This window comes from Methylobacterium oryzae, assembly GCF_036441375.1.
Lineage (GTDB): Bacteria > Pseudomonadota > Alphaproteobacteria > Rhizobiales > Beijerinckiaceae > Methylobacterium > Methylobacterium oryzae_A.
Window position 1 is genome coordinate 56,383 of sequence record NZ_MLCA01000007.1, and the last position, 111,994, is coordinate 168,376.

The following is a 111,994-nucleotide window of genomic DNA, read 5'->3' on the forward strand; positions in this document are numbered from 1 at the left end:
GTTCTGCAGCGCGGTCTTATGCGGAAACAGGTTGTACTGCTGGAACACCATGCCGACCTTGCGGCGCAGCGCCAGCTTGTCGAGCCGCGGATCGGTCACCTCGATCCCCTCGACCTCGATCGAGCCCGCGCTCACCGGCACCAGGGCGTTGACGCAGCGGATCAGCGTCGACTTGCCCGAGCCCGAGGGGCCGATAATGCAGACGACCTCGCCCTTGCGGACGTCGAAGCTGATCCCCTTCAGCACCTCGAACGTCCCGAAGGATTTGTGCACGTCGACGACGCGGACGATCGGCTGATCGGGGGTCCAGCTCGGGGCCGGGGTGGCGGCCAGGGTCGCGCGCGTCATGGTCTCAGCGGGTCTCGAAGCGGCGTTCCAGGGCGGCGGTGAACCGGTCGATCGGGTAGCAGTAGAGGAAGAAGCAGAGCAGCGCGAAGCCGTAGAGCGGCGCGAACAGCTCGGGGCGGCCGCCCTCGGCGGCGTGCACCTGCGCGGTCAGCGTCAGCATCTCGGTGACGCCGACGATGGAGGCCTGCACGGTCGCCATCGCGATGAGCGAGTAGACGTTCATCCAGGGCGGCAGCATGCGCTTCGCGCACTGGGGCAGGATGATGCGCCACATCGTCTGCCGCCGGGTGAAGGCCAGGGATTCGGCGGCCTCCCACTGGGTGTTGGGCACCGAGCGCACCGCGCCGCGGACGATCTCGGCGACGTTGGCCATGACCGGCAGGCTGAAGCCGAAGGTCGCCTTCACCCAGTCAGGCAGCGGCACGCGGACGCCGAACACCGTGACCTGGAACGGCACGAGGAACATCACGAAGAACAGCAGCACCAGCCAGGGCACGTTGCGGAAGACCTGCGTGGCGCACCACGCGAGGCGGGGCAGCACCCGCCCCTCGGCCAGCATGGCCAGACCGAGCCCGATCCCCGCCACCGTCCCGATCGCCATCGCCATCAGCGAGATCGCGACGTTGAAGGCGAAGCCGGTGAGCAGGAGGGGCGCCCACTTGATCACGACCTCCAGCGGCGACAGCGCGGCGGCCCCGCCCTGCGCCCAGGCCGGGACGGCGACGAGGGCGAGGCCGGCCAGCAGCCAGAGATGGGCCGGGCGCAGGCGCGCCGCCGCGCGGTCCCTCGGGAGCGCGAAGGGCAGGAGCACCGGCAGGTCGCCCGGTCGCCCGCCCCGCGGATCGGCTGCGCTCATCGGCCGTATCCCGGGATCCGCAGGGCGCGCTCCCAGCGGTGCATGATCCAGACGAGCACGCCGACGAGGACCGCGTAGGTCGCCAGCAGCACGAGCATCATCTCCAGGACGTTCTGCGACTCGGACCAGATCTGCTTGACCGCGTACAGGGTCTCCGGGACCGCGATGGCGTAGGCCAGCGTCGTCGTCTTCAGGAGGTTGATCAGGTTGTTGTTCAGGGCCGGCAGGCAGACCCGCAGGGCCAGCGGCAGGACGACGTACCGGTAGGCCTTGAAGCGGGTGTAGCCCAGGGCCTCGGCGGCCTCGACCGTGGTCCGCGGCACCGCCTCGATGCCGGAGCGGAAGATCTCGACGTTGAACGCGCCCGCGAACAGCGACAGCGAGATGATCGCCCACTGGACGTTGTTGAGGATCGGGGCGCGCAGGCCGTCGGCCGAGCGGATGTCCGGCAGCAGCGTCCCGAGGCCGAAATAGAAGAAGAAGATCTGCACGAGCGGCGGCGTGTTGCGGAACACCACCACGAACCCGTTGACCAGCCCCCGCAGGACGCGCGACGGCCCGCTCTGCAGGAGCGCCCCGACCGCGCCGATGACGAGGCTCGCCAGGATGGTGCTGATCCCGAGGAGCAGCGTCATCCGCAGGCCGGCCACGTACCGGTCCCAGTCGTAGGGGTCGTAGAAGACCGTGAAGTTGAAGCCCGTGGTCTCGTAGAGCTGCTGGAACCACGCCTGGATCGTGGCGATCATCGCGGGCTAACGCTCGGTGTTGTCGCGCAGAACCGCATCAGTTGGTCGCGTTCTTGTACTTCTCGTGCATCGCCTTGGAGTAAGCGGTCGGCTCGATGCCCCACTTCTTCTCCTCGTTGACGATGAAGCCGGTCTTCATCCAGTCCTTGGTGGCGTCCTCGACCGCGGCCTGGAGCGTGGTGTTGCCCTGCGCCACCGCCATCATCCACGGGGCGTCGAGGATGCCCTTGAGCGGCAGCGCGTAATTGGCCTTCCAGTCGTCGTCGAGCAGCTTACCCTGCAGCATGCTCTGGTCGTAGACGTAGCCGATGCAGTTGCCCTGCTTGAGCGCGAAGAGCGGCTTCTCGGACCCGTCGAAGGCGACGATCTCGGCGCCGTAGGTCCGCGCGACGTCCTTGTTGTACCACGCCCCCGAGGTGGCGCAGACCGGCTTGCCCTTGAGCTGCGCCCAGTCGGTGATGCCGGACGACTTGGGCAGCAGGACGTTCACGAAGTCCGAATAGTAGTTCGGGTCGATCGCCTGCACGACGCGGCGGCGCTCCGGCTTGTCCGACAGGGTGGCGATCAGCAGGTCGACCTTGCCCTGCTGCAGGAACTCGATCCGGTTGGCCGAGACCACCGGCACGAGTTCGAGCTTGACGCCCAGCCGCTTGGCGAGGTCGGCGGCGAGGTCGGGCTCCAGGCCGATGATCGTCCCGCTCGGGTCGCGGAAGCCGAACGGCTTGTAATCCGCCTTCACGCCGACGATCAGCGTCCCGCGCTTCTTGATCGCGTCGACGCCGTCAGCGGCCGTGGCCCGGCCGGGCAGCGCGACGGCCGAGAGCGCCGCGAGCGCGGCCATCGCACCGGTGGTCAGAAGGGTGCGGATCGTGAGTCGCATCGGGTCTTTCCTGCTCGGGTCGGCCGATCTTGGCACGGTTTCAAGCAATCCACGAGCCATTAGCCGGCGCATCAACTGAAACGTGCCAGGGTGAAGGGGCTGAGATCGACCGTGCCGCCGGTCCCGGCCAGCTCTGCGGCGACGGCCTCGCCGATGCCGGCCGAGTGCTTGAAGCCGTGCCCCGAACAGGCGGAGACCACCGTGACCCGGTCCATCGCGGGATGCCGGTCGATGATGAAGCCGCGGTCGGGGGTCACCGTGTAGACGCAGGCCGCGGCCTGGACGACCTCCGGGGTCGCGCTGGCCAGCCGGTTCGCGACGCGCAGCCGGTACATCTCGTCGGATTCGGACGGGTCGACGCGGCGCTCCACCCCGTCGGCGCTGGTGGTGGTGCTGTACTGCTCCGTCGCGACCTTGATGGACCCGTCGAGCGGCGGGAAGCCGTAGAGGTATTCCGTGTCGCTCGTCCCGTACATCCAGATGAAGACCGGTGAATGCGGCCCGTAGGCGGTCTCGTCCGCGAGCGCGTACCAGTGCAGAAGCTGACGGCGGACGGTCAGGAGCCGGTCGAACGGGCTCCCGAGCAGCGGCGCCGTCCAGGCGCCCGCGGCCACGACGGCGCGGTCGGCCAGGACGGGCCCCTCCGCGGTGTCGATGCGGACATCGCTCCCGTCCTGCTGCAGCCCGACCACCGCGCAGTTCGTGCGGATCTCCGCCCCAGCGGCCTCCGCGCGGCCGAGCTGGGCCGCGAGGCAGCGCTCCGGGAAGACGTAGCCGCCGCCCGGCTCGTAATAGGCCTTCTCGTCGCCCGCGAGGTTCAGGAATTGCGGGAAGCGGCGGGCCACCTCCGCCCCTGTCAGCACCTCGTGGACGATGCCGGCGCCCTCCGCGGCGCTGATGGAGCGCCCGACGAAGTCCGGCTTGCCGTGATGCGAGGAGACGCCGTGGCCCGGGGCCATGACGAGCGCCCCGCAGGCGTTCAGCAGGGTCTCGCCGGTCTCGGCTTCCAGCTCGCGCCAGATGCGGTGCGAGGCGGTGACGAAGGGGACGTAGTCGGCGCCCTCACCGACCGCCTGACGGGTGATCCGCGTCTCGCCGTGGCTCGACCCGAGCGCGTGGGGCGGCGCGAAGCGGTCGAGCCCGATGACCGCGGCGCCCCGCTTCGCCAGCTGGTAGAGCGCGGCGCTGCCCATCGCGCCGAGACCCAGCACGGCGACGTCGTAGCGGCGGCTCACGGCCGGCACGCCCGCAGGCTGCCGGGTCGGGACGCCGCGGCAGCGCGGAACGGGGGCAGATCGGCAGGTTGAGGCATCCGGGGGCGGTCTCGCGCGGCACGGGAAGACGGCACACAGCATGATCAATGCCGAGGCGGGCGTTTGACTGAAACGGACGGTTTCCTGCACGTTTGAGCCATCGAAGAGCGGAGGGGGGCGTGCGAGATGGAGGCGGAGACCGGGGATCGCCCACAGGAGATCGGCTTCATCCTCGTGCCCGGCTTCGCGCTGCTGTCCTTCGCTTCGGGGTGCGAGCCGTTCCGGGCGGCCAACGAACTTGCCGGGCGGCCGCTCTACCGCCTGCGCTACTTCGGCGAGTCGGAAGGCCGGGTGGCCGCCTCGTCGGGCGCCGAGGTCCCCACCGAGGCGCTGCCGCGCCAGCGCGGCCACCTCCACACCCTCTTCGTCTGCGCGGGCGGCGAGCCGACCGGGTGGGACAGGCCCGAGATCCACGCGACCCTGCGGCGGATGGCCCGACTCGGCGTCCGCATCGGCGGCATCTCGGGCGGTCCCTACCTAATGGCCGCGGCGGGTCTGCTGGCCGATCGCGCGTTCACGCTCCACTGGGAATATGCCGGTGCCACGGTCGAGACCTTCCCGGAGGCGCGCCTGAGCCGGGCGCGCTACGTCGCCGACGGCGATCGCCTGACCTGCGGCGGCGGCGTCGCGCCCCTGGAGATGGCCCACGCCCTGATCGCCGAACGCATGGGCGAGGCCTTCGCCCGGCGCGTCTCCGACTGGTTCCTCCACACCGCCATCGGCGCCGCCGACGACCCGCAGCGGGCCTCCGCGGTCGAGCGCTACGGAATCCACCATCCGGCTCTGCTGGCGGTGCTGGAGACGATGGAGAAGACCGTGGAGGCGCCGCTCGGCCGCCTCGCCATGGCGCGCCTCGCGGCGATAAGCCCGCGCCACCTCGACCGGCTGTTCCTCGACAAGCTCGGGCTCAGCTTCTCGGCCCAGTACAGGGCGATCCGCCTCGCCCACGGACGCCGCCTTCTGCGCCAGAGCCCGCTCAGGATCGGGGAGATCGCGACGGCCTGCGGCTTCACGAGCGCGGCCCATTTCGCCCGCTGCTACCGGTCCCAGTTCGGCTGCAGCCCGTCCGCGGAGCGCGCGTGACGTCCGCCCGGGTCGTCCGAGCGGTCAGTCCCGCGCGTCCGGCAGCGCCTTCGGGTCTGCGGGATCGTCTCGGCGCAGCGCGACGCCGCTGGTGCCCTGGGCCAGCATCGCCCGCAGCAGCGCCTCCATCTGCGCGGCGGCCGCCTCGACCGCTAGGCCGCCCTCCCGGATGTTCGAGATGCAGTTCCGCCGGGAATCAGGCAGCCCCGGCGCTGGGCCGAACGTGACGTAGCAGCCCAGGCTGTCGGAGGCCGACAGGCCCGGCCGCTCCCCGATCAGAACCACGACGCAGCGCGCCCCGAGTCGCGCCCCGATCGGATCGCCGATCGCTACACGTCCCTGGCTCGCGACGACCACCGGCGCGAGACGCCAGCCGGCCCGCCGCACCCGCACTGCCAGCGCCGCCGCCGCCGGGACCGCGTTCAGCGCGACCGCCGTCGCCGACAGCCCGTCCGCGATCACGATCGCCACGTCGAAGCCCGCCCCGTGCCCGTCGAGCACCGACCCGGATTCCGGATCGAGGGTGCGGCCCCTGTCCGGCCGGCGCAGGTACTCCGCCCGGTCGGTCACGGCGGAGCGGACCTCCACCGCGTCGAGGCCCTGCGCCCGCAGCCCTTCGCGGATCGCGGCCGCGTCGAGGGGCGTCCAGACCGCCTCGCGGGCGCGGGCGTGGTCGAGGCCGAAGGCGAGCGCAGCGCCGGTCGGAAGGCCGGCGCCGTGCGCGCCCAGCGCGATGCGGGCCTGGGTCAGACCGCGCAGGTCAGGTCGCGCAGCGTCGGGGGGCCCGCGCGGGCCGGCTCGGCCGGGTCGCTCACGCGGCCCGCCCGGGCAGGAGCCGGGACGCCTCGGCGAGGGCCTGGGGCAGCACGCCCGCCGCGCTGGCCAAACGGCCCTGCGCGTCCGTGATGCGCACGTCCCGCAGCCACGCCTCGAATTCCGGGGCCGGACGGCGACCCAGGGTCTCGCGGGCGAAGACCGCGTCGTGGTGGGAGAGCGACTGGTAGTTCAGCATCACGTCGTCCGCCCCCGGCACGGTGATGACGAAGTTGACGCCGGCCGCGCACAGCAGGGTCAGGAGCGCGTCCATGTCCTCGCCGTCGGCATCGGCGTGGTTGGTGTAGCAGACGTCCACGCCCATCGGCAGGCCGATAAGCTTGCCGCAAAAATGGTCCTCCAGCCCGGCGCGGATGATCTGCTTGCCGTTGTAGAGATACTCGGGGCCGATGAAGCCCACGACCGTGTTGACGAGGAGCGGGTCGAACTCCCGCGCCACCGCGTAGGCGCGCGCCTCCATGGTCTGCTGATCGACGCCCCAGTTGGCGTCCGCGGAGAGGGCCGAACCTTGCCCGGTCTCGAAATACATGAACTGACCGCCCGCCGGGCAGCGGCCCAGCGACCGGGCCGCCTCGGAGGCCTCACGCAGGACGGCGAGATCGACGCCGAAGCCGGCATTGGCCTTCTGCGAGCCCGCCACCGACTGGAACACGAGATCGACGGGCGCCCCGCGCGCCATGGCCTCGATCGCCACCGTGACGTGGCCGAGGCAGCAGTGCTGGGTCGGCACGTCGAGGCGCAGCCGCAGGGTCTCCAGGAGCTCGACGATGCGGATGTAGTCGGGAAGGGAATCGGTCGCCGGATTGACCCCGATGACCGCGTCGCCGGAGCCCATCAGCAGGCCGTCGAGGGCCGAGATCAGGATGCCCTCGGACGAGTCGGTCGGGTGATTGGGCTGGTTGCGGGTCGCGAGTCGGCCGGGCAGGCCGATGGTCGAGCGGAATCGCGTCACCACCGGCCGCTTGGCGGCGACGGCGACGAGGTCCTGCAGCCGGCAGATCTTGGAGACCGCCGCGACCATCTCGGGCGTGAGGCCGGGCGACAGGGCGGCGAGCGCCGTTGCGTCGGCGGCGGGGGAGAGCAGCCACTCGCGGAAGGCGCCGACCGTGAGGGCGGAGACCGGCGCGAAGGCGGCCGCGTCGTGCCGGCGGGCGATGAGGTCCGAGACCTCGTCCTGATCGGAGGGGATCAGCTCCTCGGCCAGGAAGGTCTTGAGCGGCAGGTCCGCGAGGGCGATCTGCGCGGCCAGGCGCTCCACCGGGCCCTCCGCGCAGAGGCCGGCGAGCTGGTCGCCCGAGCGCTCCGGCGTGGCCTTGGCGAGCAGGCTGCGCAGGTCGGGGAAAGTGAAGCGTGTGCCTTCGATCGTCGTCGCGTAGGCCATGCGGGCGCTCCCGGCGCGCTGTCGGACGTCAGCGAGCCCGATCCTGCAGGATGTCGGGGCCGCCGGGAAGCGGGGACGGCGCGGGCGCTGCCCGCCCTCAGGCCGGCAGCACGACCACCTTCGTCTTCACCGGCGTGCGGGCGTAGAGGTGGATCATGTCCTGGCTGAGCAGGCCGACGCAGCCGCTGGTGATGCCCGTGCCGATCGATTCGGCGTCGCTGCTCGCGTAGATCGTGTAGAGCGTGTAGGCGCCGTTCTGGTAGAGGTGGAGCGTGCGGGCGCCGAGCGGGTTGTCGAGGCCGCCGGGCATGCCGCGGGCGTATTTCGCGGCCTCGGGCTGGCGCCGGATCATCTCCTTGGGCGGGGTCCAGGTCGCCCATTCGGACTTGCGGCCGACATAGGCGTCGCCGTTCCACAGGAAGCCCTGGCGGCCGACATTGGCGCCGTAGCGCGTGGCGGTGCCGTCGCCCTCGATGCGGTAGACGTAGTAGTTGGCGGGATCGACCACGATCGTGCCGGGCGCCTCCGACGAGGCGTACTGGACCGTCCGCCGGTAGTATTTCGGGTTGACCTTGCTGACGTCGACCGCCGGGATCGGGAACTTCTCGTTCGGCATCGGCCCGTAGGTCTTCGCCGCCTCGGCCATGAGCAGGGTGTCGGTCGTCCCGCACCCGCCGAGCGAGAGGGCGCCGATCCCCAGGGCCGAGCCGGCCAGGAACGACCGGCGGCTCAGACGCCCGGCCTCGCGCTCCGGATGCCCGCGCCCGTCGAGGCCGCCGGCCATGCGATCGTCCGTCATCATCGCCCTGGACTTCCCTGTCCTGCAGCCCGGCGCGACCGCGCGGCGTGCCTTTGCCGCGCGAACGGCCAAGCTCGAGAGTGCCGCGTGCCAGCGCACCTGGCAAGCTTGTCCTTACAGAGCCGAGAGCGGCCGAAATGCGTCGCAAGTGTGGTGGATCCTCGCGATCTCCAGACTTCGTTGTCGAACTTGCGTATCGAATGTGCCGCGCGTGCTTCGACTGCCGCAGGCGCCCCCCGGACGGCGACGCCTGTCGGCGGAGTCAGAACTGCACGCCGCGGGTCAGGCTGCCGTCGACCACGAGGTTGGTGCCGGTGATGAAGCTCGCCGCCGGGCTCGCCAGGAACACGGCCGCGCGGGCCACCTCCTCCGGCCGCGCCATCCGTCCCGTCGGGTTCAGCCGGAGCGCCTCGGCGAACAGCGCGGGGTTGCCGGTCTCGATCTGGTGCCAGACGCCGCCCGCGAAGTAGGTGTTGCCGGGCGAGACCGAGTTGGCCCGGATGTTCCGGGGCGCGAGCTGGAAGGCCAGGCCCTGCGCGTAGTGGATCAGCGCCGCCTTGAAGGCGCCGTAGGGCCCCGCCGCGAAGTCGATCTCGCGCCCGGAGACGCTGGAGATGACGACGATCGCGCCGGCCTCGGAGCGCTCGAGGTACGGCATCGCCGCCTCGACCGCCGTGACGGTGCCCATCATGTCGACCGCGAAACCGCTGCGCCACGCCGCCTCGTCGCTGCCGACCGCCAGCGCGCTGACGTTCGGCACCACGATGTCGAGGCCGCCGAGCTCATCGGCGGCCTCGACCACCCAGCCGCGCAGGGCGGCGGGATCGGCGACGTCGACGGCGCGCCCGGTCGCCGCCACGCCCCTGGCGCGCAGGGCCGCCACCTTGGCGGCGACCTCCGCTCCGTTGCGGGCGCAGAGGGCGACCGCCGCCCCCTCGTCGGCCAGCAGGTCGACGATCGCCGCGCCGATCCCCTTGGTGCCGCCGGTCACCAGCGCCCGGCGGCCTCTGAGCCCGAGATCCATGCCGTCCTCCTCCGTCGCCGGTCAGGCGTGGGCGATCGCCTTCGTGATCGAGGCGCCGAGCGTGTATTTCGGATCGACCATGTTGCCGAGCCGCACGCGCCCGCACTGCGTGAGCAGCATGTAGGCGTCGATCTCGTCGAAGCCGAAATCGGCGGCGAGCCAGCGGATCAGCTCCCGGTAGGCGATGCGCGCCGCGTCCTCCATCGGCCGGGACGAGCCGATCGTCATGTAGAAGTCTTCGGTCTCGAGCCGCGGCCAGCGGAAGGTCCAGCCCTTGATCAGGTCGATCTGCACCGTCGTGTGGGTCGGGTGCTCCACCGCGACGCCGCAGAGTTCGCCGTCGCCCTGCGCGGCGTGGCAGTCGCCGAGGTAGAGGAGCGCGCCCTTCGCATTCACCGGCAGGTAGATCACCGCGCCGACGCCCACGTCCGGCAGGTCCATGTTGCCGCCGTAATAGTCCGGCTGCAGCGAGGAGATCGCCTCGATCTCCGGCGAGGTGCCGATCGTGCCGATGAACGGCTGGTAGGGCAGCGTGATCCGGTCGTTCCAGCGCACGCCATTCTCGGCCGTGACCTCGAGCTTGCGCACCCGCTCGGGGAGCGGCGGATTGAGGAGCGCGGTGTCGCCGGTGGCGACGAGGCCGCCGAATTCCGGCATGATCAGCGTCGTGCCGCAGGGCTGCGGGCCGCGCGGCCGGATCGAGCGGATCGCCACCGCGAGGCAGTCGCCCTTCTCGGCGCCGTTGACGTAGATCGGCCCGTTCTGCGGGTTGAGGTACGGGAAGTTCAGGATCTGCGTCGGGCTGTCGGTCTCGTGGCGGATCTTGCCCTCGAAGGCGTCGTGGGTTTCGACGGTGACGACGGCGCCGGGATCGACGGTCAGCACCGGCTCGGCGAAGGGCCCGTACACGTAGTGGTAGCGGCCCTGCTCGGCCTCGGTGATCGTGTGCTCCCGGCCGGGCTTGCCGCCGGCGACGCCCTTGCGGGCCATGATGGACTGGTCGAGCCACTGCATGGTCGTCTCTCCCTTGGTTGTCTGCCGTGTCGTCAGACGGCGAGGTGGCGCCGCACGAGGTCGCGGTCGTCGAGGTCACCGGCCGTCAGTTCCGCGACGATCCGGCCCTTGTCCATGACGTAGCTGCGCTGGGCCATGGCGCGGATCAGGTCGAGGTTCTGCTCCACGAACACGATCGTCACCCCGGTGCGGCGGTTGAGATCGACCAGGGTGCGGCCGATCTGCTGCACCACCGATGGCTGGATGCCCTCGGAGGGCTCGTCGAGCAGGATCAGCGCCGGCCCGCCGACGAGGACGCGGCCGATGGCGAGCTGCTGCTGCTGGCCGCCCGAGAGCGTCCCCGCCCGCTGCCCGCGCCGCTCCCGCAGGATCGGGAACGGCCCGAAGGCGCGCTCGTAATCCGGCCGCTCGCCCTTCGGCAGCAGCGACGCGCCGACCGTCAGGTTGTCGGCGACGCTCATGCGCGGGAAGACGTCGCGGCCCTGCGGCACGTAGCCGATGCCGAGGCGGGCGCGCCGGTGGGCGGCGAGCCCCTCCACGGCCGCGCCGCGGAACGCGATACCGCCCGCGGAGGCGGGCAAGAGCCCGACGAGGCTGCGCATCAGCGTCGACTTGCCGACGCCGTTGCGGCCGATCACCGCCACGATCTCGCCGGGCCGGACCGCGAGGTCGACGCCCTGCAGCACGGGCTTGCCGCCGTAGCCGGCGCGCAGGCCGGTCGTCGCGAGGAGCGGCTCAGGCATCGGCGACGCTCCGCAGCGGCGGCGCGTCCGCCTCCCCGAGGTAGATCGCGGCGACCCGCTCGTCCGCGATGATCGCGTCGGTGGTGCCCTGGGCGAAGATGCGCCCGACATGGAGCACGGTCACCCGCTGGGCGATCTGCCGGACGAAGGCCATGTCGTGCTCGATGGCCAGGACCGCGACGCCGTCGCGGTTGAGCGCCTGCACCATCGCGCCGGTGGCGAAGGTCTCGTCCGGCGACATCCCGGCGGTCGGCTCGTCGAGGAGCAGCAGGCGCGGCTTGAGGCTGATCGCCATGCCGATCTCCAGCCACTGCTTCTGCCCGTGGCTGAGGGCGCCGGCCCGGTCGGAGGCCGCCGCGGTGAGGTTGAGGAAAGCGAGCAGCCGGCGGATCTCGGCGCCGAGCGAGGCGCCCTCGAGATGGTGCTGCAGGGCGATCTCCAGGTTGTGCGCCACCGACAGGCTCGGGAAGATGCCCGGCACCTGGAACTTGACGCTCATGCCGCGCCGGATCCGCGCGAAGGGCTTGAGCGCGGTGATGTCCTCGCCGGCGTAGAGGATCTGCCCGCGCTCCGGCGCGTACTCGCCGAGCAGCAGGCGGAAGAAGGTGCTCTTGCCGGCGCCGTTCGGCCCGATCAGGCAGTGGATCTCCCCCGCCGCGAGGGCGAAGTCGATGTCGTTGGTGACGTGCAGCCCGCCGAAATGCTTGCTGAGCCCGCGGGTCTCGAGGAGCGGAATCATCGGCCGGCCTCCCGGCGACGCAGGCGGCCGAGCCCGCGCAGGGCCGCCACCACGAGGCCGTCGGGCGCCGCCAGCACCACCACGACGAGGAGCAGGCCCATCACCACCAGGGCGTACTGGCTGCCGTAGATCGTCAGCGCCTGGAAGCCGCCGAGCACCAGGAGCGTGCCGATGAGCGTGGCCGTCAGGTCGCCGCGGCCGCCGACCGCGACCCAGATCACCGGCAGCGCGGCGGCGGTGAGCCCCATGCTGGAGGGCGTGATGTACTGGCCCCAGGCGGTGTAGAGGGTGCCGCTCAGCCCCGCGAGGGCCGAGCCGATCACGAAGGCGGCGAGCTGGTAGCGCCGCACGTCGTAGCCGAGCATCTCGGCCCGCTCCGGGTTCTCGCGGATCGCCACCAGCACGTTGCCGAACCGGGCGTTCACCAGGATGCGCAGCGCGAGGTAGACGACGATCAGGAGGCCCAGGAGGCCGTAGTAGAGGGCGACGTCGGGGAATAGCACGACGTCGCCGTCGGGCCACGGCACGGTCAGGGGCGGCATGCCGCTCATGCCGTTGTAGCCGTTGAGCCGCGCCGCCCCGATCTTCCATTCCGGGCCGGCGGTCTGCGCCATGAAGCGCTCCAGGGCGAGCGTCACCGACAGGGTGATGATGCCGAGGAAGACGCCGCCGATGCGGCCGAAGAACAGGAAGTAGCCGAGCAGCGCCGCCATCGCGGCCGAGAGCGCCACCGCCAGCACCAGGGCCGCCAGGGTGAAGCCGTAGGCGGCGCCGACGTTGAGGGTGAGCACGCCGTAGGCGTAGCCGGAGAGGCCGAAGAAGGCGGTCTGGCCGAAGCTGAGCGCGCCGCCGTAGCCCCAGATCAGGCACAGGCCGAGCGCCATGAACACCCAGCAGAAGAAGTACGCCGTGTTGCCGACCGTGTAGCCGTCCGCGAACCACGGATAGGCCACCGCGGCGGCGACCGCGAGCGCGAAGGCGGTCCAGAAGGCCGGGCCGCGCCCCAGGGTCTGCGGGCCCTCGAGGCGCCGGAGCAGGGTCTTCGCCGAGGTCATGGCCGGAATCATCGCCATGGCCTCAGGCCCGCTCGCGCAGGATCAGGCCCGAGATGCCCCGCGGCAGCACCCGGATCACGAGGATCACCGCGACGAGGAGCCCGATCTGCCCGAAGAGCTGGCCCTGCCACGTCGTGAGCAGCGCCCGCACTGTGCCGAGGACCAGCGCCGCCGGCGCCGTGCCGAGGAAGATGTCGGCGCCCCCGACCACCACCGTGACGAAGGCCTCCATGATGAAGGTCGTCCCCATGGTCGGCACGATGGTCATGGTCGGCGCGTAGAGCCCGCCCGCGAGGCCCGCCAGCGCCGCGCCGAGGCCGAAGGTCAGGGCGTAGACGGTGCGCGTGTCGACCCCGAGGGCCTCAGCCATGTGCGGCACCTGGATGGTGGCGCGGGCGAGCGTCCCGAAGCGGGTGGCGTTGAAGGCGAGGTAGAGACCGGCCAGCACCGCGACGGCGGCGACCATCAGCACCACCCGGTAGGTCGAGTAGGAGTAGCCGCCGAGCGTGAAGCTGCCGAGCGGCGTGCCGATTCCCGGCATGCTGGAGCCCAGCAGGATCAGCGTGCCCTGCGTCGCCGCGAGGCTGATGCCCCAGGTCGCCACGATCGTGTCGAGGGGCCGCCCGTAGAGGTGGCGGATGACGAGGCGCTCCATCACCATGCCGACGGCTCCGGCCGCGAGCGCGCCGGCCAGGATCCCCAGCGGCAGCGGCAGCCCCGCCCGCGTGGTCGCCGCCGTGACGTAGGCGCCGCACATGATCAGCTCGCCGTGCGCGAGGTTGATCACGCCCATCATGCCGAACACCACCGCGAGGCCGCAGGCGGAGAGGACCAGGAACGAGAACGCGTCGCCGATCTGGTAGAGGAACGTGAAGGCGTGGGTCAGCAGGTCCATCCGGAGGCCCGTTCGTGATGGCTGTGGGCCGGGGCCTCGGCCCCGGCGATGTCGCGTCGTCTCCGGCCCGGGGCCGCCGCGCGCGGATATCCGTCCCGGCGGCTCAGGGCTTCGGCGGGCTGCTCGGCGTGTACTGCGCCATCGGATCCTTCTGCGTCAGGTCGCAGCCGGCCTTCCCGAGCCAGTAGGGCTGGATGTTGTCCCAGGTCTTCGGGAAGGAGATCGCGTGCTTCTCGTCGACCTTCGCGAGGTAGATCGTGTGGGAGGCGTGCTGGCTCTTCGGGTCGATGCAGACCTTGCCCTCCGGCGCGTCGACGCAGACGTCGCCCGCCGCGATGACCTTGCGCAGGTCGGCGCGCTTGGTCGAGCCGTTCGCCCGCTCGACCATCTGCTTGTAGAGGTAGACCGCGAGGTAGGAGTTCTCGGCCTCCTGGTTCACGTAGGGCTCGTTCGGGAACTTCGCCTTCCACTTGGCCAGGAAGGCCTTGCTCGACGGGCTGTCGACCTCCTCGATGTAGTTCGTGGTCACGTACATGTTGGCGAGGCTCGGGGGCTGGAAGCGCTTGTGCTCGTAGCCCTGTCCGATATTGACCGAGGAGCCCATCGGCACCTTCAGGTTCGCGGCCGCCGCCTGCTCGTAGTAGGAGGCCTGCGCGGTCCCGACGAGCAGCGTCATCAGGATGTCGGGCTTGGCCTTCTGGATGTTCTGGATCGTCTGCGAGAACTGCGACACGCCGAGGGGGATGAACTCCTCCCCGACCATCTCGCCGCCGTTCTCCTTGACGATGTTGCGCACCCACTCGGCCGAGATCTGACCGAAATTGTAGTCGGCCGCGATCGTGTAGACCCGCTTGCCGAACTTCTCCATCATCCACGGGATCAGCGTCGAGAACTGCTGCTCCGGCACCGCGCCCGTGACGACCATGTGGCCGTCGCAGACGCCGCCCTCGTACTGGTTGTTGTAGAAGGCGAAGCCGTCGAGCTGGTCGACGATCGGCCGGTAGGCCTCGCGGGACGCGCTGGAGAAGCCCGCGAAGACGGCGTTGACCTTGTCGCGCTGGAGTACCCGGCGCATGAATTCCTGATAACGCGTGTTGTCGGACTGCGTGTCGTAGATCACGAGCTCCAGCTTGCGCCCGGCGATGCCGCCCGCGGCGTTGATCTCGTCCGCGGCGAGCTGGATGCCGTGGACCTTGCCGATGGTCGCGAGCGCGAAGTCGCCGGACTGGTCCTCGAGGACGCCGAGCTTGATCGGGTCGGCGGCGCGGGCCGCGGGGGCGGCCAGGGATGCGCTCGCGAGCATGGCGGCCGCGAGGGCGGACAGGCGGGATCCGCGGGGCGTTCTCGACATCGGGCGTCCTCGTCTTCGGGGGTGGCGACGTAATTTCAGGATCGGGCGAGCCGCGGCGCGGCGGCCGGCGCCGCGACGGACGGACGGGCGCGCACGAGCGCCTCGCAGTAGGCTTCGAGCGGCTGCCGGGCGCGCATGGCGTCGCGGCGCAGGGCCTCGTAGGCCGCGTCGTCGTCGAGGCCGTGCTCCTGCATCAGCCGCAGGATCGCCTTGACGACGTGGCGCCGGCCGCGCCGCCGCTCCTCGTGGCGGGCCAGGCGCTCCTCCAGCAGGCGACGCCGGTTGTGCTCGTTCACCGCGAGGAACAGGGCCGCGTAGACCGAGGCGCCGTGGATCGGCTTGCGCAGCAGGCCGGTGGCGCCGAGCTGGAGAAGCCCCTTGAGCCGGCTCGGCGCCTCGACGCCCACGAGCCCGACCACCGGCACCGGGGGCAGGTCGGGGACGGCACTCGCCGCGAGGCCCGGGAGCGGCAGGTCGCCGTCCACGATGACGATGTGGTGCTCGGGATCGAGGATCGCGAAATCGAGCCACGGCGCCTCGCCGGCCGGGACGACCGACGCCACGCTGAGCCCGAGCTTCATCAGGGTCCCCGCCAGGACGTCCGTGGCGGTGCTCGGCGGCGCGATCAGCAGGGCCTGCGCGCCGCTGAAGTTCTGGATCAGCCGGGGCGTCGTCATGGCACCACCCGCAGGCGCGGGCGCCGGCTTACCGGCACGACGCGCGGATCGCTGCGCACGAGGTAGGGGTCCGGCGCGACCGGCTCCTCGGCCTGCGCCACGATGGTGAAGCGGGCCGACGCCGTCGAGAGGCCGATCCGGGGTGTCAGGCAGGCGTGGAGCGTGGTCTCGTCCAGGCGCACCGGCCCCTGGGGGGCCTCGAACTCGTCGGCGCAGGCCGCCCGGCGCGTTGCCGCGGCGTCCTCGGTCCCCGCCCGCACCAGCGCCCGCGCCAGGAGATGCACCGCGATGTACGAGGCCTCGGCATCCGCCGAGGGGGTCGGCCCCTCGGGGAAGCGCGCCGCGTAGGCCGCCATGAAAGCGCGGTTGCGGGGCGTGTCGATCGACGTGAAGTAGACGCTGGAGGACAGGTGGCCGTCGACCGCCTCAGGCCCGATCGCCTCCAGTTCCGGCTCGGCGAGGCTGCAGCTCGCCACCGGCATGGTCCGCGCCTGGTCGATGCCGCGCGCCGCGCAGGCACTCCGGAAGTCGCGGAAGAAGCGGTACGCCGAGATGCCGATCAGCGTGCTGAAGACGAAATCCGGCCTCGCGGCCAGGATCGCCTCGATCACCTGATCGAAGGCGGTCTCGCCCACCGCGAGGTAGCGCTCGCCCGCGACCCGGCCGCCGGCGATCGCCAGCGTCTCGCGCAGGATCCGGTTGTTCTCCCAAGCCCAGATGTAGTTGGAGCCGACGCAGAAGGCCGTGCGGCCGCCCCGGGCGAGCAGGTGCCGCACCAGCGGGACGATGTGCTGATTCGGTGCGGCGCCGGTGTAGACCACGTTCGCCGAGGTCTCGAAGCCCTCGTAATGCGACGGATACCAGAGCAAAGCGTCGCGCTTCTCGAAGATCGGGATGATCTCCTTGCGGCTGGAGGAGGTGTAGCAGCCGACGACGTGGCGGATCCCGGAATCGAGGAGCCGCTCGGCGCCGGCGACGTAGCCCGCGAGGGCGCCCTGCGGATCGCGGATCACCGGCTCGAGGACGCAGTCGCCCTGCGCGTTCACCTCCTCGACCGCCAGGAGCGCGCCGTTCCGCATCGCGCGCCCGACGAGACCGTACGGACCCTCCGCGGAGAACAGGATGCCGATGCGGTGATGGCTGAGGTCCATGCAACCCTTCAGAACGCAAGAAGCCCGCCAGTGCGGGAGCACTGCGGGCGGCATCGCCGTACAAGATTGTGACGTATTGGCGCGAAACTGGGCAGCTTTGCCCCGCGCTCGAAAACTAGGCTCCTCGGTTATGGCGCCGGTGTCAAGTGCCGGGCAGTCTTTTCAGAAGCGGCGTCTTGATGATTGCTTGGCGTGTCGGTGGCTCGGGCGATGCCGAGGCCGGTCGCGCCGGGGCGGATGGCGGCCGGGACGCGGAAGCGGCGCCCCGACGGCGACGCCGCGGGTCGGACCCACCATTCCACTTTCCGGAATGATGAACTGTGCAGAACGCGTATTCTGCGCGATCGGACGGGGCGGCATTCTCCTGACACGGCCCGGGGCGATCCCGGCCAGCGACGGAGATCACGGTCATGAAGCTCTACCACCATCCCCTCTCGGGCCACGCGCACCGGGCGCGCCTGTTCCTGTCGCTGATTGATGCGCCGCACGAGCTGATCGAGGTCGATCTGAGAGCGGGCGCGCACAAGACACCGGCCTTTCTCGCGATGAACCCGTTCGGTCAGGTCCCGGTGCTCGACGACGACGGCGTGATCGTCTCCGATTCCAACGCCATCCTCGTCTACGCCGCGAAGCGGCTCGGCCGGTCCGACTGGCTGCCCGAGGATCCGCGCGCCGCGGCGGCGGTTCAGCGCTGGCTCTCGGTCGCGGCGGGCGAGCTCGCCTACGGGCCGGCAGCCGCGCGGCTGATCACCGTCTTCGGCGCCAAGTTCGACCCGGAGGAGGTGATCGCCCGGGCACACACGCTCCTGGGGCGGCTCGAGGCGCATCTCGACGGCCGGGACTGGCTCGCGGCCGAGCGGCCGACCATCGCGGATGTGGCGGTCTACAGCTACCTCGCCCGCGCCCCCGAGGGGAACGTCGACCTGTCGGGCTACCCGCGGGTCGAGGCTTTCCTGCGCCGGGTCGAGGGTCTCCCCGGCTTCGTGCCCTTCGCCGAGACCGCGGCCGGCCTCACGGCCGCGGCGTGACCGGCAAGCCCCGGGTGCACCCGCGCCCGGGGAGCGGACCCGCGTGGAGGAGGCGGAGATGGCTGACGGTCAGACCCTTGCGAAGCTGCCGACATGGCATGCCGGCGAGACGTCCATTCAGGAATCGGTCGGCGCCGCCGACCGGATGGCGGCGATCGGCCAGAGGGTGGTGCGGGACTTCATGCCCGATCAGCACCGGGCCTTCTACGCGCAGATCCCGTTCATCGTGCTGGGCAGCGTCGACCGGCACGGCGATGCCTGGGCCACGCTCCTGGCCGGCGGCCCCGGCTTCATCACCTCGCCCTCGGCCACGACCCTCGACATCGCCGCGCGGCCCGATCCGGGCGACCCCGCGGCCGAGGGGATTCGGGACGGCGACGCCCTCGGTCTCCTCGGCATCGAGCTGGACAGCCGCCGCCGCAACCGCGTCAACGGGATCATCCGGTCCACGGCCGGCGGGGTCCTGCACTTCGACGTCGACCAGAGCTTCGGGAATTGCCCGCAATACATCCAGCGCCGCGACGTGTCCTTCGTCCGCGACCCGGGCGTCCCGGCCCCGGTCCCGGCCGAGGAGAGCGCGGAGCTCGACGGCGCGGCGCGCGGCCTGATCGCGGCGGCCGACACGTTCTTCGTGGCGTCCTACGCCGAGCGCGCGGACCGGCGCCAGGTCGATGTCTCGCATCGCGGCGGCAAGGCGGGATTCGTCCGCGTCGCCGCGGACGGCACGCTGACCATCCCGGATTTCGCCGGCAACCTGTTCTTCGCCACGCTCGGCAATATCCACGTCAACGGGAAGGCCGGCCTGGTCTTCGCCGATTTCGAGACGGGCGATCTGCTGCACCTCACCGGCGACGCCGCGGTGATCCTGGACTCGCCCGAGATCGCCGCCTTCCAGGGCGCCGAGCGGCTCTGGAGCTTCCGGCCGCGCCGGGTGATCCGCCGGCGCGGCGCGCTGCCGCTGCGCTGGTCGTTCCGGCCGGACGGCTGGTCGCCGAACGCGCTGATGACCGGCGACTGGTCGGAGGCCGCCGACCGCGTCCGGGCGGCCGGGCGCGCGGCGCAGTGGCGGCCGTTCCGGGTGGCGAAGATCGTCGACGAGAGCCGCACCATCCGGTCCTTCCACCTGACCCCGGACGACGGGGCCGGTCGGCTCCCGCACCGCGCGGGGCAGCATCTCCCGATCCGGGTGACGCTTCCCGGGGCGGAGGCGCCGGTCATCCGCACCTACACGCTCTCGGTCGCGCCCTCGGATCCGGCCTACCGGATCAGCGTGAAGCGCGACGGCGCGGTCTCGCGGCATCTCCACGACCGCGTCCGGGTCGGGGACGTCATCGAGGCGCGCGCGCCGGATGGCGGGTTCGTCCTCGACGCGCGCGCGGCGCGTCCCGCGGTGCTGCTGGCGGGCGGTGTCGGGATCACGCCGCTGCTCGCGATGCTCCGGCACGTGGTCTACGAGGGCCTGCGCACCCGCAGGATCCGGCCGACCACCCTCGTCTACGCCGCCCGCGCCCGCGCGGACCGCGCCTTCGACGGCGAGCTATCCGCACTGGCCGCGGCGGCGCAGGGTGCCGTCCGGATCGTGCGGGTCCTGAGCGATGTGTCCGACGCGCGAGCGGGCGTCGATTACGAGGCCGCGGGCCGGGTCGACATGGCACTGCTCACCCGGCTCCTGGCCTTCGACGACTACGATTTCTACCTCTGCGGACCATCGGCCTTCACGCAGGCGCTCTACGACGGGCTGCGCGGCCTCAACGTGGCGGACGACCGGATCCACGCGGAGGCGTTCGGCCCCTCGGGACTGGTCCGCGAGGCGGGAACGGCGGCGGCCGCGCCGCCGCGCCCGCCCGCCTCCACGAAGACGGTGCCCGTCGCCTTCCTCGACACCGGCAAGGAGGCGCGCTGGACGCCGGATGCGGGCAGCCTCCTCGACCTCGCCGAGGCCCGCGGCCTCGCACCGGCGTTCAGCTGCCGCGAGGGAAGCTGCGGGACCTGCCGCACCAAGCTGCTCGCCGGCGCGGTCACCTATCTGAAGGAGCCGAGCGCCGCCGTGGCGGCGGACGAGGTGCTGATCTGCTCGGCCGTGCCCGCCGCGGGCACGGACCGGGTGCAGCTCGCGCTCTGACGCGCGATACGCCGTGTTCCGCGCCGTTTTTAGCCTTCCGGGACCGGCGCAGCCAGATCATTCTGCGCCGCGCCGATGCCGGAGCCTTGAGCCCCCTTCATCCCGAGACCCCGAGGAGTCCCCCATGTCCCGTCCGCCGCTGCCGCCCTTCGACGAGCAGAGCGCGATCGTGAAGGTCCGCCTCGCCGAGGATGGCTGGAACGGCCGCGACCCGGCCAAGGTCGCGCTGGCCTACACGGCCGATACCCGCTGGCGGAACCGCGCCGAGTTCCTGAACGGGCGGCAGGAGGTGGAGGCGTTCCTGACCCGCAAGTGGAACCGGGAACTCGATTACCGTCTCATCAAGGAGCTCTGGGCCTTCACCGGCAATCGGATCGCCGTGCGCTACGCCTACGAGTACCGCGACGACAGCGGCCACTGGTTCCGGGCCTACGGCAACGAGAACTGGGAGTTCGCCGAGGACGGGCTGATGCGCTATCGGCACAGCAGCATCAACGAGTTGCCCATCGCGGAATCGGACCGCAAGTTTCACTGGCCCCTCGGCCGCCGACCGGACGATCATCCGGGCCTCAGCCATTTCGGCTTCTGACCGTTCGGGCCGGCGCGCGAGGCCGGACCGGGTGTGAGCGTCGCGGCCCGGCCGCCCAACACGGGAGCGAGGCCATGGATCGGTGGCAGGCCATGCGCATCTTCGCCAAGGTCGCCGAGACGGCGAGCTTCGCGCAGACCGCCCGCCTCCTGCACATGAGCCCGCCGGCCGTGACGCGCGCCGTGGCCGCGCTCGAGGAGACCATCGGCGCCCGCCTCCTGATCCGCACGACCCGCTCCGTGAAGCTCACGGAAGCGGGCAGCCGGTACTACGAGGATTGCCGCCGGATCCTGTCCGACATCGCGGAGGCGGAATCGGCGGCGGCCGGCTCCAACGCGACGCCCTCGGGCACGCTGGCCGTGACGGCCTCGGTCCTGTTCGGGCGGATGCACGTTCTCCCGATCGTCACCGACTACCTCGACACCTACCCGACCATGGCGGCGCGGACCCTCTTCGTCGACCGGCCGGTCAGCATCGTCGAGGAGGGGATCGACGTCGCGATCCGCATCGGCCACCTGACCGACTCCGGCGTCACGGCCGCCCGGGTCGGGTCGGTTCGCCACGTCATCTGCGGCGCCCCGGACTACTTCGCGCGGCACGGCGTGCCGGCGAAGCCGGCGGATCTGAAGCGGCACCGGATCGCCGTCTCCACCGGCGCCTTCGCGTCGCCGGAATGGCGGTTCGGCCGGAACGAGCGGGTGGTCGTCCACCCGGCGCTGGTGGGCAACACCAACGAGGTCTCGATCGGCGCCGCCCGCTCGGGCTGGGGACTGGCGCGGGTCCTGAACTACCAGATCGGACCGGACCTGCGCGACGGCCGCCTGCAGATCGTGCTCGCCGATTACGAGGAGGCGCCGCTGCCCGTCCACGTCCTGTACCCGGAGGGCCGGCACGCGCCCGCGAAGGTGCGGACCTTCGTCGACCTGGCGGTGTCGCGGCTGCGCGCCAACCGGACGCTGAACTGATCTTGGACCGGACCGGCGGCGATCGCCTCGGTCGCATTGGTCGCAGCCGCGGCGGAGGAAAGGATGGCCCAGTCTTAAGTTAGTTTTTCAGGATCTCCCGCATCTTCTGCGGGCAATGGGGGCCCATACGTGACGACACCCGAGCGCGCGACCGTGCGCGGCCGCGCTTCATCGACCGCCCGCCCGGATGTCGGGGCCGCGACGCGGCCGGAATGGCGGCCTGCGGCGCGCACGCCGCCCTGCCCGGTCGCGGTCTGAGAGGAGACAGGCGCATGGATCAGTGGACCCGCCTGGATCCGCTCTACGAGTCCGAGGCGGCCGCCCGCGAGATCGCCGCCGCGGCGTCCGCGCGCGCGGACGCCCAGGATCACGACCACGGCTTCCCGCAGGACGACATCGCCGACCTCGTCCGCCTGGGGCTCCTCGCAGCGCCCGTCCCGGTGGACCATGGCGGCGCGGGCCTCGGGACGGAGCCGGGCGCCGGTGCCCTGGCGGAGGTTCTGCGGCTGGTCGGCTACGGGAGCCTCGCTCTCGGCCGGCTCTACGAGGGGCACGTCAACGCCCTGCAGCTCATCGCCCGTTACGGCACGCCCGACAGGCGAACCCGCCTGTTCGCCGACGCGCGCGCCGGCCATCTGTTCGGCGTCTGGAACACCGAGCCGGCCGAGGGCGGCCTGCGGATCGAGGGCCCGGATGCCGACGGCCATCTCCGCGGCGCGAAGACCTTCGCGTCGGGCGCCGGCTTCGTCACCCGCGCCCTCGTCACCGCCCGGCACCCGGGCCGGGCCGGCACGGCGATGATGGTGGTGCCGCTCGAGGCCGGCACGCGGGCCGACCTCTCCGCTTGGCGGGCGCAGGGCATGCGCGCCTCGGCGACCGGCACCGTCGACTTCACCGGCCTCGCCTTCGAGGCCGATCATATCCTGGGCGAGCCCGACGATTACTTCCGGCAACCGGCCTTCTCGGGCGGCGCGTGGCGCTTCGCGGCGGTGCAGCTCGGCGGCATCGAGGCAGTGTTCGACGCGTGGCGCGGCCATCTCGACCGCCTCGGCCGGGGCGGCGATCCACACCAGCTGGCGCGCCTCGGCGAGGGCGCCATCGCGGTCGAGGGCGCGCGGCTCTGGGTCGAGCGCGGGGCGCGGGTGGCCTCGGACGCGGCGATGCCGCCGGAGCGCGTCGTCGCCTACATCAACCTGGTCCGCCTCGCCGTCGAACGCGCGGGCCTCGACGTCCTGCAGCTGGCCCAGCGCTCCGTCGGCCTGCAGGGCTTCCTGCGCGGCCATCCGCTGGAGCGGCGGTCGCGCGACCTTGCCACCTACCTGCGCCAGCCCGGACCGGATCACGCGCTCACCAGCGCGGCCTCCGAGATCCTGCGCAGCGGCGGCATGGGCGGGGATCTGTGGACCGAGAACGCCGCATGACAGGGCCGAGAGGCCACCCCGCCGCGCCGCCAACCGTCTGGCTGGACTCGCCGCGGCGCTACGGCCGCGTCAGCCGCGGCCTCCACTGGCTGATGGCCGCCCTGTTCGCGTGGCAATTCGCGGGCGCGCTGCTCTACGTCACGATCGGCGACGCGGCGCTCACGCGCCTCGTCGGCGGCAGCCACTTCACCCTCGGCTTCACCCTGTTCGTGCTCGTGCTCGTGCGCGGATTCTGGGGGCTCGCGAACCTCCACCGTCGCCCCGCACATCCGGGAGCTCCGGGACGCGCCGTCGCGGCCGGTCACGGGCTGATCTATCTCCTGATGGTCCTGGTCCCGAGCCTCGCGCTGCTGCGCCAGTACGGATCGGGCAAGCCCTTCGCGCCCTACGGCATCCCGGTGATGCCGGCGCGCGAGACGAAGATCGAGTGGATGATGCTGCCCGCCGATCTGCTCCACTACTGGCTGGGCTTCACGCTCCTCATCGTGGTGCTCGGCCACGCCGCGATGGCGTTCCTGCACCGCAGGCTCTGGAACGAGACCGTCCTGACGCGCATGACCTGACCGGCGGCGGGCGCGCGGCGCGCGATGCTCAGGCCCGCGCCTCCGCCGCGGCGGGCGCCCGGTCGGGCAGCGGCGCGTCCAGCGTGAAGACCACGCCGCGCGGCCGGTACTCGATCTCCGCCGAGCCGCCCATCTCGGCGGCCAGCGCCCGCTCGATGAGGCGCGTGCCGAACCCGCCGCGGGCCGGCGCCGTCACCGCGGGTCCGCCCACCTCCTCCCACCGGAACCAGAGATGGGCCGGCCTCGCCCCGTCCACCACGTCCCAGTTCAGGATCACCCGTCCCCGGTCGTTCGAGAGGGCGCCGTACTTCACCGCATTGGTCGCGAGTTCGTGCAGCGCCATCGTGAAGGCGAGGGTCAGGCGCGGCGTCAGCCACACCACCGGGCCGTTGATCAGGAAGCGCTGGCTCGCGCCGCCGCGGAACGCCTGGAGCGTGCCCTCCACGACGACGTTGAGCGTGGCGCCGATCCAGCTCTCGCGGGTCAGAACGTCGTGGGCCGCCGAGAGGGAGTGCAGCCGCGCGTCGAGGGTCCTGTGCGCCTCCTCCAGGGAGGCGGCGTTGCGCAGGGTCTGGTGCGCGATCGACTGCATGGTCGCCATCGAGTTCTTCACGCGGTGGTTCAGCTCGTCGGCCAGGAGGGTGCGGTGCTCCTCCGCGCGCTTGCGCTCGGTGACGTCGATCGAGACGCCGGCCATGCTCAGCGGCTGGCCGACCGAGTCGTAGAAGGTCTGTCCTCGGATCTGCAGCCAGCGCAGCTCACCGCTCGGCGTGCGCGCCCGGTACTCGATGTCGTAGTCGCTGTGCTCGTGGATCGAGGTCTGCACTGCCGCCTGCATCCGGTGCCGGTCCTCGGGGTCGATCGCGGCGATCAGGTCCTCGTAGCTGAACGGGTCGCCCGCCGCCCGACCGAAATTCTCCTTGCAGGTGTCGGAGGCCACGAGCCGCATGCCGGCGAGATCGAGGGTCCACGAGCCGAAACGTCCGGCCTTCAAGATGAACCGCAGCCGCTCCTCGCTGCGGGTGAGGTCCCGGGTCCGGCGCTCCACCTCCTGCTCGAGCGCTTCCCGGTCGCGCTGCATCCGCGCGAGCTTGTCCCGCTCCAGCGTCACGTCGAACTGCGACGCGAAGAAGTAGGTCAGCTCCCCGTCGCGGTCGAAGACCGGCGAGATCAGGAGCCGGTTCCAGAAGACCTCACCGTCCTTCTTGTGGTTCAAGAGCTCGATCTCGATCGGCACGCGGCGGGCGATCGCCGCCCTGATCTTTGCGATATCGGCCTTGCTGGTCTCGGGCCCCTGCAGGAACCGGCAGTTCCGGCCGATGATCTCGTCGTGGCCGTACCCGGTCAGCCGGGAGAAGGCGGCGTTGACGAAGACGATCGGATTGTCCGGCTGATGAGGATCGGTGATCAGCATCGGCATCCGCGTCGCCCGCACGGCGGAGACGAAGGGGTCTGTACTCGCTTCGGTCCGGGCGAATTCCGCCTCGAAGCGCGTGCGTTCCTGCTGATCCGTCAATGCCCCGTCGTCCCTGCCACGACTTGCCGCTGGCGGCCTTCGGCCTTGTCGCGAGCCTGTACCACAGCGCGGATCGCTTGTGCGCAACCGTGACGCGGGCCGAGACGCCGCAGGGGACCGGGGCGCCGCGGCCGGGCGGGACCGGGCCGTGCGGGAGGCCCGCCGCCGCTACACCGCGGCCGGACCGGGGCCGAACCCGGCCGGCGGGCGCGAGCCGAGATGATCCCGGAGCGTCCGGCCCTCGTACTCGGTCCGGAACAGGCCGCGGCGGCGCAGTTCCGGCAGGACCAGCGCGATGAAGTCGTCGAGGCCGCCGGGCAGCGTCGGCGGCATGATGTTGAAGCCGTCCGCGCCACCGGCCCGGAACCGCTCCTCCATCTCGTCCGCGATCTGGGCGGGCGTGCCGACGATCTGCGAGTGCCCGCGCGCGCCGGCGATGCGCAGGTAGAGCTGGCGCAGGGTCAGGCCTTCGCGGCGCGCGAGGTCGAACATCAGCTGCTGGCGCGACTTGATGCCGTCGGTCTCGGGCAGTTCCGGGACGGGCCCGTCCGGGTCGTAGCCCGACAGGTCGTGGCCGCCGATCATGCGGCCGAGCAGCGCGAGGCCGACCACGGGATCGATGAGATCCTGCAGGGCCTCGAACTTCGCCCGCGCCTCGGCCTCGCTGCGGCCGACGACGGGAAACAGCCCCGGCATGACCTTCAGGTCGTCGGGCGCGCGGCCGAACCGGGCCATGCGGGCCTTCAGGTCGCCGTAGAAGGCCACCGCCTCGTCCAGCGTCTGGTTCGCCGTGAACACGATCTCGGCGGTGCGCGCGGCGAGGTCCTTGCCGGGCCCCGACGAGCCGGCCTGCACCAGCACGGGCTGCCCCTGCGGCGTGCGCGAGATGTTGAGCGGCCCGCGGACCTCGAAATGCTTGCCCCGGTGGTTCAGCGGTCGGAAGCCGTCCGGCTTCGAGAACTGCCCGCTGGCGCGGTCGATGATCACGGCGCCGTCGTCCCAGGTGTTCCAGAGACCGAGGACCACGTCCACGAACTCCTCGGCGCGCTCGTAGCGATCGGCGTGGCGGGCGATCCGGTCGCCGCCGAAATTCGCCGCCTCCGCGTCGGTCGCGGAGGTCACGAGGTTCCAGCCGGCCCGTCCGCCGCTGAGGTGGTCGAGGGAGGCGAACCGGCGCGCGACGTTGTAGGGCTCGTTGAAGGTGGTGGAGGTGGTGGCGACGAGACCGATCCGGCTCGTCACCGCGGCCAGGGCCGACAGCAGGGTCAGGGGCTCGAAATGGGTCGAGCGCGCGGTGCGCTCGCTCGACCGCAGGTCGAGGTCCCGGATCCCGGTTCCGTCCTCCAGGAAGATGAGGTCGAATTTCGCGGCCTCGGCCCGCCGCGCCCAGCCGACATAGCGCTCCAGGACCAGGCCGCCGTCGGCCTCGCTCGAGGGATGACGCCAGCCGGCGACGTGATGGCCGGTCGCGTAGAAGAACGCGCCGAGGCGCAGGGTACCCTGTCTCATCGAACCGCCCGTCATCGTGCCTGATCGGCTCCGTGCCTCTCGAACGGGACGGTGTCTAGCCGACCTTCCCGCACGGGCGAAGCCGGCGTCGCGCACGCGGCACAGCGGGCCGTGACAGCGCGAGGGTCCGGCATGTGCAGCGGGCGCGACTCAGCGCGGGAGGGACGCGTCCGGCGCGTTCTCGGCGGGAAGATCGCGCAGGTCGGAGGTGGCGTGACGCGCGTGCCGCGCCGCCAGCGAGCCCCGGGCCTCCTGCATCGGCATGAAGGCCGAGAACCCGACCGGCTTCGCGACGTCGTGGTAGATCGCCTCCATGCCGCCGCGCATGTGGTAGGTCTCGTGCCAGATGCCGACGCCGCGCGTGTCCCGCAGGAAGTCCCGCCACCAGATCCGATGCGGCTCGGATTTGGACCAGGCGACCATGCTGTCGATGTCCTGCCAGTACCAGCGCATGCCGACATGCAGCGGGCGCAGGCTGAAGATGATGTTGTTCTCGTAATGCAGCAGGCCCTCCGGCCGCGTCGCGCCGACCATGTCGATGCGCGGACCGAAGCCGAGGAGGGTCTTCACGCCGGCGAGGTTCCGGACCTTCATGCCCAGGTAGATCACGACGAGGTCCGGGTAGCCCGAGAAATCCGGGACCGCGTGTCGCCCGTTCGCGCCCATCGTCGCGCCTTCCCTGGCGGGCCGATCCATGCCGGCCCCGGACGCCGAGAATACGCGACGACGACGTCGTCGGGCAATATTCGCCCGCCGTGGCGGTTACGGTCCGCGCCCCCCCCCGGTGCCGAGCAGATTCCGGCACCTCGCGGACGGGGCCGCACGGCCGCGCGCGCCCTCGACGGAGCAGGACGCCGCCGCGCGAGCGTCGCGGGGATCCCCGGCCTCGCCGTCGGCTCGTTCGGGCCGGCGCGATCCGCCCGGTCTGGCCGGGACCGCGGCCGAGCCCGCGCGCGGATGTACTGTTCGACCATGAATGCCCCTCCCCCCAGGACAACCACAGCGAGAAGGGCTTCGCGGAAGGTGCCAGGATCGGTCATCGTCTCGAATCTCCGAAATGGATGGGACCCGTCGGGCCCGGCAAACTCTTCGATCTTGCTAAATCGATCAATTGCCGAGCGTCTTTCCAGTTGCGTTCCACGCCTGACAATTACCGTTCGACGAGATGAACAATCTTTAATATCTGGCGACCGTGCGCTGTTACTCCGGCTCGGCTGAGCGGGCGCGGAGGCCGCCGTCCGGAGGTTCCGTGCCGGGGACGCCGCGCGGCGATGCCGGGCGGCACGAAGGCCCCGGTGAGTTCTGGTCGGACGACCCCTAGAGGCGGGTCAGCCGCAAGTGCCGCGCGGACGGATCCGCGTCGTCGCGCGGGTGGAGATGCAACCGCAGAGGGGCAGCGTGAGGATGGCCGCCGCGCCGGCGGCCAGCCGGACCGACGCGACGAAGGGGCCGAACGGGCGCGCGGGAGCGGCCGATCGGGGATGCGCGACGCGCCGACCGCGGCTGGCCGCGCGTCCGTCGACAGCTTCCGTCCGGCCTTCCGAAGCGGTGCGATCGGGGGGCCGGGTCATGGATCCCGCCCCGGAATGCGACCTCAGGCCCCCGCCGGCCCGCGGCCCGCGTGGCCGCCCAGAAGAAGGGCCTTGGCGGCCGCGTCGATCCGGCCGAGCCACTTCTCCGCGGTCTCGGTGCGCAGGTCGGCGACGCGGAGTTGCTCCTCGGCGGCCTGAAGCCAGGCCTCCGCCTCGGCGCGGATCGTCCGCACCCGCGCTTCGGCCTCCGCGCGGATGTCCTGCACCTGCGCGTCCGCCTCGGCCTGCACCCGCTGCAGCCGGATATCGGCGCGGGCCTCGATCTCCCGGACGCGCATCTCGGACAGGTGCAGGCGGCGGCGCGTCTCCGTCAGCGCGCGCTGCGCCGCGGCCAGGACGGCCTCATGCGACAGGTTCTGATCCTGCAGGCGCTGCTTCTGCGCTTCCGCCCGGCCGGCCATGCCGTTGATGATGTCGAGCGTGCTCATCCAATCCGACACCGCCTCGGGTTCGGATGGGTCCGGAACGGCGCCCGCATCGTTGACCGCCGGTTCCGGCAGGATCGGCCGCTGGGCGAGCGCGTCGATCCGCGGTGCCGAGAAGGCGTCTGGCACCGCCTCCGCGTCGAATGACGGCTTCAGCGTCAGGATCTCGGCGGACGGCCCGTCGACGAAGCGGTCCAGGCTGTCGGCGACCTGCGAGAGGATGTGGGACCACGTGGCTGTGGGAGCCGCGACCATGATGGTTCTACCCTGGCGGGATTTTATCGATAGCCAATACAATCTGCGGTATGGTTAATGGACGGTTAACCGCCGGCCGCCTGGCCGAAGCCGCCTTGGGCCGGCCCGCCACTGATCAGTCTTGGCAGGTCCGGCCGAGGCGGCTCGACAATATTCCGTACGTGAGCCTCCGGTGATCGGTGCCCCGCTTCGAGCGGGTATCGACCGCGCGGAACCGGGTCCGGGCGGTCGGCGTCATCGGGCGGTCTACGTCGCCGGCGGCGCCTGGATGATCGGGGCGGCCGCGGCCAGGATGGCCGCGGCGTCGCGGTCGCGGGGCGGATAGATGCGCGTGCCGTTGATGATCCGCTTCGTCGCCTTCGCGGCGGCGCCCGACGAGACCAGCGTGCCGCGATCCCAGCCGGATGTGTAGACCGCACCCCACTCGCCCAGGTCCAGCACGGTGACGTAGTCCGGCGCGGCGAAGCGCAGCCGCTGTTCCGGCCGGCCGGCGAGATCGCAGACGGCGTTGTAGCCCGCGAGCCGGCCCATGGGCCTTGCGTGCTGGCACGACATCACCGTGCGGTGACCCGCGTCGTCGGCCGCCGCCGAGGCGATGTCGCCGGCCGCGTAGATGTCGGCGAGCCCAGGGACGGCCAGGAATGCGTCGACCGGCACGCGGCCGAGCGCGTCGCGGGGGAGGCCGAGTTTCTCGCCCAGCGGGCTCGCCCGCATGCCGGTGGCGCAGACGCTCGTCCAGGCGGGCAGGCGCGCTCCGTCCTCCAGCGTCACCCCGGTTCGGTCGAGGGCGCGGACCCGCGCACCGCCGATGCAGGTCACTCCGGCCGCGCTCAGGGCCTGGCGGATCGCCGGCATGGCGGCCGCGCCCATGGCACTCCCGATCTCGGGCGCCCGGTCGATCAGGATGGTCCGGACCGGGCCCGCGGCCCCGGCCCGGTTCCGGGCCGCGGCGAGCCGCGCGGGCAGCTCGCAGGCAAGCTCCAGTCCCACCAGGCCGCCGCCGATGACGACGGCGGTCCAGCGCCCGTCCTGCTCGGGCAGGGTCGAGTCACCGAGGCGATCGAGATGCGTCGCGAGCGCCTGAGCCCCCGCGTAGGTGTCGACATCGAAGGCGCCGTCGATGCCCGGGACGTCGGGCCGCCGCAGCGCGCTGCCGGCGGCCAGGATCAGCCGGTCGTAGGCCAGCGTCTCGGCGCCGGCGCACGGCGCGCCGGATTTGACCGAGACCGTGCGCGCCGCCGGATCGATGGCGATCACGCGTTCCTCGCGGCGCTCCACTCCGATCGGCCCGAGCACATCGTCGAGGGGCACGCGCACGGCGCTGAGATCGGGCTCGTAGCAGCGGACCCGGACGACGTGGAAAGCGTCCGGAGCGATCACCGTGATGGCGAGGCGGTCGCCGAGGCCGAACTCGGTCCGGGCGCGCGCCGCGGCGGCGGCCCACAGACCGGCGAAGCCGCCGCCGATCACGACGATTCTCGAGACCATGGCAGAGTCCCCCCGTGCCGGAGACATCGAACTCTGCACGTCGCTCGGCGATGCGGCAACGGTTACAGTCCTGGCGCGGGTCAGGATCGCTTCCGACAGTCGCGCGCCGGCGGTTCAGCCGTCGTGGCAGCCGCCACCCTGGCGCGCTCTCGGGCGCCGGAACGACCCGTCAGCCCGCAGCCGCGGTCTCGCGAGAGTGCGGGCCGCGCGGCTCCAGCGCGGCTGCGGCGTGGCTGCGGCGTGGCTGCGGCGCGGCCGGGGAGGACAGACGCCGCTCCTCACGCGCGCGGACGCGTAATTTCTTCTCGTCTTGGGTCTGCCGACCGAAAATTCTTGCTTCGACACTGCGAAGTAGAGAAAGCCCTTTTGTTGACTCCGCGACCGGCCGACAGGATCTTGTATTCACAGTCACGCCGAGGGCCGCGCAGGTACGATGAAGACGCAGGGGCGGACCGGGCGTGATCCCGCAGCCGGGGGATGTGTCGGCGCGGATCGCGCGATCGGGGCGGTCCCAGGTCTCGGACGCGCCGGATGCGCCCGGCCGATCGTCTCGCCGACGGCCCCGCGCCCCTGAACCCAGCCGCCCGGACGAGACCGCTCGGGACCGCGCCGCGGCGCGGATCCCCTGCCCCGCGCCGGCCCCGCACCCCGCCCTCCGTTTCGCCACGACATCAGGCCCGACCATGCGCTCCACCCGCCGATCCCTCCTGGCCGCCAGCGTCGCCCTGGCCTGCCTCGGCGCGCTCGCGCCGCGCGAGGCCCGGGCCGACGAGCCGAAGGAGGTCCGCCTGGACTGGGCGACCTACAACCCGGTCGGCCTGCTCCTGAAGGAGAAGGGCTTCCTCGAGGAGGCGCTGGCGCCGCGGGGCATCAAGGTCCGCTGGGTCCAGTCGCTCGGCTCGAACAAGGCGCTCGAGTTCCTGAACGCCGGCGCCATCGATTTCGGGTCGGCGGCCGGCGCCGCGGCCCTGGTGGCGCGCATCAACGGCAACCCGATCAAGGCCATCTACGCCTATTCGCGCCCCGAATGGACGGCCCTCGTCACCCGCAAGGACAGCGGCATCACCAAGCCCGCCGACCTGAAGGGCAAGCGCGTCGCGGTCACCCGGGGCACCGACCCGCACATCTTCCTGATCCGGGCGCTCCAGGGCGCCGGCCTCACCGAGCGCGACGCCAAGCTCGTGCTGCTGCAGCACGCGGACGGGCGGACCGCCCTCGACCGCGGCGACGTCGATGCCTGGGCCGGCCTCGACCCGATGATGGCGGCGGCCGAGATCGAGAACGGCGACGTGCTGGTCTACCGCGACGCCGCGGCGAACACCTGGGGTCTGCTCGACGTCCGGGAAGACTTCGCGACGGCTCATCCCGACCTCGTCCGGACGGTGATCGCCGCCTACGAGCGGGCGCGGACCTACGCGCTCGCCAACCCGCAGGCGCTCGCGGCCTCCCTGGTCGCGGCCACCAAGCTGCCCGAGCCGGTGATCGCCCGCCAGCTCGAGCGGACCGACCTGTCCCAGCCGGCGATCGGCCCGGCCCAGGCGCAGTCGATCAAGGCGGCCGGCGCCGCCCTGCAGCAGGCCGGGATCATCCCGGCGGGCACCGACGTGGCCGCCGCCGTCGACGGCCTGCTCGACACGCGCTTCAATCCCGTCGCCGGACAGTGAGCGGCCGCGTGCGGCTGCTGCGGCGGGGCGGTCGCGCCGGCCTGGGGCTCCTGCTGCCGCTCGTCCTGGCGATCGGCTGGGAGATCGCGGTCGCGCGCGGCGCGGCCTCCGGCCGGCTGCTCCCGCCGCCGAGCCGGATCGGCGCGACCCTCTGGGCACTCGCCGCGTCGGGCGATCTCTGGATGCATGTCGAGGCGACCCTCGTGCGGGTCGGCCTCGGCTTCCTGTGCGGCGCGGCGGCCGGGATCGTGACCGGCGCCCTCGTCGCCACGCTCCCGCTGCTGCGCTGGCTCGTCGATCCGAGCCTGCAGGCGCTGCGCGCCGTCCCGTCGCTGGCCTGGGTGCCGCTCTTCATCCTGTGGTTCGGCATCCTGGAGACGCCGAAGGTGCTGCTGATCGCCGTGGGCGTGTTCTTCCCGGTCTATGTCGGCGTCTCGGGCGCGATCGCCTCGGTGGACCGCAAGCTGGTCGAGGTCGGGCGGATCTTCCGGCTGTCCCGACTCGCGCTCGCCCGCCGGATCCTGCTGCCGGCCGTGCTGCCGGCGACCCTCGTGGGCCTTCGCACGGGTCTCGGCCTCGGCTTCCTGTTTGTCGTGGCGGCGGAGCTGATGGGAGCCTCCGAGGGTCTCGGCTACCTGCTGGTGGACGGCCAGCAGTTCAGCAAGCCGGATCAGATCGTGGCGGCGATCATCGCCTTCGCCCTCGTCGGAAAGGCGGCCGATATGGCCCTGGTCACCCTGACACGGCCCCTGACCCGGTGGCAGGATACCGTGCGGGACAGCCTGTGACCGCGGCCTCCCGCCGGACGCGCGCCGCGGGACCGGGCCGCGTCCCGCGCCCCGAACCCCGCGCGGTCCCCGCGCCGCGCCGCCGCGAGAGACGCCCGTGCTGACCGTCGACGACCTCTCCAAGACCTACGCCGACGGCACGCAGGCCCTCTCGGGCATCAACCTGGCGGTGCGGCAGGGCGAGATCGTCGCGCTGATCGGCGGCTCGGGCTGCGGGAAGACGACCCTGCTTCGGCTGATCGCGGGGCTCGACCACGCGAGCGCGGGCGCCGTCGCGGTCGACGGCGAGACGATCCGCGCACCCCATCCGAGCGTGGGCGTCGTCTTCCAGGAGCCGCGGCTGCTGCCCTGGCTCGACGTGGCCGGCAATGTCGGCTTCGGCCTCGCCGGCCTGCCCCGGTCCAAGCGCCGCGACCGCGTGGCCCGCGCCCTGGAGCGCGTGGGGCTCGCCGAGCATTGCGGCCGGTGGCCGCGCGAGCTCTCCGGCGGCCAGCAGCAGCGGGTGGCCATCGCCCGCGCCTTCGTGGCGCGGCCGCGGGTGCTGCTCCTCGACGAGCCGTTCTCCGCCCTCGACGCCTTCACCCGGAAGGGGTTGCACGACCAGCTCCTCGATCTCTGGGCGGAGTCGAAGCCGACGATCGTGATCGTCACGCACGATGTCGGCGAGGCCGTCACCCTGGCCGACCGGGTCGTGGTGATGCGCCCGCGGCCCGGGCGCCTCGACGAGACCGTCCCGGTCGGGCTCGCCCGGCCGCGCGAGCCGGTGGCGGCGACCTACGAGGAGGCCGTGCGCCGCGTGCTGGCCGCCCTCGACCACTCCCTGCGCCCGGCGACGAGCAGCCGGCCGGCCGCCCCCGAGACCCGCGCGAGCTGGTGGTAGGGCCGCCCTCCGCCCGCGGCGCGGGGCCGGACCGGCGCGGCCTCAGGACCCGATCGCGGCCAGCTCCCGCTCCGCGGGATCCGCGCGCCGGAACCGGGCGTATCGCAGCGCCATCACCGGCAGGATCAGCAGGTTCAGCACGGTCGAGGTGACGAGGCCGCCGAGGATCACCAGGGCCATCGGGCCCTCGATCTCGCGGCCGGGCTCCCCGGCGCCGAGCGCCAGCGGCAGCAGGCCGAGGCCCGTGACCAGGGAGGTCATCAGGATCGGCACCATCCGGTCCGCGGCGCCCTCCGCCGCCGTGTCGGCGTCCCAGGGTCGCCCGTCCCGGGTCACCATCTGCTCGTAATGGGCGATCATCATCACGCTGTTGCGCAACGAGATGCCCGAGAGGGTCACGAAGCCGACGATCGAGCCCAGCGACAGCACCCCGCCGGTGAGCGCCGCGGCGGCGACGCCGCCCACGAAGGCGAAGGGCAGGTTGACGAGGACGAGGAGCAGGTTCGCCGCGGAGCCGGTGACGATCGCCAGGAGCACCACGATGCCGAAGCCGGCCATCCCGGCATGGACCAGCAGGTCGCGGCGGGCGGCCGCCTGCGCCTCCGCGGCGCCCGAGAAGGTCACGTAGACGCCCTCCGGCAGCCGCACCTCGCGGGCGATCTTGCGCTTGGCCGCCGCCACGAAACCCGCCACGTCCCGGTCCGCGACGTTGGCCGTCACCGCCTGCACCCGCTGCGCGCCGAGGTGCTGGACCTGATAGCGTCCGGCGCTCTCGTAGACGTCGGCGACCTGCGACAGGCGGACGTAGCGCCCGCCGGGCGTCCGCAGCGGCAGGTCGCCCACCGCGCTGAGGCGATCCCGAACCCGCTCGTCGAGGATCACCAGCACGTTGAACACGGCGTTGCCGCGATAGGTCTGGCCGACCGTGTCGCCCTGGTAGGCGGTGCGCACCGCCTCCAGCACCTCCACGGGGTCGAGCCCCCAGTGCCGCAGGTCCACCGGGCGCAGCGCCACCGTGACCTGCGGCAGTCCGGCCGGCGAGGCCTGCTGGACATCCCGGGCACCCTTCACCTCCGAGAGCTCCTGCGCGACCGAGCGGGCCGCGGCCTCGATCCGGTCGAGGTCGCTGCCGATCACGTTGACCACGACCGGCGCGGTGAAGCCCGAGACCGTCTCCTCGATGCGCTCGGTGAGGAAGGTCTTGAGCGAGAACGCAGCCCCCGGGAAGCCGGCGATCAGCTGCCGGATGCCGTCCTCGACCCGGCGCTGGGCGGCGCCGTCGAGGCCGGGCTCGAGGTCGATGTGGATCTCGCTGTAGTGCGGCCCGGCGGTATCCTCGGCGGCCTCGGCGCGCCCGATCTGCGCCGCCACGGCGCGCACCCCGGGGATCTCCTTCAGGTCTCCGGTGATCAGCGTCCCGAGCCGCTGCGATTCCTGCAGGGAGGTGCCGGGGATGGCCACCATGTGCAGGATCATGTGCCCCTCCTTCAGGTCCGGGAGGAACACCGCGCCGAGGGTCGGCAGGATGGCGGCCCCCGCGAGCGTGACCAGCAGGGCGCCCGCCATGGCGATGCGCGGCACCCGCCCGATCCCGGCGAGCAGCCGCAGGTAGGCGGCGCGGCTCCAGCGCACGACGGGCGGGTCGGGCGGCGCGGCGCCGTCATCCCGCGCCATCCGGCCCCCGAGGAGGAGGAGCGCCAGGGCCGGCGTGACCGTGAGCGCCACGAGGAGCGAGGCGACGACGGCCGCGATGTAGGCGAGCGCCAGCGGCCCGAACAGGCGGCCGGCGACGCCGGTCAGCGCCAGGACCGGCAGGAACATCAGGATCACCGCGAGCGTCGCGTAAGCGACCGAGGTCCGCACCTCCAGCATCGCGGCCAGGACCACGCGGGGCACGCTGCGCCGTCCGTCCCGCGACTCCCGCAGGCGGCGCGCGACGTTCTCGACGCCGATGACCGCGTCGTCGACCACCTCGCCGATGGCCAGGGCCAGGCCGCCGAGCGTCATCGTGTTGAGGCTCTCGCCCCAGGCCTGGAGGGCGAGCGCGGCGGCGATCAGCGACAGCGGGATCGCCGTCGCGCTGATCAGCGCCGCACGCCAGTCCGCCAGGAAGACGAGGAGCACGATCACCACCAGCACGCCGCCCAGCGCCAGCGCCTGGATCACGTTGCCGGTGGCGACGTCCACGAAGTTCGCCGGCCGGAACAGGTCGGCCCGCAGGCTCACGCCGTCGCGCTTCAGGACCGGGCGCAGCTCGTCGAGGGCCCCCTCCAGGCGGGCGGTCACGGCGCGGGTGTCGACGCCCGCCTGGGCGCCGACCATCAGCAGCACGCCGGGCTTGCCGTCCACGAGCGCCGCGCTGATCGCCGGCTCGGGCGCGGCCGTGACGGTCGCCACGTCCGAGAGGACCACGCTCGCCCCGCCGTCGTTGTGGAGCACGATCTGCCCGAGCGCCTCCGGGGTGAGCGACTGCCCCTCGGTCCGGAGCAGGACGCGCTGGTTCGGCGTGTCGACGAAGCCGGCGCCGCGCACGCCGGTCCCCTTGCGGGCGGCCGCCAGGACGTCGTTCAGGCCGATCTGGAAGCGGATCAGGTCGTCGGGGCGGACCTGGACCTGCAGGGCGCGCACGCCGCCCCCGTAGATCGAGACCTGGGCGATGCCGGGCACGCCCTGGAGCCGCCGACGCACGGTCCATTCCGCGACGTGGCGCAGGTCCATGGCGTCGCGGGTCTCGGAGGTGAGCCCGACGAGGAGCACGGTCAGCGTCGAGGAGGTCAGCGGGGTCATGGCGGGCGCCGCCACGCCGTCCGGCATGCGGCCGGCGAGCGCCGCCAGACGCTCGTTGACCCGCTGGCGGACCCGGTCGACGTCGCTGCCGGGCCGGAACGCGGCGGTGATCACCGACAGGCCCTGGATCGAGGTGGAGCGCAGAGTCTCCAGGCCCGGAAGGCCGCCGACCGCCACCTCCACGGGCTGCGTGACCAGCACCTCGACCTGCTCCGAATCGAGGCCCGGCGCCTCGGTCTGGATCGTGACGGTCGGCGGCGCGAATTCCGGGAACACGTCGTAGCGGGCGCCCGTGAGGGCGTAGAGCCCGAAGACCAGGATCGCGCAGGCGAGAGCCAGGACCACCCGCGGCAGCCGGACGGCGAAGCCGACGAGGGCCGCCTGCGGACCGCCGCGGCCGGCGGCAGCGGGCGGCTCAGTCATCGTCGTCGCCCACGACGCGGATGCGGCTCTTCATCTCCTCCGAGAGGAGGGCCTGGGCACCCCGAAGCACGATCTCGCTGCCGTCCGGCAGATCCTCGACCACGAAGGCGTCGGCCGACATCGGCGCGTCCGGCCGGACCGGGTGGCGCACGAAGGCGCCGTCGCCGGTCCCGCGATACACCCAGGTTCCGCCCTCGCCGTGGACGACGGCGTCCTCGGGCACGAGCACGCCCTTCACCGCGCGCGGTGCCGGCAGGAAGGCCATCGTGCTGGTCCCGGGCAGGAGGCCGCTGTCGCCAGAGACGAGATAGAAGAAGCTCTGCCCCTGGATCCGCGGATCGGTCCGCGTCGCCGGCGAGACAAGCCGCAGGGCGACCCGCTCGCTCTGCGGCGGCACCTCGGCGAAAGCGGCCTGCGGCGCCTCCGGCAGGGTCTCCCCCGGCGGCAAGGTCACCTGCATGAGCAGGTCACTCCGCTCGATCAGGCGCGTCACCAGCGGCGATCGGTCGATGATGGCCTTGCCGAGCACCGGCCCCCATTCCTGGCGCGCCGTCGCCGCGAGGGTGCGCAGCTGCGATTCCGCCACCGTGACCGACGCCTGATCGGTCAGGAGCGTGCCCTCGGCGGTCTCGATCTGCGCCACCGCCACCACGCCCGCGCCGAGATTCCGCGCCCGGCGGGCCGCGCTGGCGGAGACCTCGACGCGGGCGCGGGCCGTCTGGAGCCCCGCCACGGCGCCCGCGTAGCTGTTGGTCAGCTCGGTGATGCGGGCGAGGTCGAGGACGCTGCCGTAGGCGGTCAATTCCTGCCGGTGGAGCACGGCCGGCCGCGCCTCGGCGACGAGACCGATCCGGGCGCGCTCGGCCGCCGTCAGCCGAACCAGCGTCCGGCCGTCCTCGACCGCGGTTCGCGGTGCCGGAAGCTGCGCCGGCGTCGACGGACCGTCCCGCCGCTCGGGGATCAGCGCGGCGACGCGCGCCCGCACCTCGGCGATGAGCGGGCCGGCATCGGCCCGCAGGCGCTCGCCCGTCGGCGTGACAGCGAGGCCGGCCGCCGCGAGCAGGATCCCTCCGATGAGCAGCAGCGCCCGGCGACCACCCACGTCGCGATCCTCCCCCTCGCCCGATTGCCGAATCTACCCGGTTTCGGTGCCAAATACATCCGAACACGGCGGACTCAAACCGTCACGCTCGGTTCCGGCTGTGGGCTAAACCCTGCGGGCGGGCGGGAACGCGGAAGCCCGCCTCGACGGGTCGAGGCGGGCTTCCGGCATGCTGGGACGGGTCGGTTGGGATCAGCAGTCGTCGCCGGAGACCGGAGCCGTCTGCCGATCGGCGGCCGCCTTGTTCATGGCGCCGACCGTGCCGGGGGAAGCCGGCTGCTGGCCGCCAGCCAGGTTCGCGGCGGCCGGGTCAGTCGACTTCGACTTGGATCCGGCGTCGGTCTGCGCCTGACGATCGGCCGTCTGCGTGGCGCCAGCATTGTTCATGGCGCCGACCGTGCCGGGCGAAGCCGGCTGATTGCCGCCAGCGAGGTTCTTGCTCGACTTGTCGACGTCGGAGCTCTTGGGGTTCGAAGCCTGCTGATCGGGAGTCTTCGACTTCGTGGTTCCGGTGTTGCACGGGGCCGCGAAGGCGGGACCGGCAGCGAGGGCCAGAAGCGCGAACGCGCCAGCCAGACGAGAGACCTTCATGAACGCTCCTCCAGGTATTAACGAACTCCCAATTGCCTAATCGCCCCATGAGTTCCGACGCGATTACCTAGATCTTCGATATGGCTCATCGCGATCCCGGCCTCACGCCGTGTGCGACGGGAGCCGATCCCATGGGGACGGACGATCCGCGAAGGGGCCTGGCGCGTCCGCCGTGCCGGCCGCGGCGTTCGGGTGCGCCCACGGCCTCGCCGGGGCCGACGGCGCGGGAGCGCGCCGCGGAGGGGTCATCCGGACACGCCTCCGGGACGGGCCGCTACCTCGTTTGGTCGAGTTCTGAGTCCGGAATGCCCGGGATAGCGTCGAGTCGCGAAGGGGCGTGTCCGCGGCAGCCTCGAACGGTGTCCGATCCGCAGGGCGGAGGGGACACCGCCTCAACCGGGGCGTCTGAGATCGAGCGATGGCGTTTCCACGAGACTTGGCGAGCCTTGGACCGGGCCCTGCGAGCGGCCTCGCCTGGTCCCCGCTCGGGCCGTACGGGACGGATCAGCGCTGGGCCGGCGCAGGCAGTTCGGGCGAAGGCGCGGCCGACGCCATGCCGCGGCTCGGCCTGGCCGCCGTCGCGTGGATCATCCTGTTCCTCTTCGCCCCGGTGGTCGGCGAGCAGATCAAGCTGCCGGGTGTCGACAAGGCCGTCTGGATCGGCAGCGACCTGATCGCCTTCGCGTTCCTGGTCCTGCGCCGCGACCTCGCCGCCACCCTGTTCGGCAGCCGGCTGCTGCTGCTCAGCTGGCCGCTCCTCGCGATCGCGTCCGCCCTCTGGTCCCTCACGCCCGGCCTCTCGGCCTATCACGGGCTCCAGCTGCTCGCGACGATCGTCGCCGGCATCACCCTGCGAACGACGATGGGCCTGTCCCGGCTGGTCAGGATCGTCTTCCTGGGCCTCCTGCTGGGGCAGACTTTGTCGGCCGTTCTCACGGTGGCGGCGCCCAGCCTGACGCGCGGGACGGACGGCAACTGGGCCGGGATCTACTCCCACAAGAACGTCCTCGGATCCCTGGCGAGCCTCCAGCTCCTCTGCGCCGCCTGCCTGTTCCTGCAGGGCTGGAACCGTCTTCTGACCTTGGGCGGCTTCTGTCTGGCGCTGGTGCTGCTCGTGGCGACGCACTCGGCCACGGCCCTGGTGGCGGCCGCCGCGGGGCTGATGCCGCTCGTCGCGATCTTCGCGTGGCGCCAGGGCAAGCACGTGACGGGGTTCTGTCTGGGCATCGCCATCGCCCTGGCCGGGATCGGGATCCTCGTGATCGCCGCGCGCGGGGCCGACATCTCGGCGAGCCTGCTGTCGGATCTCGGCAAGGACACGACGCTGACGGGCCGCACGATCCTCTGGCAGTTCGGCCTCGAGCAGTTCTGGCGGGAGCCGCTCATCGGCATCGGGTACAAGGCCTACTGGGAGAGCCCGCTCACCACGGCCGCCTACCTGCATTTCGTCACGAAGCAGAAGCTCTGGTTCTTCCACAACAACTTCATCGATGCCGCCGTCGCGTTCGGGATCGTGGGCGTCGTCCTTTTCACGGCCGCGCTGCTCGACACGGCGCGCCGCGTCATCGCTCATTTCGCGCGCTCATCCGGATACATGGAGGCTTGGCCGATCCTGTTCATCAGCCAGCTGTTCGTCCTCGTCTGTTTCGAGTGTCCGCTCCTCGTCAATCACGGCCTCCACCAACTCCTGCTCGCCGCGCTCCTGCCGGTGGTTCGGTCGCCGAATGCCGGTGAGGACCGCCCGGGTCACCGGCGGCTGACGATCTAGGCCCGGACCGCGTCCGGCGGCCGCGGCGGAGCTGGAGAGAAGACGCGTCCACGCGATTCGACCGCGCCCGCCGCGTCGGCCGGCGCCCTGCAGAGGCGAAGACGATGTACTGCTTCGGAATCTCCCTGACCCGGTTCCGGGAACGGCATGCCTACATTTCCAAACACCTCGCCGCCGCCTGGGGCCCGGATTTCGAGGTCACCGGCTTCGAAGGCGCGGTCCCGGATCCGGACGCCCCGCCCCAGCCGCATCTGACGAGGGGACAGATCGGCTGCGCGATGTCCCACATGGCCGCCTACGAGCGGCTGATCGCGCTGGATCTGCCCTACGCGCTCATCGTCGAGGATGACGCCGTCCTGCCGCCGCAGATCCACGAGATCGTCGCCGGCATCGAGACCAGCCTTCTGCCCGGCGACGTCGTCCTGCTGTTCAACTGGCCGAAGGAGATCGCGGTTCTCAGCACCGTCGGTGCCGTCGCCATCGGCGCCCATCGGCTGTGCCTGCCCATGGACATGAGCGGCCTGGGCTCGACCGCGGCCTACGTGATCACGCGGGAGGCGGCCGAGCGGATCCTGCAGATCAACCGCCCGGTCGCGGTGACGTCGGACAATTGGAAATACTTCTTCGATCACGGTGCGGTGACGCGGGGGCGCGTGCTCTCCCCGAACGCGATCACCCTGAAGCCGTTCGAGTCGACCATCTTCGCGTCCGGATCGAGGATCGCCGCCTTTCTGAAGAGCAGCGCCGTCTTCAAGCCGCTGCTCGCCGCCAGGCGCAAGATGTTGACCGAGCGGGTCTCGGCCAACATGACCTTCGTCGACGAGATCTCGCCCTTCGCCGCGCAGGGGCCCCGGTAGCGCAGCCCCACGCGGTCCCCGCGCGTCCGCGGACCGTGGGCGCACTGACCGAAAGGTGTAGGGGGCCTCGCCCTCTTTGCAGGCCCGCCCTCTCCCGCGCAATGCCAAGCTTGCCCGGCGGCACACGGGGACCGGCGCGATGAGGCCCCTCGGTCTCCTGTGACCGCGAGGATTCGAGGTCGCCGCTTCGCGCAGCGGCGACCGCATGAGCGCGGCGGAAGGCAGACGATGAGTGGATCGCTCCCGATCACCAGCCCGGACAAGTCGTTCGACTCGGCCCTGAGACGCCTCGTCCGGCCCGTGTCGGACCGGGCGCGCTTCTACCTGATCCTGTTCGCGCAGATCGGCAGCCTGCTGGTCCTGCTGAAGATCTCGCACGGCGTCACGGCGGTCAACAACTACTACGGCGTGGCGCTTCCCGTGGCGCTGGCTCTCGCGATGACGCGGGTGCGCTTCGCCGCCGCCGATCTCGCCTCGGTCCGGCTGCTGCAGATGATCGGCGCGATCGCGGGTGGGTACGCGCTGATCCACTATCCGCTCTTCCCGATCGTCCTCCCGGGCGCCAAGGCGACCGTCGCCGTGGGCGCCATCGCGGTGCTCTGGGTCGCGGCCGTGGCCGGGGGTGTGCTCTGCCTGCGCTGGCCCTCGCTCGCCCTGATCAGCGCCACCTATCTGGTCTGGAGCAAGCAGGCGGTCATCCGCGTGACCGGCCTCTGGCACGGACACATCATCGACGTGCTGCCGCTCGCGGAGGTGAGCTTCTGCCTGGTCGCGGGCCTCTTGGTGGCCCACATGGCCGCGCGGATCCGCGACTGGCCCGGCCTGAGCCCCGCCGCGCAGGCGGATGTCGCGGCGGCCAGCACGATGTTCTCGAAGGTGCTGATCGCGGCGGCGATCAGCATCCACCTCGGCAACTACTATTCGTCATTCCTCGCCAAGGTCACCCTCGACGAGGGCCCGTTCTCCTGGCTGCTCAACAACGATCCCGGCAAGCTGTTCATCGTCGGCCTCGACAACAACCACGTCCCCTACGCGGGCTGGCCCGTCCTGGTCGCGGCGATGCGGGCGATCCTGAGTCATTCGAGTGCGCTGACCAACACCCTCATCCTGCTCGGTCAGGGTGTCGCCCTGGTGGGCATCCTCATGCCGCGGCGCGGGCTGCTCCTCCTGCTGCTCGGCTTCGACGTGATGCATCTGTCGATCATCGTGCTCATGGGGGCCAATTTCGCCCCCTGGATCATGCTGAACCTCGCCATCGCGGCCGTCGTCGTCAGCCGGCACTACGAGCGCCCCCCGGTCTCGATCGGGATCCTGTCGGTGCTGTTCATCCTGACCGGCAACACCTTCATGACCCAGGCCTGGCTCGGCTGGTACGACACCGCGGCCAACAACAAGATGTATTTCGAGGCGATCGACCGCAACGGTCAGCGGCACTACGTGCCGACCAACTTCTTCACCTTCTACTCCTACCCGTTCGCCCACATGGCCTACGGCGCGCCCGACGCGGCGCACGCCTTCGCGCTCGACAACCCGAACGGCGGGACGCAAGTCTTCCGCAAGGTCTTGGCCTCGAAGACCTGCGACGTGGCCGTCCTGACAGCGCCGGACGGCATGGGCCAGGAATACTCGAAGGCTGAGATCGATGGGCCGGCGATGGACGCCTACATCCGGGGCTACCACCGCCTCGTGAGCACGATCCGGGACAGGACGGGCCTGTTCCCCTACGCGCTCTACCCGCACCACTTCTTCGTGCCGCTCCAGTACGCCGCTGGCTTCGACACCGTCGCCATGGCCGACATCGTCGCCTACGTGTACCGGCGCGAATCCGTCTGCTTCAGCGTTCAGGACGGCGTCACCGTCCGCCGCGTGGTCTCCGAGGCCGAGCACAGGATCGATCTGACCCCATGACCAACCCCTCGACCGAGGCCGCGTTGACGGTGGTCTACGACGGCGAATGCCCGTTCTGCTCCAACTACGTGCACCTCATGGCCCTGCGCCGGTCGGTGGGCACCGTCGCCCTGGTGGACGCCCGGAGCGGCGGCCCCCTGGTCGACGAGATCGCCCGGCGCGGGTACGACCTCAACGAGGGCATGGTCGTGCGGCACGGGCCGGACCTGTACTACGGCGCGGACGCGCTGGTCCTGCTGTCACGCCTCAGCGCCGACCGGGGCGTGGCCAGTCGGCTCCTCGCGCGGCTCCTGCGCAGCCCCGGTCGCGCGCGGCTCCTCTACCCGGCGATGAAGCTCGGACGGCGCGTCACGCTGCTGATACTCGGTCGGAGACTCATCGCGCCGCCCGGCGGCGTGTCGACCCGCTGAGCGCCCCGCTCTCGGTCCGCCGTACGGGCCGCGCTCCGGCAGGCCCGCCGGAGCGTCCGGGCCTCAGGCGCGGACGGGCGATCGCGTCAGCAGCGTCCGCGCGGTGTGCCACCCGAAGGCCAGGACGCCACTCAGATTGGCGGTCACGATGGCGCGCCACGTCAGGCCGAGGCGCGCATCGAAGCACGGTCCCCCGACGAGTTCACGCGCGGCGTGGCGGGCGGACCAGTACAGGTGCTTGATCAGCCACGGGCTCCGGCCGATGTGCTTGGCGTAGAGCGCGCCGTTGCCGAACTGGTAGTTCCAGTGCAGTCGGTCGATCGTGCGCGGATCGCGGCGCCCGTGGAAATGCTTGACGCTCATGTCGGGCACGTACTCGACGGCCATGCCGGCCGCCCAGCCGCGGTAGATGAAGTCCGTATCCTCGGCCGCGCGGAAGGCCGCCCCGGGGCCGAACGCCGCGTCGAACCCGCCGATCCGCTCGATGACGGCACTGCTGCAGGTCATGTTGCAACCGTGGACGAAGCCTCCGGGATGGACAGGGTGGATCAGCCGGCTGGCACGGGCCTCGGTCTTCGTGGTGAAGTCGATGTCCTGCAAGGATCCCAGTTCGACCCGGCCACCGCGAATGACGCTTTCCGTGTCGCCGGCATAGTGCGCCATCAGATCCCGCAGATAAGGGACCGACACGACGCAATCGTCGTCGATGAACGCGATGACGTCGCCGGATGAACGCGCGATCGCGGCGTTTCGAGACCCGGCGACGCCGGGACGCGACTGCGCGAGGAGCAGAACATCAAATCGATCGGACGAGACGGATGCCGACCAGCGCTTCAACGCCGTGTCGGTGCCATCGCGCGAGCCGTTATCGACGACGATGATCTCGGCCTCAGCTTCCGGCGCGGCTCCGATAGCGCGCACCACCGAATCGAGCGTCTCCAGCAGGGACGCGACGCGATCGCGTGTACATACGATAATGCTGATTTTCATTTGGCATTATTCCATAAATACTGCCAGAATTTGGATATTTTAAAACAAACTCCAGACAAGATAAAGTAAGAACGGTGCGCTCCACAGATCCGTGCGCCGTAGGGACGGCTACGCCTTTCGGATGCGGAACCAAATGTCCTGCAGATGCGGCGTTGCGAAATTCGCCGCTCCCGATGCATCGCGATCGCCGTTCCGACCGGTGGAGCGGCTATAGGAGGATCCAGATCCGCGGCCTTGTCCGACGCAGATCTGTCGCATTCATTCTCTTCCAGAGATCGAACCCAACATTAAGTTCGAAAACTTTACCGAGCCGTCAGGAAAACCCAAAAATATCCCTTCCGCGCGCAGCGCCGAAGACCGCTCCGGATGGAACGTCGACTAGGAATTCAGATCGATCGGAGGCGTCGTTCGGTGCCGCGCCAGATCTTCGGGGCGGTGCCGTGAAACACCCGCGGCGCCCGGACTTGCGGCGCCGCGACGACACCTGGTTCGGCGGCATCGCGGGGCGCACGAGAGAACCGATAAATAACGAATATCGTCACGACCCAATCATTAGGCCGACAACTCCCGGTTAGTTCCATCGAATACATGGAGATGCACCATCTCATGGACGGGGCGCGGAAGGTTCCGGTCGCCGCTGCAGCGTCGGAGCCTCATGGCGGGCCGACCCGGCCTCGGCCATCGGGCGTGGGCCATGTCCTCCGATTGGCCAGCTGCCGCGGCCGATCAGGCACCGTTAAGCCGTCACGACCGATCGCGCTGTCCGCAGCCGGCGCCGCAATCCTCCCAGTCGCGTCCGAAGGATCCCATGGCAGAACTCCGAGAGGCGCCGGAAGCGATGGCGCCGCCCGCGTTCTCGAAGCGGCGGAGTCTGGCCTGGATGGGGTTGTGTCAGGGCGGGCTGTTCCTGGCACAGTTCGGCACCTCGCTGGCCCTCGCGCGCCTGCTGACGCCCCACGAGACCGGCATCTTCAGCCTCGCCGCCGCCATCGCGGGCCTGCTGTCCACGCTGCGCTCCTGCGGCCTGTCGAGCTACATCGTCCGGGCGGAGCGGGTGGACGCGGCCCTGCTGGCGAGCGTCTTCACGGTGAACCTGATGCTGTCGGGCGCGGCGGCGATCCTGATCCTGGCCTTCAGCGTGTTCGGCAGCGTCCTCCTCGGCGAGCCGGAGGTCCAGCGCGCCCTGGCCATCCTCGCCGTCGTGCCGCTGGTCGGCGCTCTGGAATTCCGCCCGGCCGCCATGATCGAGCGGCACGGCAATTTCCGCGGCGTCGCGCTGGTCAACATGCTGCGCGGCCTCGTCGCCAGCGGCGCGATGCTCGCGCTCGCCCTGCTGGGCTTCAGCTACATGAGCCAGGCCTACGGGCAGGCGGCGGGCGCCGTCGCGGCGGCGCTGGCGGCGAACGGCCTCGGCCTGCGCTACGTGTCGCTCCGGATGGGCCTCGCCGGCTGGCGCGAGATCCTCACCTACGGCGGCCGGCTCTTCGCCATCGCGGGAGTCGCGGGTCTCGCCGGGCGGATGGGCGACCTCGTCCTCGGACGGATGCTCGGTCTCAACGCTCTGGGCCTGTACTCCCGCGCGGCGAGCCTCAACACCCTGATGTGGGACCACCTCCACGTGGTGATCACGCGCATCACCTTCGTGGATCTCGCGAACCAGCAGCGGGACGGGCAATCCCTGCGCACGTGCTATCTCAACACGCTGGGGATGATCACCGTGCTGCTCTGGCCGGCCTTCGCGGGCGCGGCCGTCCTCGCCGGGCCGATCGTGCGGATCCTGCTCGGGCCGGGCTGGGACGGCGCGGCCCTGCCCTTCTGCCTGCTGTCGCTGGCCGCGATCGTACTGACCTCGCTCAGCATGACCTGGGAGGTGTTCCTGATCCGGGACCAGACCGCCCTGCAGGCCCGGTTCGAGTTCCTGCGCCACGGCGCCGGCCTCGTGATGTTCAGCATCGGCTGCCTGTTCGGCCTCGGCGGCGCGGGCGCGGCCCGGATCGGCGAGGCGTTCCTGGCCGTCGGCCTCTACCGGCCGCATCTCGAGCGGATGACCGACACGTTCCGGCGCGACTACGCCCCGATCTACCTTCACGCCGCCGTCCTGACCGGCATCGCGGTCGCGCCCGCCATCCTGGTCATGTCGGCCTGGGGCTGGTCGGCCGAAACGCCGCAGCCGAGCCTCGCGGCCGCGATCGCCGCCGGGATCGCGGGCTGGGCCTGCGGCCTCCGGTACCTGGAGCACCCGCTCGTGGCGGAGGCGCGCCTGCTGCTCGCGCACATGCGGCCCGCCCGCCCGGCCACGACCGTGTCGGACCTGTAGCGGCGGGCCGCGGGGGTGCTGGCGCCGGGTCGTCGAGCGCGGACGGGACCAGCCGCACGCTTGCGCTTCCGCGCGCCGGGGCGCGATATGACCGCGCACGGGGGCGGAGCGGGACGATCGCGGGATGGCGGATTTCCGCAGCTTGGAGGTGTTCTACTGGGTCGCGAAACTCTCGAGCTTTCGCCGCGCCAGTGAGAAGGTGAACACCACGCAGCCGGCGGTCTCCCAGCGCATCGCGGCCCTGGAGCACGAGTACGGGACTCTGTTCGAGCGCCGCAGCCGGGACGTCGCGCTGACGGAGCGTGGACGCCTGCTCCTCGGCTTCGCGGAGCGGTTCCTGGCGCTCCAGACCGAGATGAGCGCGGCCCTGCACGAGACCGGCCGGACGCGGGGCACGCTGCGGCTCGGCGTGTCCGAGACAATCGTCCATCTGTGGCTGTCGCGCTTCATCGAGCGCATGCGCGCCAGCCATCCCGGGATCGGCGTCGACATCACGGTCGACATCTCGCCGAACATGCAGGCCGCCCTCGTGGCCGACGAGATCGACCTCGCCTTCCTGGTCGGCCCGATCACCCTGCCGAGCTTCGCCAACCGGCCCCTGTTCAGCACGCCCGTCGCCTGGATCGCCGCGCCCGGTCTGCTGCCGGGCGACGAGCCCCTGAGCCTCGGCGCGCTGCTGCACCACCCGCTCATCACCTACCCGCGCAACACCAGCCCCTACGTCGAGCTGCGCGACCTCGTCCTGCAGGAGAACCTCCTGCCGAGCCAGATCCACACGAGCGCCTCCCTGGCCACCATCGTGAAGATGGGCGTCGAGGGCCTCGGGATCTGCGTGATCCCCCCGGCCGTGGTCGAGGCCGAACTGCGTGCCGGCACCCTGCGCGTCCTGCCGGCCGAGCCGCAGCTCTCGGACCTGACCTTCACGGCGATGCACACCAAGCGGCCGGCCCACCACTTCGTGGCGGACGCGGCCCGCCTCGCCCAGGACGTCGCCGAGACCTGGGCCGCCGAGACCTGGGCCGCCGGCCGATAAGTCCGGTTTATCGCGCGCCATTCGCAATCACGATTGGCCTGCTCCGCGGCGCGATGGGATCGTTGCCGCAGGAAATGAATCGCTGAAGCGATCGGGATCTCGCGGAATACGGACGGCCGACGCGGCCGCTCCGGCGCGCGACGACCAGCCAGGGAGATCAACGCGGTGAGCCAGCACGCGGGCGCCGACGGCGCGCCACCTGTCTTCGCCGACGCGGCGGACGCGCGGCGCGCGATCCGCGCGGGTCGGTTCCGGGGCCACACCTCGGGTCTCGTCCCCGCCCACGCGCAGGGCAACCTGATGATCCTGCCGCGGGCCATGGCGGAGGATTTCCACCGCTTCTGCCAGCAGAACCCGAAGCCCTGCCCGATCCTTGGCGTCTCGCGGCCCGGCGACCGCGCACTGCCGACGCTCGGGACCGATCTCGACCTCGCCACAGACGTCCCCGGCTACCGCGTCTACGAGGGCGGCGCGCTCGTGGCGGAACTGCCCGACCTGACCGGCGTGTGGCGGGACGACCTCGTCACCTTCGTCCTCGGCTGCTCCTTCTCGTTCGAGGCCGGCCTGATCGAGGCGGGCATCCCGCTCCGGCACGTCGCCCTCGGCCGCAACGTCGCGATGTACCGGACCTCCATCGCCACCCAGCCGTCGGGCCCGTTCCACGGCCCGCTCGTCGTCTCCATGCGGCCGATGAAGGCGGCGGACGCCATCAAGGCCGTGCAGGTGACGGCCCGGATGCCGGCGGTCCACGGGGCGCCGATCCATCTCGGAGATCCGGGCCTGATCGGCATCCGCGACCTCGCGCGACCGGATTTCGGCGACCCCGTGCCGATCGAGCCGGACGAGATCCCGGTCTTCTGGGCCTGCGGGGTCACCCCCCAGGCGGTGGCGATGGCGGCGCGGCTGCCGCTCTGCATCACCCACGCGCCCGGTCACATGCTGATCACCGACCTCCTCAACCGCGACCTGCCGTTCCTGTGACCATCCCGGCCGCGCGGCGGCCATTCCGCAAAGGAGTTGCGCCATGTGGGTGAGAGACACGAGTCCGGCGGAGCGCCGGGTCCTGGGCGCGGCCTTCGCGGGCTACGGCGTCGATGCGTTCGACTACATGGTCTACACGTTCCTGATCCCGACCCTGGTCGTGGTCTGGGGCCTGACCAAGGTCGAGGCCGGCAACATCGCCACCGCCGCGCTGGTGACATCGGCGATCGGCGGCTGGGCGGCCGGGATCCTCGCCGACCGCTACGGCCGGGTCGTCGTCCTGCAGGGCACCGTCGCGTGGTTCACCCTGTTCACGGTGCTCAGCGGCTTCACCCAGTCCTACGAGCAGCTGCTCGTGACCCGCGCACTGCAGGGCTTCGGCTTCGGCGGCGAGTGGTCGGTGGGCTCGGTGCTGATCGCCGAGACGATCCAGGCCCGCTACCGCGGCAAGGCGGTGGGGCTCGTCCAGTCGAGCTGGGCGGTCGGCTGGGCCTGCGCGGCGATCGCCTTCTGGGCCGTGTTCGCCCTGGCTGAGCCCGCCGTGGCGTGGCGGATCCTGTTCTGGCTCGGCGCCCTCCCCTCGGTGCTGATCTTCTGGATCCGCCGCAACATCGAGGATCCCGAGGTGTACCGGCAGACCCGCGCCGCCATGCGGGACGTCGGCGATACCGGCAGCTTCCTCGACATCTTCTCCCGGCCGCTGATCGGCCGGACCGTGCTGGCGAGCCTGCTGGCGACCGGCATGCAGGGTGGCTACTACGCGGTGACCACGTGGCTCCCGACCTACCTGAAGACCGAGCGCAACCTCTCGGTCCTGAACACCAGCGGCTACCTGCTGATGCTGATCTTCGGGTCGTTCGTCGGGTACCTGACCAGCGCGTGGCTCTCCGACCGCATCGGGCGTCGCCTGGGCTTCGTCCTGTTCGGCTTCTGCGCGGGTATCCTCGTCCTGGCCTACACGCTGATCCCGATCACCGACCCGGTGATGCTGGTCCTCGGCTTCCCCCTCGGCTTCTTCCTCTCGGGCGTCTTCTCCGGGATGGGCGCCTTCCTGAGCGAGCTGTTCCCGAGCCGGATCCGCGGCTCCGCGCAGGGCTTCTGCTACAATTTCGGCCGCGCCACCGGCGCGATCTGCCCGGCCGTGGTGGGCCACCTCAGCGGCTCGCTGACACTCGGCATCGCCATCGGCGTCGTGGCGGCGGGCGCCTATTGCCTCGTGATCGTCGCGGCGCTTCTCTTGCCGGAGACGGCGGGCCGCGCGCTCGATTCTTGCAGCGCGGATCCGGCGGAGCCGGAACCCGTTGCGGCCCTATGAGACCCGATCGGCACGCGGAGCGGCGGCGATGACCAGCGTGGACCTCAATTCCGACCTCGGCGAGGGCTACGGCGCCTACGCCTGCGGCGACGACGCGGCGATCCTCGGGATCGTCACCTCGGCCAACGTCGCCTGCGGCCTCCACGCCGGCGACCCCGAGATCATGGCCCGGACCTTCGCGCTGGCGAAGGAGCGCGGCGTCGCCGTCGGCGCCCATCCGGGCTTCCCGGACCTCTGGGGCTTCGGGCGGCGGCGGATGCCGTACAGCCCGGCCGAGATCGAGCGGCTCGTCGCCTACCAGATCGGCGCCGCCCAGGCGCTCGCCGCCTATGCCGGCCACCGCATCACCTACGTGAAGGCGCACGGGGCGCTGGCCAACGTCGCCGCCGAGGAGCGGCCGGTGGCCGACGCCATCGCCCGCGCGGTCCGCGCGGTGGACCGGGACCTCGCGCTCCTCGCCATCGCGCTGACCGCCCAGGTGCCGGCGGGCGAGGCCTGCGGCCTCGAGGTTCACCAGGAGATCTTCGCCGATCGCGGCTACACGCCGACCGGCCTCTTGATCCCCCGCAGCCAGCCCGGCGCGATGATCACCGATGCCGGCGAGGCGGCCGACCGCGTCCTGCGCATGGTCGAGGCGGGCGCGATCCTCACGGCCGACGGTCAAACGCTGCCGACGCCGATCCGCTCGATCTGCGTCCACGGCGATTCGGACCACGCCGTCGCCACGGCGCGGGCGGTGCGAACCCGGCTGGAGGGCGCGGGCGTCACGCTGGCGCCGTTCCGGCCGTGAGCGCGGCGCTGGACGAGCCCCGGCTCCTCGACGCGGGCGAGGCGGCCCTCGTGGTCGAGTTCGGCAGCACCGTCGACCCCGCGATCAGCGACCGGGTTCTGGCCCTCGACGACGCCCTCGGGGCGGACCCGCCGGAGGGGCTGCGGGAGCGCGTGCCGACCTACCGCTCCCTGATGCTGCACTACGACCCGCTGGTGCTCGACCGCGAGACGCTCGCCGAGCGGGTCCGGGCGCTGGTCGCCGGCGCGACCGCGCGCGCGGCGAGCCCGATACTCTGGACGCTGCCCTGCTGCTACGACGCCCCCCACGGGGAGGACGTCGCGCAGGTCGCCGAGCGGAGCGGCCTGAGCCCGGAGAATGTGGTGTCGACCCACGCGGCCACGACGTTCCGGGTCTACATGTACGGCTTCGCGCCGGGCTTCGCGTATCTCGGCGGCCTGCCGCAGCCCCTCGCGGTGCCCCGGCGGGCGAGCCCGCGGCCGCCGCACCCGCGCAACGCCATCATGATCGGCGGCGGCCTCGCCGCGGTGGCGACCGTGCCGATGCCGACCGGCTGGTACGTGATCGGCGCGACGCCGTCCCGCCTCTACGCGCCGGAGCGCGACCCGAGCTTCTTCGTCGGCGCCGGCGACCTGATCCGCTTCGAGCCCGTCGATGCCGCGACCTTCGACGCCCTCGTGGCCCGCGAGGCGGCGGGCGAGCCGGTGGCCCGGCGCGGCGAGGCGGGCTGATGCCCGCCCTCGTCATCGACTCCGCCGGACCGGGCGTCACCCTGCAGGACGGGGGCCGGCACGGCTACCTGCGCTACGGCATCACCGCCGCGGGTCCGATGGATCCGCTGATGCACGCCGCCGCCAACCGGGCGGCGTCCAGCCCCCTCGACGCCACCGCCGTCGAGATCTCCACCGGCGGCGTCACCGTCTCGGCGGAGGACGGCGCCGTCGGGATCGCCCTGCTCGCGCCGGGCTTCCGCGTCGCGCTGGACGGCGTGCCCCTGCCCGACACGGTCGCGCGGAGGGGCGGCCGATTCGCCTAGCCTACGCCCGCGACACCAGCGCCCGCGCGATCGAGACGCTCCCTGTCGTCCTGCGTGAGAGCACGACCGCACGCATCGTCGTCGTCGTCCACGCCTTCTACGTCGACGTGTTCGAAGACCTCCTCCCGCACCTCGTGCGGGCGATCCCACAGTTCGANCCCACACACGCTCGGGGCTCGGCGGCCTCGACGGGCGCGGCCTCGCCGCGGGCGACCGCCTCCCGGTCGCCGAGGGCCGGACCCCGGACGGGCCGCCGCAGCGGCTCGTCGCGCCCTGGCTCGACCGCGACGGCCGGGAGATCCGGGTCGTGCTGGGCCCGCAGGACGACTACTTCGCGCCCGACCAGATCGAGGCGTTCCTGGCCGGTCCCTGGACGGTCTCGCCGCGGGGCGACCGGATGGCCTGCTTCGTCGACGGCACCCCGCTGAGACACGCCAAGGGCCACGACATCGTCTCCGACGGCGTCGCCATGGGGGCGATCCAGGTGCCCGGCAACGGCCTGCCGATCATCCTCATGGCCGACCGGCAATCCACCGGCGGCTACCCGAAGATCGCCACGGTGATCGGCCCGGATCTCGGGCGGCTGGCGCAGGTCCGGGGCGGCGCGAGCCTGTCGTTCCGGCGCGTCTCGGTCGAGGAGGCGGTCGCGGCGCGCCGCGCCGAGCGCGATCTCCTGCGCGAGGCGGTCCCGCGCGAGCCGGTCATCCGCACGGATTTCGCGTCGGACTTCCTGCTCGGCCTCAACCTCGTCGGCGGCGTCACGGACGGCCGCGCCTGAGCGCGGAGCGGCTGCGCAGGGGCGAGCGAGCGTCTAGAGTGCGGGACCGGCCGAGTCCCCGGCCCGAACCCCGACACAGGAAAGCCCGCACGCATGGCCCACGCCGTTACCGCCCCGGGAACCCCGCCCGCCCGCAGCAACGAGCCCCTGAACGCCGACAGCGTGCGCCGCGCCCGGATCGACCTCGCCGCCTGCCTGCGCTGGGCCGCGCGCAACGGCCTGGAAGAGGGCATCTGCAACCACTTCTCGGCGGTGCTGCCGGAGCGGCCCGACCTGTTCCTGGTCAATCCCTACGGCCTCGCCTTCGCGGAGGTCACCGCGTCGAGCCTTCTCCTCTGCGACTTCCACGGCAACGTCGTCGAGGGCGACGGCCAGCCCGAGGCCACCGCCTTCCACATCCACGCCGAGCTGCACCGGCTGAAGCCCCGCGCGCGGGCCGCGTTCCACACCCACATGCCCTATTCCACGGCCCTGGCCATGCTGGAGGGCGAGCCCCTGATGTGGGCGGGCCAGACGGCGCTGCGCTTCTACGGCCGGATCGCCGTGGACGAGGATTACAACGGTCTCGCGCTCGATTCGTCAGAGGGCCGGCGGATCGCCGAGAGCGCCGGCGAGGCGGACGTCGTGTTCCTGAAGAACCACGGCGTGATGGTGCTGGGCGAGACGATCGCGGAGGCCTGGGACGACCTCTACTACCTGGAGCGCGCCGCGCAGGCGCAGGTCCTGGCCATGAGCACGGGGCGCGCGCTCAAGGCCGTGCCCGAGGCGATCGTGAAGCGCGTGGCGGCCCAGGAGGCGGCCGGGCGCGCCGAGAGCGCCCGCCTCCACCTGGAGAGCGTCAAGCGGGTTCTGGCCCGGGACGAGCCCGCCTTCCTGGCGTGAGCGCCCGTCAGGGCGCGGCCCGGACCCGGTCCAGCAGCGCGGCGTCGGCGTAACCGTCCGGCGGCAGGCCGACCGAGCCCTGGAAGGCGCGCAGCGCCGCCCGCGTCCGCGGGCCGATCTTGCCGTCGACCCCGCCGGTGGCGAAGCCGCGCTCCGTCAGGCGGGTCTGCAGGTCGCGCCGCTCGTCGCCGGTGAGGGGCCGGTCGCCCCGTGGCCAGTCGTGCACCAGGCCCGGGTCGCCGCGCAGGCGGTCCGACAGGAGCGCGACGGTCAGCGCGTAGGCGAGCGCCGTGTTGTAGCGGAGGATCACCGCGAAGTTCGGCTGCAGCAGGAAGGCGGGGCCGCGGATCCCGGCGGGCAGGATCAGGGTCGCCTCGGCCGTGTCCGGCAGGGCGCGGTCGCGGGCGGGCCTCACGCCGAGCGCCCGCCACGCCGCGACGGTGCGGAGTGTCGTCTCGTCGGCGAGCGCCGCGTCGAAGGTCTCGGGCAGAACCGCCTCGCTGCCCCATCCCGCGCCGGGCTTCCAGCCGTGGCTGCGCAGGTAGTTCGCCGTCGACGCGAGCGCGTCCGGCACCGAGGTCCAGATGTCGCGCCGGCCGTCGCCGTCGAAATCGACCGCCTCGCGCTGGTAGACGCTGGGCATGAACTGCGTGTGCCCCATGGCGCCGGCCCAGGACCCGGTCAGCCCCGCCGGCATCCGGTCGAGGGGCGCCTGGTTCCAGGCCAGGATCTGGAGCGCCGCCGCCAGCTCGTCGCGCCAGTAGCTCGCCCGGGCGGGATCGCTGCAGCCGAGCGTCGCGAGCGAGCGGACGACCGGCTTCACCACCGCCGGGTTGTCGAGCACGGCGCCGTAACTCGATTCGACGCCCCAGAACGCCACCAGGATGTGGCGGTCGACCCCGTACTGGGCCTCGATGGCCGCGAGCGTGTCGGCGTGCTCGGCGAGCTTGCGCAGACCGGCCTCGACGCGGGCCGGCGTGACGCTGGCCTCGATGTAGTCCCAGATCGGCCGGACGAACTCGCCCTGACTCTGGGTCGCGGCGACCACGTCGGGGTCGGGCATGAGGTGGGCGAGTTGCGCCTCGGCGAGGCCCTGCGGCACCGCGCGGGCCGTGACCCAGGCGATCAGGTCGGCCCGGCAGGCCTCGAAGGCCTGCGGCGCGGCCGGCGGTGACGGGTCCGGCCCCGCGGCGAGCGCCGGCACGGCCGCGCCCACGAGGAGTGCGCTGCCGGCCGCGCCCACGAGGAGTGCGCTGCCGGTCGCCAGGACCGCGCGCGCGGCGCCGCTCCGGGTCGCGGGCCGCTTCGGCGCAGCGCGATCGTCCATGGGCATCTCCGGTGATCCTGACGGGCGCGGCGTAGCATACCGCGCCGTCAGCGACACCTTCGAGACGCGGTCCGTCGCGGCCCCGGGGCTCGCCGCGGCCCGGCGGCGCTCCAAATCGCGTCACATCAGCCCGGCGGCCCGGAGACCGACCCGTGATCCATCCCGCTTCCATGACGGCGATCGGCGCGGCCGTCCTGGCCGCCGGACCGGCCAGCGCCCTGGAGGTCACCCGCAGCCGCGACATCCCGGCCCCGCCCGCGGCGGTCTGGGCGCTGGTGGGCGATTTCTGCGCGATCCAGAACTGGCACCCGCAGGTCCAGCGCTGCATCCTGTCGGGCGAGGACGACGATGACGGCATCCGCGCGCAGATCCGCGGCCTCGTGGTGAAGGGCGGCCAGGGCACGATCGCGGAAGTCGAGACCGCGCGCGACGAGACCGGCATGAGCTACAGCTACAGCTTCATCCAGGGTCCCCTGCCGGTGCGCGCCTACAACGCGACGCTGGCGGTCCGTCCCAACGGCGCAGGGTCCACGGTGATCTGGAGCGCGACCTTCGACGCCGAGGGCATGAGCGACACCGACGCCGTCGCCGACATCACCGGCGTGTTCGACGCCGGGCTTGCGGGGATCGCCCGGGAAGCGGCCAGATAGCCGTCCGCCGGATCGGCCAGCCTGGCGAAAAATCGCCCGCCGGCCGCCGCGGGGCCTCGCCGCGGCGCCGTCGCGACCGATGTGAGCGCCGTCGGCGCGACCGAGCGCCCGGCTCGATTCCCAGAGGCAGCCTCAGGAGGCCGAGACCCGCATGCGCCGTCACCGCCACGCCAAGATCGTCGCCACCGTCGGTCCCGCCAGCTCCGCCCCGGACCAGCTCCGCGCCCTGTTCCTCGCCGGCGTCGACACGTTCCGGCTCAATTTCAGCCACGGCCTCCAGGAGGATCACGCCAAGGTCCACGCGGCCATCCGCGCCCTCGAGAAGGAGGTCGGCCGGCCGATCGGCATCCTGCAGGATCTCCAGGGGCCGAAGATCCGGATCGGCACGCTGCGGGGCGGCCGGCTCGATCTCCAGGCCGGCGAGACGGTGCGCTTCGTCCTCGAAGGCGCCGAGGGCGACAAGCGGGCGATCCCGCTGCACCACCCGGAGATCTTCGACGCGGTCGTGCCGGGCCAGGAGCTCCTCATCGACGACGGGCGGGTGCGCGTGCGGGTCACCGGGCCCGAGCGGACCTCCATCACCGCCGAGGTCGTCACCGGCGGGCCGATCTCGAACCGCAAGGGCGTGAACCTGCCGGGCACGCTGCTGGACCTGTCGCCGCTCACCGAGAAGGACCGGGCGGACCTCGCCTTCGGGCTCGATCTCGGCGTCGACTGGGTCGCCCTGTCCTTCGTCCAGAAGCCGTCCGACGTTATCGAGGCCCGGGGGATCATCGGCGACCGCGCCGGCATCATGTCGAAGATCGAGAAGCCGCAGGCGCTGGAGCGGATCGACGACATCATCCGGCTCTCCGACGCCGTGATGGTCGCCCGCGGCGATCTCGGAGTCGAGATCCCGCACGAGGACGTGCCGGCGCGGCAGAAGGAGCTGATCCGGGCCTGCCGGCTCGCCGTGAAGCCCGTGGTGGTGGCGACCCAGATGCTCGACTCGATGGTCAACGCCCCCGCGCCCACCCGGGCGGAAGCGTCGGACGTCGCCACCGCCATCTACGACGGCGCCGACGCCGTGATGCTCTCGGCGGAATCCGCCACCGGCCGCTACCCGGTCGAGGCGGTGGCGATGATGGACCGGATCATCCGGAGCGTGGAGGGGCACAAGCTCTACCACTCGATCGTCGCGGCCTCGGAGCCGGGCGAGGAGGAGACGCCGCCCCACGCGGTGGCGACCGCCACGGCCGACCTCGCCGAGGCGGTGCACGCCGCCGCGATCGTCGCCTACACGGCGAGCGGGACGACGGCCGCCCGGGTCGCCCGCAAGCGCCCCGCCGCCTCGATCCTGGCCCTGACCCCCAACGTCGCGACCTCGCGGCGGCTGAGCCTGCTCTGGGGGGCCCACAGCGTCCTGACGGAGGACGTCGACAGCTACGAGGAGATGACCTCGAGGGCCTGCCACCACGCGCAGGACGAGGGCTTCGCCAGGCCGAACGACATCATCGTGGTCACCGCCGGCATCCCGTTCCACACCGCCGGCAACACCAACAACATCCGCCTGATGCAGGTCTGAGACGCCCGATCCGGCACCGGGCTGGAACGCGGCCCGCGCCTGACCCGTTGATGGAGAAGCTGCGCCATTGGGGCGCGATACCGGAGGGCCGACCCATGAACCTGATCGGACGCATCGTCACCAAGATCCTCGGCAACGAGAACCGCCCCGTCGACCGGGACGACCGGAACGCCAGCACGGCGACGCCGCTCGGCCGCCTCGTGACGAAGATCCTGGGCAAGTAAGAACTTCGGGCCGGCAAGCACGCCGCCGATATCACGCCGGCCGCGCGCCCGCCCGGGCGCGCGGCGGAACCGCTCCGACGATCAGTTCGCCACGGCGCTGGCGGTCGCCTTGAGAAGCGGCGCGGCCGGGATCGTGTGCTGCCAGAAGGTGCCGGTCCGTCCCTTCTCGTAGCCGGCCTCGTACAGGGCGCGCATGTAGGCGGTGTCGAAACCCTTGGCGGCCGAGGCCTTCGGGCCGTTCTCGTCGATATAGGTCAGGTTGAAGCCGATACCGTTGGCTCGCGCCAGCGCGTAGGTCGCCGTCAGCGTGGCGCGTGAGCGGGCGCGGCTCGCCGTCGTGAAGGATCGCTCGACGATCGAGAGCGTGTTGTCCTTCGTGACCTCGAAGTCCGGCTCCAGGCGGCCGTTGATCACCACGTAGATCTCGGCCTTGCCGCCCGTGCGGATCCGCCCGTCGCGCAGCAGCAGGGTCTGCGGCAGCGTGAAGACCGGTGTCACCACCGAGCCGTCGACATGCATCTCCTGGAAGCGCGCGTCGCCGGCCGACACGTCGATGAACTGGGGCGGGAACACCGCCGGGATGCTGGCGGAGGCCGCCAGGACGTCGCGGAACAGCTGTCGGGCATTCGGCACGCCGCTCGCCGCGATGGCGCCCATGTTCCAGATCACCGCCCGCTGGGAATCGAGATTCGTCGTCACGACGAGCAGGCGCCGGCCCTTCGCGTGCTCCTCGGCCACGGCCTTGAGGAGATCGTCCGTCACGTAGCGGTCGATGAGGTTGCGCAGCCGGCCGTCGCCGAACAGGCCGGAGCCGAACAGCACGTTCGCCAGGTTCGGCGAGGCCACCAGCTCGCCGGCGACGCCGCTCGTGTAGAACTCGGTCAGGTAGGGGTCGTAGGCCGATCCCAGGAAGGCGAAGGGCGCGATCAGCGCGCCCGTCGAGACGCCGGAGACCAGGGTGAAGTCCGGCCGCTTGCCGGATGCCGTCCAGCCGTTGAGCACGCCCGCCCCGTAGGCGCCGTCGCCGCCGCCGCCCGAGAGTGCCAGATAGGTGAAGCCCTTGACGCGCCGCTCGGGATTGGCCGCGAGCGCCGCGATCGTATCCACCGACGCGTCGGCGAAGACGCGCGCGCCGGGAATACCGGGCACGGTGGCGAATGCGGCCTGCTCGGCGCTGTAAGGAGTCCGCGGAACGCTGCCGCAGGCCGCGACCTGACCCGCCAGCCCGAACGCCACCGCCATGCGCAGGCTGACCTGACGAACACCCATCGTCACTTCCTCGAACCGCGAAACGCGCCCACTCTGCCACACGGAACGAGCTTGGCCGTATCGCCTGTTCCGTCTTAGCCGGCTTCGGAGGAACGATAAGGCCGCGCTGTTGCGGTGGGGTCACGATCCCACGCGATCGGGGCGCAAGCGTGGCCGCTGCGGCCGGCGGCCCGGACGGTGCGGCGCCGTACCGGACACCGGCGGGACCGCGCCGGGGCCGCGCAGGATCGCGCCGGACCCGGCCGACCCGGGCCGGCCTGGGTCATTGCCGGTGGACAGGCGTCGCGGCGGCCCGTGCCCGGCGACCGCCCGCCCTTGCAACGTTCGCGAGCGCCGCGCTAGGGTTCCCCCGTGGCCTGGCGAGACAGGGTGTCGCACGCGATGCGGCAGCCGGTGCGCGGGGGCGCGGTCTGCGCGGCGACACGGTCGGCCGGGATAACGGCTCCTGTCGGCCTGGAAGACGCGGACTGGCCTTCGGGAACGCGGCCGAGCCGCAGGGGGCGGAGGGGATGATGGAAGCGGGTCTCGGCTGGACGGACGATCGCGTGGCGCTGCTGCGCCGCCTGTGGGAAGACGGGCAGAGCGCCAGCAAGATCGCGGCGCAACTCGGCGGCGTCACCCGCAACGCGGTGATCGGCAAGGTCCACCGCCTGGGTCTGGCCGGTCGCGCCCGCGGCGGCGAGGAAGCCGCCACCGCCGTCCCGCCGTCGAAGACGGTCGAGATCGAGACCGCCATCGCGGTGGTCGAGACGCAGGCGCCCGAGCCGGTCGCGATCCTGGCCCACCGTCCGGCCCCGGACTTCCCGGCGCCCGCGCCGGCCGCGGCGCCCGCGCCCGTGGCCCTCGCGGTGTCGGAGCGCGTCACCATCATGGACCTCCGGGAATCCATGTGCCGCTGGCCCCTCGGCGACCCGACGACGCCGGAATTCCGCTTCTGCGGCGCCCGCTCCATCACCGGCCTGCCGTACTGCACCCACCACGCCGAGATCGCCTACCAGCCCGCCGCCGAGCGGAAGCGCGATCGCCGCGTCGCCTCGTTCCGCTGAGCCGCCGCGCCGTCAGCGCAGCGTGACGCCGGCTTCGCGCAGGACGCGGGCAGTGCCGGGATTAACCTGGTCCGCCGGGACCAGGCCGACGAGGTTCCTCGGCTGCGCTTCGGTGAGTTCCGTCCGCGCCAGCGCCCGGACGATCCGGTAGACCGTCTCCTCGTCGAGGCCGGGCCGCGCGATCACGAAGCTCCAGGACCCCACCGTCGCGATCGGCTCCGCCTGCCCGGCGAAGCTGCCGGCCGGAACCGTGAGGCGCCGCGTCGCCGCGCCGGGCTGCGCGAGGCGCGCGATGGCCGCCTCGGACGGTCCGAAGAAGCGGGCCCCGCCCGGATCCGCGGCCAGCGCGTGGAAACCCGGCCAATCGAGGCCTCCGCCCCAGAGCGCGTCGGCGCGGCCCTCTCGCACCAGGGCCGGGCCGTCGCCGGCCTGGTCGAGGAGGATCGGGCTGATGTCGCGCTCGGGATCGAGGCCCGAGGCGCCGAGGACGCTGCGGCCCATGACGGTCAGCCCGGACTTGTGCGTGCCGAGCACGACCCTGCGCCCGCGCAGGTCCGCCACCGAGCGGATCGCGCTGGCCGCCGGCACCACGAACAGGCCCGGCGTCGGGTACATCGGCGCCAGGACGGTCAGGCCGCCGCCCTCGGCGAGGGCCGGGTAGGCGTACTCGCCCTGCACGAGGCCGAGATCGACGCGGCCGGCGCGGAGGAGGCCGACATTCTCGGACGACCCGCCGGTGGCGCGCCGCTCGACGGTCAGGGCCGGGTCCGCGGCCGCGACCGCGCCGGCGAAGGCCTCCCCGAAGGCCGGGAAGCCGCCCCCCGGCGTCGCGGTGGCGAGCACGACGCGGAGCGCCTCGGCGGCCCGCGCCGGCCGCGCCAGGACCAGCCCGAGGCCCGCCAGAAGAGCGGCCCGACGAGTCGGCCGAAGAGGGAGGCCCCGTCCGCCCGTCGGGCAGGACGGTCGGGCAGCGCCGGCCGCGGCCGGACGGGCTGGAGAATAGAATTCCATCAGGAACGGGCCGCTCAATAAAGGTCTTCCACCCCGTCGCGAAAGTTCGCCCAATTCCGGAAAGAACTTTCGGCAACGGCACTTAGCCCGATTGCTCCGGCCGCGGCAACGCGATATCGCAGCCTCCCGTCCGGGCCGGTCAAGCCTCCCCACGCGAGGGCGATCCCTTGGCGGGGCCTCTCCCGGATACGACATCTGTCCGATCCGTCACCACGAGCAGGAGTTCCGCGATGGCCGATACCCTCAACGCACCGGCGAAGGTCGGCCACGGCCGTGTCTACGGCTCGATCACTGAGACGATCGGCAACACGCCGCTGGTGCGCCTGAACCGGCTGCCCAAGGAGCACGGCGTCGACGCCGAGATCCTGCTGAAGCTCGAGTTCTTCAACCCGATCGCCAGCGTGAAGGACCGCATCGGCGTCAACATGATCGACGCCCTGGAGGCCTCCGGCAAGCTCCAGCCCGGCGGCACGCTGGTCGAGCCGACCTCGGGCAACACCGGCATCGCCCTCGCCTTCACGGCGGCGGCCCGCGGCTACCGGCTCATCCTGGTGATGCCCGAGACGATGTCGCTGGAGCGGCGCAAGATGCTCGCCTTCCTGGGCGCGGAGCTGGCGCTCACGCCCGGCGCGCAGGGCATGAAGGGCGCGATCGCCAAGGCCGAGGAGCTCCTGAAGGAGATCCCGGGCTCGGTCATGCCCCAGCAATTCTCGAACCCGGCCAACCCGGAGATCCACCGGAAGACCACCGCCGAGGAGATCTGGACCGACACGGGCGGCCAGCTCGACGCGTTCGTGGCCGGCGTCGGCACCGGCGGCACGGTGACGGGCGTCGGCGAGGTGCTGAAGCCGCGCCTGCCGAACCTGAAGGTTTTCGCGGTGGAGCCGGAGGATAGCCCGGTGATCTCCGGCGGACAGCCCGGCCCGCACAAGATCCAGGGCATCGGCGCCGGGTTCATCCCCGACAACCTGCACACCAATATCCTCGACGGCGTCCTGAAGGTCACCAACCAGGCGGCCTTCGAGACCTCCCGGGCGCTCGCCCGTCTGGAAGGCATCCCGGGCGGCATCTCCACCGGCGGCAACGTCGCCGCGGCGCTGGAGCTGGCCAAACGGCCCGAGTTCCAGGGCAAGCGGATCGTGACCGTCGCCTGCTCGTTCGCCGAGCGCTACATCTCCTCGGCCCTGTTCGACGGGATCGGTTAGGGCGACACGGGAGCGGCCCTCGGGCCGCTCCCGCACGGGACACTGCGCCAAGTCACGGCTCTATCGCTCCGAATACGCGCACGCATCCTCGAAGATTTCCGGCGACAAATCTTCTTCGATCTTCGCAAGCCAATACTGTATCTCGACCGATGTCATCCTCAACGCGCCGCGACGCTCCGCAACTGGACCTGAGAAAAGCCTTCCGCTAACGCCAGACCGGGCGAACGGACTGTGATTCTCTCATGCGCGGCCTCCTGATTCTCGTGTTCGGCCTCTGGGCCCAGGCGGCCATGGCCATGGGCTTCGCGCTCCACGACGTCACACGGCTTGCCGAAGCCGCCAGAACGGCGCTCGGGCCGGGGACAACGGCGAAGGCCGAGACCCGGCATCTCAGCCTGCACTGTGCCTCCTGCACGGGCGCCCCGACGATCGAGCTGCAGATCGGGCGTCTCACGGACGGAACCGAGAGCCGGGTCCGCTCCGGCAGGACGACCCTCGCCGCGCTCGAGGCGATCTGCCTGCAGCGCAATCCCGATTGCCGCCTCTCGGCCCTGCCCGCCGGACCCGCGATCGGCTGGATGAGCGTGTACGCGCTGGGCGGCGGTGCCGGAGCCACCGCGATCATCCTCCGCGACGGCGATCTGCTGACGATCGAGGCGCGCGCGGCGGATCGCGGGGCCGCGGAGGACTCGGCGCGGCGCCTCCTGCAGGCCGTCCTGCCCCTGATCGTCGGCCCGGAGACCTGACCCGCCCGCCGCCGGTCGCCGGGTCCGCGCAACCCTCCTCTCCCGCCTCCGTTGTCCCCACGAGACGCAGAGAGGCGAGCGATGACAGAGCAGACCGGACGACCGTCGCGGGAGGGTTCCGACGCTGCGGCGACCACCGACAGCGAGACGCCGCGCGAGAAACTCGGCCAGATGGAGGACAAGGCGCGGTCCGGCACCGAGCTCGGCGAGGCGATCGACCGCGCCACCGCCGCGGTCGGCCAGGACGACGGGAAGCGCTAATGGTCAGGCCGACAAGCGAATCCGGGACGGTCACGCGCAAGCCCGACGACAAGGTCGGGTCGCGCGGGAGCCCGCCCGCCGGCGGCGGCCATCAGACCTCCGATCAGGCGGCGATCACCGATATGGGCTCCGGCGGAACGCCGCGGCCCGAACCCAAGGAGGGGTGGGGCGCGGCGGGCGAACCGGGGCGCGCGCCGCCCGCGATCGGCGGCTCCTCGGGGGGCCACTCCGATCAGAAGGCCTCGCGGGGTCCGGCCGCCGACACGAAGGTGGCGGACGGGCACTACCGGGCGGAGCGGGAGAACCGGGAATGACCGAGCATCGAGAGACCGGCGCGCAGCCGGACAAGCCGAAGAACGTCGCTCCCGACGCGGTCAAGGACCCGAACGAGAAGACGGAGGGCCAGCCCGGCCGCGGGACGCCGTCCGGCGGCGCGCAGAACGACGAGACCGATCCCGGGAGCAGCTGACGCGCGCCGCCGGCCGGTGCCGCGGCGGGACACGCGCCGCGGCGTCGCGGGGATCAGGAGAGACGGAAGGGGATCGGTCCGGAGGCCAGCGGCACGTCGCCGGGACGGCAGCCGGTCTCGACGCAGGCGTAGCGGATCGCGTCCTGGCGGCTGCGGAAGATGCCTCCGGCGCGTCCACCGGTCTCGACCGCGACCCAGTGACCCTCGCCGTCCTGGCCGACGAGGTATGAGGGCGGCGGGGCGGCGGCCTGCGCGAGCGAAGGAAGCGGGTTCAACGCGACGGGCATCGGTGTCACGGGGTTCACGCGGGCCTCTCGGGTCCGCCCCACCGAGGTATCGCCCCCGGCATAAGGGTTCGATGGGTCCGAGAGAGGCCCGGAATAAGGGCCGCATCAGCAACCGGGCCTGAGCGCCCGGTTGCCGGTCGTTCACGATCGGGGACGGTCGCCAGCCTCAGGCGGCGTTCTCCTTCGACCGCTCGGCGCGCTTGCGGTCGTTCGGGTCGAGGATCGCCTTGCGCAGGCGGATCGACTTCGGCGTCACCTCGACGAGCTCGTCGTCCTGGATCCAGGCCAGCGAGCGCTCGAGGGTCATCCGGATCGGCGGCGTGAGGCGCACGGCCTCGTCCTTCGAGGTGGTGCGGATGTTGGTGAGCTTCTTGCCCTTGAGCACGTTCACCTCGAGATCGTTCTCGCGGTTGTGCTCGCCGACGATCATGCCCTGGTACACCTTCCAGCCGGGCTCGATCATCATCGGGCCGCGGTCCTCCAGGTTCCACATGGCGTAGGCCACGGCCTCGCCCTGATCGTTGGAGATCAGCACGCCGTTGCGCCGGCCCGGCATCTCGCCCTTGTACGGCTCGTAGGCCTTGAACAGCCGGTTCATGATCGCGGTGCCGCGGGTGTCGGTCAGCAGCTCGCCCTGGTAGCCGATCAGGCCGCGGGTTGGGGCGTGGAACACGAGGCGCAGGCGATTGCCGCCGGACGGCCGCATCTCCAGCATCTCGGCCTTCCGCTCGGACATCTTCTGCACGACGACGCCGGAATGCTCCTCGTCGACGTCGATCACGACCTCCTCGATTGGCTCGAGCAGTCCGCCGGCCTCGTCGCGCTCGTACACGACCCGCGGCCGCGACACGGCGATCTCGAAGCCCTCGCGGCGCATCGTCTCGATCAGGATCGAGAGCTGCAGCTCGCCGCGGCCCGAGACGTAGAAGCTGTCCTTGTCGGCGGCCTCCTCGATCTTGAGCGTGACGTTGCCCTCGGCCTCCTTGAACAGGCGGTCGCGGATCATGCGGCTCGTGACCTTGTCGCCCTCGGTACCGGCGAGCGGGCTGTCGTTGACGATGAACGACATCGTCACGGTCGGCGGGTCGATCGGCTGCGCCTGGATCGGGGTCTCGACCTGCGGGTCGCAGAACGTGTCGGCCACGGTACCCTTCATCAGGCCGGCGATCGACACGATGTCGCCCGCCTCGCCCACCTCGATCGGCGCGCGCTCGAGGCCGCGGAAGGCGAGGATCTTCGACACGCGGCCGGTCTCGACGACCTTGCCGTGACGGTCGAGCACCTTGATCGACTGGTTGGGTTTCACCGAGCCGGCGGCGATCCGGCCGGTGATGATGCGGCCGAGGAACGGGTTGGCCTCCAGCAGGGTGCCGAGCATCCGGAACGGCCCCTCCTCGGTCCGGGCCGGCGGCACGTGCTTCAGCACGAGGTCGAACAGGGGCTCAAGGCCGACCGACGGGTCGGCCTCCGGGCTGTCGGCCATCCAACCGTTGCGGCCGGAGCCGTAGAGGATCGGGAAGTCGAGCTGCTCGTCGGTGGCGTCGAGGGCGGCGAAGAGGTCGAACACCTCGTTCACGACCTCGTTGATGCGCGCGTCCGGACGGTCGACCTTGTTGATCGCCACGATCGGCCGCAGGCCGATCTTGAGGGCCTTGCCGACCACGAACTTGGTCTGCGGCATCGGACCTTCGGCAGCGTCCACCAGCACGATCACGCCGTCGACCATCGACAGGATGCGCTCGACCTCGCCGCCGAAATCGGCGTGGCCGGGTGTGTCGACGATGTTCACGCGGGTGTCCTTCCAGACGACCGAAGTCGCCTTGGCGAGGATCGTGATGCCGCGCTCCTTCTCGAGGTCGTTCGAGTCCATCGCCCGCTCCTCGACCCGCTGATTCTCGCGGAAGGTGCCGGACTGGGCCAGCAGCTTGTCGACGAGGGTCGTCTTGCCGTGGTCGACGTGAGCGATGATGGCGATGTTGCGCAGATTCATGGCGGCCCGAAACGGGTTGTGCCGGCTCCCTGGCGGCCGCGCGGCGCGGCCGTCCGCGCCGGTTCAGGTACGGAGTCGTGTTGGTTGCGTCGCAATATAAGGACGCGGGCGCTTGGGCAAGGCCGCTGACCGCATGGGGGCGTCGCGTGGCCGGGAATGCTGGGGGCTAACCCCGAGCGCGGCGTCCGGCCCGCCCGCCGGCGCAGATCAGGCCTGCGCGTCCCCCGCGTCCCCGAATGCCCTATATGACGGCGCGACGACGCTGAGCCCGGCGCCTGCCGTCCGTATCGGGTTGTATTGGATGAAACCGGATCGCTCGGGTAGCGTATCGACCAGGATCAGGCGTCCGGCTGCGGCGATTCGGCCCGCGGGCCGCCAGGGCGGGCTTTCCTCGGAAGGACACGATGCGCGCGCTTGAGCCGCGGCTGTTCCCGTATATCTGGCGCTACTCGAAGGGCGCGCAGCTCCGAATCTGCGCCGTCGTGTTCGCGTCGCTGCCGTTCTATTTCGCCTCGCTCGACCTGCCGAAGCGCATCGTCAACGACGCGATCACCGGGAAGGCCTACGCGCACGGCGAGGCGACCGCGCCCTTCCTCGAGCTCACCGTGGAATGGCCCGCCTTCCTGGGCGGCGGCAAGACGCACCTGTTCGAGGGTTTCCAGCTCGACCGGTTCGAGCTGCTGCTGAGCCTGTCGACCCTGTTCCTCAGCCTCGTCCTGATCAACGGTGCGTTCAAGTTCTGGATCAACCTGCAGAAGGGCATCCTCGGCGAGCGGATGCTGCGCCGCCTGCGCTTCCAGCTGTTCTCGCTGATGCTGCGCTTCTCGCCGGAGACGCAGCGGGAGGTGAAATCCTCCGAGACCGCGACGATCATCCGCGACGAGGTCGAGCCGATCGGCTCCTTCATCGGCGACGCGATCGTGGTGCCGGTGTTCCTGGGCACGCAGGCCGCGACGGCGCTGGCCTTCATCATGATGCAGAACATGTGGCTCGGCATCGCGGCCGGCGGCATGGTCGCCGTCCAGATGATCGTGATCCCGCGGCTGCGGCGGGAGATCATCCGCCTCAGCCGGCAGCGCCAGATCGCGTCCCGCGCCCTCGCCGGCCGCGTCGCCGAGGTGCTCGACGGCCTCCAGGCGGTGCTGCTCAACGATACCGGCCGCTGGGAGCGGGCGGAGATCGGCGGCCGCCTCTACCGGCTCTACGACTTGCGGCTGCGGATCTACCGCCGCAAATTCGCGGTGAAGTACCTCAACAACCTGCTCGCGCAGGTGACGCCGTTCCTGTTCTACGCGATCGGCGGCTACTTCGCCCTGAAGGGCCAGCTCGACATCGGCCAGCTCGTGGCGGTCCTGGCCGCCTATCGCGACCTGCCGCCCCCCCTCAAGGAGCTGATCGACTGGGATCAGCAGCGCCTCGACGTCGAGGTGAAGTACGAGACCGTGGCGGCGCATTTCGGCCCGCAGCGGCTGGTGCCGGCGGAGCACGAATCGGAGCGCGCGGCGCCCCGCCTCGGCAGCCCGCTGCGCCTCGAGGGTCTGCAGCTGCGCGATCCGCAGGGCGGCGCCCTGATCGAGGTCGGCGACGCGGAGGTGCGTCTGCCCGGGCGGATCGCCCTGGTCCCGCCCGGGCCGGTCGCGCAGGACTTCGTCCGGGTCCTCGCCGGGCTGCAATCGCCGCCCGGGGGAACGATCCGGATCGGCGAGCACGACCTCTCCACCCTGCCGCGCCGCGACCACGCGCGCCGCATCGCCTATGCGGGCGTCCAGCCCGTGCTGTTCCCCGGGACGCTGCGCGACAACATCCTCTACGGGCTGCGCGTGCACCCGCTGCGCACCAGCAGCCTCGATCTCAGCAAGACGCGGATCAACGAGGCGGTGAAGACCGGCAATCCCTGCGACAGCGTCGAGGATCCCTGGATCGACTTCGAGCGCCTCGGCGTCCGGGACGCCGGCGAGCTCGACGAGCGCCTGCTCGACCTGCTGGGCCGGCTCGATCTCGGCGACGAGCTCTACCGGTTCGGGCTCGGCGCCCTGAGCTCGGTGGCCCACGACACCCCGGTGGGCCAGCGCATGATCGCCGCGCGGGAGCACTTGCGCGAGCACTTCGCCCAGAAGGGCCTCGCCGACCTCGTGATCCCCTTCGCCCGGGGCCGCTACAACGAGCAGGCCACCGTCGCGGAGAACCTGCTGTTCGGCGTCCCCCGCGACCCGACGCTGACGGACCCGCGCCGCCTGGCCGGCGTCACCCTGTTCCGCGAGGCGCTGGAGAAGGTGAAGCTCCTCGACGAGCTGGACCGGATGGGCGTCGCCATCGCCAGCAATCTCAAGGACATTTTCGCGGACGTGCCGCCGGGCCACCCGCTGTTCCGGCGGTTCTCGCTGATCACCCCGGACGCGCTGCCGGACTACCTGCGCCGGCTCGCGCGCCTGCCCGACGAGGGGCGCCTGAGCGAGGCCGACAGCGTGGCCTTCCTGGCCCTGGCTCTGGCCTATGTCGAGCCGCGGATGCGCTTCGGCCTGCTCGACGAGACCCTGGCCAAGCGGATCGTCGGCGCGCGGGCGGTCGTGCAGGGCTTCATGCACGGCGACGACGGGTGCGACGTCGAATCCTACGACCCGAACCGGATCAACCCGCGCAGCACCGTCCTCGACAACCTGCTCTTCGGCCGCATCGACACGGCGCGGATGCACGGCGAGGCGCTGATCCAGAAGGAGGCCCGCGCGGTGTTCCGGGAGTTCGACCTGGAGCGCCCGATCCAGCGGCGCGGCCTCGAGAAGGAGGTCGGCAACCGCGGGCAGATGCTCGCCGAGCGCGTCCGGGTGCGGGTCGGCCTCGCGCGGGCGATCCTGCGCGACCCGGAGATCCTCGTGATCGACCGGGTGGACGAGCACCTGGAGCGCGGCGTCGACACGCTGCTCGACGTGATCGGGACCGCCCTGCCCCGGGCCAGCCTCGTGGCGAGCCTGTCGCCGGAATCGGATCCGGCCCGGTTCCCCGCGCGCCTGCCCGTTCAGAGTGCCGAGGCGCGCCTGCGCACGGCGGCCGAATGACGTAAGCGTGACCGGTCCGCGCGGGGCGCGGGCGGCGGTTTACAGGCCTGCCCGTCTCCGGCACAGGATGGCACCCCATGCCAACATTCTCGGACGCCACCGCGACCCCGGACCGGACGATCCCGAGCCTCGCCGGGACGCCGCGCGTGGTGCCGCCGCACCGCGCGCCGCCCGAGCGCGAGCTGCCGCTGGCCGCCTACCTGCGCTCGATCCGCGACAACGCGCTCGCGGGCTTCCCCCGGCGCGCCTTCGAGGAGCCGGTCACCCGCCGGGGCCTGCTCGGACGGTCGAGCTTCGTGCTCAACGACCCGGAGGCGATCCGCCGGGTGCTCGTCGAGAATCAGGCGAACTACGCCCGCACCACCGGGACGACCCGGATCCTGCGCCCGATCCTCGGCGACGGGCTCCTGATCAGCGAGGGCTCGGCGTGGCGGCATCAGCGGCGCACCCTGGCGCCGGCCTTCACGCCGCGGGCGATCGACGGTCTGGTGCCTCACATCGCCGCCGCCGTCACCGACGGGATGGAGCGGATCGCCGCCGAGGCCGCGGCGGGGCCGGTCGACCTGTTCACGTCGTTCTACAGGCTCGCCCTCGAGATCGCCGGGCGCGCCATGTTCTCGGTGGGCATGGACGAGCACGGCGCCGAGCTGCGCCAGTTCATCGCCGAGTACGCCGAGCGGATGGGGCGGCCGCACCTCCTCGACATCGTGATCCCCCCGGGCTGGCCGGTGCCCCTCGACTGGTCGCGCCGCCGCTTCCGGCGCCGGTGGATCCCCTTCCTCGACCGGATCATCGCGACGCGCCAGGCGGCGGAGCGGGACGGGTCCCGGTCGGGCGACCTCCTCGACCTGCTCGCGGCCGCGCGCAATCCGGACACCGGCGCGGCCTTCACGCCCGACGAGCTGCGCGACCAAGTCGCCACCATGATCCTGGCGGGCCACGAGACCACCGCCGGCACGCTGTTCTGGGCCGCCTACCTGCTGGCCCTCGCCCCGGAGGTGCAGGAGCGGGTCGCCGCCGAGGCGCGGGCCGCCGACCTGACTGACCCCACCGGCTGCCAGAGCGACGGGCGGCTGCCGCTCACGCGTGCGGTGATCGACGAGACCCTGCGCCTGTACCCGGCGGCCTTCGTGGTCGTCCGGCGCGCGCTCGGCCCGGACAACGTGGCGGGCCACGCGGTGAAGGCGAGCGACATCGTCATGGTGAGCCCCTGGGTGCTGCACCGCCACCGGTCGCTCTGGTCGGATCCGGACGCGTTCGATCCGGGCCGCTTCCTGCCCGGCGCCCCCGCCCCGCGGCGCTTCGCCTACCTGCCCTTCGGGGCCGGCCCGCGGGTCTGCATCGGCGCGCAGTTCGCCCTGAGCGAGGCCGTCCTCTCCCTGGCGCGGGTGCTCCAGCGGTTCCGGCTGGTGCTCGACGAGCGCGAGCCGGTGCTGCCCCAGGCTGTCGTGACGACCCAGCCGGATCGCCCCGCGCGCTTCCGGCTGATCCCCCGCGAGCCGCTCAGCCCCTGATCCCGGTGATCGTCGCCGAGATCGCCCGGGGGTCGCGCATCGGCCAGCGGCCGCTCTCCACCTGCGCTAGGAAGTCGTCCAGCAGGCGGTTGTAGGCGTCCGGCTCCTCGACCGAGAGGGCGTGGCCGGTATTGGGCAGCACGGCGAGGGCCGCGGAGGGGATGACCCGCTTGAGCATCAGGCTCGGGGCGAGGCAGGGCCAGTCCTCGTCTCCGGCGACGATCAGGGTCGGGACGGTCATGCGGCCCAGCTCGTCCGCGAGGTCGTAGAGCGACGGCCGCCCCTTCTGCACGCCGGCCTGTGTGTTGGCCGAGCCGAGGGCCGAGTGCTCGGCGAGCATCCGCTTGAACTCGGCGTGGCCGCGCGGATCCTTGGTCTCGAACTGGACCCGCGTCGGCCCGACGGCGTAGCGCTCCGCGAAAGCCGCCATGCCGTCGCGGAGCAGCATCGCGGCGGTGGCGTCCGCCTCGGCGCGGAACAGGGCCTGCCGCTCGGGCTCCGCGCCGTAGCCGCAGCCGCCGAGGCAGAGCGACAGCGCGCGGTCGGGATGCCGCAGGCCGAAATGCAGGGTCGCGAAGGCGCCCATCGAGATGCCGGCGACGTGGGCCTTCGGCGCGCCGAGATGGTCGAGGATGGCCAGGATGTCGTCGGCCGCGCGCGCCTGCGCGTAGGCCGAGACGGCCTCCGGCACGTCGGAGGGCGGGTAGCCCCGGGCGTTGAACGCGACCGCGCGGTAGCGGCGGCCGAAATGGCGCAGCTGCGCCTCGTAGCTGCGATGATCGCCGGCGAATTCGTGGACGAAGATCAGCGGCGTGCCCTGGCCGCTCTCCTCGTAGTGGAGCCGTATCCCGTCGTCCGTCGTGGCGCTCGGCATGGCGATCCTCTCATCGACCTCCCCCGGGTCTCCGAGATGGCGCGACGGGGCGCCCGGTCGAGAGTCGCGACCGGAGTTCGTGGCGGGCACGACGAAGCCGCACCCGGCGGACCGGGCGCGGCTTGCGATCTTCCGTGCCGGCGGGGACGCTCCCCGCCCGGCTCAAGCGGCCTTCTTGGAGGAGGCCGGCTTGGCGGCCCCCTTGTTGGCGGCGACCTCGGCGAGCTTCGCGGCCAGCTTGGCGTCGAGCTTGCCCGAGGCACCGAGCGGCAGCTCGATGTCGAGGCCGAGGGTCGAGACACCCTCGCCGCGCTCCAGGGTGACCTTCACCTTGTCGGGCTCCACCGCGACGTGGTTGGCGATCACCGCCAGGATCTCCTCCCGGAGCTGGATCACGAGGTCGGGGCGACCCGACTCCGCGCGCTCGTGGGCGAGGATCAGCTGCAGGCGGTCGCGGGCGACCGCGCCGGAGCTGCGCTTCTGGAACAGTCCCAGGATGCTCACGCCGCCCTCCGCATGAACAGCTTGTCGAGGAAGGACTTGCGCTCGACCGGCAGGCTCATCGGCACGGACTCGCCCTTGAGCCGGCGGGCCGCGTCGGCATAGGCCCGCGCCGGGGCGCAGAGCGGGTTGTTCAGCGTCACCGGGCAGCCGAGGTTCGAGGCGCGCAGCACCTCCTGGCTCTCCGGGATGATCGCGAGCAGCGGGATCGACAGGATGTCGAGCACGTCCTCGGTCTTGAGCATGTCGCCGCGGTCGGCCCGCATCGGGTCGTAGCGGGTGAGGATCAGGTGCTTCTCGATGTCCTCGCCCTTCTCCGCCTTGGCGGTCTTGGAATCGAGGAGGCCGATGATCCGGTCGGAGTCGCGCACCGAGGAGACCTCGGGGTTGGTCACGACCACCGCCACGTCGGCGTGGTGCATGGCGAGCTGGGCGCCGCGCTCGATGCCGGCGGGGGAATCGCAGATCACCCAGTCGAACTTCGCGCGCAGCTCGTCCATCACCCGGGCCACGCCCTCATCGGTGAGCGCGTCCTTGTCGCGGGTCTGCGAGGCCGGCAGCAGGTGCAGGGTCTCGAGCCGCTTGTCCTTGATCAGCGCCTGCGGGAGCTTGGCGTCGCCGTTGACCACGTTGATGAGGTCGTAGACGACCCGGCGCTCGGCGCCCATGACGAGGTCGAGGTTGCGCAGGCCGACGTCGAAGTCGACGACGCACACGCTCTGCCCGCCCTGGGCCAGGGCCGCTCCGAGGGCTGCGGTCGTCGTCGTCTTGCCGACGCCGCCCTTGCCCGATGTGACGACGAGAACCTTTGCCACGCGTCGATCTCCCTTAATCCAGGCTTGCCATTCGGATGTTGCCGCCATCGAGCCAGACCTGGGCGGCCTTGCCGCGCAGGGCCGTGCCCATGTCCTCCGCCGTCCGCACGAGGCGGTCGATCCCCAGCAACTCGGGTTCGAATTTGCGGCAGTAGATTCGTGCGCGCGGGTTGCGCGCGGCTCCGGCGATCGCGCGACCGCGCAGGGCGCCGTAGACGTGGATTGAGCCGCCGGCCAGGATCTCGGCCCCGGAGGAGACGGAACCCATGACGGTGACGTCGCCGGTCGGGTTGATGACGCTCTGGCCGGAGCGGACCGAACCCTCGACGGTGATCGAGGTGACCACCTGCGGCTCCGGCTCGGCCGGGACGCTCGGGATCTCGACCTTCTCGGATGGGTGCCCCTTGACCAGCAGCGGCGGGAGACCGTCCGCGACCGCGTCGGCGCCCTCGATGCCCAGGACCGCGATGCCGCGGGCCTTGAGCTCGTTCATGAGCGTCTCGAGCGCGTCCGGCTCCGGCTTGAGCTGGGCGCAGTCCAGGATGACGGCCCGGCCTTTCAGCAGGGTCGGCGAGCGCTTGAGCGCCGCGTCGAGACCCGCGAGCCACTCCGGAAGCGGCGGCTCGGGGCAGAGGGCCAGGGCCTTGAAGGCCCGTCCGCGCAGGCTGAGCGGCCGGGGCGCGGAAGGAGCCGCCGCTCGGGCGGTCTCCGGGTCGATCGGCTCGGGGAGGGTGTCGCTCATGTCCGCCCGTTAAGAGTCCTTACCGGACCATTGACGGCGGGTATGGTTACCGAAGGGTTAAGTTTCTGATCCGGTCGGCAAATTCTGCCGGGATCCTGGTATCGGGGCAGCGGAGGACGGTTTGACGACCCGACGGCGACCGATGCGAGCGGGGTCGCGGGCCGGACCGGCCGGGGTCTTGGACAGGCTGACCGGCCGACGCCGTAGGCCGCTCAGCCCCGCTCGAACAGGTTGAGCTTGATCGCGTCCTCCAGCAGCCGCACCTCGACGGCCTGCCCGCGGAAGGCCGGGTCGAGGTCGTCGGCGGCGCGGTAGAGCCCGTCGATCGCCACGAGCTCCGGCTCGAACCGGCGGCACCAGATCCGCGCCGCCGGGTTCCCGGCAGCCCCGGCGATCGCCCGGCCGCGCAGGGCGCCGTAGACGTGGATCGACCCGCCCGCGATCACCTCGGCGCCCGACGCCACGGCGCCCAGCACCGTGACGTCGCCCTCGAGGTGCAGCACGGTCTGGCCGGAGCGCACGGGCGCGTCGAGGATCAGCGAGCGGGCCGTCTCCCTGGCCTGCGGCTCGGCCGGCGCGGGCGCGTCCGCGGCCGACTCGTCCGGGGCGGCGATCTCCCCCGCGGGCCGCCCGCCCGACAGGGCCGGCGGGGTTCGGGAATCCAGGAGCGACGCCGCCGCGCCCTCGATACCCAGGATCGGGATGTTGCGGGCGGCCAGCTCGGCGAGCAGACCGTCGAGATCCTCGCGGTTGAGCCGCAATCCGGACAGGTCGAGGATCACCGGCCGGCCGGCGAAGAAGTTCGGGGCGCGGCGGTTGAGGGCGTCGAGGTCGCCGAACCAGTCGGCCACCGGGGGTATCGGCGCCAGGACGGTGGCCATGAAGGAGCGGCCGCGGAAGCGGATCGGCGGGCGCGCCGGCTCGGATGTCGGCTGGGTCACGGGCGTGTTCGGTGTGCGCGGAAGGGATCGTCCGCATCCATGGGACGGCACAGCGCCGGGAGCAATCCCGCGAGGCCCGGTGTGACGCCTTGGCGGGCCCGCGGGCGCGTTTCTGTTGTAGAGAGAGCCGGCAGCCGAGCCGGACCGGACCGTTGAGCAGCGCCACCTCGCACGCCCCCACCCCCTTCGTCGTCGATGACCTGACCCGCGCCAACCAGCGGCGGGCGGCCGACCCGCGCGCCTCCGCCTGGGTCTCGGCCAATGCCGGCGCGGGCAAGACCAAGGTCCTCACCGACCGGGTGGTCCGGCTGCTCCTCGACGAGGCGCCGCCCGGCCGGATCCTCTGCCTGACCTTCACCAAGGCCGCCGCGGCCAACATGGCGATCCGCGTCTTCCGGCTCCTCGGCCGCTGGGTGACGCTGGACGACGAGAGCCTCGCGGCCGAGCTCGCGGAGCTCACCGGCGAGCGCGCCGGGCCCGAGCGCCTGCGGCTGGCGCGCCGCCTCTTCGCCCGGGCGGTCGAGACGCCGGGCGGTCTCAAGATCGAGACGCTGCACGCCCTGTGCGAGCGGCTGCTCCACATGTTCCCGTTCGAGGCGAACGTGCCGGCCCGCTTCGTGGTGCTCGACGAGGCCAAGGCCCGGGAACTGTTCGACATCGAGATGGCCAACGTCCTGGCCGACGCCGTCGCGAACGGCGACACGCCGCTCAGCGCCGCGCTCGCGCGGGTCACGCCGGAAGCCACGGGCGACACCCTGCGGGCGGCGATCCGGTCGGCCATGCGGGCGCGGAGCTTCATCGGCGACGCCGCCGGCCTGGAGAAGGCCTTCGGGCGGCTGCACGGGGCGCTGGGACTGGCGGCCGAGGAATCCGCCGAGCGGATCGAGGCCGCGATCCTCGAGGGCGGCCCCGGGTGCCGTCCGGAGGAGCGCGCCGCGCTGGTCGCGGCGCTGCGCACCGGCAAGGCCAACGACGAGAAGCTCGCCGACGCCCTGCAGGCCGCCGAGGCCGAACGGCTCCGCTCGGCGGACCTTCCCGACCGGGCCGAGGCGCTCGCGCTCTACCGCGCGGTCTTCTTCACCCAGAAGGACGAGCCCAAGGCCGACAGCAGCCTCGGGACCAAGGGCGTGCCGGCGGACGTCAAGGCGGCGCTGCTCACCGAGCGGGACCGGCTGGAGCCGCTGTTCGACCGCCTGCGCGCCGCCCGGGCCCACGCCCGCACGCAGGCGCTGTTCCAGATCGCCGCCGAGATCCACCGCCGCGTGGAGGCGCAGAAGGCGCGCCTCGGCGCCCTCGACTTCGACGACCTGATCCACAAGGCGCTGGACCTGCTCGGCCGCGTCGGGGCGGGCTGGGTCCTGTACAAGCTCGACCGCGGGATCGACCACGTCCTCGTCGACGAGGCGCAGGACACGAACCCCGAGCAGTGGGCGATCCTGCGGGCGATCACGCAGGAATTCGCCGCCGGCGAGGGGGCGCGGTCCGGCAGCCGCACGCGCTTCGCGGTGGGCGACCCCAAGCAGTCGATCTACGGTTTCCAGGGCGCGGAGCCGCGGGAATTCGCCCTGACCCGCGCGTCCTGGATCGCGGAATCGCGCTCGGCCGGCCTGACCTTCGAGGACGTGCCGCTCACCCTGTCGTTCCGCTCGACCGGCCTGGTCCTGCGCGCCGTCGACGCGGTCTTCGCCCTCGACGCCCACAACGAGGGCCTGTCCTTCGAGGACACGGTGCGCACGACCGTGCACGCCAGCGCCCGGCCCGGCGCCCCCGGCGCGGTGGAGCTGTGGCCGATCGCGGAGCCGGAGCCCACCGCGGAGCCGGATGCCTGGACCGCCCCCGTGGACGCGCCGGAGACGAGCGCCCCGGCGATCGTCACCGCCCGCCGGGTGGCGCAGGCGGTGCGCGCCTGGACCATCACGGGGGACGCGACCGGTCGGATCTGGCGCCCCGGGGACGTGCTGATCCTAGTCCGGAAGCGCGGGCCCGCCTTCGAGGAGGTGATCCGCGCCCTCAAGAGCCTCGGCGTCCCGGTCGCCGGACAGGACCGGCTCGAGGTCTCCGCCCACATCGCGGTGGCCGACCTCGTCGCCGCCGGCCGGGCCGGCCTCCTGCCGGCCGACGACCTGACCCTCGCCACCGCGCTCAAGACGCCTCTGGTCGGCCTCACCGACGAGGATCTGGTGCGGATCGCGGCCCGCCGCGACCTCGCCGAGACCCTGGAGGACGCCCTGCACCGCCACGCCGCCGCGGGCGATCCGGCGGCCCGGCGCGGGGTCGAGGCCCTGTCGGGCTGGATCGCGCTGGCGGGGCAGCACGGCCCGTTCGGCTTCTACGCGCGGCTCCTCGGGCCGAGGGGCGGCCGGGCGAAGCTGGTGGCCCGCCTCGGCGGCGAGGCCGGGGACGCCATCGACGTGTTCCTCGCCGCCGCTGCCCAGGCCGAGACCGGCGAGGACGCCCCGTCGCTCGGCGGTTTCCTCGCCCGCTACGTCGGCGCCGAGGCCGGGCACACGGTCAAGCGCGACCTCGAATCGGGCCGCGACGAGGTCCGGGTGATGACGGTCCACGGCGCCAAGGGCCTGGAGGCGCCGGTCGTGGTGATCCTCGACGGGTGCGAGCCCCTCGGCCGCAACGACCCGCCCCTCCTGCCGCTCCCGGCGACGGAGATCGCGCTCCCGCCGGTCTGGTCGGGCGGGCGGACGCAGGATTGCGCCGCCACCGACGCGGCGCGGGCGGCCCTGCTCGCCAAGGCTCGCCAGGAGCACAACCGCCTGCTCTACGTTGCCATGACCCGCGCGGCCGACCGCCTGATCGTGGCGCCGTTCCGGGGTCACGAGCGCGAGACCGAGGCCGCGTGGTGCCGGATGATCCGGGCCGGCCTCGAGGCGGCGCTCGGCGCGGGCCGCGCGCTGGATTTCCCCTACGGTCCCGCGACCCTCTGGCAGGACGGCGCCCCGCCGAGTCCCGCTCCCGCCGCGGGGACCCCCTCGGCCAGAGCGGAGGCCGATCCGGAGCCGGACTGGCTGCGCGGCCCGGTCGGACCGGAACCCGCCCTCGCGGCCCTGAACCCGTCCGGCGCCCTGCAGGCGGCGGACGGCGCGCGGGTGCCGCCGCCGCGTCTCGCCGACGCCCAGGCCCGGCGCCGGGGCATCCTCACCCACGCCCTGCTGCAGCACNGGAGACGGCCGGGCGCGCCTTCGTGCGGGCGCGAGCGCCCGGCCTGCCGCGCGCGGCCGCGCCCGCGATCGTCCGGTCGGTGCTCCGGATCATCGAGGCCCCGGAACTGGCGCCGCTCTTCGCCCCGGACGCCCGCGCGGAGGTGGCGCTGTCGGGGCGGGTCCGGGCGGGCGGTACGGACCGGGTGGTTCAGGGACGCGTCGACCGCCTCGCGGTGACGGTGGACACGGTGCATCTCGCCGACTTCAAGACCGGCCGGCCGCCCGAGCCGGGCGCGCCGCTGCCCGAAGCGGAGGCCGGCCAGATCGCCCTCTACGCGCGCCTCCTCGCGCAGATCTATCCGGGCCGGACGATCCGGCCGGTTCTCGTCTGGACCTCGGGCCCGGTGCTCCGCGCCCTCGGACCCGACGACGTCGCGGCGGCCCTGGACCGGATCGGGATCGAGGCGTGACGCGCCGGCCCCTGGCCGCGCGACCGCGCGGCGCCCCACATGCGCGATCGCACATCGCGGCACGCCGGACGACCCAAGAAACCCTGTATCCCGGGCGCCGCCGCCCGGCACCGGAGACCGGACTTCTTGACCGCGCGCAGGGCCGTCGCCAATTCTGACCGGACCGCGCGGGCCTCTGCCCGTTCGACGCTGCCCGACGGGCAGCGGATTCCGAAAGGTGACGTTATGGCGACGGTGAAAGTAACCGACGCGAGCTTCGAGCAGGACGTTCTCAAGTCCGCCGAGCCCGTCGTGGTGGATTTCTGGGCGGAGTGGTGCGGTCCGTGCCGTCAGATCGGCCCCGCCCTCGAGGAGATCGCGACCGACCTGCAGGGCAAGGTGAAGATCGCCAAGGTCAACGTCGACGAGAACCCGCAGATCGCCGCCCAGTACGGCATCCGCTCGATCCCGACGCTGCTGCTCTTCAAGAACGGCGAGCGGGTGGACCAGAAGGTCGGCGCCGCCCCGAAGGGCGACCTGTCGCGCTGGATCGGCGCCCAGACCGCCTGAACCGCCTTCGAGGCCCTGGACGACAAAAAGAAAGCCCGGCCGCGAGGCCGGGCTTTCTCGGTTTCGAGCCCAAGATTATTTTTGAGGGATCCCGGTTCGTGCCGGGATCCCGTATTCCGTCTTAGTACGAGCCGAACTTGTAGTTCAGGCCAGCGCGGACGACCGCGAAGGCGTTCTCGTTCCGGCTGGCGCCGGCGAGCGTGTAAACCGGCACGAGCCCGACCGGGGAGATCGCGGCGCCGACCAGCGGCAGCTGAGCGCGGCCGTTGTTGTTGTCGAGGTTCACGTACAGGCCTTCCACCTTCAGCGTCACGGCCGAGGAGCGGAAGAAGTTCAGGAACGAGTCGGTGGGCAGGGCGTACTCGACACCGCCGCCGACCGTCCAGCCGGTCTTGAAGTCGTTCCGGCGGCCGGCGAAGTTCTGCAGGCCGACGCGGGCGCCGTCATCGGTGCCGGTGGCGTAGGCGAAACCGCCGGTGGCGTACACGAGGGTCCGGTCGAAGGCGTAACCGAGACGACCGCGGACGGTGCCGAAGAAGTCGATGGTGTTGAGCGTGCCGTTGACCGGGATGAAGCCCGGGTTGATCGCCCCGGCGTTCGTGGCGAAGCGGGCGCGACGGCCGAAGTCGAGGTACTGAGCGTCAGCCTCGAAGCCGATCACGGCGCCGTTGCCCGGGCTCAGCTGCCAGTTGTAGCCGATCTGGCCACCGCCCGAGAAACCCTCGCGGCTGTCGTTGCTGTAGGCCAGCGACGAGCCGTTCGGCAGCAGGGCCTGGTAGGGGACGAGACCGCCCGGCACGAGAGCGACCGGGTTGCCGGGCGTCTGCACGAAGCCGCGGTTGGAGTTGCTGCTGGCGTCGAACGCGTAGCCGGCGTTGATACCGAAGTAGGCGCCGGTCCAGGTGAACACCGGAACGGGGGTGAACACCGGCGGCGGCGCGGCGCGGCGCGGCAGATCGGCGGCCGAAGCGGCAGCCGTGAGCGCGGTGAACGCCGCGAGAGAGGTGAGAAGCTTCTTCATTACTGTGATCCCCAGCATAAGCCCGATCGACGGTGAAATTATGCGATCGGGCCCGGCGAGGATGTAGCTTAGCTGCCACAGCGGGAGGAAAGCGTGGCCGTGGGCGGGTCTCCATCCGGGCGATTGCGGCGATTCGACGGATTTTCGAATGCAAAATCCGGATTTCACAGGTCTCCGGCGACCGGCCACTTGATAGAGCGGCCGTGCGCGGCGCGGCCAGACTGGAGACGACTCAGACCGGCGGCGTGTCGTTGGCGGCGAGAACCATGCCGGCCAAGTAGAGCGATCCGCAGATCAGGATTCGCGGCGGGCGCTCGAAGGCGATGTCCCGCACCAGGGCGAGGGCCGCCTCGATGCTCGGCGCCGCGTAGGTCGAGAGGCCGACCTCCTCGCCGATCCGCGCGACCTCCTCGGCCGGGCGCGCGGCCATGGTCCCGGTGATCGGGACGGCCACGAGGGCCCGGGCCAGACCCACGAAGTTGCGCAGGAACCCGTCGGCGTCCTTCGTGCCGAGCAGGCCGACCACGAGGACGAGCGGCACGTCGCTCTTCTCGCCGAGATCCGCCATGGCGGCGGCGAGGATCCGGCCGCCGTCGATGTTGTGGCCGCCGTCGAGCCAGAGCTCGGTGCCGGGATCGAGCTGGGCGGCCAGGCGGCCGCGGCCGAGGCGCTGCAGCCGGCCCGGCCACTCGACCTCGGTCAGTCCCCGCTCCAGGGCCGCCGTCCCGATGTCGCCGAACCCGGCGGCGCGGAGCGCGGTGATCGCCGTTCCGGCATTGACCAGTTGGTGGCGCCCGGCGAGGCGCGGCCGCGGAAGGTCGAACAGGTCGGTCTCGTCCTGGTAGACGAGCCGGCCGCGCTCCTCGTGCACGGAGAAATCCTGGTTGCCCACCAGCACGGGCCCGGCACCGACGGCTTCCGCGCGCCGGCAGAGGACGGCATCGGCCTCGGCGTAATCCTGGGCGGCGATCACCGCGGGGCAACCGCGCTTGAAGATCCCGGCCTTCTCGGTCGCGACCGATTCGACCGTGTCGCCGAGATACTCGGCATGGTCGCGGCCGATCGGCGTCACCACCGCGCAGGCCGGCCGGTCGATGACGTTGGTGGCGTCGAGCCGGCCGCCGAGACCGACTTCCAGAAGCAGCACGTCGGCCGGGCTCTCCGAGAAGAGCAGGAACGCGGCGGCCGTGGTGATCTCGAACATCGTGATCGGCTCGCCCGCGTTCGCGGACTCGCAGCGCCCGAAGGCGTCGGCCAGCCGGTCCTCGTCCACGAAATGGCCGCCGCCGATCCCGCCGATGCGGATCCGCTCGTGGAAGCGCACGAGGTGCGGCGACGTGTAGACGTGGGCGGCCAGGCCCCCGGCCTCCAGGATCGACCGCATGAACGCGATGGTCGAGCCCTTGCCGTTGGTGCCGGCCACGTGGATCACCGGCGGCAGGCGGCGCTCGGGATGGTTGAGCCGCGCGAGCAGCCGCTCGATGCGGCCCAGGGACAGGTCGATGGTGCGGGGGTGGAGCGCCAGGAAGCGCGCCATCAGGGCGTCGGACGAGGCCATCGCCGGGCTCAGGCCGCCTCGGAGGCCGCGGCCGGCGCGCCGGCCTGGGACACGTTGGTCAGGAGGCTGCAGAGACGCACGATCGTCTCCTTGAGCTGGTGCCGGTGGACCACCTGATCGACCATGCCGTGCTCGCGCAGGTACTCCGCCCGCTGGAAGCCGTCCGGCAGCTTCTCCCGGATCGTCTGCTCGATCACCCGCGGTCCCGCGAAGCAGATCAGGGCACCCGGCTCGGCGAGGTGCACGTCGCCCAGCATCGCGTAGGAGGCGGTGACGCCGCCGGTTGTCGGGTTGGTCAGCACCACGATGTAGGGAAGCCGCGCCGCGTTGAGCCGGCGCACCGCCACGGTCGTCCGCGGCATCTGCATCAGGGAGAGGATTCCCTCCTGCATGCGCGCGCCGCCGGAGGCCGCGAACAGCACGTAGGGCGTGCGCTTCTCCAATGCCGTCTCGGCGCCGCGCACGAAGGCCTCGCCCGCCGCCATGCCCAGCGACCCGGCCATGAAGCCGAATTCCTGGGCCGCCAGCGTCATCGGCAGGCCGCCGACCCGGCCGAAGCCGATCTTGAACGCGTCCTGCAGGCCGGTCTTGGCCCGCGCCTCCTTGAGCCGGTCGACGTAGCGCTTCTCGTCGCGGAACTTCAGCGGGTCGGGGGCGACCTCGGGCAGGGCCACGTCGATCCACGTGCCCTCGTCGAACATCATCTTCAGGCGCGCCTGGGCGCCCATCTTCAGGTGATGCTCGGAGCCGGGAATGACCCAGTGATTGGCCTCCACCTCCTTGTGGAACACCATCTGCCCCGTATCCGGGCACTTCACCCAGAGATTCTCGGGCGTCTCGCGCTTGAACAGGGTCTTGATCCGGGGGCGCACCACCTCCGAGATCCAGTTCATCGGTTCGACCATCGACTTGCGTCCGTCCGCTTCAAGCCCGCGCAGATATCAGGTGCGGCGCGCTCCGCCGCCAGGGGTGGCCGGTCCGCCGGTCAGGCGGCCCGGCCGACACCCGCCGACCGCACGCCGGCGGCGAGTTCGCGCACCAGCTCCGTCACCGCCCCGACGCTTCCGGCCTGCGGCCGGCCCTCGCCGTTGAGGGAGCGCACCAGGGCGTCCACGAGCGCGGAGCCGACCACGACGCCGTCGGCGCCCTCGGCGATCGCCGCCGCGTGGGCGCCGGTCTTGACGCCGAAGCCCACGACGACGGGCAGCTCGGTGTGGCGCCGGATGCGGGCGACCGCCTCGGAGACCTTGCCGAAATCCGGCGTGGCCGTCCCGGTGATGCCGGTGATCGACACGTAGTAGACGAAGCCCGCCGTGTTCGCGAGGACGGCCGGCAGGCGCCGCTCGTCGGTGGTCGGCGTGGCGAGGCGGATGAAGGCGAGGCCCTTGCCGAGCGCCGGCAGGCACAGCTCGGCATCCTCCTCGGGCGGCAGATCGACGACGATCAGCCCGTCGACGCCGGCCGCCACCGCGTCGTCGAGGAAGCGGTCGACGCCGTAGGTGTGGATCGGGTTGTAGTAGCCCATCAGCACGACGGGCGTGGTGTCGTTCCCGGCGCGGAAGCGGCGCACGAGGTCGAGCGTGCCCGACACCGTCTGGCCGGCCTTCAGCGCCCGCAGGCCGGCGGCCTGGATCGCCGGACCGTCCGCCATCGGGTCGGTGAACGGCAGGCCGAATTCCAGGATGTCGGCGCCGGCGCCCGGCAAGGCGGTCAGCACCTCCAGCGAGGTCTCGGGATCGGGATCGCCGGACATCACGTAGGTGACGAGGACGGACCGGTTCTCCGCGCGGGCGCGGGCGAAGGTGGCGTCGATGCGGCTCGGCATGGTCGGATGATATTCGCTTCTGCAGGGCCGCCGACGGCCCGGGGTTGCACCCGCGCTACACCAAAGGCGTCGGCCCGTGAAGCGGGCGGCCCGCTCGGCGGCCGTGACCGGGGCCGGCCCCGGACGCCCGCTCGCCCGCGAGATTGCGGCCATGCGCGCGGGCCGGTTGCCGGGGCGGCGGCGGCGGCCTAGCCCTCGCCCATGCCCGAGTCAGCCCTCCCGTCGCGCCCCCTGGCCGCGCTCCTGTTCGACATGGACGGGACGATCATCAGCTCGATCGCCTCCGCGGAGCGGATCTGGTCGCGCTGGGCGGAGGCGCACGGCCTCGACGTGGCGGCCTTCCTGCCAACCATCCACGGCGTGCAATCGGTGGAGACGATCCGGCGGCTGAACCTGCCGGGCATCGATCCCGTCGCCGAGGCCGCCGCGATCACCGAGGCCGAGATGGCGGATGTCGACGACATCGTCGCGATCCCGGGCGCGCGAGCCTTCCTGGAGGCATTGCCGCGCGACCGCTGGGCGATCGTCACCTCGGCGCCGCGGCAGCTGGCGGAGCGCCGTCTCGCGGCGGCCGGCATGCCCGTCCCCGACCTGCTGGTCGCCGCCGAGGATGTGGCGCGCGGCAAGCCCGCCCCGGATTGCTTCCTGATGGCGGCCGAGCGCCTCGGCGTCGCGGCGTCGGACTGCCTCGTCTTCGAGGACGCCCCGGCCGGCATCCGGGCGGCGGAAGCCGCCGGCGCGGGCGTCGTGGTGGTCACCGCGACCCATCGCGAGCCGGTGAGGACCGGCCATCCGGCGATCGCGGACTACATCCGGCTCGGCGTCGCGAAGGCGCAGGACGGCATCCGGGTGACACGCACCGGTTGACGATCCCGGGCTCGGCCGCGTTCCCGCGGTCGGGCGGTCCGATCGATCCGAATCGTGTGATCTCCGCCCCGCGCGGATCCGGTGGCGGCAGGCGTTGACTTTCCCTGTCGGCGGCGCGGCTTTATCCGGTACGGATCCGCGGGGGCAGGAGCAGCGCGCCCATGACCAAGCCCGACGGCGTGCCGCCGAACCTCTTCGAGACCGCCGAGGGACGCCGTCTCGTGGAGGCGCGCTCCGACCCGGCATGGCGCCGCTGGGGGCCGTATCTCAGCGACCGGCAATGGGGCACGGTGCGGGAGGATTACAGCCCGGGAGGCGACGCCTGGGACTACCTGCCCCACGACCACGCCCGGTCCCGCGCCTACCGCTGGGGCGAGGACGGGATCGGCGGCTTCGGCGACCGACACCTGAACTGGTGCCTGTCCCTGGCCCTGTGGAACGGGCGGGACCCGATCCTGAAGGAGCGCCTGTTCGGCCTGACCAACCAGGAAGGCAACCACGGCGAGGACGTCAAGGAACTCTACTACTACCTCGACGGGATCCCGACCCACGCCTTCATGCGGATGCTGTACAAGTACCCGCAGGCGGCCTTCCCCTACGAGCGTCTGGTCCAGGAGAATGCGCGGCGCGGCCTCGACGACCCGGAATTCGAGCTCCTCGACACCGGGCTGTTCGACGCGGGGCGCTACTTCGACGTCGAGATCGCCTACGCCAAGGCCGCGCCCGACGACATCCTGATGCGGGTCACCGCGACCAATCGTGGCCCGGACGCCGCGGACCTGACGCTGCTGCCGCAGCTCTGGGCGCGCAACACGTGGTCGTGGAAGCAGGGCACGCCGAAGCCGGAGCTGATGGCCGGATCGGAGGGGTCGGTCTGGGCCCGCCACCCCGAGATGCCGACCTTCCGCTTCTTCGCGGAGGGGGCGGACGATCTGCTCTTCACCGAGAACGAGACGAACGCGCACCGGCTGTTCGGCAGCGGCCCGGCCGAGGGCTACTACAAGGACGGGATCGACCGCCGCGTCGTGGGCGGCGTCCGGGCCGCTGTCAACGCCCTGTCGGGCACCAAGTGCGCCGCCCGCTACGACCTGCATCTCGGCCCCGGCGAGACCCGGACCCTGCGCCTGCGCCTGCGCGCCGAGACCGCGCCGGGCGAGCCCTTCGCGGATTTCGACGCGGTCTTCGCCGCCCGCGAGGCGGAGGCCCACGATTTCTACGGGGCGCTCCAGGCGCCGATCGCCGATCCCGAGATGCGGCTCGTGCAGCGGCAGGCGCTCGCCGGCATGCTCTGGTCGAAGCAGCTCTACCATTACGACGTGCGCGAGTGGCTCGCCGGCGACCCGGCGCAGCCCGCACCGGCACCGCAGCGGGGGCACGGCCGCAACAGCGACTGGGCGCATCTGCGGGCCAACGACATCATCTCAATGCCGGATGCCTGGGAGTATCCCTGGTTCGCCTCCTGGGATCTCGCTCTCCAGGCGATCGTGTTCGGGCTCATCGACCCGGACTTCGCCAAGAATCAGCTCCTGCTGCTGGTCGACGAAGCCTACACCCACCCGAACGCCGCGCTGCCGGCCTACGAGTGGGGCTTCGGGGACGCCAACCCGCCGGTCCACGCGCTGGCCGCCTGGCGGGTGTTCGAGCTGGACCGGGCGCTGACCGGCAAACCGGACCACGCCTTCCTCAAGCGGATCTTCAACAAGCTGACCCTGAACTTCACGTGGTGGGTCAACCGCAAGGATTCCGACGACCGCAACCTGTTCCAGGGCGGCTTCCTCGGTCTCGACAATATCGGGATCTTCGACCGGTCGAAGCCGGTGGGCGACGGCGCCACGCTGACCCAGTCCGACGCGACGGCCTGGATGGCGACCTACGCGCTCAACCTGATGCGGATCGCCATCGAGCTCGCCCTCGACGACCCGACCTTCGAGGACATGGCGGAGAAGTTCTTCGAGCACTTCCTCCTGATCGCCGGCGCCACCGGCGCGGGCGTGTGGGACGAGCCGGACGGCTTCTTCTACGACGTGATCGAGACCCGCGACGGGGAGCGCCTCCCGATCCGCGCCCGGACCATGGTCGGCCTGATCCCGATCTTCGCGGTGGCGGTGATCAACGAGTGCGACCTCGCGCGGCTGCCGTCCCTGCGGAACCGGATGGTGTTCTTCCTGAAGAACCGCCCGGACCTCGCGACCCTGGTCTCGCGCTGGAACGAGCCCGGCGAGGGCCAGACGGCGCTGCTGTCGCTGCTGCGCGGGCACCGGCTGAAGGCGCTGCTCCACCGCGCCCTCGATCCGAACGAGTTCCTGTCGGATTACGGGCTGCGCGCCGTGTCGCGCGTCTACGCGGACAAGCCGTTCTGCTTCGCGTGGAACGGGCGGGACCTGGGGCTCGCCTACGAGCCGGCCGAGTCGCGCTCGCGCCTGTTCGGCGGCAACTCGAACTGGCGCGGTCCGGTGTGGATGCCGGTCAACTACCTGCTCATCGCCGGGCTGAACCGCTTCCACGACTATTACGGCCCGGATTTCCGGGTCGAGGCGCCGACCGGGTCGGGCCGGACCTACGCGCTCCGGGAGATCGCCGCCCACCTGTCACGGCGCCTGATCAGCCTCTCGACCCGCCGGGCGGACGGGCGCAGGCCGGTCTACGGCGACAGCCGGATCGAGCAGGAGGACCCGCATTTCCGCGACCTCGTCCTGTTCTACGAGTACTATCACGGGGACAGCGGCCGCGGGGTCGGCGCGTCGCACCAGACCGGGTGGTCCGGGCTCGTGGCCCTGCTGATCCAGGAAGTGGCGACCGCGGCCGCCGAGGCGCAGACCCCGGGCTGGCCGTGAGGGCCGGTCGCCGGCCCGGCGCGCCGGCGACCGGAGCCCGCGCTACTCCGCGGCCTGCTGCATCCGCAGGCGCTGCCCCTGACCGATCTGGCGGGAGATCGTCGAGCGGCGGGCGCTGTAGAGCGCCGAGACCAGCGGGTAATCGACGGGCAGGCCCCACTTGGCCCTGTAGGCCTCCGGCGTGAGACCGCGCATCGTCAGGTGCCGCCGCAGGGCCTTGTAGGGCTTGCCGTCCTCGAAGCTGATGAGCGTGTCGGGCCGGATCGAGGCCCGGATCTGCGCCTCGGTCGGCCGGCGGACCTGCGGCTCCGCCGGCTGATCCAGGGCGGTGATCGAGCGGTGTACCTCGGAGAGCAGGTCGGGCAACGTTCCCGCCGGGACGCTGTTGCGCGTGACGTAGGCGCTCAGGATCTTTGCGGCGAGTTCGACGCTCGGCGATGTCATCTGCATGGTCGTCATCTCGATTCTACGTGTTGCGGATGTGGTTCTCGTCGGTTTCCGTCGGGCGCTTCGCCGCCGACGGCCGGTCCATGTCCCTGAGACGGCGCCGGTCCCGGCCGGAGGCGGCGGATGGGCTCATTATGCGCCGCTCCGCCGCCGCTACAACCAAGCCGCGCATTTATCGCGCCGATATTTCTACTTAGGATTGAGATTTAGGGTCAACGGCGAATCAACGGGCGCGTCGTTGTTCCGGCTCAAGTGCGGTATTGAGGACTCACCTGCCCGCCCGGGCGCGAAGGAGAACGCGAACACATGGAGGCCCTGGTCGTCGGAGCCGGCGTCGTCGGGCTCGCCGTCGGGCGGGCGCTCGCGCTGCGCGGACACGCCGTCATCGTGGCGGAAGCCGAGGATGCCTTCGGAACGGGTGTCTCGTCCCGCAGCTCGGAAGTGATCCACGCCGGCATGTACTACCCGAGCGGATCCGAGCGCGCGCGCCACTGCGTCGAGGGAGCCCGCCGGCTATACAACTTTTGCGCGAGTCACGGCGTTCCACACCGCGCCTGCGGCAAGCTGATCGTCGCGTCCGACGACGCGGAGGCCGAGAAGATCGCGGCGATCCGCCGCCAGGGCGAGGCGAACGGTGTCGCCGGCCTGGAGCTCCTCGACGGCGGCGCGGCGCGAAGGCTCGAGCCGAATCTCGCCTGCACGGTGGCGCTGCACTCGCCGCACACGGGTGTCGTGGACAGCCACGCGCTGATGCTCGCCCTGCTCGGCGAGATCGAGGATCACGGCGGCGCGCTCGCCCTGCGCACCCCGGTCGAGCGCCTGACGCGGCGGGACGGCCAGTGGCAGGCCGCGTTCGGCGGCGCCGAGCCGGGCACGATGGCGTTCGACGCGGTGGTCAACGCCGCGAGCTTCGGCGCCCCGGCCCTGGCCGCCGGCACGGAGGGGTACCCGGCCGAGCGCGTCCCGACGCTGCGCCTCGCCCGCGGCAACTACTTCGGCTGCACCGGCAAGCCGGCCTTCTCGCGGCTGATCTACCCGGCGCCGCGCATCGACGGCGGTCTCGGCATCCACCTGACCCTCGACCTCGCCGGCCGCACCCGCTTCGGGCCCGACGTGGAATGGGTCGACGGGTTCGACTACCGGGTCGATCCCCGGCGCGCCGAGGCCTTCTACGGTGCGATCCGGCGCTACTGGCCCGGCCTGCCCGACGGGGCGCTGTACCCGGACTACGCGGGCCTGCGGCCGAAGCTGACCGGGCCCGGCGAGGCGGCGGCCGATTTCCGGATCGACGCGCCGGCCGAGCACGGCCTGCCGGGGATCGTGCACCTGTTCGGGATCGAGAGCCCGGGGCTGACCTCCAGCCTGTCGCTCGCCGAGGCGGTGGCCGACCGGCTCGACGCGTGAGGCCTCAGAACAGCAGGTGCAGCGCCAGGGGTGCGAGGATCGCCGTCAGGAAGGCGTTGAGTCCCATGGCGATGCCCGCGAAGGTTCCGGCCACCTCGCTGACCTGGAAGGCGCGGGCCGTCCCGATGCCGTGGGCCGCGAGCCCGGCCGCGAAGCCGCGGGCGCGCATGTCGCTGATCCGCAGGAGGTTCATCATCGGCGTCACGAGGATCGCCCCGATGATGCCGGTGAGGATCACCAGGATCGCCGTGAGCGTCGGGTCGCCGCCGAGCGCCTCCGCGATGCCCATCGCCACGCCCGAGGTCACCGATTTCGGCGCCAGCGAGACGAGGATCGGCTGCGGGATGTCGAGGAGCCGCGCGAGGCCGATCACCACGGCGAGGGTGGTGGCCGAGCCGGCGGCGAGGGCTGCCAGCATCGGCGCGAGGGCGCGCAGGACGGTCGCACGCCGCTCGTAGAGCGGCATCGCCAGGACCACGGTGGCGGGCCCGAGCAGGAAGTGGACGAACTGCGCGCCCTCGAAATAGGCCCCGTAGGGCGTGCCGGTGATGGCCAGGACCGCGCCGACCAGCGCGACCGTGATGAGGACGGGGTTGGCGATCGGGTGCCGGCCAGTCGCGGCGGCGATCCGGTCCGCCAGGACGTAGGCGGTCAGCGTCACCGTCAGCCACAGGAGCGGCGTCTTGGCGAGGTAGACCCAGAGCGAGAAGTCGCCGCCCACCGGTCAGGGCTCCCCGTCGGGACGGCGCCGCTCGACCAGGGCGGCGACGGCGCGGAAGACCAGGACGGTGACCAGCAGCGACAGCGCCGTCGAGACGACCAGCACGAGGGCCAGCTTGGCGCCCTGCGCGCGCAGCAGGTCGAGGCGGCCGACGACCCCGACTCCGGCCGGGACGAACAGGAGCGACAGGTTCATCAGCAGCCCGCGCGCGGTCGTCTCGAGCGTGCCGTCGGTGAGCGGCTTCGGCAGGACGCGCGGCAGGCCGAGGCGCGGGGTGTCGCGCAGCAGCAGGAACGCGAACATCAGGCCCATGCCGATCACCGGCCCGGGGATCGGAACGCCCGCGCCGCGCGCGAGGGCTTCGCCCAGCAGCTGGGCGAGAAGGATCAGGGCCAGGCTGGCGATCATCGTGGAAGGCCGAGGCTACGCGGCCGCGACGCCCTGCTGACCGCTGCGCCGGGCCGCCGCGACGGCGGCCTCGTCGAAGCCGAGCAGGCGGCCGAGGCGCTCCACCAGGGCCTCCTCGAACTCGTCGACGTGGCCGTCCGCCGCCGCCACCGACCACGCCATGGTCAGCAGCTCCTCGCGCTCGGACCGGTCGGCCTCGTGCGGGATCATCTCCACGAGGCTCGCCACGTCGCGCACCTCCGAATCCATGGCGGCGGCGCGCTCGATCAGCGCCCGCGCCGCGTCCGGACCGTCGGCGTAGTGGCCCTGCACGAGGCGCGAGAGGCGCTCGCTCTCGGCCGGTGCGAGGATCCCGTCGACGCGGGCGACGTGGACGAGGAGCGCGGTGGCCGCGAGATGCGTCTCGTCCACGGCCTCTGGATTGCCGACGCCGAGAGCCTCGGCCGCGTAGGCGCGCAGGCGTGCGATCAGGGACATGGCGGCTCCGGAGGATCGTGCACCGCAACAGTTCGGGCCCCGGAGTCGCGCCGTCAAGCACGCCGCCGCACGTCGCGCCGGACCGTGGCCCGGTTGCATCGCCGGCGCCGCTCTCACGTACGGGCTGCGGCCTCCGACCCCGTCACCAGCGGGGCGAGGATCGCCTCGGCCGCCCGCACGGTCGCGGGCCCGGCCTCGACCGGGGTGCCGGCGCTGAAGGGCGGCGCCGGGGCGTACTCGGCGACGAGCTGCGCGGTGCGGGCGTAGGCCTCCCCGCGCAGCCGCGCGGCGAGCGCCAGCCCGAGATCGAGCCCCGCCGAGACCCCGGCCGCGGTGACGCGGTTGCGGTCGAAGACGACCCGCTCCGCAACCGGCTCGGCGCCCAGCAGCGGCAGCACCGCATCGCGCACACTCCAGTGCGACGTCGCGCGGTAGCCCCGCAGCAGCCCCGCCGCGCCGAGGATCAGCGATCCGGTGCAGACGCTGGCGATCCAGACGGCCCGGGCGGCGCGGTCGCGCAGGAAGGCGAGCAGCGGCGCGTTGCCCATCTGGGCGGGCGTGCCGTCGCCCCCGGGGACGAACAGGACGTCGAGATCCGCCGGGCAGGTGGCGAAGCCGTGGGTCGCCACCAGGACGAGGCCGGTATCGCTCGTCACCGGCCCGGCCTCCGCGCCGACGAGGTGGAGGCTGCCCGGGGCCAGCCCCGCCAGGAAGGTCTGCGGCCCCACGAGGTCGAGGGCGGTCAGGCCCGGATAGACCAGCATCGCGATCCGGACGGGCCGGTCCGGCGGGATCGGCACCGGCTCGCCCGCGGCGACGGCCAGGGCCGGACGGAGCGGCGCGGCCAGGGCGGCGGCGAGCGCGGNGGCGGCGAGCGCGGCGGCGACCAGATCGCGGCGGCGGGTCTCCGGCGCGGTCACGGGCGCGCCGGGCGGGTCACAGGGCCCAGGCCGCGTCGCGGTAGGCGCTGTCCCAGAACTGCCATTCGAGGCGGGTGGCCTGCGTGAAGGCCTGATGCATCCGCGCGCGCTCGGCTTCCGACGCGGCGAGGGCCGCCCGGTCGGTGGCGGCGATCATGGCCGCGACCGCCTCGGCGAAATCCGCACCCGCGTAGGTGTCGATCCAGGCCCGGTAGGGGTTGTCGGGCGCGGCGCGGGCGAAGATGTCGTCGCCGACCGCCTTGTAGATCCAGAAGCAGGGCAGCAGGGCGGCGCAGAGCACCGCGTAGGGCTCGGCGTAGGCGGTGGCCATCAGGTAGCAGACGTAGTGGTCGCAGGCCGGTGTCAGGGGCGTGGCCGCGAAGGTCTCCGGCCCGATATCGTAGTCGCGGAAGAACCCGCCGTGGAGGGCCCGCTCGACGACGATCGCCTCCTGCGCGGCGCGGGAGAACTGCACGATCGCGTCCGGATCCGGCGCCTTCGCGGCGGCCAGGCTCAGCGCCCGGCCGAAGCCGATCAGGTAATGCGCGTCCTGCACGATGTAGTGCCGGAACCGGTCCTGCGGCAGCGTGCCGGCGGCGAGCTCGGCGTTGAACGGCATCGACCGGATGGTCTCGTAGGCGGCCGCGTTGCGTGCCCAGGCCTCCTGCGCGAACGCGCCCGGGGCGCCGGCCATTTCCGGGGACGCCACGCCCTAGCCCTGCCGCTGCGCGTGGGTGACGGCGACGTGGATCAGCTCGGCGAGCGTCCGCACGCCGAGCTTCTGGCGCATCTGCGAGCAGGCGTTCGTCACGGTCTTGTAGCTCACCGACAGGTCGGCCGCGATCGCGCCGTAGGAGCGGCCCTGCGCGAGGCGCGCCAGGATCTGCTGCTCGCGCGGGGTCAGCTGCGATTCCGGCGCGCGGCGGGCGTCGGCGCGCAGCATCGCGACCTCGGTCGCCAGCCGTCGGTCGAGATAGACCTCGCCGACGCGGACCTTGGCGAAGGCCTCGAACAGCTCGGCGGAGGCGTGGTCCTTGAGGACGTAGCCGAGGGCGCCGGCCTCGAGCGCGCGGGCGACGATCACGGGGTCGTTGTGCATGCTGAAGACCAGGATGCGCGTCTCGGGCGCGACCGCCCGGATGCGCCGGATCAGGCCGAGGCCGGCCATGCCGCTGCCCTGGAAGGTCAGGTCGCAGATCACCACCGGCGGGCGCAGCCGGTGGAAGATCCGGTAGCCGCCGACGACGGTCGTCGCCTCCGCGATGGTCTCGACGCCGGAATCCTCCAGCACGCGTCGACAGCCCTGCAGGACGATGGGGTGATCATCGATGACGAGAACCGGCAGGCGCGTGGCGGCGGCGTCGATCTGGGATGCGATGGCGTTCATGCGCTCGGCGCGGTGTTGTTCTCGTCGCCCCGGTCAGGCGGAACGGGGATCGTGATCCGGACGATCGCCCCGGGGCCGGCATTGTCAAGGGCGAAGGTGCCGTCGAGGGCCTCCACGCGCTCGCGCATCCCCGACAGACCGAGCCCGGTGCCGTGTTCCGGCGGGATTCCGGTGCCGTTGTCGCGGATGGTGAGGTCGATCCGGCCGCCGGTCTCAGCCGCCTCGGCCTCCACCCGGGTCGCGGCGCCGTGCCGCACGGCGTTGGTGGCGCTCTCCTGCACGCAGCGGAACACCGTGAGGTCCACGAGGTCGCCGTAGCCCCGGGCCAGCCCGTCGAAGCGGCCCGCGAAGGTGATGCCGGGATGGCGCTGCCCGAAGCCGCGCAGGAGCAGGTCGAGGCAGGTCGCCAGGGGCGCCTGCCCGAGGCCGTGCGGCCGCAGGCGGTTCAGGAGTTCCCGGTTGACGGTCTGGACCTGCCCGACGATCGCGCTGATCTCGGCCGCCCGGGCGGCGAGCTTCTCGCGGCTCGGCTCGGCCGTGCCGGAGGCGATGCGGCCGATCGAGGCGGCGTTGGCCTCCAAGGCGAACAGGCACGGGCCGAACTCGTCGTGCAGTTCCAGGGCCGTCCGGCGGCGCTCGTCGTCCTGCGCGGTCAGGAGCTGGCGGTTGAGGCGGCCGTTGGCGGCCCGGACCTCGCCGAGGGCCTCGGCGACCTTGTTGAATCGCTCGGCGATCACCGCCAGTTCCCGGGCGCCCGGCGGCTCCAGGCGGGCGGTGTAGTCGTGATGCTCCAGCTGCGTCAGGCCGGCGCCGAGCCGCCGCAGCGGCGCGAGGATTCGGCCGAGCGCGATGTAGAGGGCGATCAGCATGGCGGCGTTGATCGCCAGGGTGGTCAGCGAGAGCGCCCGGGCATAGCCCCAGATCTCGTCGATCTCGTCCATCGGCTGGGTGGTGATCTGCGCCGTGCCGAGCCGCTGCCCGTTGACCACGATCGGCAGGGCGTGGCGCTCGATCGGCGGCATGATCAGGTCGGCGAACCAGCGCGGCGCCTCCCGATCGCTGCGCGCCGGCGGCAGCGGCCGGCCGATTTGGTCGCCGTCCGCGTCGAGCACCGCGACCCGGACGTGCCGCAGGACCTTGAAGCGGAGGTCGAGCGTCTGGAGCAGGGTGTCGGGCGAGGCCGTGTCCGACAGGCGGATCGTGTCGGCCACCAGTGATTCGACGGTGGCGAGCGACGCGCGGGTCTCGACGCGCACCGCCGACCGGGCGTTCAGCACGACGACCGCGCAGGAGATCAGGGCCGCGAAGGCGTCGATGAGCAGGACCACCGCGACGAGGCGCGCGCGGGTGGACCAGGCCGACCAGGGCCAGCGTCGGAGCCGGGGGCCCTCCGCCAGCGCGGCGGCCGTCTCGGAACTCGGGGGCGGGTTCGGGCGGGTATCCACGCGGTGACGCATAGCGACCGCGCCGACGAAGTCCATGGTGCCCGCCCGGGACGGCGGGCGCGCGGCGGGCGCGGACACGCTGAGTCCGCCGGAGCCGCGCCGGCGGCGCCGGTCCGAACACCGATTCTTAAGCGGCGGGGCGTAATCTTGTGGATAGCCGCGCCAGGACTGCCTGGGCAGGCAATTCGGGCCGACATCATTGCGCCGTATTGCAGCTCCTCTATCGCCACCAGAGTCGAACCACCTTCGAATCCTCGGAGTGTGGCGGCCGGTGAAGGGGAGCCCGGTCGCGCACGGCGTGTATCGTGTCAGAGACCCCGGCCCATGATCGATCTCAACCTCGACCCGTCCGAGACCCGGCCCAACCGGATGCCGGCGGCCAAGCTCGGGCCGTCGCTGAACCTCAAGGTCGTCCTCTTCGGCCTCGCCGGCGCGGGCGCCCTGGTCGGCTTCGGCGTCGCGGCCTCGACGGTCATGGCCGGTCTAGCGGCGCCGGCGCCGGTCAAGATCGTCTCGTCCGGCCAGGCCGCGAATTGGCCCGAGCTGAAGGACGGGTTGCCCGCCATCAAGGGCTCCGTCCAGGCGGCACCCGTCCCCGCGAAGCCCGCGCAGCCCGAGACGCCGGCCCTGCGGATGGTGTCGCTGCCGGAAGCCTTCGCGGCGATCACGCCCGCCCCGAAGGCGCCCGCGCCCGCCGCCCCGCAGCCGTCGGCTCCGCCTCCCGCCAAGGTCGCCGCGGCCGCGGTCGCGCCGACCCAGCGGATCCCGGTCCCGACCCCCGTCACGCCGGTCGCGGCCGCTCGGGAAGTCGCGCCGCTCGCGCCTGCCCGCACGGCCGCCCTTCAGACACCCCGTGCCTCAGAGACGGTCCGGGCCCGCGAACTCGTCGAGTCGGCCGCGGCCAAGTCGACCCCGGTGGCCGAGAGCGCCGAGCGCCCGGAGAAGGCCGAGCGGACGGAGAAGGCTGAGCGGACGGAGAAGGCTGAGCGCGCCGAGAAGATGGAGCGCGCGGAGAAGATGGAGCGCGCGGAGAAGGCGGGACGCTCCGAGAGGACCGATCGCGCCCAGAAGGCCGAGCCCGCGGAGAAGCCTGCGCCCAAGGCGGTGGCGACCCGCAAGGCGCCCGCTCCGGCGCGGACCGCCGACAAGGCGAAGGGTCCCGCGCCCGCGACCGTGGCCCAGGCGGAACCCGCCGAGGCGGAGGACACCGAGGTGCTCGGGATCAAGCTCCCGTCCCTGGCGCCGGCCGGGCGGAAGCTGAAGGAGAGCGTGGACGCCCTCGGCGACGCCGTCAAGAACGTGTTCTGAGCCGCCGCCCCGGCCCTCGAGACAGGGACCGGGGCGGCTATCGCGGTCCGGCGCTCAGGCCCGGCCGGTGTGGCGTCCGGCCTTGTCGCCCTTCGGTCCGGTGCGCTCGACCTTGCGCTGATGCTTGCCGGCGCGCGGGCTCGCGAAGCCCTTCGGGCCGTCGGGGCGGCCCTTGCGCTCGGCCGGCCCCGCGTCGCCCCCGAGTGCCTCGACCTGGATCTCCGGCGAGCCGTTGCGGGCGAAGGATTCGGCGAAGTGCGCCGCCGCGTTGCCTCGGATCTCGAACTTGGTCTCGCGGTCGAAGATTCGGATGGCACCGATCTCCTGGCGCCCGATACCGCCCCGGCGGGTCAGCATCGGCAGCAGGCGGCGCGGGTCGGCGTTGTCGCGGCGGCCGAGGTTGAGCCGGAACCAGACCGCCGGACCCATGGCGGCGATGCGCTCCGGGTCCATCGGGTCGTAGGGCGGCCGCTCGCCGCGGGTCGCGCGGCCCTCGCCCGGATCGCTGACCTCCTCGGGCGCCGGCAGGCGCGTGCGGTACACGCGGGCCAGGAGCGCGGCGAGTTCCTCCGGGCTCTTGCCGGCGAGCAGCGTCTCGGCGAGCGCGACGTCCTCCTCGGCGGGCGGCTCGGCGAAGAGCGGGTCGGAGAGCATGCGCTCGCCGTCGAGCCGGCGGATCTCGTCGGCCGAGGGCGGCCCCGACCATTCGGGGCTCACCTTGGCGATGGCGAACATCTGCTCGGCCCGGCGCCGCCGCGAATTGGGGATCAGCAGCACCGAGGTGCCCTTGCGGCCGGCCCGGCCGGTGCGCCCGCTGCGGTGCTGCATCACCTCGGCGTCGTGCGGGAGATCCGCGTGGATGACGAGGCTGAGCGACGGCAGGTCGATGCCGCGGGCGGCGACGTCGGTCGCGACGCAGACCCGGGCGCGGCCGTCGCGGAGGGCCTGGAGGGCGGCGTTGCGCTCGCCCTGCCCCAGCTCGCCCGAGAGCGCCACCACGGAGAAGCCCCGCTCGGTCAGGCTGGCCTGGAGGTGCCGGACGGCGTTACGGGTGTTGCAGAAGACGATCGCGGTCTTGGCGTCGGCCTCGCGCAGGAGGTTGAGCACCACGTGCTCGGTCTCCCGCGGCATGATCCGCACCGCCCGGTAGGCGATGTCGGCGTGGCCCTTGGTCTCGCCCTTGATCGCGAGCCGGAGGGCGCCGCGCTGGTAGCGCTCGGCCAGCGTCTCGATTGCCTTCGGCAGCGTGGCGGAGAACAGGTAGGTGGCCCGCTCCGGCGGCGTCGCCGAGAGGATGAACTCGATATCCTCCCGGAAGCCGAGATCGAGCATCTCGTCGGCCTCGTCGAGAATAACCGCCCGCAGCGCCGTGGGGTCGAGGTTGCGGCGCTCCAAGTGGTCGCGCAGGCGCCCCGGCGTTCCCACAACGATGTGGGTGCCCTCGGCCAGCATCCGGCTCTCCCGGCGCGGATCCATGCCGCCGACGCAGGCCGCGACCCGGCCACCGGCGGGGCCGTAGAGCCAGGACAGCTCCCGCTGGACCTGCAGGGCGAGTTCCCGGGTCGGAGCGATCACGAGGGCCAGGGGCGCCGCCGGGGGCGGCAGATGGTCGGCCTCCCCGATCAGCATGCTGGCCATGGCGAGGCCGTAGGCCACGGTCTTGCCGGACCCGGTCTGGGCCGAGACGAGGAGATCGCGGGAGCCGGCGGCGGCCTCCAGCACGGCGGCCTGGACCGGGGTCGGGTCGGCGTAGCCGCGGTCGCTCAGGGCCCGCGCGAGGGGGGCGGGCAGGGTCGGGAAAGGCAAGCTTCGGGAACTCTCAACGGCCGTGCCGCGCCCGGCAGCGCGCCATCGCGCGGCGGGGGAATCAGGCGCCGGACTTTATTCGGGTGGACGGAAGGTAGCGCCAAGCGCGGCGACTAACCACTCCCGTTGCAGCATGGGGCGGTTGCGCGCGCTCGATCCGCGACGCGGCGGTGGCGGCTGCGGCTGCGGCTGCGGCTCGCCACGCTCCCCCGTCCGACGAAGGGCCGCCCACCCGGTCGTCGCGCGCGGACGAGAGGCCGACACCGGTGCGGCGACCTGCTAAGGCACGGTCGAGACTCGTACATCGCAGCCTCGACGCGATCCGGCCGGAGTAGACGTTCATCATGATGGCAGCCCTGCGGGTGGCGGTAGCCTGGGCGACGGTTCTCGCCTTCGCGTGGTTCGGCAAGGACTGGCTCGGAGACCTGTCGCAGCCCCTCTTCGCCGGCGGCCTGTTCGCGTGGCTGCTCGCGGTGATCGTCTGGGCCGCCTTCGGCGTGGTGCACGAGGCCGAGGAGCTGGCCCACCGACTCGGCGAGCCCCTGGGCACCCTGGTCCTGACGCTGGCGATCGTCATCATCGAGGTGGCGCTGATCTCCGCCGTGATGCTGTCGGCCAAGGACGCGCCGACGCTCGGCCGCGACACGATGTTCGCGGTGCTGATGATCGTGCTGAACGGCGTGGTCGGGCTCGGCCTGCTGGTCGGCGGCCTGCGCCATCACCAGCAGCGCTACAATCTGCAGGGGGCCTCGGCCTTCCTTTCGGTGATCATCCCGCTCACGACGATCGCGCTGATCATCCCGAACTTCACGAGCTCCACCAGCGACGGGACCCTGACCACCCTGCAGGCGGTGACGTTCTCGGTCTTCACCCTCGCGCTCTACGGCGTGTTCCTGCTGATCCAGACCGGCCGCCACAGCGAGTTCTTCATCGACGCGGAGGCCCGCGAGGAGGCCGAGACGCCCCACGGCTCCGACCCGGTCTCGGGCGGGAGCGTCGCCAAGCATGTCGGCCTGCTGCTCGCCAACGTCCTCCCCATCGTCGTCCTGGCCAAGAGCCTCGCGGTGATCCTCGACCACGGCATCGCGGCGCTCGGCGCGCCGTCGGCCCTCGGCGGCGTGCTGATCGCCGCCATCGTGTTCACCCCGGAGGGGATCTCGGCGCTGAAGGCGGTGGCGCGCAACGAGCTGCAGCGGGCGATCAACCTGTGCCTGGGCGCGGCCACCTCGACGGTCGGCCTCACCGTCCCGGCGGTCCTGACCATCGGGCTGCTGACCGGACAGACCGTGGTGCTCGGCCTGAAGCCCACCGAGATGACGCTGCTCGCGGTGACGCTGATCCTCAGCGCGCAGACCTTCTCGGGATCGCGCACCACCGTGCTGGAGGGCGCGGTGCACCTCGTGCTGTTCTTCGTCTACCTCGTGCTGATCTTCAGCCCCTGACGCGGATCCGGTCCGCGCGCTTCGATCGTCGCAGATCGATCCGTCATCACGAGCGCAGCGAAGTGACCCAGGGAAGCGCGCTATCGACCAGCGTGGCGCCGCTCGGGATCGCTTCGCTCGCAAGGACGGCAGCGCCGACGCCATCGACCATGATGGCTCCGACCGGACACTCAGGCGCCGAAGCGCTCGGTCCGGATCAGGCCCGGCGCGACGCCCTGCGCCAGGATGAGGTCCGAGGCCGCGGCCACGAACCGGTTCGAGCCGCACAGGAACACCTTCCCGGGCGCCCCGATCCGCGCCAGGGCGTCGGCGACGAGGGGCGCGTCGATCCGCTTGCCGCCGGGCTCGCGCGTCGTCGCGAGGTGGAGGGAGAAGTTGGGATCCGTCTCGGCGAGCCGCTCCAGCTCGGCGACCGCGATCGCCTCGGCGCGGGTGCGGGCCGAGTAGATCAGCGCCGCCGGGATCGCCCGCCAGCCCTGCGCTCGCCGCCGCAGCATGGCCAGGAGCGGCACCACGCCGGACCCGCCGCCGCCCAGTAGCAGCGGCCCGCCGTCGGGACCGTCCCAGGAGAAGGAGCCGCCGATCGGCCCCCGCAGCTCGACCCGGTCGCCGACCTCGGCGCAGCGCGAGAACCAGCCCGAGACCTCGCCGTCCGGCAGGCCCTCGATCATCAGTTCGAGCGTGCCGCTGCCGTCCTGCGCCGAGGCGATGGAGTAGCTGCGCTGCGCTTGGTAGCCGTCCTCGGCGGTGAGCCGGACATCGACGTGCTGCCCGGCCCGGTAGGCCTCGGCGAGGCCGCAGCGCAGCCGGACGCTCTTCACGTGCGGCGTAACCGGCGCGATCGCGGTGATCTCCGCCTCGTGCCAGCGGAAGACGATGGGCTCGATCGCCGGGTCAGTCACTGTGTCCGCCACCGCACCAGTCGCCACGTCAGTCACCACGTCAGTCACCGATGTAGCGCTGCTCACGCCAGGGATCCCCGTACATGTGGTAGCCGCGCAGCTCCCAGAAGCCGGCCGTGTCGGTCTGGGTGAACCGGAGGCCCTTCACCCACTTGGCGCTCTTCCAGAAGTAGAGATGCGGCACGAAGAGCCGCGCCGGGCCACCGTGATCCGGGTGGATCGGCTGGCCCTCGTAGCGCGTCGCCACCAGGGCGCGGCCACCCACGAGGTCGGCCACCGGCACGTTCGTGGTGTAGTCGTCGTGGGATTCCGCGAGGAGATAGCCCGTCGGCGCCGTGATCCCGGCATCCGCCAGGATGTCGTCGAAGCTGACGCCCTCCCAGGTCGTGTCGAACTTCGACCACTTGGTGACGCAGTGGATATCGCCACGCCAGGTGGTCCGGGGCAGCGCCTCGAACGCCTCCCAGCTCCACACCTTGATCGGCCGGGATCCCTCGCGCAACGTGAACCGCCACGTGGCCATGTCGACGGTCGGGTTCGGGCCGATCTGGAGGATCGGGAAGTCGTCGGTCAGGTACTGACCCGGCGGCAGGCGCGCGCCGGTCTCGGGCGGCTGCCTGCGCCCGACGAAGCCCCGTGTCACCATGACGGTCGCCGCTCCTCTCGCTGTCGCCCGGGTTTGGTGCGGCGGAACACCCCACGTCAAGCCGGCATGTGCGGCCGAACAAACGCCCCAAAGCTCGGGTGTGGTAGCAGCTCTGTGCCGATCGATCGGCACGAATCGCCTGCTTTCAGGGGGATGTCATGAAGTACCTTCTCGCGACGAGCCTTGTCGTCGGGAGCCTCGCCACGCTCGCGCCGGCCGCTCAGGCCCGCGACGGCATCGGCGCCGGCGGCGCGGCCGCCCTCGGCGTCCTCGGCGGCCTGGCAGTCGGCGGCGCCATCGCGTCGGCCAACAACGGCTACTACCCGGGCCGCCCGGTCTACCGCGCCCCGCCGCCGGTCTACGTCGAGGAGGATTACGGTCCGGTCTGCCACTTCGAGCGCCGCCGGACCGTCGATCCGTACGGCGACGTCTACATCCGCCGCGTCCGCGTCTGCGAGTAGGCGGCCTCCGGGGTCGCCTCCGCGGCGGGCGCCGGTTTCAGGCGCTCGGCGCAGGCGATCCCGCCGAGCACCAGGGCCAGGGCGAGGGCCTGCGTCGCCCCGAACGGCTCGCCGACCAGCAGGACGGCGAGGATCGCGCCGAAGATCGGCACGAGGTTGACGAACAGGCCGGCGCGGTTCGGGCCGATGATCTCGACGCCGCGCATGAAGAAGAGCTGCGCCAGCAGCGACGGCCCGAGGCCGACGAAGGCGACCATCAGCCAGCCCTCCCGGTTCGGCCAGACGGCGTGGCCGGTCGCCCACTCGACGGCGAGCGGCGGCAGCGAGGTGACGAAGGCCGCGACCGCCATCGCGGCGAAGAACACCAGTGCCGGCACCTGCGGCCGGGTCGGCAGGAAGATCGTGTAGCCCGCGTAGAGCAGGCAGGCCCCGAAGACGAGCACGTCGCCCCGGTTGAAGGCGAGGGTCGTGAGCACGGACAGATCGCCGTGGGTGGCGGCGAGGCCGGCGCCGAACAGGGTCAGTGCCACGCCCAGGACCTGTCCCGGCGTGACCGGCACCCGGTAGGCGAGCCGGTTCATGACGATCACCAGGACCGGGATCGCCCCCTGGAACAGGGCGAGGTTGATCGCGCCGGTATGCGCGCCGGCCGCGTAGAACAGGCAGTTGAAGGCCGTGTAGCCGAGGCCGCCCATCAGCAGGATGCGCAGCCCGTGCGGCCGCAGGAGCGGCCACGCGGCGACGAGACGGCGCCCGGCGACGGGCGTGAGCACCAGGCAAGCGACCGCCCAGCGGAGCGTCGTGATGACCTGGGGCGAGACGTGGCCGGGTGCCCAGCGGCTGGTGACGGCGTTGCCGGCCCAGAGGAGCGCCGTGACGGTCAGCAGCAGGTAGGCGGGCGCGGCCGGGGAGATCCGGCTCGCGCGCCCGGTCGTCAACGGCGGCGGAACTGGCCGCCGCGCACCGGCGGGCGGGGTCCGGAGGAGCGCTCGTCCTTGTGGCGGAACACGAGTCGCCCCTTCTCGAGGTCGTAGGGCGACATCTCGACCGTCACCCGGTCACCGGCCAGCGTCTTGATGCGGTTCTTCTTCATCTTGCCGGCCGTGTAGGCCACGATCTCGTGGCCCTGGTCGAGCTGCACGCGGTAGCGCGCATCCGGCAGGATCTCGATCACGAGACCGTCGAACTGCATCAATTCTTCTTTCGCCATGCACCTTCTCCAGTCGGACCGTCCGGCAGCAGGCGTTCCGGCAATGCGTGTTCGGCTGTCATCGAGCTCGGGAAACGCCGCAGGGCGCGGATCCGATCCGGTGGACCGCCCGCGCCAGCTCAGCAGCACCGCCCGCATGTAGTCCCCGCGGGAACCGGCCGCAAGTCGCGGACGCCGAACACCTTCCGTCATCGACACGATTTGCCGGGTTTCAGGGCTCCGCGTCGTTGCCGGCATAGTCCAGGCGCCCGTCCGGCGTCCGGCGCCAAGTCCGCAGGGCGACCGGCGCGCCGGCGCGGTCGCCCCGTGCGTCGAAGGTGACCGGTCCGAGCAGAGTCCGCGACGGTCCCGCCCGCAGGGCCTCGGCCACCTTGCGGCCGTCGGCGATGCGGCCGGTCTTCGGGTCGGCGGCGCGGGCGCGCTCGGTCGCCTGCGCCAGGAGTTCCACGGCCGCGTAGGCGCCGGCCGCCACGCTCTCCGCCTCGGGGCTTCGCGGCGCCGGGCGGGCGCCGCGCGGTTCGGGCAGGCGCGGCGGATCGGGCGCAAGGGTCATCACGGTCCCCTCCCCGTCCCCGCCGGCCGCCGCGGCGAAGCCCGGATCGAGGATGCCGTCGCTCGCCACCAGCGTCGCGCCGAGGCCGGCCTCCCGCATGGCGTGGAGCAGGCCGGCGGCCTCGGGCGCGAGGCCGCCGAAATACACCGCGTCGAGGCGCGCCGCCTTCAGCCGCCCGACGAGGTCCGCGAGGTCGCGGGTCCCCCGCGGGAAGCCGTCGAACAGCACCTCCGGCGTGCCGGCCTCCTTCAGCCGCGCCGCCACGGCGTCGGCGAGGCTGCGGCCGAAGGTCGAGCGGTCGCTGAGGATCCCGACCCGGCGCCCCGCGAAGGCCCGCGCCAGGTAGGTCCCGGCCGCCCGGCCCTGCTGGGCGTCGCTCGGCCCCAGGCGGAACAGGTTCCACAGACCGCGCCCGGTCAGAGGCCCATAGGCCGCCGCCGACGCCACCGTGACGGCACCCGCCTCCTCGTAGAAGGGGGTCGCGGCCGCGACCGCCCCGGATTCGAGCGGCCCGACCACGAGACGCACGCCGTCGGCGGCGAACTTCTTCGCGACGACGGCGGCCTGCCGGGCCTCGCCGCCGTCGTCGGCCGGGACCAGGACCCAGCGCGGGCGCCCGCCCGCGGCGCGGTTGAGATCGGCCACCGCCTGCTCGGCCCCCTGCCGGAGACCCAGTCCGAAAGCGGAGTCCGGCCCGGTCAGCGGCGCCGACAGGCCGATCCGGATCGGCGCCTGCGCGACGGCCGGGGTGGCCGCGAGGAGGCCGGCGAGGAGCGGGACGAGGCGACGCATCATGGCGCCACTCTAGGGCCGTCGGAGCCCCGACCGGAAGGGCGCTGAGGCCGGATCGGTGCCGGATCGGTGCCGGATCGGTGCCGGATCGTTGAGCGGATCGGTGCCGGATCGGTGCCGGATCGTTGAGCGGATCGGGACGCTGATGCGCGCGGAAGCGCTGGCGGGCGGGCGCGATGTGCGGAATAAGGGCGTCGGTCCGGCCCTTCGCCGGGCTTGCCGGCACCTCTCCACGCGTGCCGGCCGAGACCCTCTGGGACGATTGACGATCATGACCTCGCTGTTCGCCGGCATCCAGGACGCGCCGCTCGACCCGATCATGCGCCTGTTCGAGGCCTTCAACGCCGACCCGAGCCCGAAGAAGCTCAACCTCGTGGTCGGCGTGTACACGGATGCCGAGGGCAAGGTGCCGCGCCTGCGCGCCGTGCAGACGGCCGAGAGGCGCTGGATCGAGAAGGGCCTGCCGAAGACCTACCGGCCGATCGAGGGCACCAAGCCGTTCCGCGACGCCGTCCAGGAGCTGCTGTTCGGCAAGGGCGCGCCGATCCTGTCCCAGAACCGGGCCGCGACGCTCCAGAGCATCGGCGGCACCGGCGCCCTGAAGACCGGCGCCGACCTGCTGGCCAAGCTCTACCCGAACGCCACCGTGGCGGTGAGCAACCCCAGCTGGGAGAATCACAAGGCCCTGTTCAGCCAGGCCGGCTTCACCGTGGTCGACTATCCCTACTTCTCGGCCGAGACCGGCGGCGCCGACTACCCGGCCATGAAGGCCTATCTCCAGGATCTGCCGAAGGGCGCGATCGTGGTGCTGCACGCCTGCTGCCACAACCCGACCGGCGCCGATCTCAGCCTCGACGAGTGGCGCGACCTCGTGCCCCTGATGGCCGAGCGCGGGCTGATCCCGTTCCTCGACATCGCCTACCAGGGCTTCGGCAACGGCCTCGACGCCGACGCCGAGCCGGTGCGGCTGTTCGCGGAGTCGGGCCAGGAATTCCTGGTCGCCTCCTCGTTCTCGAAGTCGTTCTCGCTCTACGGCGAGCGCGTCGGGGCGCTGACCATCGTGGCCGAGAACCCGACCGCGAAGGCCAAGGTCGAGGCCTTCGCCAAGCGCCTCGTCCGGGCGAGCTACTCGAACCCGCACACCCACGGCGCGGCGATCGTCGAGATCGTGCTCACCGATCCGGAGCTGCGCGCGGACTGGGAGCGGGAGCTCGCCGAGATGCGCGACCGGATCCGCGCCATACGCGAGCGGATGGCCGACAGCCTGCAGCAGCGCCATCCCGAGCGCGGCTTCGACGCCATCAAGGCGCAGAAGGGCATGTTCTCCTACACGGGCCTGAGCCCCGCCGAGGCCACCCGCCTGCGCGAGGAGCACGAGGTCTACGCGCTCGAGACCGGCCGGATCTGCGTGGCGGCGGTCAACACCCACAATATCGACCACGTCATCGACGCGATCGACGCGGTGGTGAAGGGCTGAACCCGCGTGGCGGCCCTCAAGCGCGTCTGCCGATTCAACGTCTGGATCAACCCGGTCTTCGACGCGCGCCTGGGGGCCGAGCCCGACATCGACCTGCAGGTCGGCGACCTGCGGGGACCGGAGGACGCGCTCGCGGCGCTGCTGGCGCAGGCCCACGTCCTCCACGTCTCGCCGGCGCGGGACGAGCTGCCGCGCCGCTGGCACGTGACCGACGCGCTGCTCGCCGACTGCCCGAACCTCCTGGCGGTCTCGTCGGCCGGGGCGGGCTTCGACACGGTGGACGCCGCCGCCTGCACCCGGGCCGGCGTCGCGGTGGTGAACCAAGTGGGCGGCAACGCCCGGTCGGTGGCGGAGATGGCGATCGGCCTGATGCTCGCCGTCTCGCGCAAGATCTGCCTCTCGGACCGGCTGCTCCGGACCGCGCGCGGCTTCACCCGCGAATCGCTCATGGGCCACGAGATCGGCGGCGCGACGCTGGGCCTCGTCGGGATCGGGCATACCGGCCAGGAGGTGGCCAAGCTCGCGCGCGGCTTCGACATGCGGGTTCTCGCCCACGATCCCCTGCTCTCGGGCGATGAGACCCGGTCCCGCGGCGCGGAGCCGGTCGACCGGGCGCGGCTCCTCGCCGAGTCCGACATCGTGTCCCTGCACTGCCCCCTCGACGACACGACCCGCGGCAGCTTCGACGCCGCTGCCTTCGCGGCGATGAAGCCGGGCGCGCTGTTCATCACCACCGCCCGGGGCGGGGTGCACGACGAGGCCGCGCTCGCGGCGGCGCTCACCGCCGGCCATCTCGCGGGGGCGGGCCTCGACGTCTGGGCTCCGGAGCCACCGCCCCTCGACGCGGCCCTGCTGCAGCTCGACACCGTGGTGGCGACCTACCACACCGCCGGCGTCACCCACGAGGCGCGGCGCAACGTGGCCGCCTGGGGCGCCGAGCAGATCATCGGCCTGCTCCGGGGCGAGACGCCGCCGCGCCTCGTCAACCCGGAGGTCTGGCCCGCCGTACTGGAGCGCCGGGGGCGGCTGTTCGGCGACGCCTGACCGGGAGCAGGTCCCTCGCCGCGCTGCCCCGGTGGTGCGCGATCCTGTGGACATCTCGCGCGCGATGGGGCGGGCGCCAAAGGTCGCGACGGCGCGACGCCCTGACCCCGTGCGGGCTCGGGCCGTCCGGCACTGAGCCGCTTCAAGTCCGCATCGATGTCCGACGCCGTTCGATCCGCGCCGCTCTTCCGGGGCGCCGCAGGCGACCCCGCACCGCGAGAGGCACGCCGCCGGCCCCGCCCGAAGCGTCGACGGTACGACCGCGTCCCAGCTCGGCCTGCCGGGATCCGGAGTTCCGTTCGCACCCTCCCACCGATGGTCCCAGGCAGCCGCCAGATTGCGGGCGCGATGTCGATCCCGGTCAGATTGTAGTTATTCAAAATCCAGTCTTCCGGAGTATCCCGAAAGCAAGCTTGACCGTTAATGTTTCTCTCCCGTATCTGGCGCCACTCGAAACGGAACGGTCGACATCGTGGTACGGCGCAACTGTGCGAAATCTTGCACGCGGACATCGCGCGGCGTTTCTGGACGCGCATTCAAGATCTCTCTGATCCTCGCGCCCGTATTCCTTCCATCTTCAGCCTCGGCACAACTTGCCGTTGACAGCACTCAGGAGGTCACGCTCGAGGAACTCTCGGTGGCGGGGACCGGCGACGGGAATACCCGCGTCGACGGCTACCGGGTCGCGCGGGCGGTGAGCGCCACGCGGACCGACACGCCCGTCCGCGAGGTGCCGCAGACCATCGTGGCGGTGCCGCAGGAGGTGCTGGAGGACGCGGCGGCGACGCGGATCGACAGCGCCCTCGACCTCGCGGGCGTCGGCCGCGGCAACAATTTCGGCGGTCTCGGCCTGACCGAGTTCACGATCCGCGGCGTGGCGACCGGCGAGTATTACCGCAACGGGTTCCCGATCAACCGCGGCTACCCCAACAGCCCCGACATCGTCTCCATCGAGCGCATCGAGGTCCTCAAGGGCCCCTCGGCCTTCCTGTACGGCCGCGGCGATCCCGGCGGCACCTTCAACATCGTGACCAAGCAGCCGCTGGCGGCGCGTTCCCTCACGGTCGGCACGCAGTACGGCAGCTTCGGCGCGAAGCGGAGCACCTTCGACGCCACGGGCGCCCTCGACGAGAGCGGCCAGGTGCTGGCGCGCGTCACCGGCGCCGTCGAGGATAACGGCAGCTTCCGGGACTTCGTCACCAGCGACCGCTACGCCCTCGCCCCGGTCATCGCCTGGAAGCCGAGTGCGGACACGACCATCACCCTGGAGGGTGACCTCATCAGCACGGCGCAGACCTTCGACCGCGGCATCGTGCCGTTGGGGGGCAACGTGCGCGCCCTGCCCCGCAGCCGCTTCATCGGCGAGCCGGGCCTGCCGCCGGCCCATGTCGACAACGCCCTCGGCCAGTTGCGCGTCGAGCACCGGTTCGACCAAGACTGGGTGCTGAATGCCGGCGCCCAGGTGCTCGGCGGGAACCTGTCGGGCTACGGGGTCGGCGCCATCGGCCTGCTGCCGGACGGGCGGACCCAGCGGCGGACCCTGGAATGGCGAGACCTGACGTGGTCCGACCTCGACCTGCAGGTGAATCTCGCGGGCAAGTTCGAGACCGGCCCGTTCCGCCACACGCTCCTGCTCGGGCTGGAATACGACAGCTACCGCTATCGCGAGGTGTTCAACCGCTCGAACGTCACGACGAACCCGTTCCTCCTCGACCTGCTGGCGCCCCGTTACGGCCAGCCGCTGCCGCCGATCACGGCGCGGGTCACGAACTTCCTGCAGAAGACGCAGAGCTACGCCGGCTACGTGCAGGACCAGATCGACATCACGCCCCGCCTCCACGCCCTGGTGGGTGTCCGCGTCGAGGATCTGGGACTGGTCTCCACGAACAACCTGACGAAGGGGACCACAAGCCTGCAGGGGACAGCCGCCACGCCGCGCTTCGGCCTGCTCTACGACCTGACCGACACGGTCGCGGTCTACGGCAACTACGCGCGCTCCTTCCGGCCCAATACCGGTACGGATCGCAGCGGCCGGCCCTTCGCGTTCGAGGAGGGCGAGGGCTACGAGGCCGGCGCGAAGGTCAGCCTCCTCGACGGCCGCCTCGATGCCACCGCCGCCCTGTTCGAGATCCGGCGCTCCAACGTCCTGAGCACCGATCCGGTCGACTCGAATTTCAGCGTGGCCACCGGCACGGTCCGCAGCCGCGGCTTCGACCTGACGGCCGCCGGCTACCTGGCCGAGGGCTGGCGGGTGATCGGGACCTACACGCGTGTCGACGCGGCCGTCGCCCGCGACAACACGCTGCCGGTCGGCACGCGCATCGCCAACGTGCCCGCCAACAGCCTCGCGTTCCAGACCGTCTACGAGTTCCAGAGCGGCGACTTGAAGGGGCTCGGGCTCGGCGGCGGCCTCGACTTCGTCGGCCGGCGCGCCGCGGGGACAGCGCTCGCGACCTTCGACCTGCCGCAATACACGCTGGTGAACCTGATCTCGTACTATCAGATCGCGCCGGGCGTCCGGATCTACCTGAACGTCGACAACCTGTTCGACGCGTCGTTCTACGACCGCGCGTTCCAGAACCGCTACGCGACGCCGGGGCAGCCCCGCACGATCATCGGCGGCGTCGCCGCCCGGTTCTGACGCCCGGCGCTAGGCCGAGGCCGCCCGCATCCAGCCGAGCCCCGCCTCGGTACCGGCGGCGGGATGGTACTCGCAGCCCACGAACCCGGAATAGCCGACCTCCTCCAGGGCGGCGAAGATCGGGTCGAAGGCGATCGTGCCGGTCCCGGGCTCGTGCCGCCCGGGATCGTCGGCGATCTGGACATGGGCGATCAGCGGCGCGTGCGCCCGGATCAGCGCCGCCGGGTCGTGGCCGAGGCAGACGCAGTGATACGCGTCGAACAGCAGCTTGACGTTGTCGCGGCCGATCGCCCGGATCGCCTCGACCGCCACCAGCGGGTCGTCGATCACGTAGTCGGCGATGGAGCCGGGGCCGATCGGCTCGACGATCACCGTCATGCCGCGCGCCTTGGCGGCGTCGGCCGCGAAGGCGAGGTTGTCGAGGTAGGTGTCCCAGAGCCGCGCCCGCTCGACCCCAGCGGGCCGGACGCCCGCCATCGGGTGGATCATCCGGCAGCCGAGCTGCGCGACGTAGTCCAGAGTCGGCTCGATGGTGGAGCGGTAGTAGTCGACCCGGTCGGGCAGCGCCGCGAAACCCTTCTCGCCCTTGGCGGCGTCGCCGGCCGGGAAGCCGGTCTGGACCAGCGGCACGCCCGCCCGCTCCAGCCAGCCCGCGACCTCCCGGGCCGGCGTCGCGAACAGGTTGGGGTGCTCCACCGCGCGGAACCCCGCCCGGGCCGCCGCCGCGAAGCGCTCGGCTAGCGGCAGCTCCGTGAACAGGAAGCCGCAATGGCCGCTGAGACGATCCTTCAAGGCACCGAGCTTCATGGGTCAGGCGCTCCTGCCGGTCTCGATCATCGCCCGCATCCGGTCCACAGCCGCGTGGGGCGCGGTCAGGACCGGGACGGACACCGCCCTTCGCACCGCCTCGGCGGCCCGGGAGGTGGAGAAATGCGCCAGCATGATCGCGTCGCAATCGGCGAGTTCCGGCGCACGCTCCGCGATCAGACGGTTGTGGGTTTCGGCGTCGCCCGCCCGCAGGCGCGTCATGGCGTCGTCGACGAGGACCGTCCGCAGGGTCGCCAGGCGCCCTGACTGGCCGACGAACTCCTCGAACTCGTCGGTCATCGTCCCGATGGACGGACCGAAGGTCGCCAGCATGCCGATGCGCTCGCCCTGCGCGATCGCCGCGCGGAACATCGCCTCGTTGGGCTTGAGAACCGGAACCGGCACGGTCTCGATCAGCCGGTCGATGGCCGGCCCGAAGGCCGAGCAGGTGATCAGGATGCCGTCCGCACCCATGTCGTGGCCGTAGCGGCCGAACCGCACGAAGCGCTCGATCATCCCCTCGGAGATCTCGCCCGGCTCCTTCGCCCGGTCGAGGGACAGGCCGTCGTCGAGGAGATTGACGGTCTCCGCCTCCGGCCAGCGCTCGGCGAAGGCGGTCTGAATCGGCGCCATGGCGACCGGTGTCGCGTGCAGGAGGACGATGCGGGGAGCCATGCTGTGTCCCGGAGAGGCCGCGGACCGGCCAGGAGCCGGTCCGCGCGTTGTAAGCGATTTCAGCCAGGTGGCAAGATAGCGCAGGTCACGCGGCGGCGCCCCTGGGCGGGGCCGTGCTGGCGCGCAGGATCAGCTCCGCGTCGATCTCGGTGAGGCGGACCATCGGCCGCCCCTGGATCCGGGCGATGAGGTGGTCTCCGGCGGCGTGGCCGATCTCGGCGGAGTGGATGCGGATCGTCGTCAGCGGCGGGTCCAGGAAGGGTGCGAAGTCGGAATCGTTGTGACCGATCACCGACAGGTCGCCGGGGATGGAGAGGCCACGGGCCCGGGCCTCGATCATCGCGCCGAAGGCGATCTGGTCGGTGCCGCAGATGATCGCGGTCGGCGGCGGCCCGCCCGCCAGCATCTGGCGGAACCCGTCGCGGCCGCCGCCGATCCCGTAGGAGATCTCGATGTCGTGCTCCGAGGCGAGCCGCAGGCCGCGGGCCGCGAGCGCCGCCGCGATGCCCGTGACCCGGGCGCCGCCGCGGTCGTTGTCCTTGCGCAGGCCCGAGATCACCCCGATCCGGCGATGACCGAGATCCATCAGATAGTTGGCCGCCCGGGCCGCCGAGGCGGCGTTGTCGAAGCCCACGCAGGGCCGCTCGCGGGACAGGCTGAAGGTCTGGACCATCGGGATCCCGGCGCGGGCGATCCGGGCATGGAGGTCCGGGTGGTGGATGTCGCCGACCAGCATCAGCCCGTCGACGCCGCGCTCCAGCAGGAAGGTCGCCTCACGGAGCTCGTCCTCCAGGTCGTAGCCGGCATTGGCCGCGACCAGGGTGTAGCCCGCCTGCCGCAGCCGATCCTGGAAGCTCGACAGGACGCGCACGAACGCCTCGTTCTCGATGTTGGGCACGACAGCGCCGACCGCCATGAACCGGCGCGTCGAGAGCGCCCGGGCCGCTCCGTTGGCGACGAAGCCGAGATCCTGCGCGGCCCGCATCACGGCTTCGCGCTTGTCGGCCCGGACACCGGCGGAGCCGTTGAGCACCCGGGACACCGTCGCGGTCGAGACGCCGGCGCGGCGGGCGACGTCGCGGGCCACCGGGCTGCGCGTCGGCGGCTCGAGGATCTCCTCCGGCAGGTCCAGCACTGAAATCGATTCTCCTGTCTCACGGGCCCAACGGGCATCACGCCGGCCCGGGCGCGCGCCGCGGCGATGCCCCCGCCCGCGGAACCGCGCCGAACCGGCAGTATATTGACACCCCGCCCGACCGCTGGCTATCTGAAAGCGCTTTCAAGAGGCCGCTCGATCGGGCGGCCCAGAGGAGGACCCGATGGCGACGCTCGACCGGCCGGCCTCCGGACTGGGAGCACCCGAGCGCACGGCGCCGACGGTCGGCGGCGCCGACGCCGCGGCGGCGGGCATCGCGGTCCCGCAGGCGATCGTCACCAGCCTGAAGCGCAGCGACGCGGTCACGCCGTACCGGTTCCGCGACCTGCTGGCGCTCGACGATTTCGAGCGGCACGCGCGCAGGCTCCTGCCGCCGATGATCTTCCAGTACGTCTCCGGCGGGGTCGAGACCGGCTCGGCCCTGGCGCAGAGCCGCGGCGCCTACGCCGACTACGCCCTCGTGCCCCGCCTGATGCGGGACACCTCGGCGCGGGACACGATCACCACGCTGTTCGGCCAGACCTACGCGGCGCCCTTCGGGATCGGGCCGCTGGGCGGGGCCGCGTTCATCGCCTACCGGGGCGACCTCGTCCTCGCCGAGGCGGCCCGGCGGATGAACCTGCCGATGTGCCTCAGCGCCTCCTCGCTGATCAAGCTGGAGGACGTCCACGCCCAGAACCCGCAGGCCTGGTTCCAGGGCTACCTGCCGGGCGACCAGAACCGGATCGACCGCCTCCTCGACCGGGTCGAGGCCACCGGCTACCGGACCTTCGTGGTCACGGCCGACACGCCGACCCTCGGCAACCGCGAGCACAACATCCGCAGCGGCTTCTCCATGCCGATCAAGGTCACGCCCAAGGTCGCGTGGCAGAGCGCCACCCACCCGCGCTGGCTGCTCGGCACCGTGGCCCGGACCTTCCTCAAGCACGGGGCCCCGCATTTCGAGAACACCGAGGCCGAGCGCGGGCCGCCGATGATGTCCCAGGGCGCGGTGCGCAACACCATCGCCCGCGATCAGCTCTCATGGAAGAACCTGGAGGCGATCCGCAAGCGCTGGTCCGGTAACCTGCTGGTGAAGGGCCTGCTGGCGCCGGAGGATGTCGACATCGCGCGGGAATGCGGCGTCGACGGCGTGATCCTGTCGACCCACGGCGGACGCCAGCTCGACTACGCCGTCGCTCCCCTCGACGTGCTGCCGGAGATCGCGGCCCGGAAGGGCGGGCTGAAGATCATCGTCGACAGCGGCATCCGCCGGGGCACCGACGTGATCAAGGCCCTGGCGCTGGGCGCCGACTTCGTCCTGCTCGGCCGGCCCTTCATGTTCGCCGCGGCGCTCGGCGGCGCCGCGGGGGTGGAGCACGCGATGCGGATCCTCAAGGAGGAGCTCAACCGCGACATGGCGCTGATCGGCGTGAACCGCCTGTCCGAACTCAAT

Annotated in this window: 100 protein-coding genes and 2 pseudogenes (2 of these 102 running past the window's edge); 45 read left to right on the forward strand and 57 right to left on the reverse strand. The window is 72.0% G+C overall.

Annotation, left to right across the window (positions count from 1 at the left end; genetic code table 11):
* From MOTC310_RS14515 to solA, 5 genes are all read right to left on the reverse strand, one after another.
* A protein-coding gene (locus tag MOTC310_RS14515) for an amino acid ABC transporter ATP-binding protein (protein ID WP_331302282.1) crosses the window boundary here: on the reverse strand, window positions 1–348 show its 5' end (the start). The gene continues 432 nt to the left of window position 1, outside the view; only the first 348 of its 780 coding nucleotides appear in the window; the start codon lies at window positions 346–348; its stop codon lies off the left edge, out of view.
* 4 nt (window positions 349–352) lie between these two features.
* Window positions 353–1,204, reverse strand: coding sequence for an amino acid ABC transporter permease (locus MOTC310_RS14520; RefSeq protein ID WP_331302283.1), 852 nt, complete (start codon window positions 1,202–1,204; stop codon window positions 353–355).
* Complete coding sequence (locus tag MOTC310_RS14525) at window positions 1,201–1,950, reverse strand: amino acid ABC transporter permease (RefSeq protein ID WP_331302284.1); 750 nt, start codon at window positions 1,948–1,950, stop codon at window positions 1,201–1,203. The genes MOTC310_RS14520 and MOTC310_RS14525 overlap by 4 nt, the downstream gene beginning before the upstream one ends.
* A 37-nt stretch (window positions 1,951–1,987) precedes the next feature.
* Complete coding sequence (locus MOTC310_RS14530) at window positions 1,988–2,830, reverse strand: transporter substrate-binding domain-containing protein (protein ID WP_331302285.1); 843 nt, start codon at window positions 2,828–2,830, stop codon at window positions 1,988–1,990.
* Window positions 2,831–2,901: 71 nt separating this feature from the next.
* Window positions 2,902–4,065 (reverse strand): N-methyl-L-tryptophan oxidase, encoded by a 1,164-nt coding sequence (gene solA, locus MOTC310_RS14535; protein ID WP_331302286.1) that lies wholly within the window; start codon window positions 4,063–4,065, stop codon window positions 2,902–2,904.
* A gap of 204 nt (window positions 4,066–4,269) precedes the next feature.
* On the opposite strand from solA, the gene MOTC310_RS14540 reads away from it, so the two are divergent.
* On the forward strand, window positions 4,270–5,226 hold the full coding sequence (locus MOTC310_RS14540) for a GlxA family transcriptional regulator (RefSeq protein ID WP_331302287.1): 957 nt from the start codon (window positions 4,270–4,272) through the stop codon (window positions 5,224–5,226).
* A 24-nt stretch (window positions 5,227–5,250) separates the two neighbouring features.
* Here the strand turns inward: MOTC310_RS14540 and eutC are convergent, their stop codons facing one another.
* The 12 genes from eutC to MOTC310_RS14600 all read right to left on the reverse strand — a co-directional run bounded on the left by eutC (window position 5,251) and on the right by MOTC310_RS14600 (window position 16,889).
* Window positions 5,251–5,985 carry an ethanolamine ammonia-lyase subunit EutC gene (gene eutC, locus MOTC310_RS14545; protein WP_331302482.1) on the reverse strand — a complete coding sequence of 245 codons (735 nt, stop codon included), beginning with the start codon at window positions 5,983–5,985 and terminating at the stop codon, window positions 5,251–5,253.
* A 52-nt stretch (window positions 5,986–6,037) separates the two neighbouring features.
* Window positions 6,038–7,441: an ethanolamine ammonia-lyase subunit EutB gene (locus MOTC310_RS14550; protein WP_331302288.1), complete on the reverse strand. Its 1,404-nt coding sequence runs from the start codon at window positions 7,439–7,441 to the stop codon at window positions 6,038–6,040.
* Window positions 7,442–7,538: 97 nt separating this feature from the next.
* Entirely contained in the window at window positions 7,539–8,243 is a 705-nt protein-coding gene (locus MOTC310_RS14555) for a L,D-transpeptidase (protein ID WP_331292722.1), read from the reverse strand.
* Window positions 8,244–8,502: 259 nt separating this feature from the next.
* Window positions 8,503–9,264: an SDR family NAD(P)-dependent oxidoreductase gene (locus MOTC310_RS14560; RefSeq protein ID WP_331302289.1), complete on the reverse strand. Its 762-nt coding sequence runs from the start codon at window positions 9,262–9,264 to the stop codon at window positions 8,503–8,505.
* A 21-nt stretch (window positions 9,265–9,285) separates the two neighbouring features.
* Window positions 9,286–10,278 carry an acetamidase/formamidase family protein gene (locus MOTC310_RS14565; RefSeq protein WP_273559263.1) on the reverse strand — a complete coding sequence of 331 codons (993 nt, stop codon included), beginning with the start codon at window positions 10,276–10,278 and terminating at the stop codon, window positions 9,286–9,288.
* A gap of 32 nt (window positions 10,279–10,310) precedes the next feature.
* On the reverse strand, window positions 10,311–11,021 hold the full coding sequence (locus MOTC310_RS14570; protein ID WP_331302290.1) for an ABC transporter ATP-binding protein: 711 nt from the start codon (window positions 11,019–11,021) through the stop codon (window positions 10,311–10,313).
* Window positions 11,014–11,757: an ABC transporter ATP-binding protein gene (locus MOTC310_RS14575; protein ID WP_331302483.1), complete on the reverse strand. Its 744-nt coding sequence runs from the start codon at window positions 11,755–11,757 to the stop codon at window positions 11,014–11,016. The genes MOTC310_RS14570 and MOTC310_RS14575 overlap by 8 nt, the downstream gene beginning before the upstream one ends.
* Window positions 11,757–12,815 carry a branched-chain amino acid ABC transporter permease gene (locus tag MOTC310_RS14580; RefSeq protein ID WP_331302291.1) on the reverse strand — a complete coding sequence of 353 codons (1,059 nt, stop codon included), beginning with the start codon at window positions 12,813–12,815 and terminating at the stop codon, window positions 11,757–11,759. The genes MOTC310_RS14575 and MOTC310_RS14580 overlap by 1 nt, the downstream gene beginning before the upstream one ends.
* Window positions 12,816–12,837: 22 nt before the next feature.
* Window positions 12,838–13,710, reverse strand: a complete 873-nt coding sequence (locus tag MOTC310_RS14585) for an ABC transporter permease subunit (RefSeq protein ID WP_331302292.1) — start codon at window positions 13,708–13,710, stop codon at window positions 12,838–12,840.
* Window positions 13,711–13,813: 103 nt separating this feature from the next.
* Window positions 13,814–15,013: an urea ABC transporter substrate-binding protein gene (locus tag MOTC310_RS14590; protein WP_419539915.1), complete on the reverse strand. Its 1,200-nt coding sequence runs from the start codon at window positions 15,011–15,013 to the stop codon at window positions 13,814–13,816.
* Between the two features lie 83 nt (window positions 15,014–15,096).
* Window positions 15,097–15,738: an ANTAR domain-containing response regulator gene (locus MOTC310_RS14595; protein WP_331302294.1), complete on the reverse strand. Its 642-nt coding sequence runs from the start codon at window positions 15,736–15,738 to the stop codon at window positions 15,097–15,099.
* Window positions 15,735–16,889 (reverse strand): transporter substrate-binding domain-containing protein, encoded by a 1,155-nt coding sequence (locus MOTC310_RS14600; RefSeq protein ID WP_331302295.1) that lies wholly within the window; start codon window positions 16,887–16,889, stop codon window positions 15,735–15,737. The genes MOTC310_RS14595 and MOTC310_RS14600 overlap by 4 nt, the downstream gene beginning before the upstream one ends.
* 410 nt (window positions 16,890–17,299) lie before the next feature.
* Here MOTC310_RS14600 and MOTC310_RS14605 point away from each other — a divergent pair, with 410 nt between their 5' ends.
* From MOTC310_RS14605 to MOTC310_RS14630, 6 genes are all read left to right on the forward strand, one after another.
* Entirely contained in the window at window positions 17,300–17,917 is a 618-nt protein-coding gene (locus MOTC310_RS14605; RefSeq protein WP_331302296.1) for a glutathione S-transferase family protein, read from the forward strand.
* Between the two features lie 58 nt (window positions 17,918–17,975).
* Window positions 17,976–20,039 carry a 2Fe-2S iron-sulfur cluster-binding protein gene (locus MOTC310_RS14610; protein WP_331302297.1) on the forward strand — a complete coding sequence of 688 codons (2,064 nt, stop codon included), beginning with the start codon at window positions 17,976–17,978 and terminating at the stop codon, window positions 20,037–20,039.
* 124 nt (window positions 20,040–20,163) lie between these two features.
* Window positions 20,164–20,628, forward strand: coding sequence for a nuclear transport factor 2 family protein (locus MOTC310_RS14615; RefSeq protein ID WP_331302298.1), 465 nt, complete (start codon window positions 20,164–20,166; stop codon window positions 20,626–20,628).
* A 74-nt stretch (window positions 20,629–20,702) separates the two neighbouring features.
* Window positions 20,703–21,593 (forward strand): LysR family transcriptional regulator, encoded by an 891-nt coding sequence (locus MOTC310_RS14620; RefSeq protein WP_331302299.1) that lies wholly within the window; start codon window positions 20,703–20,705, stop codon window positions 21,591–21,593.
* A gap of 272 nt (window positions 21,594–21,865) precedes the next feature.
* Window positions 21,866–23,014: an acyl-CoA dehydrogenase family protein gene (locus MOTC310_RS14625; RefSeq protein ID WP_331302300.1), complete on the forward strand. Its 1,149-nt coding sequence runs from the start codon at window positions 21,866–21,868 to the stop codon at window positions 23,012–23,014.
* Complete coding sequence (locus tag MOTC310_RS14630; protein WP_331302301.1) at window positions 23,011–23,577, forward strand: cytochrome b; 567 nt, start codon at window positions 23,011–23,013, stop codon at window positions 23,575–23,577. Before MOTC310_RS14625 ends, MOTC310_RS14630 begins: the two co-directional genes overlap by 4 nt.
* Before the next feature lie 28 nt (window positions 23,578–23,605).
* On the opposite strand, the gene MOTC310_RS14635 is transcribed toward MOTC310_RS14630, so the two are convergent.
* From MOTC310_RS14635 to MOTC310_RS14655, 5 genes are all read right to left on the reverse strand, one after another.
* The gene (locus MOTC310_RS14635; protein WP_331302302.1) at window positions 23,606–25,093 is read right to left on the reverse strand and encodes an HWE histidine kinase domain-containing protein; all 1,488 of its coding nucleotides are present in this window, start codon (window positions 25,091–25,093) and stop codon (window positions 23,606–23,608) included.
* A gap of 168 nt (window positions 25,094–25,261) precedes the next feature.
* A complete protein-coding gene (locus MOTC310_RS14640; protein WP_331302303.1) occupies window positions 25,262–26,602 on the reverse strand; it encodes an LLM class flavin-dependent oxidoreductase in 1,341 nt (446 codons plus the stop codon).
* Window positions 26,603–26,752: 150 nt separating this feature from the next.
* Window positions 26,753–27,268: a DUF4188 domain-containing protein gene (locus MOTC310_RS14645; RefSeq protein WP_331302304.1), complete on the reverse strand. Its 516-nt coding sequence runs from the start codon at window positions 27,266–27,268 to the stop codon at window positions 26,753–26,755.
* Between the two features lie 928 nt (window positions 27,269–28,196).
* Window positions 28,197–28,874 carry a flotillin family protein gene (locus MOTC310_RS14650; RefSeq protein WP_331302305.1) on the reverse strand — a complete coding sequence of 226 codons (678 nt, stop codon included), beginning with the start codon at window positions 28,872–28,874 and terminating at the stop codon, window positions 28,197–28,199.
* A gap of 246 nt (window positions 28,875–29,120) precedes the next feature.
* On the reverse strand, window positions 29,121–30,362 hold the full coding sequence (locus MOTC310_RS14655; RefSeq protein ID WP_331302306.1) for an NAD(P)/FAD-dependent oxidoreductase: 1,242 nt from the start codon (window positions 30,360–30,362) through the stop codon (window positions 29,121–29,123).
* A gap of 683 nt (window positions 30,363–31,045) precedes the next feature.
* On the opposite strand from MOTC310_RS14655, the gene MOTC310_RS14660 reads away from it, so the two are divergent.
* The 3 genes from MOTC310_RS14660 (at window position 31,046) to MOTC310_RS14670 (ending at window position 33,694) form a co-directional block, all read left to right on the forward strand.
* Entirely contained in the window at window positions 31,046–32,026 is a 981-nt protein-coding gene (locus MOTC310_RS14660; protein WP_331302307.1) for an aliphatic sulfonate ABC transporter substrate-binding protein, read from the forward strand.
* A gap of 8 nt (window positions 32,027–32,034) precedes the next feature.
* A complete protein-coding gene (locus MOTC310_RS14665; protein ID WP_331302308.1) occupies window positions 32,035–32,814 on the forward strand; it encodes an ABC transporter permease in 780 nt (259 codons plus the stop codon).
* 97 nt (window positions 32,815–32,911) lie between these two features.
* On the forward strand, window positions 32,912–33,694 hold the full coding sequence (locus tag MOTC310_RS14670; RefSeq protein WP_331302309.1) for an ABC transporter ATP-binding protein: 783 nt from the start codon (window positions 32,912–32,914) through the stop codon (window positions 33,692–33,694).
* A 42-nt stretch (window positions 33,695–33,736) separates the two neighbouring features.
* Here MOTC310_RS14670 and MOTC310_RS14675 read toward each other — a convergent pair whose 3' ends face one another.
* From MOTC310_RS14675 to MOTC310_RS14685, 3 genes are all read right to left on the reverse strand, one after another.
* Window positions 33,737–36,904, reverse strand: coding sequence for an efflux RND transporter permease subunit (locus MOTC310_RS14675; protein ID WP_331302310.1), 3,168 nt, complete (start codon window positions 36,902–36,904; stop codon window positions 33,737–33,739).
* Complete coding sequence (locus MOTC310_RS14680) at window positions 36,897–38,006, reverse strand: efflux RND transporter periplasmic adaptor subunit (RefSeq protein WP_331292692.1); 1,110 nt, start codon at window positions 38,004–38,006, stop codon at window positions 36,897–36,899. Before MOTC310_RS14680 ends, MOTC310_RS14675 begins: the two co-directional genes overlap by 8 nt.
* Before the next feature lie 192 nt (window positions 38,007–38,198).
* On the reverse strand, window positions 38,199–38,597 hold the full coding sequence (locus MOTC310_RS14685) for an exopolysaccharide production protein YjbE (protein WP_331292691.1): 399 nt from the start codon (window positions 38,595–38,597) through the stop codon (window positions 38,199–38,201).
* Window positions 38,598–39,015: 418 nt separating this feature from the next.
* On the opposite strand from MOTC310_RS14685, the gene MOTC310_RS14690 reads away from it, so the two are divergent.
* The 4 genes from MOTC310_RS14690 to MOTC310_RS14705 all read left to right on the forward strand — a co-directional run bounded on the left by MOTC310_RS14690 (window position 39,016) and on the right by MOTC310_RS14705 (window position 43,540).
* Window positions 39,016–40,365 (forward strand): O-antigen ligase family protein, encoded by a 1,350-nt coding sequence (locus tag MOTC310_RS14690; protein WP_331302311.1) that lies wholly within the window; start codon window positions 39,016–39,018, stop codon window positions 40,363–40,365.
* Window positions 40,366–40,469: 104 nt separating this feature from the next.
* A complete protein-coding gene (locus MOTC310_RS14695) occupies window positions 40,470–41,222 on the forward strand; it encodes a glycosyltransferase family 25 protein (protein ID WP_331302312.1) in 753 nt (250 codons plus the stop codon).
* 228 nt (window positions 41,223–41,450) lie between these two features.
* Window positions 41,451–43,130 (forward strand): hypothetical protein, encoded by a 1,680-nt coding sequence (locus tag MOTC310_RS14700; RefSeq protein WP_331302313.1) that lies wholly within the window; start codon window positions 41,451–41,453, stop codon window positions 43,128–43,130.
* Window positions 43,127–43,540: a DCC1-like thiol-disulfide oxidoreductase family protein gene (locus MOTC310_RS14705; RefSeq protein ID WP_331302314.1), complete on the forward strand. Its 414-nt coding sequence runs from the start codon at window positions 43,127–43,129 to the stop codon at window positions 43,538–43,540. Before MOTC310_RS14700 ends, MOTC310_RS14705 begins: the two co-directional genes overlap by 4 nt.
* A 63-nt stretch (window positions 43,541–43,603) precedes the next feature.
* Here MOTC310_RS14705 and MOTC310_RS14710 read toward each other — a convergent pair whose 3' ends face one another.
* Window positions 43,604–44,530 carry a glycosyltransferase family 2 protein gene (locus MOTC310_RS14710; RefSeq protein ID WP_331302315.1) on the reverse strand — a complete coding sequence of 309 codons (927 nt, stop codon included), beginning with the start codon at window positions 44,528–44,530 and terminating at the stop codon, window positions 43,604–43,606.
* An 808-nt stretch (window positions 44,531–45,338) separates the two neighbouring features.
* Here MOTC310_RS14710 and MOTC310_RS14715 point away from each other — a divergent pair.
* The 8 genes and pseudogenes from MOTC310_RS14715 (at window position 45,339) to MOTC310_RS14755 (ending at window position 53,662) form a co-directional block, all read left to right on the forward strand.
* Window positions 45,339–46,847 carry an oligosaccharide flippase family protein gene (locus MOTC310_RS14715; RefSeq protein ID WP_331302316.1) on the forward strand — a complete coding sequence of 503 codons (1,509 nt, stop codon included), beginning with the start codon at window positions 45,339–45,341 and terminating at the stop codon, window positions 46,845–46,847.
* A gap of 124 nt (window positions 46,848–46,971) precedes the next feature.
* Window positions 46,972–47,880, forward strand: a complete 909-nt coding sequence (locus tag MOTC310_RS14720; protein ID WP_331302317.1) for a LysR family transcriptional regulator — start codon at window positions 46,972–46,974, stop codon at window positions 47,878–47,880.
* Window positions 47,881–48,045: 165 nt separating this feature from the next.
* On the forward strand, window positions 48,046–48,861 hold the full coding sequence (locus tag MOTC310_RS14725; protein WP_100251878.1) for a putative hydro-lyase: 816 nt from the start codon (window positions 48,046–48,048) through the stop codon (window positions 48,859–48,861).
* A 43-nt stretch (window positions 48,862–48,904) separates the two neighbouring features.
* Window positions 48,905–50,176 (forward strand): MFS transporter, encoded by a 1,272-nt coding sequence (locus MOTC310_RS14730; RefSeq protein WP_331302318.1) that lies wholly within the window; start codon window positions 48,905–48,907, stop codon window positions 50,174–50,176.
* A gap of 28 nt (window positions 50,177–50,204) precedes the next feature.
* Window positions 50,205–50,966 (forward strand): 5-oxoprolinase subunit PxpA, encoded by a 762-nt coding sequence (locus tag MOTC310_RS14735; protein ID WP_331302319.1) that lies wholly within the window; start codon window positions 50,205–50,207, stop codon window positions 50,964–50,966.
* Entirely contained in the window at window positions 50,963–51,697 is a 735-nt protein-coding gene (locus tag MOTC310_RS14740) for a 5-oxoprolinase subunit B family protein (RefSeq protein ID WP_331302320.1), read from the forward strand. The genes MOTC310_RS14735 and MOTC310_RS14740 overlap by 4 nt, the downstream gene beginning before the upstream one ends.
* Window positions 51,697–52,780: pseudogene (locus MOTC310_RS32805) on the forward strand (5-oxoprolinase subunit C family protein). The gene MOTC310_RS14740 and the pseudogene MOTC310_RS32805 overlap by 1 nt, the downstream one beginning before the upstream one ends.
* 93 nt (window positions 52,781–52,873) lie before the next feature.
* Window positions 52,874–53,662 carry an aldolase gene (locus MOTC310_RS14755; protein WP_056533208.1) on the forward strand — a complete coding sequence of 263 codons (789 nt, stop codon included), beginning with the start codon at window positions 52,874–52,876 and terminating at the stop codon, window positions 53,660–53,662.
* A 7-nt stretch (window positions 53,663–53,669) separates the two neighbouring features.
* Here the strand turns inward: MOTC310_RS14755 and MOTC310_RS14760 are convergent, their stop codons facing one another.
* Window positions 53,670–54,989, reverse strand: a complete 1,320-nt coding sequence (locus MOTC310_RS14760; RefSeq protein WP_331302322.1) for a lytic murein transglycosylase — start codon at window positions 54,987–54,989, stop codon at window positions 53,670–53,672.
* Window positions 54,990–55,141: 152 nt separating this feature from the next.
* Here MOTC310_RS14760 and MOTC310_RS14765 point away from each other — a divergent pair, with 152 nt between their 5' ends.
* The 3 genes from MOTC310_RS14765 to MOTC310_RS14775 all read left to right on the forward strand — a co-directional run bounded on the left by MOTC310_RS14765 (window position 55,142) and on the right by MOTC310_RS14775 (window position 57,427).
* Entirely contained in the window at window positions 55,142–55,639 is a 498-nt protein-coding gene (locus MOTC310_RS14765; RefSeq protein ID WP_419539904.1) for an SRPBCC family protein, read from the forward strand.
* 151 nt (window positions 55,640–55,790) lie between these two features.
* Window positions 55,791–57,203, forward strand: coding sequence for a pyruvate kinase (gene pyk / locus MOTC310_RS14770; protein ID WP_331302323.1), 1,413 nt, complete (start codon window positions 55,791–55,793; stop codon window positions 57,201–57,203).
* Window positions 57,204–57,298: 95 nt separating this feature from the next.
* On the forward strand, window positions 57,299–57,427 hold the full coding sequence (locus tag MOTC310_RS14775; RefSeq protein ID WP_012320301.1) for a hypothetical protein: 129 nt from the start codon (window positions 57,299–57,301) through the stop codon (window positions 57,425–57,427).
* Between the two features lie 81 nt (window positions 57,428–57,508).
* On the opposite strand, the gene MOTC310_RS14780 is transcribed toward MOTC310_RS14775, so the two are convergent.
* Window positions 57,509–58,696, reverse strand: coding sequence for a patatin-like phospholipase family protein (locus tag MOTC310_RS14780; RefSeq protein ID WP_331302324.1), 1,188 nt, complete (start codon window positions 58,694–58,696; stop codon window positions 57,509–57,511).
* 509 nt (window positions 58,697–59,205) lie between these two features.
* Between MOTC310_RS14780 and MOTC310_RS14785 the strand changes: the two genes are divergently transcribed.
* Window positions 59,206–59,742 carry a GcrA family cell cycle regulator gene (locus tag MOTC310_RS14785; RefSeq protein WP_026604914.1) on the forward strand — a complete coding sequence of 179 codons (537 nt, stop codon included), beginning with the start codon at window positions 59,206–59,208 and terminating at the stop codon, window positions 59,740–59,742.
* 12 nt (window positions 59,743–59,754) lie between these two features.
* Here MOTC310_RS14785 and MOTC310_RS14790 read toward each other — a convergent pair whose 3' ends face one another.
* Window positions 59,755–60,753: a TAXI family TRAP transporter solute-binding subunit gene (locus MOTC310_RS14790; protein WP_419539916.1), complete on the reverse strand. Its 999-nt coding sequence runs from the start codon at window positions 60,751–60,753 to the stop codon at window positions 59,755–59,757.
* Window positions 60,754–60,983: 230 nt separating this feature from the next.
* Here MOTC310_RS14790 and cysK point away from each other — a divergent pair, with 230 nt between their 5' ends.
* From cysK to MOTC310_RS14815, 5 genes are all read left to right on the forward strand, one after another.
* Entirely contained in the window at window positions 60,984–61,958 is a 975-nt protein-coding gene (gene cysK / locus MOTC310_RS14795; protein ID WP_331292668.1) for a cysteine synthase A, read from the forward strand.
* A gap of 242 nt (window positions 61,959–62,200) precedes the next feature.
* The gene (locus MOTC310_RS14800) at window positions 62,201–62,704 is read left to right on the forward strand and encodes a hypothetical protein (RefSeq protein ID WP_331302326.1); all 504 of its coding nucleotides are present in this window, start codon (window positions 62,201–62,203) and stop codon (window positions 62,702–62,704) included.
* Between the two features lie 81 nt (window positions 62,705–62,785).
* Window positions 62,786–62,965 carry a hypothetical protein gene (locus MOTC310_RS14805; protein ID WP_331302327.1) on the forward strand — a complete coding sequence of 60 codons (180 nt, stop codon included), beginning with the start codon at window positions 62,786–62,788 and terminating at the stop codon, window positions 62,963–62,965.
* Window positions 62,965–63,279 (forward strand): hypothetical protein, encoded by a 315-nt coding sequence (locus MOTC310_RS14810; protein WP_331292665.1) that lies wholly within the window; start codon window positions 62,965–62,967, stop codon window positions 63,277–63,279. The genes MOTC310_RS14805 and MOTC310_RS14810 overlap by 1 nt, the downstream gene beginning before the upstream one ends.
* On the forward strand, window positions 63,276–63,434 hold the full coding sequence (locus tag MOTC310_RS14815; protein WP_331302328.1) for a hypothetical protein: 159 nt from the start codon (window positions 63,276–63,278) through the stop codon (window positions 63,432–63,434). Before MOTC310_RS14810 ends, MOTC310_RS14815 begins: the two co-directional genes overlap by 4 nt.
* Window positions 63,435–63,487: 53 nt before the next feature.
* Here MOTC310_RS14815 and MOTC310_RS14820 read toward each other — a convergent pair whose 3' ends face one another.
* Together MOTC310_RS14820 and typA are read right to left on the reverse strand one after the other, a co-directional pair.
* Window positions 63,488–63,721 (reverse strand): RAG2 PHD domain containing protein, encoded by a 234-nt coding sequence (locus MOTC310_RS14820; protein WP_331302485.1) that lies wholly within the window; start codon window positions 63,719–63,721, stop codon window positions 63,488–63,490.
* 166 nt (window positions 63,722–63,887) lie between these two features.
* On the reverse strand, window positions 63,888–65,711 hold the full coding sequence (typA, locus tag MOTC310_RS14825; protein ID WP_331292662.1) for a translational GTPase TypA: 1,824 nt from the start codon (window positions 65,709–65,711) through the stop codon (window positions 63,888–63,890).
* A 404-nt stretch (window positions 65,712–66,115) separates the two neighbouring features.
* Between typA and MOTC310_RS14830 the strand changes: the two genes are divergently transcribed.
* Both MOTC310_RS14830 and MOTC310_RS14835 read left to right on the forward strand, forming a co-directional pair.
* A complete protein-coding gene (locus tag MOTC310_RS14830) occupies window positions 66,116–68,764 on the forward strand; it encodes an ABC transporter ATP-binding protein/permease (protein WP_331292661.1) in 2,649 nt (882 codons plus the stop codon).
* A 77-nt stretch (window positions 68,765–68,841) separates the two neighbouring features.
* Window positions 68,842–70,278, forward strand: coding sequence for a cytochrome P450 (locus tag MOTC310_RS14835; protein ID WP_331302329.1), 1,437 nt, complete (start codon window positions 68,842–68,844; stop codon window positions 70,276–70,278).
* Here MOTC310_RS14835 and MOTC310_RS14840 read toward each other — a convergent pair.
* From MOTC310_RS14840 to minC (MOTC310_RS14860), 5 genes are all read right to left on the reverse strand, one after another.
* Window positions 70,268–71,152 (reverse strand): alpha/beta fold hydrolase, encoded by an 885-nt coding sequence (locus tag MOTC310_RS14840; RefSeq protein ID WP_331302330.1) that lies wholly within the window; start codon window positions 71,150–71,152, stop codon window positions 70,268–70,270. The genes MOTC310_RS14835 and MOTC310_RS14840 overlap by 11 nt on opposite strands.
* A 162-nt stretch (window positions 71,153–71,314) precedes the next feature.
* Window positions 71,315–71,656, reverse strand: coding sequence for a cell division topological specificity factor MinE (minE, locus tag MOTC310_RS14845; RefSeq protein WP_100251864.1), 342 nt, complete (start codon window positions 71,654–71,656; stop codon window positions 71,315–71,317).
* Window positions 71,653–72,468, reverse strand: coding sequence for a septum site-determining protein MinD (gene minD / locus MOTC310_RS14850; RefSeq protein WP_020093046.1), 816 nt, complete (start codon window positions 72,466–72,468; stop codon window positions 71,653–71,655). The genes minE and minD overlap by 4 nt, the downstream gene beginning before the upstream one ends.
* A gap of 13 nt (window positions 72,469–72,481) precedes the next feature.
* On the reverse strand, window positions 72,482–73,210 hold the full coding sequence (gene minC / locus MOTC310_RS14855; RefSeq protein ID WP_012320317.1) for a septum site-determining protein MinC: 729 nt from the start codon (window positions 73,208–73,210) through the stop codon (window positions 72,482–72,484).
* A 212-nt stretch (window positions 73,211–73,422) separates the two neighbouring features.
* Window positions 73,423–74,091 (reverse strand): septum site-determining protein MinC, encoded by a 669-nt coding sequence (minC, locus tag MOTC310_RS14860; RefSeq protein ID WP_331302486.1) that lies wholly within the window; start codon window positions 74,089–74,091, stop codon window positions 73,423–73,425.
* A gap of 212 nt (window positions 74,092–74,303) precedes the next feature.
* On the opposite strand from minC (MOTC310_RS14860), the pseudogene addA reads away from it, so the two are divergent.
* A pseudogene (gene addA, locus MOTC310_RS14865) lies at window positions 74,304–77,776 on the forward strand (double-strand break repair helicase AddA).
* 225 nt (window positions 77,777–78,001) lie between these two features.
* Window positions 78,002–78,325, forward strand: coding sequence for a thioredoxin (gene trxA / locus MOTC310_RS14870; protein ID WP_010682902.1), 324 nt, complete (start codon window positions 78,002–78,004; stop codon window positions 78,323–78,325).
* Between the two features lie 121 nt (window positions 78,326–78,446).
* Here the strand turns inward: trxA and MOTC310_RS14875 are convergent, their stop codons facing one another.
* The 4 genes from MOTC310_RS14875 to trpA all read right to left on the reverse strand — a co-directional run bounded on the left by MOTC310_RS14875 (window position 78,447) and on the right by trpA (window position 82,729).
* Entirely contained in the window at window positions 78,447–79,346 is a 900-nt protein-coding gene (locus MOTC310_RS14875) for an outer membrane protein (protein ID WP_331292655.1), read from the reverse strand.
* 232 nt (window positions 79,347–79,578) lie between these two features.
* A complete protein-coding gene (locus MOTC310_RS14880; RefSeq protein ID WP_331302331.1) occupies window positions 79,579–80,904 on the reverse strand; it encodes a bifunctional folylpolyglutamate synthase/dihydrofolate synthase in 1,326 nt (441 codons plus the stop codon).
* Window positions 80,905–80,912: 8 nt separating this feature from the next.
* Window positions 80,913–81,809 carry an acetyl-CoA carboxylase, carboxyltransferase subunit beta gene (gene accD, locus MOTC310_RS14885; protein ID WP_331302332.1) on the reverse strand — a complete coding sequence of 299 codons (897 nt, stop codon included), beginning with the start codon at window positions 81,807–81,809 and terminating at the stop codon, window positions 80,913–80,915.
* A gap of 80 nt (window positions 81,810–81,889) precedes the next feature.
* A complete protein-coding gene (gene trpA / locus MOTC310_RS14890; protein ID WP_331302333.1) occupies window positions 81,890–82,729 on the reverse strand; it encodes a tryptophan synthase subunit alpha in 840 nt (279 codons plus the stop codon).
* Between the two features lie 201 nt (window positions 82,730–82,930).
* Here trpA and MOTC310_RS14895 point away from each other — a divergent pair, with 201 nt between their 5' ends.
* Together MOTC310_RS14895 and MOTC310_RS14900 are read left to right on the forward strand one after the other, a co-directional pair.
* Window positions 82,931–83,596 carry an HAD-IA family hydrolase gene (locus MOTC310_RS14895; RefSeq protein ID WP_331302334.1) on the forward strand — a complete coding sequence of 222 codons (666 nt, stop codon included), beginning with the start codon at window positions 82,931–82,933 and terminating at the stop codon, window positions 83,594–83,596.
* Between the two features lie 161 nt (window positions 83,597–83,757).
* The gene (locus MOTC310_RS14900) at window positions 83,758–86,430 is read left to right on the forward strand and encodes an MGH1-like glycoside hydrolase domain-containing protein (RefSeq protein ID WP_331302335.1); all 2,673 of its coding nucleotides are present in this window, start codon (window positions 83,758–83,760) and stop codon (window positions 86,428–86,430) included.
* Window positions 86,431–86,472: 42 nt separating this feature from the next.
* On the opposite strand, the gene MOTC310_RS14905 is transcribed toward MOTC310_RS14900, so the two are convergent.
* Window positions 86,473–86,880: a Ros/MucR family transcriptional regulator gene (locus MOTC310_RS14905; RefSeq protein WP_331302336.1), complete on the reverse strand. Its 408-nt coding sequence runs from the start codon at window positions 86,878–86,880 to the stop codon at window positions 86,473–86,475.
* Between the two features lie 303 nt (window positions 86,881–87,183).
* On the opposite strand from MOTC310_RS14905, the gene MOTC310_RS14910 reads away from it, so the two are divergent.
* Window positions 87,184–88,281, forward strand: a complete 1,098-nt coding sequence (locus MOTC310_RS14910) for an NAD(P)/FAD-dependent oxidoreductase (RefSeq protein WP_331302337.1) — start codon at window positions 87,184–87,186, stop codon at window positions 88,279–88,281.
* 4 nt (window positions 88,282–88,285) lie between these two features.
* Here the strand turns inward: MOTC310_RS14910 and MOTC310_RS14915 are convergent, their stop codons facing one another.
* The 7 genes from MOTC310_RS14915 to MOTC310_RS14945 form a co-directional block, all read right to left on the reverse strand.
* Window positions 88,286–89,002, reverse strand: a complete 717-nt coding sequence (locus MOTC310_RS14915) for an LrgB family protein (protein ID WP_331292646.1) — start codon at window positions 89,000–89,002, stop codon at window positions 88,286–88,288.
* 3 nt (window positions 89,003–89,005) lie between these two features.
* Complete coding sequence (locus MOTC310_RS14920) at window positions 89,006–89,410, reverse strand: CidA/LrgA family protein (RefSeq protein ID WP_331292645.1); 405 nt, start codon at window positions 89,408–89,410, stop codon at window positions 89,006–89,008.
* Window positions 89,411–89,425: 15 nt separating this feature from the next.
* The gene (locus tag MOTC310_RS14925; RefSeq protein WP_331292644.1) at window positions 89,426–89,887 is read right to left on the reverse strand and encodes a tellurite resistance TerB family protein; all 462 of its coding nucleotides are present in this window, start codon (window positions 89,885–89,887) and stop codon (window positions 89,426–89,428) included.
* A 113-nt stretch (window positions 89,888–90,000) separates the two neighbouring features.
* On the reverse strand, window positions 90,001–90,807 hold the full coding sequence (locus tag MOTC310_RS14930) for a DJ-1/PfpI family protein (RefSeq protein WP_331302338.1): 807 nt from the start codon (window positions 90,805–90,807) through the stop codon (window positions 90,001–90,003).
* A gap of 16 nt (window positions 90,808–90,823) precedes the next feature.
* A complete protein-coding gene (gene tenA, locus MOTC310_RS14935; protein WP_331302487.1) occupies window positions 90,824–91,501 on the reverse strand; it encodes a thiaminase II in 678 nt (225 codons plus the stop codon).
* Window positions 91,502–91,519: 18 nt separating this feature from the next.
* The gene (locus tag MOTC310_RS14940) at window positions 91,520–92,194 is read right to left on the reverse strand and encodes a response regulator (protein ID WP_012320334.1); all 675 of its coding nucleotides are present in this window, start codon (window positions 92,192–92,194) and stop codon (window positions 91,520–91,522) included.
* Window positions 92,191–93,675 carry an ATP-binding protein gene (locus tag MOTC310_RS14945; RefSeq protein WP_331302488.1) on the reverse strand — a complete coding sequence of 495 codons (1,485 nt, stop codon included), beginning with the start codon at window positions 93,673–93,675 and terminating at the stop codon, window positions 92,191–92,193. The genes MOTC310_RS14940 and MOTC310_RS14945 overlap by 4 nt, the downstream gene beginning before the upstream one ends.
* A gap of 288 nt (window positions 93,676–93,963) precedes the next feature.
* Between MOTC310_RS14945 and MOTC310_RS14950 the strand changes: the two genes are divergently transcribed.
* Window positions 93,964–94,947: a hypothetical protein gene (locus MOTC310_RS14950; protein ID WP_331302339.1), complete on the forward strand. Its 984-nt coding sequence runs from the start codon at window positions 93,964–93,966 to the stop codon at window positions 94,945–94,947.
* Window positions 94,948–95,001: 54 nt separating this feature from the next.
* Here MOTC310_RS14950 and MOTC310_RS14955 read toward each other — a convergent pair whose 3' ends face one another.
* The gene (locus tag MOTC310_RS14955; protein WP_331302340.1) at window positions 95,002–96,753 is read right to left on the reverse strand and encodes a DEAD/DEAH box helicase; all 1,752 of its coding nucleotides are present in this window, start codon (window positions 96,751–96,753) and stop codon (window positions 95,002–95,004) included.
* A gap of 344 nt (window positions 96,754–97,097) precedes the next feature.
* On the opposite strand from MOTC310_RS14955, the gene MOTC310_RS14960 reads away from it, so the two are divergent.
* Window positions 97,098–98,195: a calcium:cation antiporter gene (locus MOTC310_RS14960; protein WP_331302341.1), complete on the forward strand. Its 1,098-nt coding sequence runs from the start codon at window positions 97,098–97,100 to the stop codon at window positions 98,193–98,195.
* A gap of 170 nt (window positions 98,196–98,365) precedes the next feature.
* Here MOTC310_RS14960 and MOTC310_RS14965 read toward each other — a convergent pair whose 3' ends face one another.
* Together MOTC310_RS14965 and MOTC310_RS14970 are read right to left on the reverse strand one after the other, a co-directional pair.
* Window positions 98,366–99,097 (reverse strand): FAD-binding oxidoreductase, encoded by a 732-nt coding sequence (locus tag MOTC310_RS14965; RefSeq protein WP_331302489.1) that lies wholly within the window; start codon window positions 99,095–99,097, stop codon window positions 98,366–98,368.
* Window positions 99,098–99,137: 40 nt separating this feature from the next.
* A complete protein-coding gene (locus MOTC310_RS14970) occupies window positions 99,138–99,743 on the reverse strand; it encodes a sulfite oxidase-like oxidoreductase (protein ID WP_331291138.1) in 606 nt (201 codons plus the stop codon).
* A gap of 158 nt (window positions 99,744–99,901) precedes the next feature.
* Between MOTC310_RS14970 and MOTC310_RS14975 the strand changes: the two genes are divergently transcribed.
* Window positions 99,902–100,204, forward strand: a complete 303-nt coding sequence (locus tag MOTC310_RS14975) for a hypothetical protein (protein WP_091781038.1) — start codon at window positions 99,902–99,904, stop codon at window positions 100,202–100,204.
* Here MOTC310_RS14975 and MOTC310_RS14980 read toward each other — a convergent pair.
* The 3 genes from MOTC310_RS14980 to MOTC310_RS14990 form a co-directional block, all read right to left on the reverse strand.
* Entirely contained in the window at window positions 100,174–101,142 is a 969-nt protein-coding gene (locus MOTC310_RS14980; protein WP_331302342.1) for a DMT family transporter, read from the reverse strand. The genes MOTC310_RS14975 and MOTC310_RS14980 overlap by 31 nt on opposite strands.
* Window positions 101,139–101,414 (reverse strand): translation initiation factor IF-1, encoded by a 276-nt coding sequence (gene infA / locus MOTC310_RS14985; RefSeq protein WP_012320343.1) that lies wholly within the window; start codon window positions 101,412–101,414, stop codon window positions 101,139–101,141. The genes MOTC310_RS14980 and infA overlap by 4 nt, the downstream gene beginning before the upstream one ends.
* 211 nt (window positions 101,415–101,625) lie before the next feature.
* Window positions 101,626–102,762, reverse strand: a complete 1,137-nt coding sequence (locus MOTC310_RS14990; RefSeq protein WP_331302343.1) for a branched-chain amino acid ABC transporter substrate-binding protein — start codon at window positions 102,760–102,762, stop codon at window positions 101,626–101,628.
* 268 nt (window positions 102,763–103,030) lie between these two features.
* Here MOTC310_RS14990 and MOTC310_RS14995 point away from each other — a divergent pair, with 268 nt between their 5' ends.
* The 3 genes from MOTC310_RS14995 to MOTC310_RS15005 all read left to right on the forward strand — a co-directional run bounded on the left by MOTC310_RS14995 (window position 103,031) and on the right by MOTC310_RS15005 (window position 107,921).
* Window positions 103,031–104,236, forward strand: a complete 1,206-nt coding sequence (locus MOTC310_RS14995; RefSeq protein ID WP_331302344.1) for an amino acid aminotransferase — start codon at window positions 103,031–103,033, stop codon at window positions 104,234–104,236.
* Between the two features lie 6 nt (window positions 104,237–104,242).
* On the forward strand, window positions 104,243–105,280 hold the full coding sequence (locus MOTC310_RS15000) for a hydroxyacid dehydrogenase (RefSeq protein WP_331302345.1): 1,038 nt from the start codon (window positions 104,243–104,245) through the stop codon (window positions 105,278–105,280).
* Between the two features lie 637 nt (window positions 105,281–105,917).
* Window positions 105,918–107,921, forward strand: coding sequence for a TonB-dependent siderophore receptor (locus tag MOTC310_RS15005; protein ID WP_331302346.1), 2,004 nt, complete (start codon window positions 105,918–105,920; stop codon window positions 107,919–107,921).
* A 9-nt stretch (window positions 107,922–107,930) separates the two neighbouring features.
* Here the strand turns inward: MOTC310_RS15005 and MOTC310_RS15010 are convergent, their stop codons facing one another.
* From MOTC310_RS15010 to MOTC310_RS15020, 3 genes are all read right to left on the reverse strand, one after another.
* Window positions 107,931–108,728: a hydroxypyruvate isomerase family protein gene (locus MOTC310_RS15010; RefSeq protein WP_331302347.1), complete on the reverse strand. Its 798-nt coding sequence runs from the start codon at window positions 108,726–108,728 to the stop codon at window positions 107,931–107,933.
* Between the two features lie 3 nt (window positions 108,729–108,731).
* Window positions 108,732–109,403: an aspartate/glutamate racemase family protein gene (locus MOTC310_RS15015; protein ID WP_331302348.1), complete on the reverse strand. Its 672-nt coding sequence runs from the start codon at window positions 109,401–109,403 to the stop codon at window positions 108,732–108,734.
* Window positions 109,404–109,488: 85 nt separating this feature from the next.
* Window positions 109,489–110,538 (reverse strand): LacI family DNA-binding transcriptional regulator, encoded by a 1,050-nt coding sequence (locus MOTC310_RS15020; protein WP_331291129.1) that lies wholly within the window; start codon window positions 110,536–110,538, stop codon window positions 109,489–109,491.
* A gap of 184 nt (window positions 110,539–110,722) precedes the next feature.
* Here MOTC310_RS15020 and MOTC310_RS15025 point away from each other — a divergent pair, with 184 nt between their 5' ends.
* Window positions 110,723–111,994, forward strand: the 5' portion of a protein-coding gene (locus tag MOTC310_RS15025; protein ID WP_331302349.1) for an alpha-hydroxy acid oxidase. Its footprint extends 36 nt past the window's final position; only the first 1,272 of its 1,308 coding nucleotides appear in the window; it begins with the start codon at window positions 110,723–110,725; its stop codon lies off the right edge, out of view.

What these genes read in the sequence shown, in the direction of transcription:
- MOTC310_RS14815 (WP_331302328.1), top strand. Translation starts at nt 63,276, where the DNA reads ATGACCGAGCATCGAGAGACCGGCGCGCAGCCGGACAAGCCGAAGAAC.
- MOTC310_RS14675 (WP_331302310.1), bottom strand. Translation starts at nt 36,904, where the DNA reads ATGACTGAGCCGCCCGCTGCCGCCGGCCGCGGCGGTCCGCAGGCGGCC.
- MOTC310_RS14755 (WP_056533208.1), top strand. Translation starts at nt 52,874, where the DNA reads ATGGCCCACGCCGTTACCGCCCCGGGAACCCCGCCCGCCCGCAGCAAC.
- MOTC310_RS14830 (WP_331292661.1), top strand. Translation starts at nt 66,116, where the DNA reads ATGCGCGCGCTTGAGCCGCGGCTGTTCCCGTATATCTGGCGCTACTCG.
- MOTC310_RS14630 (WP_331302301.1), top strand. Translation starts at nt 23,011, where the DNA reads ATGACAGGGCCGAGAGGCCACCCCGCCGCGCCGCCAACCGTCTGGCTG.
- MOTC310_RS14650 (WP_331302305.1), bottom strand. Translation starts at nt 28,874, where the DNA reads ATGGTCGCGGCTCCCACAGCCACGTGGTCCCACATCCTCTCGCAGGTC.
- trpA (WP_331302333.1), bottom strand. Translation starts at nt 82,729, where the DNA reads ATGCCGAGCCGCATCGACGCCACCTTCGCCCGCGCCCGCGCGGAGAAC.
- accD (WP_331302332.1), bottom strand. Translation starts at nt 81,809, where the DNA reads ATGGTCGAACCGATGAACTGGATCTCGGAGGTGGTGCGCCCCCGGATC.
- MOTC310_RS14610 (WP_331302297.1), top strand. Translation starts at nt 17,976, where the DNA reads ATGGCTGACGGTCAGACCCTTGCGAAGCTGCCGACATGGCATGCCGGC.
- MOTC310_RS14905 (WP_331302336.1), bottom strand. Translation starts at nt 86,880, where the DNA reads ATGCAGATGACATCGCCGAGCGTCGAACTCGCCGCAAAGATCCTGAGC.
- MOTC310_RS14785 (WP_026604914.1), top strand. Translation starts at nt 59,206, where the DNA reads ATGATGGAAGCGGGTCTCGGCTGGACGGACGATCGCGTGGCGCTGCTG.
- MOTC310_RS14530 (WP_331302285.1), bottom strand. Translation starts at nt 2,830, where the DNA reads ATGCGACTCACGATCCGCACCCTTCTGACCACCGGTGCGATGGCCGCG.
- MOTC310_RS14690 (WP_331302311.1), top strand. Translation starts at nt 39,016, where the DNA reads ATGGCGTTTCCACGAGACTTGGCGAGCCTTGGACCGGGCCCTGCGAGC.
- MOTC310_RS14995 (WP_331302344.1), top strand. Translation starts at nt 103,031, where the DNA reads ATGACCTCGCTGTTCGCCGGCATCCAGGACGCGCCGCTCGACCCGATC.
- MOTC310_RS14800 (WP_331302326.1), top strand. Translation starts at nt 62,201, where the DNA reads ATGCGCGGCCTCCTGATTCTCGTGTTCGGCCTCTGGGCCCAGGCGGCC.
- MOTC310_RS14640 (WP_331302303.1), bottom strand. Translation starts at nt 26,602, where the DNA reads ATGAGACAGGGTACCCTGCGCCTCGGCGCGTTCTTCTACGCGACCGGC.
- MOTC310_RS14600 (WP_331302295.1), bottom strand. Translation starts at nt 16,889, where the DNA reads ATGGACCTCAGCCATCACCGCATCGGCATCCTGTTCTCCGCGGAGGGT.
- MOTC310_RS14720 (WP_331302317.1), top strand. Translation starts at nt 46,972, where the DNA reads ATGGCGGATTTCCGCAGCTTGGAGGTGTTCTACTGGGTCGCGAAACTC.
- MOTC310_RS14555 (WP_331292722.1), bottom strand. Translation starts at nt 8,243, where the DNA reads ATGATGACGGACGATCGCATGGCCGGCGGCCTCGACGGGCGCGGGCAT.
- MOTC310_RS14910 (WP_331302337.1), top strand. Translation starts at nt 87,184, where the DNA reads ATGGAGGCCCTGGTCGTCGGAGCCGGCGTCGTCGGGCTCGCCGTCGGG.
- cysK (WP_331292668.1), top strand. Translation starts at nt 60,984, where the DNA reads ATGGCCGATACCCTCAACGCACCGGCGAAGGTCGGCCACGGCCGTGTC.
- MOTC310_RS14835 (WP_331302329.1), top strand. Translation starts at nt 68,842, where the DNA reads ATGCCAACATTCTCGGACGCCACCGCGACCCCGGACCGGACGATCCCG.
- MOTC310_RS14585 (WP_331302292.1), bottom strand. Translation starts at nt 13,710, where the DNA reads ATGGACCTGCTGACCCACGCCTTCACGTTCCTCTACCAGATCGGCGAC.
- MOTC310_RS14625 (WP_331302300.1), top strand. Translation starts at nt 21,866, where the DNA reads ATGGATCAGTGGACCCGCCTGGATCCGCTCTACGAGTCCGAGGCGGCC.
- MOTC310_RS14735 (WP_331302319.1), top strand. Translation starts at nt 50,205, where the DNA reads ATGACCAGCGTGGACCTCAATTCCGACCTCGGCGAGGGCTACGGCGCC.
- MOTC310_RS14710 (WP_331302315.1), bottom strand. Translation starts at nt 44,530, where the DNA reads ATGAAAATCAGCATTATCGTATGTACACGCGATCGCGTCGCGTCCCTG.
- minC (WP_012320317.1), bottom strand. Translation starts at nt 73,210, where the DNA reads ATGAGCGACACCCTCCCCGAGCCGATCGACCCGGAGACCGCCCGAGCG.
- MOTC310_RS14950 (WP_331302339.1), top strand. Translation starts at nt 93,964, where the DNA reads ATGATCGATCTCAACCTCGACCCGTCCGAGACCCGGCCCAACCGGATG.
- MOTC310_RS14560 (WP_331302289.1), bottom strand. Translation starts at nt 9,264, where the DNA reads ATGGATCTCGGGCTCAGAGGCCGCCGGGCGCTGGTGACCGGCGGCACC.
- MOTC310_RS14620 (WP_331302299.1), top strand. Translation starts at nt 20,703, where the DNA reads ATGGATCGGTGGCAGGCCATGCGCATCTTCGCCAAGGTCGCCGAGACG.
- tenA (WP_331302487.1), bottom strand. Translation starts at nt 91,501, where the DNA reads ATGGCCGGCGCCCCGGGCGCGTTCGCGCAGGAGGCCTGGGCACGCAAC.
- MOTC310_RS14945 (WP_331302488.1), bottom strand. Translation starts at nt 93,675, where the DNA reads ATGGACTTCGTCGGCGCGGTCGCTATGCGTCACCGCGTGGATACCCGC.
- MOTC310_RS14700 (WP_331302313.1), top strand. Translation starts at nt 41,451, where the DNA reads ATGAGTGGATCGCTCCCGATCACCAGCCCGGACAAGTCGTTCGACTCG.
- MOTC310_RS14900 (WP_331302335.1), top strand. Translation starts at nt 83,758, where the DNA reads ATGACCAAGCCCGACGGCGTGCCGCCGAACCTCTTCGAGACCGCCGAG.
- infA (WP_012320343.1), bottom strand. Translation starts at nt 101,414, where the DNA reads ATGGCGAAAGAAGAATTGATGCAGTTCGACGGTCTCGTGATCGAGATC.
- MOTC310_RS14880 (WP_331302331.1), bottom strand. Translation starts at nt 80,904, where the DNA reads ATGGCCTCGTCCGACGCCCTGATGGCGCGCTTCCTGGCGCTCCACCCC.
- MOTC310_RS14695 (WP_331302312.1), top strand. Translation starts at nt 40,470, where the DNA reads ATGTACTGCTTCGGAATCTCCCTGACCCGGTTCCGGGAACGGCATGCC.
- MOTC310_RS14920 (WP_331292645.1), bottom strand. Translation starts at nt 89,410, where the DNA reads ATGATCGCCAGCCTGGCCCTGATCCTTCTCGCCCAGCTGCTGGGCGAA.
- MOTC310_RS14520 (WP_331302283.1), bottom strand. Translation starts at nt 1,204, where the DNA reads ATGAGCGCAGCCGATCCGCGGGGCGGGCGACCGGGCGACCTGCCGGTG.
- MOTC310_RS14550 (WP_331302288.1), bottom strand. Translation starts at nt 7,441, where the DNA reads ATGGCCTACGCGACGACGATCGAAGGCACACGCTTCACTTTCCCCGAC.
- MOTC310_RS14925 (WP_331292644.1), bottom strand. Translation starts at nt 89,887, where the DNA reads ATGTCCCTGATCGCACGCCTGCGCGCCTACGCGGCCGAGGCTCTCGGC.
- MOTC310_RS14655 (WP_331302306.1), bottom strand. Translation starts at nt 30,362, where the DNA reads ATGGTCTCGAGAATCGTCGTGATCGGCGGCGGCTTCGCCGGTCTGTGG.
- MOTC310_RS14780 (WP_331302324.1), bottom strand. Translation starts at nt 58,696, where the DNA reads ATGGGTGTTCGTCAGGTCAGCCTGCGCATGGCGGTGGCGTTCGGGCTG.
- MOTC310_RS14565 (WP_273559263.1), bottom strand. Translation starts at nt 10,278, where the DNA reads ATGCAGTGGCTCGACCAGTCCATCATGGCCCGCAAGGGCGTCGCCGGC.
- MOTC310_RS14810 (WP_331292665.1), top strand. Translation starts at nt 62,965, where the DNA reads ATGGTCAGGCCGACAAGCGAATCCGGGACGGTCACGCGCAAGCCCGAC.
- MOTC310_RS14960 (WP_331302341.1), top strand. Translation starts at nt 97,098, where the DNA reads ATGATGGCAGCCCTGCGGGTGGCGGTAGCCTGGGCGACGGTTCTCGCC.
- MOTC310_RS14580 (WP_331302291.1), bottom strand. Translation starts at nt 12,815, where the DNA reads ATGACCTCGGCGAAGACCCTGCTCCGGCGCCTCGAGGGCCCGCAGACC.
- MOTC310_RS14760 (WP_331302322.1), bottom strand. Translation starts at nt 54,989, where the DNA reads ATGGACGATCGCGCTGCGCCGAAGCGGCCCGCGACCCGGAGCGGCGCC.
- MOTC310_RS14705 (WP_331302314.1), top strand. Translation starts at nt 43,127, where the DNA reads ATGACCAACCCCTCGACCGAGGCCGCGTTGACGGTGGTCTACGACGGC.
- trxA (WP_010682902.1), top strand. Translation starts at nt 78,002, where the DNA reads ATGGCGACGGTGAAAGTAACCGACGCGAGCTTCGAGCAGGACGTTCTC.
- minC (WP_331302486.1), bottom strand. Translation starts at nt 74,091, where the DNA reads ATGGCCACCGTCCTGGCGCCGATACCCCCGGTGGCCGACTGGTTCGGC.
- MOTC310_RS14940 (WP_012320334.1), bottom strand. Translation starts at nt 92,194, where the DNA reads ATGAACGCCATCGCATCCCAGATCGACGCCGCCGCCACGCGCCTGCCG.
- MOTC310_RS14840 (WP_331302330.1), bottom strand. Translation starts at nt 71,152, where the DNA reads ATGCCGAGCGCCACGACGGACGACGGGATACGGCTCCACTACGAGGAG.
- MOTC310_RS14570 (WP_331302290.1), bottom strand. Translation starts at nt 11,021, where the DNA reads ATGCCTGAGCCGCTCCTCGCGACGACCGGCCTGCGCGCCGGCTACGGC.
- MOTC310_RS14970 (WP_331291138.1), bottom strand. Translation starts at nt 99,743, where the DNA reads ATGGTGACACGGGGCTTCGTCGGGCGCAGGCAGCCGCCCGAGACCGGC.
- MOTC310_RS14685 (WP_331292691.1), bottom strand. Translation starts at nt 38,597, where the DNA reads ATGAAGGTCTCTCGTCTGGCTGGCGCGTTCGCGCTTCTGGCCCTCGCT.
- MOTC310_RS14790 (WP_419539916.1), bottom strand. Translation starts at nt 60,753, where the DNA reads ATGGAATTCTATTCTCCAGCCCGTCCGGCCGCGGCCGGCGCTGCCCGA.
- MOTC310_RS14660 (WP_331302307.1), top strand. Translation starts at nt 31,046, where the DNA reads ATGCGCTCCACCCGCCGATCCCTCCTGGCCGCCAGCGTCGCCCTGGCC.
- MOTC310_RS15010 (WP_331302347.1), bottom strand. Translation starts at nt 108,728, where the DNA reads ATGAAGCTCGGTGCCTTGAAGGATCGTCTCAGCGGCCATTGCGGCTTC.
- typA (WP_331292662.1), bottom strand. Translation starts at nt 65,711, where the DNA reads ATGAATCTGCGCAACATCGCCATCATCGCTCACGTCGACCACGGCAAG.
- MOTC310_RS14875 (WP_331292655.1), bottom strand. Translation starts at nt 79,346, where the DNA reads ATGAAGAAGCTTCTCACCTCTCTCGCGGCGTTCACCGCGCTCACGGCT.
- MOTC310_RS14615 (WP_331302298.1), top strand. Translation starts at nt 20,164, where the DNA reads ATGTCCCGTCCGCCGCTGCCGCCCTTCGACGAGCAGAGCGCGATCGTG.
- MOTC310_RS14540 (WP_331302287.1), top strand. Translation starts at nt 4,270, where the DNA reads ATGGAGGCGGAGACCGGGGATCGCCCACAGGAGATCGGCTTCATCCTC.
- MOTC310_RS14990 (WP_331302343.1), bottom strand. Translation starts at nt 102,762, where the DNA reads ATGATGCGTCGCCTCGTCCCGCTCCTCGCCGGCCTCCTCGCGGCCACC.
- MOTC310_RS14525 (WP_331302284.1), bottom strand. Translation starts at nt 1,950, where the DNA reads ATGATCGCCACGATCCAGGCGTGGTTCCAGCAGCTCTACGAGACCACG.
- MOTC310_RS14805 (WP_331302327.1), top strand. Translation starts at nt 62,786, where the DNA reads ATGACAGAGCAGACCGGACGACCGTCGCGGGAGGGTTCCGACGCTGCG.
- MOTC310_RS14895 (WP_331302334.1), top strand. Translation starts at nt 82,931, where the DNA reads ATGCCCGAGTCAGCCCTCCCGTCGCGCCCCCTGGCCGCGCTCCTGTTC.
- MOTC310_RS14590 (WP_419539915.1), bottom strand. Translation starts at nt 15,013, where the DNA reads ATGCTCGCGAGCGCATCCCTGGCCGCCCCCGCGGCCCGCGCCGCCGAC.
- MOTC310_RS14820 (WP_331302485.1), bottom strand. Translation starts at nt 63,721, where the DNA reads ATGCCCGTCGCGTTGAACCCGCTTCCTTCGCTCGCGCAGGCCGCCGCC.
- MOTC310_RS14605 (WP_331302296.1), top strand. Translation starts at nt 17,300, where the DNA reads ATGAAGCTCTACCACCATCCCCTCTCGGGCCACGCGCACCGGGCGCGC.
- MOTC310_RS14975 (WP_091781038.1), top strand. Translation starts at nt 99,902, where the DNA reads ATGAAGTACCTTCTCGCGACGAGCCTTGTCGTCGGGAGCCTCGCCACG.
- MOTC310_RS14730 (WP_331302318.1), top strand. Translation starts at nt 48,905, where the DNA reads ATGTGGGTGAGAGACACGAGTCCGGCGGAGCGCCGGGTCCTGGGCGCG.
- pyk (WP_331302323.1), top strand. Translation starts at nt 55,791, where the DNA reads ATGCGCCGTCACCGCCACGCCAAGATCGTCGCCACCGTCGGTCCCGCC.
- MOTC310_RS14645 (WP_331302304.1), bottom strand. Translation starts at nt 27,268, where the DNA reads ATGGGCGCGAACGGGCGACACGCGGTCCCGGATTTCTCGGGCTACCCG.
- MOTC310_RS14715 (WP_331302316.1), top strand. Translation starts at nt 45,339, where the DNA reads ATGGCAGAACTCCGAGAGGCGCCGGAAGCGATGGCGCCGCCCGCGTTC.
- MOTC310_RS14775 (WP_012320301.1), top strand. Translation starts at nt 57,299, where the DNA reads ATGAACCTGATCGGACGCATCGTCACCAAGATCCTCGGCAACGAGAAC.
- MOTC310_RS15015 (WP_331302348.1), bottom strand. Translation starts at nt 109,403, where the DNA reads ATGGCTCCCCGCATCGTCCTCCTGCACGCGACACCGGTCGCCATGGCG.
- MOTC310_RS14595 (WP_331302294.1), bottom strand. Translation starts at nt 15,738, where the DNA reads ATGACGACGCCCCGGCTGATCCAGAACTTCAGCGGCGCGCAGGCCCTG.